The organism is Neobacillus camarae (genome assembly GCF_054950115.1).
Window position 1 is genome coordinate 402976 of sequence record NZ_JBUCKX010000003.1, and the last position, 115343, is coordinate 518318.

The 115343-nt window shown below is 42.7% G+C and carries 98 protein-coding genes, 10 tRNA genes, 5 rRNA genes, 3 pseudogenes and 2 riboswitches (2 of these 118 only partly in view); of the genes and pseudogenes, 27 read left to right on the forward strand and 89 right to left on the reverse strand.

Translation table 11 applies throughout. The annotated features are described in order from the left end of the window. Nucleotides 1-57, forward strand: the final stretch of a protein-coding gene (locus ACY8D0_RS17180) for an ArsR/SmtB family transcription factor (RefSeq protein ID WP_462411743.1). The gene continues 1044 nt to the left of window position 1, outside the view; the window shows 57 of its 1101 coding nt (coding positions 1045-1101); its start codon lies off the left edge, out of view; its stop codon occupies nucleotides 55-57. A gap of 42 nt (nucleotides 58-99) precedes the next feature. On the opposite strand, the gene ACY8D0_RS17185 is transcribed toward ACY8D0_RS17180, so the two are convergent. The 4 genes from ACY8D0_RS17185 to ACY8D0_RS17200 form a co-directional block, all read right to left on the reverse strand. Next, the gene (locus tag ACY8D0_RS17185) at nucleotides 100-1113 is read right to left on the reverse strand and encodes an NADP-dependent oxidoreductase (protein WP_462411744.1); all 1014 of its coding nucleotides are present in this window, start codon (nucleotides 1111-1113) and stop codon (nucleotides 100-102) included. A gap of 146 nt (nucleotides 1114-1259) precedes the next feature. Further along, on the reverse strand, nucleotides 1260-1850 hold the full coding sequence (locus ACY8D0_RS17190) for a class I SAM-dependent methyltransferase (protein WP_462411745.1): 591 nt from the start codon (nucleotides 1848-1850) through the stop codon (nucleotides 1260-1262). Nucleotides 1851-1918: 68 nt separating this feature from the next. Then, complete coding sequence (locus ACY8D0_RS17195; protein ID WP_462411746.1) at nucleotides 1919-2920, reverse strand: LLM class flavin-dependent oxidoreductase; 1002 nt, start codon at nucleotides 2918-2920, stop codon at nucleotides 1919-1921. Nucleotides 2921-3197: 277 nt separating this feature from the next. Then, the gene (locus ACY8D0_RS17200) at nucleotides 3198-3638 is read right to left on the reverse strand and encodes a hypothetical protein (protein WP_462411747.1); all 441 of its coding nucleotides are present in this window, start codon (nucleotides 3636-3638) and stop codon (nucleotides 3198-3200) included. A gap of 280 nt (nucleotides 3639-3918) precedes the next feature. Here ACY8D0_RS17200 and ACY8D0_RS17205 point away from each other — a divergent pair, with 280 nt between their 5' ends. Both ACY8D0_RS17205 and dapA read left to right on the forward strand, forming a co-directional pair. Further along, the gene (locus ACY8D0_RS17205) at nucleotides 3919-4749 is read left to right on the forward strand and encodes an HAD family hydrolase (RefSeq protein WP_462411748.1); all 831 of its coding nucleotides are present in this window, start codon (nucleotides 3919-3921) and stop codon (nucleotides 4747-4749) included. Between the two features lie 96 nt (nucleotides 4750-4845). Continuing rightward, nucleotides 4846-5026, forward strand: a riboswitch (Lysine riboswitch). 125 nt (nucleotides 5027-5151) lie between these two features. Further along, nucleotides 5152-6054, forward strand: a complete 903-nt coding sequence (dapA, locus tag ACY8D0_RS17210) for a 4-hydroxy-tetrahydrodipicolinate synthase (RefSeq protein ID WP_462411749.1) — start codon at nucleotides 5152-5154, stop codon at nucleotides 6052-6054. Between the two features lie 27 nt (nucleotides 6055-6081). Here the strand turns inward: dapA and ACY8D0_RS17215 are convergent, their stop codons facing one another. The 3 genes from ACY8D0_RS17215 to ACY8D0_RS17225 all read right to left on the reverse strand — a co-directional run bounded on the left by ACY8D0_RS17215 (nucleotide 6082) and on the right by ACY8D0_RS17225 (nucleotide 10029). Next, nucleotides 6082-7674 (reverse strand): long-chain-fatty-acid--CoA ligase, encoded by a 1593-nt coding sequence (locus ACY8D0_RS17215; protein WP_462411750.1) that lies wholly within the window; start codon nucleotides 7672-7674, stop codon nucleotides 6082-6084. A gap of 181 nt (nucleotides 7675-7855) precedes the next feature. Then, complete coding sequence (locus ACY8D0_RS17220; RefSeq protein ID WP_462411751.1) at nucleotides 7856-8842, reverse strand: aldo/keto reductase; 987 nt, start codon at nucleotides 8840-8842, stop codon at nucleotides 7856-7858. A 542-nt stretch (nucleotides 8843-9384) separates the two neighbouring features. Beyond that, nucleotides 9385-10029 carry an SDR family oxidoreductase gene (locus tag ACY8D0_RS17225; RefSeq protein WP_462411752.1) on the reverse strand — a complete coding sequence of 215 codons (645 nt, stop codon included), beginning with the start codon at nucleotides 10027-10029 and terminating at the stop codon, nucleotides 9385-9387. Between the two features lie 162 nt (nucleotides 10030-10191). Between ACY8D0_RS17225 and ACY8D0_RS17230 the strand changes: the two genes are divergently transcribed. Continuing rightward, nucleotides 10192-10395 (forward strand): hypothetical protein, encoded by a 204-nt coding sequence (locus ACY8D0_RS17230; RefSeq protein ID WP_462411753.1) that lies wholly within the window; start codon nucleotides 10192-10194, stop codon nucleotides 10393-10395. Nucleotides 10396-10453: 58 nt separating this feature from the next. On the opposite strand, the gene rrf is transcribed toward ACY8D0_RS17230, so the two are convergent. The 3 genes from rrf to ACY8D0_RS17245 all read right to left on the reverse strand — a co-directional run bounded on the left by rrf (nucleotide 10454) and on the right by ACY8D0_RS17245 (nucleotide 15414). Next, a 5S ribosomal RNA gene (gene rrf, locus ACY8D0_RS17235) occupies nucleotides 10454-10570 on the reverse strand. A gap of 135 nt (nucleotides 10571-10705) precedes the next feature. Next, a 23S ribosomal RNA gene (locus ACY8D0_RS17240) occupies nucleotides 10706-13647 on the reverse strand. A gap of 215 nt (nucleotides 13648-13862) precedes the next feature. Then, a 16S ribosomal RNA gene (locus tag ACY8D0_RS17245) occupies nucleotides 13863-15414 on the reverse strand. Together the 16S, 23S and 5S rRNA genes form the textbook arrangement of a ribosomal RNA operon. 393 nt (nucleotides 15415-15807) lie before the next feature. Between ACY8D0_RS17245 and ACY8D0_RS17250 the strand changes: the two are divergent. Next, nucleotides 15808-17146: pseudogene (locus tag ACY8D0_RS17250) on the forward strand (APC family permease). A gap of 75 nt (nucleotides 17147-17221) precedes the next feature. Here the strand turns inward: ACY8D0_RS17250 and ACY8D0_RS17255 are convergent. The 12 genes from ACY8D0_RS17255 to cls form a co-directional block, all read right to left on the reverse strand. After that, complete coding sequence (locus ACY8D0_RS17255; protein ID WP_462411754.1) at nucleotides 17222-18292, reverse strand: permease; 1071 nt, start codon at nucleotides 18290-18292, stop codon at nucleotides 17222-17224. A gap of 301 nt (nucleotides 18293-18593) precedes the next feature. Beyond that, nucleotides 18594-19481, reverse strand: coding sequence for an NAD(P)-dependent oxidoreductase (locus tag ACY8D0_RS17260; RefSeq protein WP_462411755.1), 888 nt, complete (start codon nucleotides 19479-19481; stop codon nucleotides 18594-18596). A gap of 160 nt (nucleotides 19482-19641) precedes the next feature. Then, nucleotides 19642-20334, reverse strand: a complete 693-nt coding sequence (locus ACY8D0_RS17265) for an LrgB family protein (RefSeq protein WP_462412489.1) — start codon at nucleotides 20332-20334, stop codon at nucleotides 19642-19644. Further along, the gene (locus ACY8D0_RS17270) at nucleotides 20334-20705 is read right to left on the reverse strand and encodes a CidA/LrgA family protein (RefSeq protein ID WP_462411756.1); all 372 of its coding nucleotides are present in this window, start codon (nucleotides 20703-20705) and stop codon (nucleotides 20334-20336) included. The genes ACY8D0_RS17265 and ACY8D0_RS17270 overlap by 1 nt, the downstream gene beginning before the upstream one ends. A 126-nt stretch (nucleotides 20706-20831) precedes the next feature. Beyond that, entirely contained in the window at nucleotides 20832-21710 is an 879-nt protein-coding gene (locus tag ACY8D0_RS17275) for a LysR family transcriptional regulator (RefSeq protein WP_462411757.1), read from the reverse strand. Between the two features lie 159 nt (nucleotides 21711-21869). After that, nucleotides 21870-22556, reverse strand: coding sequence for a BsuPI-related putative proteinase inhibitor (locus ACY8D0_RS17280; protein ID WP_462411758.1), 687 nt, complete (start codon nucleotides 22554-22556; stop codon nucleotides 21870-21872). Between the two features lie 95 nt (nucleotides 22557-22651). Next, entirely contained in the window at nucleotides 22652-23443 is a 792-nt protein-coding gene (locus ACY8D0_RS17285) for an HAD family hydrolase (RefSeq protein WP_462411759.1), read from the reverse strand. A 183-nt stretch (nucleotides 23444-23626) separates the two neighbouring features. Beyond that, nucleotides 23627-24367, reverse strand: coding sequence for a type I methionyl aminopeptidase (gene map / locus ACY8D0_RS17290; protein WP_462411760.1), 741 nt, complete (start codon nucleotides 24365-24367; stop codon nucleotides 23627-23629). A 150-nt stretch (nucleotides 24368-24517) separates the two neighbouring features. Further along, nucleotides 24518-25555 (reverse strand): PTS sugar transporter subunit IIC, encoded by a 1038-nt coding sequence (locus ACY8D0_RS17295; protein ID WP_462411761.1) that lies wholly within the window; start codon nucleotides 25553-25555, stop codon nucleotides 24518-24520. 68 nt (nucleotides 25556-25623) lie between these two features. Continuing rightward, on the reverse strand, nucleotides 25624-27168 hold the full coding sequence (locus ACY8D0_RS17300) for a DHA2 family efflux MFS transporter permease subunit (protein ID WP_462411762.1): 1545 nt from the start codon (nucleotides 27166-27168) through the stop codon (nucleotides 25624-25626). Between the two features lie 211 nt (nucleotides 27169-27379). Then, nucleotides 27380-28312 (reverse strand): alpha/beta hydrolase, encoded by a 933-nt coding sequence (locus ACY8D0_RS17305; RefSeq protein WP_462411763.1) that lies wholly within the window; start codon nucleotides 28310-28312, stop codon nucleotides 27380-27382. 163 nt (nucleotides 28313-28475) lie between these two features. Beyond that, entirely contained in the window at nucleotides 28476-29924 is a 1449-nt protein-coding gene (gene cls, locus ACY8D0_RS17310; RefSeq protein ID WP_462411764.1) for a cardiolipin synthase, read from the reverse strand. A gap of 271 nt (nucleotides 29925-30195) precedes the next feature. Between cls and ACY8D0_RS17315 the strand changes: the two genes are divergently transcribed. Then, entirely contained in the window at nucleotides 30196-30513 is a 318-nt protein-coding gene (locus ACY8D0_RS17315) for a hypothetical protein (RefSeq protein WP_462411765.1), read from the forward strand. Nucleotides 30514-30609: 96 nt separating this feature from the next. Here ACY8D0_RS17315 and ACY8D0_RS17320 read toward each other — a convergent pair whose 3' ends face one another. From ACY8D0_RS17320 to ACY8D0_RS17330, 3 genes are read right to left on the reverse strand one after another with little or no spacing between them, the layout of a single operon-like run. Then, nucleotides 30610-32070, reverse strand: a complete 1461-nt coding sequence (locus ACY8D0_RS17320; protein ID WP_462411766.1) for an FAD-linked oxidase C-terminal domain-containing protein — start codon at nucleotides 32068-32070, stop codon at nucleotides 30610-30612. Beyond that, complete coding sequence (locus ACY8D0_RS17325) at nucleotides 32057-33421, reverse strand: (Fe-S)-binding protein (protein ID WP_462411767.1); 1365 nt, start codon at nucleotides 33419-33421, stop codon at nucleotides 32057-32059. The genes ACY8D0_RS17320 and ACY8D0_RS17325 overlap by 14 nt, the downstream gene beginning before the upstream one ends. A 1-nt stretch (nucleotide 33422) precedes the next feature. Next, nucleotides 33423-34745, reverse strand: a complete 1323-nt coding sequence (locus ACY8D0_RS17330; protein WP_462411768.1) for an FAD-binding oxidoreductase — start codon at nucleotides 34743-34745, stop codon at nucleotides 33423-33425. Between the two features lie 249 nt (nucleotides 34746-34994). Between ACY8D0_RS17330 and ACY8D0_RS17335 the strand changes: the two genes are divergently transcribed. Then, nucleotides 34995-35741: a hypothetical protein gene (locus ACY8D0_RS17335; RefSeq protein WP_462411769.1), complete on the forward strand. Its 747-nt coding sequence runs from the start codon at nucleotides 34995-34997 to the stop codon at nucleotides 35739-35741. Nucleotides 35742-35786: 45 nt separating this feature from the next. On the opposite strand, the gene ACY8D0_RS17340 is transcribed toward ACY8D0_RS17335, so the two are convergent. Both ACY8D0_RS17340 and ACY8D0_RS17345 read right to left on the reverse strand, forming a co-directional pair. Further along, nucleotides 35787-36515, reverse strand: a complete 729-nt coding sequence (locus tag ACY8D0_RS17340) for a CBS domain-containing protein (protein WP_462411770.1) — start codon at nucleotides 36513-36515, stop codon at nucleotides 35787-35789. 55 nt (nucleotides 36516-36570) lie between these two features. Next, nucleotides 36571-37428: a deoxyribonuclease IV gene (locus ACY8D0_RS17345; protein WP_462411771.1), complete on the reverse strand. Its 858-nt coding sequence runs from the start codon at nucleotides 37426-37428 to the stop codon at nucleotides 36571-36573. A 119-nt stretch (nucleotides 37429-37547) separates the two neighbouring features. Between ACY8D0_RS17345 and ACY8D0_RS17350 the strand changes: the two genes are divergently transcribed. Next, entirely contained in the window at nucleotides 37548-38033 is a 486-nt protein-coding gene (locus tag ACY8D0_RS17350) for an HIT family protein (RefSeq protein WP_462411772.1), read from the forward strand. Nucleotides 38034-38197: 164 nt separating this feature from the next. On the opposite strand, the gene dacB (ACY8D0_RS17355) is transcribed toward ACY8D0_RS17350, so the two are convergent. From dacB (ACY8D0_RS17355) to ACY8D0_RS17455, 21 genes are all read right to left on the reverse strand, one after another. Beyond that, nucleotides 38198-39655: a D-alanyl-D-alanine carboxypeptidase/D-alanyl-D-alanine endopeptidase gene (gene dacB, locus ACY8D0_RS17355; RefSeq protein WP_462411773.1), complete on the reverse strand. Its 1458-nt coding sequence runs from the start codon at nucleotides 39653-39655 to the stop codon at nucleotides 38198-38200. 119 nt (nucleotides 39656-39774) lie between these two features. Further along, nucleotides 39775-41184 (reverse strand): D-alanyl-D-alanine carboxypeptidase/D-alanyl-D-alanine endopeptidase, encoded by a 1410-nt coding sequence (gene dacB, locus ACY8D0_RS17360; RefSeq protein ID WP_462411774.1) that lies wholly within the window; start codon nucleotides 41182-41184, stop codon nucleotides 39775-39777. Between the two features lie 98 nt (nucleotides 41185-41282). Next, entirely contained in the window at nucleotides 41283-42545 is a 1263-nt protein-coding gene (locus tag ACY8D0_RS17365; RefSeq protein WP_462411775.1) for a glycosyl hydrolase family 18 protein, read from the reverse strand. A gap of 107 nt (nucleotides 42546-42652) precedes the next feature. Further along, nucleotides 42653-45229, reverse strand: a complete 2577-nt coding sequence (locus ACY8D0_RS17370; protein ID WP_462411776.1) for a DEAD/DEAH box helicase — start codon at nucleotides 45227-45229, stop codon at nucleotides 42653-42655. A 390-nt stretch (nucleotides 45230-45619) separates the two neighbouring features. Beyond that, nucleotides 45620-45811: a YbxH family protein gene (locus tag ACY8D0_RS17375; protein ID WP_462411777.1), complete on the reverse strand. Its 192-nt coding sequence runs from the start codon at nucleotides 45809-45811 to the stop codon at nucleotides 45620-45622. Nucleotides 45812-45927: 116 nt separating this feature from the next. Then, on the reverse strand, nucleotides 45928-48597 hold the full coding sequence (ppdK, locus tag ACY8D0_RS17380; RefSeq protein WP_462412490.1) for a pyruvate, phosphate dikinase: 2670 nt from the start codon (nucleotides 48595-48597) through the stop codon (nucleotides 45928-45930). 5 nt (nucleotides 48598-48602) lie between these two features. Then, entirely contained in the window at nucleotides 48603-49415 is an 813-nt protein-coding gene (locus ACY8D0_RS17385; RefSeq protein WP_462411778.1) for a pyruvate, water dikinase regulatory protein, read from the reverse strand. 14 nt (nucleotides 49416-49429) lie between these two features. Beyond that, entirely contained in the window at nucleotides 49430-50077 is a 648-nt protein-coding gene (locus ACY8D0_RS17390; RefSeq protein ID WP_462411779.1) for a transcriptional regulator CcpN, read from the reverse strand. Between the two features lie 171 nt (nucleotides 50078-50248). Beyond that, nucleotides 50249-51058, reverse strand: a complete 810-nt coding sequence (gene mutM, locus ACY8D0_RS17395) for a DNA-formamidopyrimidine glycosylase (RefSeq protein WP_462411780.1) — start codon at nucleotides 51056-51058, stop codon at nucleotides 50249-50251. A gap of 149 nt (nucleotides 51059-51207) precedes the next feature. Continuing rightward, nucleotides 51208-51281: transfer RNA gene (locus ACY8D0_RS17400), tRNA-Ile, on the reverse strand. A gap of 31 nt (nucleotides 51282-51312) precedes the next feature. Then, nucleotides 51313-51386 (reverse strand) — tRNA-Trp (locus ACY8D0_RS17405). A gap of 6 nt (nucleotides 51387-51392) precedes the next feature. Further along, nucleotides 51393-51477, reverse strand: a tRNA-Tyr gene (locus ACY8D0_RS17410). A 117-nt stretch (nucleotides 51478-51594) separates the two neighbouring features. Beyond that, a tRNA-Met gene (locus tag ACY8D0_RS17415) sits at nucleotides 51595-51671 on the reverse strand. Nucleotides 51672-51685: 14 nt separating this feature from the next. Beyond that, nucleotides 51686-51758 (reverse strand) — tRNA-Ala (locus ACY8D0_RS17420). Between the two features lie 6 nt (nucleotides 51759-51764). Beyond that, nucleotides 51765-51838 (reverse strand) — tRNA-Pro (locus ACY8D0_RS17425). A 10-nt stretch (nucleotides 51839-51848) separates the two neighbouring features. Further along, nucleotides 51849-51934, reverse strand: a tRNA-Leu gene (locus tag ACY8D0_RS17430). A 3-nt stretch (nucleotides 51935-51937) separates the two neighbouring features. Next, nucleotides 51938-52012: transfer RNA gene (locus ACY8D0_RS17435), tRNA-Gly, on the reverse strand. An 18-nt stretch (nucleotides 52013-52030) separates the two neighbouring features. Further along, nucleotides 52031-52114 (reverse strand) — tRNA-Leu (locus tag ACY8D0_RS17440). Between the two features lie 189 nt (nucleotides 52115-52303). Then, nucleotides 52304-55232, reverse strand: a 23S ribosomal RNA gene (locus ACY8D0_RS17445). An 84-nt stretch (nucleotides 55233-55316) separates the two neighbouring features. Then, a tRNA-Ala gene (locus ACY8D0_RS17450) sits at nucleotides 55317-55392 on the reverse strand. An 88-nt stretch (nucleotides 55393-55480) separates the two neighbouring features. After that, a 16S ribosomal RNA gene (locus ACY8D0_RS17455) occupies nucleotides 55481-57015 on the reverse strand. A gap of 363 nt (nucleotides 57016-57378) precedes the next feature. Between ACY8D0_RS17455 and ACY8D0_RS17460 the strand changes: the two genes are divergently transcribed. Continuing rightward, on the forward strand, nucleotides 57379-57516 hold the full coding sequence (locus tag ACY8D0_RS17460; protein WP_462411781.1) for a hypothetical protein: 138 nt from the start codon (nucleotides 57379-57381) through the stop codon (nucleotides 57514-57516). A gap of 63 nt (nucleotides 57517-57579) precedes the next feature. Here ACY8D0_RS17460 and ACY8D0_RS17465 read toward each other — a convergent pair whose 3' ends face one another. From ACY8D0_RS17465 to ACY8D0_RS17485, 5 genes are all read right to left on the reverse strand, one after another. Beyond that, complete coding sequence (locus ACY8D0_RS17465) at nucleotides 57580-58341, reverse strand: exodeoxyribonuclease III (RefSeq protein WP_462411782.1); 762 nt, start codon at nucleotides 58339-58341, stop codon at nucleotides 57580-57582. Between the two features lie 140 nt (nucleotides 58342-58481). Then, nucleotides 58482-59264 carry a divergent polysaccharide deacetylase family protein gene (locus ACY8D0_RS17470; protein ID WP_462411783.1) on the reverse strand — a complete coding sequence of 261 codons (783 nt, stop codon included), beginning with the start codon at nucleotides 59262-59264 and terminating at the stop codon, nucleotides 58482-58484. 107 nt (nucleotides 59265-59371) lie between these two features. After that, complete coding sequence (locus ACY8D0_RS17475; RefSeq protein WP_462411784.1) at nucleotides 59372-59818, reverse strand: peptidylprolyl isomerase; 447 nt, start codon at nucleotides 59816-59818, stop codon at nucleotides 59372-59374. 222 nt (nucleotides 59819-60040) lie between these two features. Continuing rightward, nucleotides 60041-60493 (reverse strand): CBO0543 family protein, encoded by a 453-nt coding sequence (locus tag ACY8D0_RS17480; RefSeq protein ID WP_462411785.1) that lies wholly within the window; start codon nucleotides 60491-60493, stop codon nucleotides 60041-60043. Further along, nucleotides 60420-61412, reverse strand: a complete 993-nt coding sequence (locus ACY8D0_RS17485; protein ID WP_462411786.1) for a DUF2515 family protein — start codon at nucleotides 61410-61412, stop codon at nucleotides 60420-60422. Before ACY8D0_RS17485 ends, ACY8D0_RS17480 begins: the two co-directional genes overlap by 74 nt. Nucleotides 61413-61625: 213 nt before the next feature. Here ACY8D0_RS17485 and shc point away from each other — a divergent pair, with 213 nt between their 5' ends. Further along, nucleotides 61626-63497: a squalene--hopene cyclase gene (gene shc, locus ACY8D0_RS17490; RefSeq protein ID WP_462411787.1), complete on the forward strand. Its 1872-nt coding sequence runs from the start codon at nucleotides 61626-61628 to the stop codon at nucleotides 63495-63497. 35 nt (nucleotides 63498-63532) lie between these two features. Here the strand turns inward: shc and mug are convergent, their stop codons facing one another. Next, nucleotides 63533-64033 (reverse strand): G/U mismatch-specific DNA glycosylase, encoded by a 501-nt coding sequence (mug, locus tag ACY8D0_RS17495; protein ID WP_462411788.1) that lies wholly within the window; start codon nucleotides 64031-64033, stop codon nucleotides 63533-63535. A 124-nt stretch (nucleotides 64034-64157) separates the two neighbouring features. Here mug and ACY8D0_RS17500 point away from each other — a divergent pair, with 124 nt between their 5' ends. The 4 genes from ACY8D0_RS17500 to ACY8D0_RS17515 are packed head-to-tail and all read left to right on the forward strand — an operon-like array spanning nucleotide 64158 to nucleotide 66600. Beyond that, nucleotides 64158-64796, forward strand: coding sequence for a copper amine oxidase N-terminal domain-containing protein (locus ACY8D0_RS17500; RefSeq protein ID WP_462411789.1), 639 nt, complete (start codon nucleotides 64158-64160; stop codon nucleotides 64794-64796). Nucleotides 64797-64811: 15 nt separating this feature from the next. After that, the gene (locus ACY8D0_RS17505) at nucleotides 64812-65081 is read left to right on the forward strand and encodes a hypothetical protein (protein ID WP_462411790.1); all 270 of its coding nucleotides are present in this window, start codon (nucleotides 64812-64814) and stop codon (nucleotides 65079-65081) included. Beyond that, nucleotides 65056-65976, forward strand: a complete 921-nt coding sequence (locus ACY8D0_RS17510) for an FAD:protein FMN transferase (RefSeq protein WP_462411791.1) — start codon at nucleotides 65056-65058, stop codon at nucleotides 65974-65976. The genes ACY8D0_RS17505 and ACY8D0_RS17510 overlap by 26 nt, the downstream gene beginning before the upstream one ends. Before the next feature lie 12 nt (nucleotides 65977-65988). Next, on the forward strand, nucleotides 65989-66600 hold the full coding sequence (locus ACY8D0_RS17515; protein WP_462411792.1) for a ferric reductase-like transmembrane domain-containing protein: 612 nt from the start codon (nucleotides 65989-65991) through the stop codon (nucleotides 66598-66600). 37 nt (nucleotides 66601-66637) lie between these two features. Here ACY8D0_RS17515 and ACY8D0_RS17520 read toward each other — a convergent pair whose 3' ends face one another. The 18 genes and pseudogenes from ACY8D0_RS17520 to ACY8D0_RS17605 all read right to left on the reverse strand — a co-directional run bounded on the left by ACY8D0_RS17520 (nucleotide 66638) and on the right by ACY8D0_RS17605 (nucleotide 84187). Further along, the gene (locus tag ACY8D0_RS17520; protein ID WP_462411793.1) at nucleotides 66638-67864 is read right to left on the reverse strand and encodes a sensor histidine kinase; all 1227 of its coding nucleotides are present in this window, start codon (nucleotides 67862-67864) and stop codon (nucleotides 66638-66640) included. Then, nucleotides 67857-68534: a response regulator transcription factor gene (locus ACY8D0_RS17525; RefSeq protein WP_462411794.1), complete on the reverse strand. Its 678-nt coding sequence runs from the start codon at nucleotides 68532-68534 to the stop codon at nucleotides 67857-67859. The genes ACY8D0_RS17520 and ACY8D0_RS17525 overlap by 8 nt, the downstream gene beginning before the upstream one ends. Nucleotides 68535-68642: 108 nt before the next feature. Further along, nucleotides 68643-69233: a YitT family protein gene (locus ACY8D0_RS17530; RefSeq protein WP_462411795.1), complete on the reverse strand. Its 591-nt coding sequence runs from the start codon at nucleotides 69231-69233 to the stop codon at nucleotides 68643-68645. A 106-nt stretch (nucleotides 69234-69339) separates the two neighbouring features. Beyond that, nucleotides 69340-70665 carry a Na+/H+ antiporter NhaC family protein gene (locus ACY8D0_RS17535; RefSeq protein WP_462411796.1) on the reverse strand — a complete coding sequence of 442 codons (1326 nt, stop codon included), beginning with the start codon at nucleotides 70663-70665 and terminating at the stop codon, nucleotides 69340-69342. A 267-nt stretch (nucleotides 70666-70932) separates the two neighbouring features. Then, complete coding sequence (locus ACY8D0_RS17540; protein ID WP_462411797.1) at nucleotides 70933-71817, reverse strand: peptidylprolyl isomerase; 885 nt, start codon at nucleotides 71815-71817, stop codon at nucleotides 70933-70935. Between the two features lie 23 nt (nucleotides 71818-71840). After that, a complete protein-coding gene (locus ACY8D0_RS17545) occupies nucleotides 71841-73265 on the reverse strand; it encodes a S1C family serine protease (protein ID WP_462411798.1) in 1425 nt (474 codons plus the stop codon). Nucleotides 73266-73399: 134 nt separating this feature from the next. Then, complete coding sequence (locus ACY8D0_RS17550; RefSeq protein ID WP_462411799.1) at nucleotides 73400-74827, reverse strand: sensor histidine kinase; 1428 nt, start codon at nucleotides 74825-74827, stop codon at nucleotides 73400-73402. Next, complete coding sequence (locus tag ACY8D0_RS17555; protein WP_462411800.1) at nucleotides 74799-75500, reverse strand: winged helix-turn-helix domain-containing protein; 702 nt, start codon at nucleotides 75498-75500, stop codon at nucleotides 74799-74801. Before ACY8D0_RS17555 ends, ACY8D0_RS17550 begins: the two co-directional genes overlap by 29 nt. Before the next feature lie 156 nt (nucleotides 75501-75656). Continuing rightward, nucleotides 75657-76652, reverse strand: coding sequence for a phosphotriesterase family protein (locus ACY8D0_RS17560; protein ID WP_462411801.1), 996 nt, complete (start codon nucleotides 76650-76652; stop codon nucleotides 75657-75659). Nucleotides 76653-76722: 70 nt separating this feature from the next. Then, a complete protein-coding gene (locus ACY8D0_RS17565; RefSeq protein ID WP_462411802.1) occupies nucleotides 76723-77502 on the reverse strand; it encodes an enoyl-CoA hydratase/isomerase family protein in 780 nt (259 codons plus the stop codon). Between the two features lie 31 nt (nucleotides 77503-77533). After that, nucleotides 77534-78304 carry an SDR family NAD(P)-dependent oxidoreductase gene (locus tag ACY8D0_RS17570; RefSeq protein ID WP_462411803.1) on the reverse strand — a complete coding sequence of 257 codons (771 nt, stop codon included), beginning with the start codon at nucleotides 78302-78304 and terminating at the stop codon, nucleotides 77534-77536. A 30-nt stretch (nucleotides 78305-78334) separates the two neighbouring features. Beyond that, complete coding sequence (locus ACY8D0_RS17575; protein WP_462411804.1) at nucleotides 78335-79411, reverse strand: phosphotransferase family protein; 1077 nt, start codon at nucleotides 79409-79411, stop codon at nucleotides 78335-78337. Nucleotides 79412-79465: 54 nt separating this feature from the next. Then, entirely contained in the window at nucleotides 79466-79870 is a 405-nt protein-coding gene (locus tag ACY8D0_RS17580; RefSeq protein WP_462411805.1) for an acyl-CoA thioesterase, read from the reverse strand. Between the two features lie 105 nt (nucleotides 79871-79975). Next, nucleotides 79976-80542, reverse strand: coding sequence for a TetR/AcrR family transcriptional regulator (locus tag ACY8D0_RS17585; protein WP_462411806.1), 567 nt, complete (start codon nucleotides 80540-80542; stop codon nucleotides 79976-79978). Nucleotides 80543-80651: 109 nt separating this feature from the next. After that, complete coding sequence (locus ACY8D0_RS17590; RefSeq protein WP_462411807.1) at nucleotides 80652-82265, reverse strand: long-chain-fatty-acid--CoA ligase; 1614 nt, start codon at nucleotides 82263-82265, stop codon at nucleotides 80652-80654. 43 nt (nucleotides 82266-82308) lie between these two features. Next, nucleotides 82309-83060, reverse strand: a pseudogene (locus tag ACY8D0_RS17595) (SDR family NAD(P)-dependent oxidoreductase). 230 nt (nucleotides 83061-83290) lie between these two features. Then, nucleotides 83291-83485, reverse strand: coding sequence for a hypothetical protein (locus tag ACY8D0_RS17600; RefSeq protein ID WP_462411808.1), 195 nt, complete (start codon nucleotides 83483-83485; stop codon nucleotides 83291-83293). A gap of 159 nt (nucleotides 83486-83644) precedes the next feature. Further along, on the reverse strand, nucleotides 83645-84187 hold the full coding sequence (locus ACY8D0_RS17605; protein WP_462411809.1) for a helix-turn-helix domain-containing protein: 543 nt from the start codon (nucleotides 84185-84187) through the stop codon (nucleotides 83645-83647). Between the two features lie 173 nt (nucleotides 84188-84360). Here ACY8D0_RS17605 and ACY8D0_RS17610 point away from each other — a divergent pair, with 173 nt between their 5' ends. Further along, nucleotides 84361-85242, forward strand: a complete 882-nt coding sequence (locus tag ACY8D0_RS17610) for a VanW family protein (RefSeq protein WP_462411810.1) — start codon at nucleotides 84361-84363, stop codon at nucleotides 85240-85242. An 83-nt stretch (nucleotides 85243-85325) separates the two neighbouring features. Here the strand turns inward: ACY8D0_RS17610 and ACY8D0_RS17615 are convergent, their stop codons facing one another. Further along, nucleotides 85326-85673: a hypothetical protein gene (locus tag ACY8D0_RS17615; protein ID WP_462411811.1), complete on the reverse strand. Its 348-nt coding sequence runs from the start codon at nucleotides 85671-85673 to the stop codon at nucleotides 85326-85328. A 217-nt stretch (nucleotides 85674-85890) separates the two neighbouring features. Here ACY8D0_RS17615 and ACY8D0_RS17620 point away from each other — a divergent pair, with 217 nt between their 5' ends. Continuing rightward, nucleotides 85891-86604, forward strand: coding sequence for a class I SAM-dependent methyltransferase (locus tag ACY8D0_RS17620; RefSeq protein WP_462411812.1), 714 nt, complete (start codon nucleotides 85891-85893; stop codon nucleotides 86602-86604). A 130-nt stretch (nucleotides 86605-86734) separates the two neighbouring features. Next, nucleotides 86735-86989 (forward strand): sigma-G-dependent sporulation-specific acid-soluble spore protein CsgA, encoded by a 255-nt coding sequence (locus tag ACY8D0_RS17625; protein ID WP_462411813.1) that lies wholly within the window; start codon nucleotides 86735-86737, stop codon nucleotides 86987-86989. A 212-nt stretch (nucleotides 86990-87201) separates the two neighbouring features. Here the strand turns inward: ACY8D0_RS17625 and ACY8D0_RS17630 are convergent, their stop codons facing one another. The 5 genes from ACY8D0_RS17630 to ACY8D0_RS17650 all read right to left on the reverse strand — a co-directional run bounded on the left by ACY8D0_RS17630 (nucleotide 87202) and on the right by ACY8D0_RS17650 (nucleotide 91762). After that, entirely contained in the window at nucleotides 87202-87384 is a 183-nt protein-coding gene (locus tag ACY8D0_RS17630; protein ID WP_462411814.1) for a type II toxin-antitoxin system antitoxin, read from the reverse strand. Between the two features lie 12 nt (nucleotides 87385-87396). Further along, nucleotides 87397-88263 carry an SPFH domain-containing protein gene (locus ACY8D0_RS17635; RefSeq protein WP_462411815.1) on the reverse strand — a complete coding sequence of 289 codons (867 nt, stop codon included), beginning with the start codon at nucleotides 88261-88263 and terminating at the stop codon, nucleotides 87397-87399. Between the two features lie 1184 nt (nucleotides 88264-89447). Next, nucleotides 89448-90416 carry a DMT family transporter gene (locus ACY8D0_RS17640; protein ID WP_462411816.1) on the reverse strand — a complete coding sequence of 323 codons (969 nt, stop codon included), beginning with the start codon at nucleotides 90414-90416 and terminating at the stop codon, nucleotides 89448-89450. A gap of 111 nt (nucleotides 90417-90527) precedes the next feature. After that, nucleotides 90528-91502, reverse strand: coding sequence for an MFS transporter (locus ACY8D0_RS17645; RefSeq protein WP_462411817.1), 975 nt, complete (start codon nucleotides 91500-91502; stop codon nucleotides 90528-90530). Then, nucleotides 91448-91762: a hypothetical protein gene (locus ACY8D0_RS17650; RefSeq protein ID WP_462411818.1), complete on the reverse strand. Its 315-nt coding sequence runs from the start codon at nucleotides 91760-91762 to the stop codon at nucleotides 91448-91450. Before ACY8D0_RS17650 ends, ACY8D0_RS17645 begins: the two co-directional genes overlap by 55 nt. Nucleotides 91763-92013: 251 nt before the next feature. Between ACY8D0_RS17650 and ACY8D0_RS17655 the strand changes: the two genes are divergently transcribed. Continuing rightward, nucleotides 92014-92628: a PH domain-containing protein gene (locus tag ACY8D0_RS17655; RefSeq protein WP_462411819.1), complete on the forward strand. Its 615-nt coding sequence runs from the start codon at nucleotides 92014-92016 to the stop codon at nucleotides 92626-92628. Between the two features lie 294 nt (nucleotides 92629-92922). Here the strand turns inward: ACY8D0_RS17655 and ACY8D0_RS17660 are convergent. Both ACY8D0_RS17660 and ACY8D0_RS17665 read right to left on the reverse strand, forming a co-directional pair. Beyond that, nucleotides 92923-93813 (reverse strand): annotated as a pseudogene (locus tag ACY8D0_RS17660) (transposase). 172 nt (nucleotides 93814-93985) lie between these two features. Then, nucleotides 93986-94798 (reverse strand): YitT family protein, encoded by an 813-nt coding sequence (locus ACY8D0_RS17665; RefSeq protein WP_462411820.1) that lies wholly within the window; start codon nucleotides 94796-94798, stop codon nucleotides 93986-93988. Between the two features lie 181 nt (nucleotides 94799-94979). Further along, nucleotides 94980-95169: riboswitch (Lysine riboswitch) on the forward strand. Nucleotides 95170-95405: 236 nt separating this feature from the next. Between ACY8D0_RS17665 and ACY8D0_RS17670 the strand changes: the two genes are divergently transcribed. Beyond that, nucleotides 95406-96917: an amino acid permease gene (locus ACY8D0_RS17670; RefSeq protein ID WP_462411821.1), complete on the forward strand. Its 1512-nt coding sequence runs from the start codon at nucleotides 95406-95408 to the stop codon at nucleotides 96915-96917. Nucleotides 96918-97165: 248 nt separating this feature from the next. Here the strand turns inward: ACY8D0_RS17670 and asnS are convergent, their stop codons facing one another. Further along, nucleotides 97166-98557 (reverse strand): asparagine--tRNA ligase, encoded by a 1392-nt coding sequence (gene asnS / locus ACY8D0_RS17675; RefSeq protein ID WP_462411822.1) that lies wholly within the window; start codon nucleotides 98555-98557, stop codon nucleotides 97166-97168. Between the two features lie 337 nt (nucleotides 98558-98894). Between asnS and ACY8D0_RS17680 the strand changes: the two genes are divergently transcribed. Next, the gene (locus ACY8D0_RS17680) at nucleotides 98895-99125 is read left to right on the forward strand and encodes a hypothetical protein (protein WP_462411823.1); all 231 of its coding nucleotides are present in this window, start codon (nucleotides 98895-98897) and stop codon (nucleotides 99123-99125) included. Nucleotides 99126-99159: 34 nt separating this feature from the next. Here the strand turns inward: ACY8D0_RS17680 and ACY8D0_RS17685 are convergent, their stop codons facing one another. Beyond that, nucleotides 99160-99645, reverse strand: coding sequence for a GNAT family N-acetyltransferase (locus ACY8D0_RS17685; RefSeq protein ID WP_462411824.1), 486 nt, complete (start codon nucleotides 99643-99645; stop codon nucleotides 99160-99162). A gap of 124 nt (nucleotides 99646-99769) precedes the next feature. Between ACY8D0_RS17685 and ACY8D0_RS17690 the strand changes: the two genes are divergently transcribed. Next, on the forward strand, nucleotides 99770-99910 hold the full coding sequence (locus ACY8D0_RS17690; protein WP_462411825.1) for a BA3454 family stress response protein: 141 nt from the start codon (nucleotides 99770-99772) through the stop codon (nucleotides 99908-99910). A 45-nt stretch (nucleotides 99911-99955) separates the two neighbouring features. Here ACY8D0_RS17690 and helD read toward each other — a convergent pair whose 3' ends face one another. Further along, a complete protein-coding gene (gene helD / locus ACY8D0_RS17695; protein ID WP_462411826.1) occupies nucleotides 99956-102289 on the reverse strand; it encodes an RNA polymerase recycling motor HelD in 2334 nt (777 codons plus the stop codon). 374 nt (nucleotides 102290-102663) lie between these two features. Between helD and ACY8D0_RS17700 the strand changes: the two genes are divergently transcribed. Then, on the forward strand, nucleotides 102664-103197 hold the full coding sequence (locus tag ACY8D0_RS17700; protein WP_462411827.1) for a YceI family protein: 534 nt from the start codon (nucleotides 102664-102666) through the stop codon (nucleotides 103195-103197). A gap of 280 nt (nucleotides 103198-103477) precedes the next feature. On the opposite strand, the gene ACY8D0_RS17705 is transcribed toward ACY8D0_RS17700, so the two are convergent. The 3 genes from ACY8D0_RS17705 to ACY8D0_RS17715 form a co-directional block, all read right to left on the reverse strand. Further along, the gene (locus ACY8D0_RS17705; protein WP_462411828.1) at nucleotides 103478-104980 is read right to left on the reverse strand and encodes an aminotransferase class V-fold PLP-dependent enzyme; all 1503 of its coding nucleotides are present in this window, start codon (nucleotides 104978-104980) and stop codon (nucleotides 103478-103480) included. Between the two features lie 160 nt (nucleotides 104981-105140). Continuing rightward, the gene (locus ACY8D0_RS17710; protein WP_462411829.1) at nucleotides 105141-105488 is read right to left on the reverse strand and encodes a hypothetical protein; all 348 of its coding nucleotides are present in this window, start codon (nucleotides 105486-105488) and stop codon (nucleotides 105141-105143) included. Nucleotides 105489-105600: 112 nt separating this feature from the next. Continuing rightward, nucleotides 105601-106335 (reverse strand): polysaccharide deacetylase family protein, encoded by a 735-nt coding sequence (locus ACY8D0_RS17715; protein WP_462411830.1) that lies wholly within the window; start codon nucleotides 106333-106335, stop codon nucleotides 105601-105603. Nucleotides 106336-106471: 136 nt separating this feature from the next. Here ACY8D0_RS17715 and ACY8D0_RS17720 point away from each other — a divergent pair, with 136 nt between their 5' ends. From ACY8D0_RS17720 to ACY8D0_RS17730, 3 genes are all read left to right on the forward strand, one after another. Further along, nucleotides 106472-107260 carry an HAD family hydrolase gene (locus ACY8D0_RS17720; RefSeq protein ID WP_462411831.1) on the forward strand — a complete coding sequence of 263 codons (789 nt, stop codon included), beginning with the start codon at nucleotides 106472-106474 and terminating at the stop codon, nucleotides 107258-107260. Between the two features lie 232 nt (nucleotides 107261-107492). After that, complete coding sequence (locus ACY8D0_RS17725) at nucleotides 107493-108428, forward strand: MerR family transcriptional regulator (protein ID WP_462411832.1); 936 nt, start codon at nucleotides 107493-107495, stop codon at nucleotides 108426-108428. 62 nt (nucleotides 108429-108490) lie between these two features. Beyond that, entirely contained in the window at nucleotides 108491-109012 is a 522-nt protein-coding gene (locus ACY8D0_RS17730) for a MerR family transcriptional regulator (RefSeq protein ID WP_462411833.1), read from the forward strand. A gap of 480 nt (nucleotides 109013-109492) precedes the next feature. Here the strand turns inward: ACY8D0_RS17730 and ACY8D0_RS17735 are convergent, their stop codons facing one another. From ACY8D0_RS17735 to ACY8D0_RS17745, 3 genes are all read right to left on the reverse strand, one after another. Then, nucleotides 109493-110500, reverse strand: a complete 1008-nt coding sequence (locus ACY8D0_RS17735) for an acyltransferase family protein (RefSeq protein ID WP_462411834.1) — start codon at nucleotides 110498-110500, stop codon at nucleotides 109493-109495. 355 nt (nucleotides 110501-110855) lie between these two features. Continuing rightward, nucleotides 110856-112115: a DHH family phosphoesterase gene (locus tag ACY8D0_RS17740; RefSeq protein ID WP_462411835.1), complete on the reverse strand. Its 1260-nt coding sequence runs from the start codon at nucleotides 112113-112115 to the stop codon at nucleotides 110856-110858. Between the two features lie 202 nt (nucleotides 112116-112317). Continuing rightward, nucleotides 112318-113001, reverse strand: coding sequence for a M50 family metallopeptidase (locus ACY8D0_RS17745; RefSeq protein ID WP_462411836.1), 684 nt, complete (start codon nucleotides 112999-113001; stop codon nucleotides 112318-112320). 201 nt (nucleotides 113002-113202) lie between these two features. Here ACY8D0_RS17745 and ACY8D0_RS17750 point away from each other — a divergent pair, with 201 nt between their 5' ends. Both ACY8D0_RS17750 and ACY8D0_RS17755 read left to right on the forward strand, forming a co-directional pair. Continuing rightward, nucleotides 113203-114327, forward strand: a complete 1125-nt coding sequence (locus ACY8D0_RS17750; RefSeq protein ID WP_462411837.1) for an ABC transporter ATP-binding protein — start codon at nucleotides 113203-113205, stop codon at nucleotides 114325-114327. Next, a protein-coding gene (locus tag ACY8D0_RS17755; RefSeq protein WP_462411838.1) for an ABC transporter permease/substrate-binding protein crosses the window boundary here: on the forward strand, nucleotides 114327-115343 show its 5' portion. The gene runs 540 nt beyond the window's last position; only the first 1017 of its 1557 coding nucleotides appear in the window; its start codon is at nucleotides 114327-114329; its stop codon lies off the right edge, out of view. The genes ACY8D0_RS17750 and ACY8D0_RS17755 overlap by 1 nt, the downstream gene beginning before the upstream one ends.

Below are 115343 nucleotides of genomic sequence, written 5' to 3' on the forward strand. Positions count from 1 at the left end.
CTCGAGAAATTTCTAGGGAATTTTAGGGGCCTGTCCCCTGGTACTTTCCCGCGTTAATTAGGCGGGGGACAGGCCCCCGCCGCTTTAAAGCGCTAAACTTTATTCTGCTAATTTTACTAATTGCTTGCCGATATTGTCTCCGCGGAATAGGCCAAGAAAGGCATCGACTGTGTTTTCAAAACCTTCGACGATATTTTCGCGGTATTTGATTTTTCCTTCCTTGAGCCATTGTGACAGTTGGAGGAGACCCTCTTTATTGTGTTCGGCATAGTCGGAAACGATGAACCCTTTCATTAACGAACTGGTTGTCAAAAGCTGTCCCGCCACTCGAGGACCAAGCTCAGGCATTTCCAGGTTATATTGGGAGATTTGTCCGCAAATAATCGTCCTGGATTGGAAGTTTATCAGAGACATAACCGCGTCACTCACCTTGCCTCCAACGTTGTCAAAATAAACATCCACCCCATCAGGGCAAGCCTCTTTTAATGCTTTCCGGAGTTTTTCCGCCGTTTTGTAATTAATGGCGGCATCAAACCCCAATTCATCTGTTAAATAACGGCATTTGTCATCCGCTCCGGCAATCCCGACAACACGGCAGCCTTTAAGTTTGGCAATTTGTCCAACAATCATGCCAACGGCGCCGGAAGCACCGGAAACAACAACCGTTTCCCCTTCTTTCGGCTGTCCAATAAGCGTCAGGCCTAAATAGGCCGTTAACCCCGGCATGCCAAGGACATGAAGGGCAGTGGTAATTGGACCCCATTCAGGGTTTACTTTACGGATTTCTCTTCCATCCGAAACATTGAATTCGGCCCATTCGAGGCGGCCCTCCACGTGTTGGCCCACCTGAAACCTTGAATTTTTGGATTCAATGACCTTCCCGACAATTCCCCCGATAAACGGTTTGCCAACCTCGTATGGCTTGGCGTACGATTTGGCATCCGACATCCGTCCGCGCATATAAGGATCAACGGACAAATAAAGCGATTGGATCAATACTTCGCCTTCTTTGATTTCCGGAATTTGCTCCTCAATCATCTCAAAATGACGTTCATCCGGCATCCCCTTCGGCCTGCCAGCCAGCAAAATTTTCCGATTCCGATTGTTTGCCATTCACAATCACTCCTATGTAGTCTTTTCCTTCTAAGAAGTGTCCTTCCAAAGTTGTCCACTTATTAATTCTAGTTGTTCAACCTCTTTTCCTTCTTGGGGCCTGTCCCCCAGCAGGGTAACGTATTAAAGTGATAAGTTTTGCCGTTTTAGTGGTTGCGTGATTCTATGTATAGAAACAATCCATTGTAATGGTTTTCTACCTTTTCGATGGTTAGACCATGGGACTGCAATAGTCCAAGTGTATCCCGGTTTAGGCAGCAGCCATCGCAGATTTTTTTCCAAGCTGGGGTTAGCCATTCTTGAAGGGTACCTAATAACCGGTTGTCCATTTTTACATGTTCAAAAAAGAGAATTCTTCCATCTGGTTTGCAGACTCTCATCATTTCGTGCAATGCCTTATCAGGATTTGGGATCGTGCAAAATACGAGAGTGGCTACAATTGTATCAAATGAGTGGTCGGGAAAAGGCAGCTCCTCCGCGCTCGATTGAATCTGTTCAATTGGCACGCGGGCTTGTTTTAGTTTCATCTTCGAGCGCTCGATCATATCCAAACTTGGCTCAATTGCTACCACATTTACATCAGCCTCGTACAACGGAAAGTTAATCCCTGTTCCGGAACCAATTTCAAGCACACGCCCTGTTGCATTTGACAGGAGATCCGTGCGGATTGTCTTAAATTTATTTTTTTCTAAAGGGCTCATAAAAAAGTCATACCATTTTGCAAACGAACGACCCATTTTGTTCAACTCCAACCTGACTCTAAAATAAAATGGAGTGGATTCCCACCCCACTCCATTATACCAAGTTATTTTCCATCCATGATTTCTTTTAAGATTTCGAAAGACCTTTTTTGTTTTTCAGGATCATAAATATAGGTCACGGCCATCAGTTCTTCCACATCATAAAACTCTTGGAAGGTTGTCAATTGGCCGTGGACCGTTTCTTTGCTTCCCAACAGCGTCACACTTGACATCGATTCCGCCATGTCCTTCTCAGCGGCATTCCATAATCCATCCATGGTTGCAACAGGCGGCTGGAGCTTCATCTGCGAACCGCGAACAACATTCAAAAAGAATTGGTGCTTCGTAGTTGCTAAAAATTCCGCTTCATCATCGGTTTCCGCTGCGATTACATTCAAACAAACCATCATATACGGTTTATCCAAGTACTCAGACGGCTGGAACCGACTGCGGTAAATCGAGATTGCTTCCTCCATATACCTTGGGGCAAAGTGCGAGGCAAACACATAAGGAAGCCCCAAACTTGCTGCCAAATAAGCGGAATCCGTTGAAGAACCAAGAATATAGATAGGAATATTGGTGCCGACACCGGGATAGGCTTTGACATAGCCTTGCTTTTCGTCCGATCCAAAATAGGTGAGCAAATCTTTCACGTCATTTGGAAAGGTGTAGACAGAATCATTTTTGGAACGCCTTAAGGCATTCGCCGTCATCATATCGGTCCCAGGAGCACGGCCAAGCCCTAAATCCAATCTCCCTGGATAAATCGTGGCCATCGTCCCAAACTGTTCCGCAACGACCAAAGGGGAATGATTGGGAAGCATTACCCCGCCAGAGCCCACACGAATCGTTTGCGTATGTTCTAAAGTATGATTAATCAAAATCGACGTAGCCGAGCTCACTAGCGTCGGGGAATTGTGATGTTCGGCAATCCAATAGCGGGAATATCCCATTGACTCGACCGCTTGCGCCAAGTCGACCATCGAATCGATTGCTTGTTTAGAATCCTGCCCTTCACGGATTGGGGCCAAGTTTAACACAGATACAGGTATATGAATATTTGCCATAAATAATGATCCTTTCATTTAAAAATCTATTTCTATAGTAACAATTGCTTCGTGATTAACAAACTTAAATGCTTATGATGAAGACAGGCTTCGATATTGGTATTCCCTTTTCAGCAAAACAAAATGTTTGCATTAATACCTTTAATATTTCGGATTGCCCGTTGTAAACCCAAATAAAAAGAACCTGGCCAAGCACCAAGTTCTTCCTGAGTGTTCTTTTTCATCTGCATAAATCTTTATTTAAATTTCTCCGGGAACTGCTTAACAATGCCTTCTGTCAAAAATCTCCCATATTGATTAAATGCCTTTCATTCGTGTCAGCCGTTTTAATATCCGCCGGCCAATCCCCCTTGAGGCGGTCCACTACTTCGTTGGTTGTTAATTTTAAGTGGGTATAAAACATGTCACGAAGTTCCGCTTTTGGCCAATTGGGGTTTGCGCTTGATAGGAATGCCACAATTTCGTCCGCCTTCCGGAACCAATCCTTATTGAAGCGGTCCACGCTTGCTTGATCACCTTTTTTAGCGGCATCGATAATTCTTCCAGCTATGACGATATGTTCCTTCAACAAGCTTGTAAACTTGCTGCCAGCTTTTTCTCCGTAGTAAGGTTTAATCAGATTTCCCAGGTCTTCCTGATTTCTCAATAGCCTTGCCAATACATCGTTTTGATGTTTAAGTTTCCCATCCTGCTGACGATTAAACTCCTCGTCCACCATGCATGTTCAATCCATAGCTTTTGCATGTCATATTTTAATTGAATAACTTTTTCATTAATAACGTTCTGCCTTAATGGGGTGGTACCGGCGGCATTAACCGCTGCCGGGATACTTGGTATCGCCAGCAAAAAAGCTAAACCAAGTACAAACTAGCCATTTCTTCAAGGTACTTTTCTCTTTTTCAAAATAATTCCAATTTTAATATTGTTCATTACCCTCTTGTTATGCCCAGTCGGTAAAGTTTTTCATCGCTAGGGAATTTTGATATAGTATAGGATGTATGAGAAATAGAAAGGATACTGACACCATGAAATGCTTATCAATTGACTTAGACGGCACATTATTAAACTCCGACCACGAATTGACGGAAGAAAGCATAAAGGTCCTGCACGAATTGCAACAGAAAGGACATTGCGTTATTTTAAACACCGGGCGGGCTTTGGCCGATGTCATAAAACTGAAGGCTATACAAGACCTGGAGATACCCATTTTTTGTATAAATGGTTCAAACCTTTATTCCGAATCAAAGGAACTGCTTTTTGAAGCAACGATTCCGATGTCCACCTATAAAGAAATTTTTGCGATCTTAAAGAATTTAGGTGTCGGCGTGCTGGTTTACACCAATGAAGGCGGGCTTCCATCGACACTCCCACCACTACACAATAAAACAAAACAAGAACTTGATGACTTATTTGATAATTTTAACTACGACGTGATTACAGAGAAAGAAAATCTGAAAATCTACAAACTGATTGCCCTGGTTTATCAGGACCAAATTGAAAAAATTGAGCTAGTAAAATCAGCCTTGGGAGGGAAATTTGATATCTCCATGGCTTCCTCCTTCCCTAATAATGTGGAAATCACCTCGAGTGAAGCCCACAAAGGTAAGGCGTTATTACGGTATCAGCAGATAATGAACTTCTCTTTTGACGAAATTATTGCCTTTGGCGATGGCGGAAATGATCTGGCCCAATTCGAAGTCGCTACCACCTCGGTGGCGATGGGAAATGCTCCCCAACATGTCCGGCAAAAAGCCGATATTGTAACGAAAACCAATGATGAAGAGGGTTTCGCATATGCAGTCCGCGATTTATTGCAGTTGATAAATTAACGAAAGATTCGAAAAATTTTTCTAAATCCTTGAATTCTCATGGATAATCTGCTATAGTACAGGTAATTACATATTTCTTTACTTCAAACCTTTTGAAGTGAGGATAGAGGCGCAAAAACCATTAGTACATCGTTGGAGGATATTGAGGTCCTGTGATAATGATGGAAAGGGGAATTTGCCGAAGCTGATAGAAGCTCATTTGTTCTTGAAGCTGGTTCTGTCGTTGAATAAGCACAGAACTGTCATATAGGCAACTATATGGAGGGCTATCTCACGCGTGGGAACTTATTTTTGGTTCTATCGCAGCATCGATGCTCTCGTTGCTGCTTTTTTGCGTTGACGTTTGATTTGCCTTTACCACCTCTATTTTTTATAAAAAAATTGAGTTAAAGGGTGAGATAAATGAATTTCGGCCAAGTATTAACCGCAATGGTGACACCATTTGATCAAGAAGGTGAAATTGACTTTCCTGCATTAAAAATTTTAGTGAATCATTTAATTGATAATGGGACTGATGGTTTAGTCGTCTGTGGTACGACTGGCGAATCGCCAACCTTGACAACTGAAGAAAAAGTAAAGTTATTTCAATTTGTTGTCACTGAAGCAGCGGGAAGAGTTCCTGTCATTGCAGGAACAGGCTCCAATAACACGCGGGCTTCTATCAATCTAACAAAAAAAGCGGAGGAAGCTGGAGTCGACGGAATCATGCTGGTGGTTCCCTATTATAATAAACCTTCCCAGGAAGGGTTATATCAACATTTCAAGACTATAGCAGAATCCACACGATTACCGGTCATGCTTTATAATATTCCTGGACGGAGTGTGGTCAATTTGGAAGTGGACACCATTGTCCGGCTTTCCCAAATCCACAATATCGTCGCCGTTAAGGAAGCAAGCGGCAACTTGGATAACATGTCCGCTATCATCAGCGAAACGCCTAGTGACTTTACCCTATACAGTGGTGACGATGCTTTGACTTTGCCAGTTCTGGCGATTGGTGGTGCAGGAGTCATCTCTGTTGCTTCCCATATTATCGGCAATGAACTTCAAGAGATGATAACAAACTTTAAAAATGGGGATGTTCAGGCAGCAGCAGTTGCCCATCGCCGTCTTCTCCCAACCATTAAAGCTTTGTTTGCGTTACCAAGCCCATCTCCGGTCAAAGCGGCTTTGAATATGTGCGGTATCCAAGTCGGGGATGTCCGCTTGCCGATGGTCCCGTTAAACGACGAACAAAAACGGACTTTGCAAAACTTTTTGCCTACACTAAAGGTAAAAGCATTAATCAAAGAGCAGCCAATCTAAATGGGCTGCTCTTTTTTTCCATTCGTATTAGTTCACTTTCTTTGGACCGGTCCAGTGCAATTCTCTTAATCGGTACTTTTGTAATTTACCTGTGGCTGTTTTAGGAAGTGCGTCTACAAACTCAACTACCTTTGGCGCTTTGAAGTGGGCCATTTCCGAACGGCAAAACTCAATAATTTCGGCTTCGGTTGGCGTTGCACCCGGCTGCAATACTATAATGGCCATCGGTACCTCACCCCACTTTTCATCAGGGATGGCGATTACCGCACATTCCAAAACTGCCGGATGCCGGTACAGGACACCCTCCACTTCCGTAGATGATATATTTTCACCTCCGGAAATGATTAAATCTTTAGCCCGGTCACGGATTTCAATATAACCGTCAGGATGTGTAACCGCCAAATCACCGGTATGGAACCATCCGTCCCTGATGGCAGCTGCCGTGGTGACAGGGTCCTTATAATAGCCTGCCATAACGACATTCCCACGGGTAATGATTTCACCCAATTCCTCTCCATTCCAGGCCACTTCTTCCCCATCTTGATGAACCACCCTAGTTTCCCCGTTAAACGCAAGCTCGATCCCTTGCCTTGCCTTAATGACAGCTTGTTCTTCAGAAGATTTGGAATCGAACTCATTTTTCCACTCACAGTAAAGGATGAACGGGGAGGTTTCAGTAAGGCCATAAACGTGCATCATTTTTAAACCAAGTATCTCTTGTGCTTTTTTAATCAGAGCGGCTGCAGGAGGTGCCCCTGCTGTAGCCATTCGCGGATTGGTCTTGATGTGGACCTCTTTCGCTTTTGGATCATTGACAAGCATATTGACGACAGTTGGTGCCCCACATAGAAGGGTAATTTTTTTTGTTTCGAATAAATTTAAAATAAGCGGAGGGTCGACCTTTCTTAAGCAAACATGAGTGCCCCCTGCAGCAGTAAGGGCCCATACGCCGCCCCAGCCGTTGGCATGGAACATCGGCAATGTATGCAGGTAGACATCGTCATGGTTAACGCCCAGGTGATACATAAAATTAGCCGCATTCATGTAGTTGCTTCGATGTGTCAGCATAACCCCCTTCGGTTTAGAAGTAGTTCCGCTTGTGTAATTAAGAGTCAAAAGTTGGTTTTCATCGATTTCCACTTCCGGCAGTCCGTCCGCCTCCGGGGCATGCTGGAGGAGATCTTCATAATCGACTCCTATTAAAGCGGTTTCAAAACCTGGAACGGACACAATAACAATTTGCTCTAGAGCAAGGTTATCGACAATTTTTTCAATCGGAGCACAAAATTCAGCGTCCACAATCAACATTTTGGAATCACTGTGGCGAATGATATACTCCAAATCACTAGCGGATAGCCGGTAGTTGAGTGGAACCATGACAGCGCCGAGCTGGCAGATACCGTAAAAACATTCAAGCATGTAATGGGTGTTTGGAAGCATCACCGCGACATGGTCTCCTTGCCCGATTCCTGCCTGGTTTAGGGCAGCAGACAGCTGGTCCGTCCTCTTTCCAAACTCACGGTATGTAAACTCCTTGTCTCCATCAATGACGGCAGTTTTGTCGGGATAATACTTCAGCGCACGACGTTTCCAATCTAACGGGGTTAACGGGGAAAGCATAAAACCAACTCCTCTATTTTTTATAAGAGTGATGGATATGTAGATAAATTTCTTCCCTTCGATGACTCATCACAAGTCTAATCTATTGTAAAAAATAGGTACTTGTCAATTACTAATTAGAATTTTCTAACAGGCAATACAATAAAGAAAACCTCTATAATGAGGCTTCCCAAAATTGTATTTATAGATTGACGCCTTTCATACCTGCTTCAGGATACCGTTCCCCTGCGGCTGCCCCTGGAGGAGCAACCTGATTTATCCTTTCTATATCCGATTGAGAAAGTGATATCGACATTGCCCCTATATTTTCTTCAAGGTAAGCAATTCTTTTCGTTCCAGGTATGGGGACAATATCCTCACCCTGAACCAATAACCAAGCTAAAGCCAATTGCGATGGCTGGCAAGCTTTTTCTGCAGCAATTTCATTAATTTTACGAACCAAATCCAAATTCTTTTGAAAGTTTTGCCCTTGAAAACGCGGAGAGAAGCGGCGATAATCATCTTCAGCCAAATCCTCAAACCTTTGAATCTGACCAGTTAAAAATCCCCTGCCAAGCGGACTGTAACAAACAAAACCGATCCCTAATTCTCTGCAAACCGGAAGAATTCCATCCTCTACATCCCTGCTCCATAACGAGTATTCAGTTTGTACGGCCGTAATTGGATGCACGCTATTGGCACGGCGAATGGTCTCTGAACCTGCTTCAGACAAGCCAATGTAACGCACTTTTCCTTCCTTCACTAGATCGGACATAGCACCAACCGTTTCTTCAATAGGTGTTTTGGGGTCTACGCGGTGTTGATAATAAAGGTCGATGTAATCGACTCCCAATCGGCGAAGACTTGCATCACAAGCCTGCTTTACATATTCAGGGCGTCCATTTATCCCTAGAAACTCCCCTGTTTCACTTCGGACATTACCAAACTTCGTGGCAAGAACTACCTTGTCACGGCGGTCTTTGATTGCCTTTCCAACCAAAACTTCATTCTTACCTACTCCGTACATATCTGCCGTATCTAAGAAGTTAATTCCTAGTTCTATAGCCCGGTGTATGGTCTTTTCCGATTCTTTATCATCCCTGCCGCTATAAAAATCGGACATTCCCATACAACCTAAACCCAAAGCTGAAACCTCTAAACCATTTTTACCAAGTATTTTTTTTTGCAACTGTATCACCTCTATTTATGTAGTTGATATGCGCTGCCCAGTTGTCACATATATTTTACCAGGTCTCCATTCATAGTTACACAAATGAATAAGGATTATGTATAATTTAATAGTTATTTTTGGCCACTGTACGAATGAATAAAAAAACCTCTAGAATTCTAGAGGTTAATAGAGGTCATCATTATCCGAAGCATTGGTAGTATGGATTCAATGGCTTGGTCTAATGCATTATCTGCTTGACCAAAAGACGCTGCAGAAGAAATATCTCCAGTATTCTCTAATGTCCCTATCGAATTCCTTGCATGTGTTACAGCCCGTATACAATTCTCAATCTTGGTACCTTAACTATAATGTTCCAATGCCTCCTGTAACATCGTTGCATGATCCATATTAGCTGCTTTTAAATTTTCACATGCCTTTTCTAAATCTTCTTTTACCTGCTGCAAAATTTCTTTCATTTATCGGACCCTCATTTCATGCAAGATAATTCACAAAAGGTATATTCAGCTTTAGAAGATTAGATTACTCACGTTTACATAGGCTTAAAACATCTTTAATGCCTCCGCAATTGGAATTTCCCCTGAAACTAGATCAAATGCTCGATAAAAGGTGTTTCCTTCATCCAGAGCAGATAAAATGGTACTTGCCACATCCGCACGGGAAATTGACCCACTTTTAATATTCTTTGCTATCGTAATCCTACCTGACCCTGCCTCATTTAAGAGTCCCCCTGGCCGAATGATTGTATAGGTTAAATTACTCTGTTCCAGCATTTTATCCGCATAATACTTTGCCACGTAATATGGCTTTATAGCCTGATGCCAATTTTCCCGTCGGTGAGCTTGAAGTGCACTTACCATAATAAATCTTTTAATATGGGCTTTTTCAGCAGCTTCAATTGTTTTTACCGCCCCATCAAGATCCACTAGAAGTGTCTTATCTGCCCCTGTATGGCCACCGGAACCTGCAGTAAATACTACTGCATCACATCCTTTAGCCCCATTCGCAATCTGCTCCACGCTGCTTTCTAAATTAATGATTGCTGTCTCAACCCCTAAATTTTGAAAGTAGTCAGCTTGCTCTTGCTTTCTCACCATCGCTCTTGCGGTATGTTTATTTCCTTTTATTAACAAATCAATAAGATAATGCCCAATTTGCCCGTTCGCACCCACAACAAACACTTTCATCGAACCATCTCCCAACTAGGTGATATTCTGTTTGTTATTATTTGTCTAATTTATTGACTATAATCCATTACCCCGGATTTTAACATAAATGATATCTGAATGATATCTGAATAATAACTCAAATGTTACATAACCTATTGCTGTTTAGGAGGTGAATTTACAATGTCTAATGAGCGAAAGAAAAATAGTGGCCAAAATAACAGTATTTCTGAAGGTATTAAAGAAACGGCAGGGTCTGCCTTTCATGCAGTTCATAGTGCATTAGAAACAACGGAGAATGTTGCCATGAGTGCTGTAGATACTACCACAAACGCTATTAATAATTTAACAGAAAACAAAAATGAAAATAGAACTAATAAAGAATAAATTTAGCTTACTTTTATTCATAAAAAAAAAGACAACCTTTATTGGTTGTCTTTTTACTGCCTGACAGCGTCCTACTCTCACAGGGGCTTTCGCCCCAACTACCATCGGCGCTGAGAAGCTTAACTTCCGTGTTCGGTATGGGAACGGGTGTGACCTTCTCGCCATTGCTGCCAGACCATCTATTCGACACTATTTTATTATAATGTCTTTTTTATATTTTGCAAGAGGAAATTTTAATATTTCATCATTCCCTCAAAACTGGATAATCAAAGAAACCTTCGTAAAACGAGTTCGCATTTTTAAATATGACTTGGTTAAGTCCTCGATCGATTAGTATCAGTCAGCTCCACACGTCACCGTGCTTCCACCCCTGACCTATCAACCTGATCATCTTTCAGGGATCTTACTAGCTTGACGCTATGGGAAATCTCATCTTGAGGGGGGCTTCATGCTTAGATGCTTTCAGCACTTATCCCGTCCGCACATAGCTACCCAGCGATGCCTTTGGCAAGACAACTGGTACACCAGCGGTGCGTCCATCCCGGTCCTCTCGTACTAAGGACAGCTCCTCTCAAATTTCCTGCGCCCACGACGGATAGGGACCGAACTGTCTCACGACGTTCTGAACCCAGCTCGCGTACCGCTTTAATGGGCGAACAGCCCAACCCTTGGGACCGACTACAGCCCCAGGATGCGATGAGCCGACATCGAGGTGCCAAACCTCCCCGTCGATGTGGACTCTTGGGGGAGATAAGCCTGTTATCCCCAGGGTAGCTTTTATCCGTTGAGCGATGGCCCTTCCATGCGGAACCACCGGATCACTAAGCCCGACTTTCGTCCCTGCTCGACTTGTAGGTCTCGCAGTCAAGCTCCCTTGTGCCTTTACACTCTGCGAATGATTTCCAACCATTCTGAGGGAACCTTTGGGCGCCTCCGTTACTCTTTAGGAGGCGACCGCCCCAGTCAAACTGCCCACCTGACACTGTCTCCCATCCCGATAAGGGATGCGGGTTAGAATTTCAATACAGCCAGGGTAGTATCCCACCGACGCCTCCACACAAGCTGGCGCTCATGTCTCTCAGGCTCCTACCTATCCTGTACAAGCTGTACCAAAATTCAATATCAGGCTACAGTAAAGCTCCATGGGGTCTTTCCGTCCTGTCGCGGGTAACCTGCATCTTCACAGGTACTATAATTTCACCGAGTCTCTCGTTGAGACAGTGCCCAGATCGTTACGCCTTTCGTGCGGGTCGGAACTTACCCGACAAGGAATTTCGCTACCTTAGGACCGTTATAGTTACGGCCGCCGTTTACTGGGGCTTCGATTCAGAGCTTCGCTTTGCAGCTAACCCCTCCTCTTAACCTTCCAGCACCGGGCAGGCGTCAGCCCCTATACTTCGCCTTGCGGCTTCGCAGAGACCTGTGTTTTTGCTAAACAGTCGCCTGGGCCTATTCACTGCGGCTTACCGAGGCTATTCACCCCAGTAAGCACCCCTTCTCCCGAAGTTACGGGGTCATTTTGCCGAGTTCCTTAACGAGAGTTCTCTCGCTCACCTTAGGATTCTCTCCTCGCCGCTACCTGTGTCGGTTTGCGGTACGGGCACCTTTTATCTCGCTAGAGGCTTTTCTTGGCAGTGTGGAATCAGGAACTTCGGTACTCTATTTCCCTCGCTGTCACAGCTTGAGCCTTACGGTGAACGGATTTTCCTATTCACCAGCCTAACTGCTTAGACGCACATAACCAGCAGTGCGCTTACCCTATCCTCCTGCGTCCCCCCATCACTCAAACGATAAAGAGGTGGTACAGGAATATCAACCTGTTGTCCATCGCCTACGCCTTTCGGCCTCGGCTTAGGTCCCGACTAACCCTGAGCGGACGAGCCTTCCTCAGGAAACCTTAGGCATACGGTGGATGAGATTCTCACTCATCTTTCGCTACTCATACCGGCATTCTCACTTCTAAGCGCTCCACCAGTCCTTACGGTCTAGCTTCAACGCCCTTAGAACGCTCTCCTACCACTGACATCGAAGATGTCAATCCACAGCTTCGGTGATACGTTTAGCCCCGGTACATTTTCGGCGCAGAGTCACTCGACCAGTGAGCTATTACGCACTCTTTAAATGGTGGCTGCTTCTAAGCCAACATCCTGGTTGTCTAAGCAACTCCACATCCTTTTCCACTTAACGTATACTTTGGGACCTTAGCTGGTGGTCTGGGCTGTTTCCCTTTTGACTACGGATCTTATCACTCGCAGTCTGACTCCCACGGATAAGTCTTTGGCATTCGGAGTTTGTCTGAATTCGGTAACCCGATGGGGGCCCCTAGTCCAAACAGTGCTCTACCTCCAAGACTCTTGACTATCGTGAGGCTAGCCCTAAAGCTATTTCGGAGAGAACCAGCTATCTCCAAGTTCGATTGGAATTTCTCCGCTACCCACACCTCATCCGCGCACTTTTCAACGTGCGTCGGTTCGGGCCTCCATCCAGTGTTACCTGGACTTCACCCTGGACATGGGTAGATCACCTGGTTTCGGGTCTACGACTGCATACTATTTCGCCCTACTTAAGACTCGCTTTCGCTGCGGCTCCGTCTCATCAACTTAACCTCGCATGCAATCGTAACTCGCCGGTTCATTCTACAAAAGGCACGCCATCACCCATAAACGGGCTCTGACTACTTGTAGGCACACGGTTTCAGGATCTCTTTCACTCCCCTTCCGGGGTGCTTTTCACCTTTCCCTCACGGTACTGGTTCACTATCGGTCACTAGGGAGTATTTAGCCTTGGGAGATGGTCCTCCCTGCTTCCGACCGGATTTCACGTGTCCGGCCGTACTCAGGATCCACTCAGGAGGGAACGAAGTTTCAACTACAGGGCTGTTACCTTCTATGGCTGGCCTTTCCAGACCGCTTCATCTACCCCGTTCCTTTGTAACTCCATGTTGAGTGTCCTACAACCCCGAAAGGCAAGCCTTTCGGTTTGGGCTGTTCCCGTTTCGCTCGCCGCTACTCAGGGAATCGCGTTTGCTTTCTCTTCCTCCGGGTACTTAGATGTTTCAGTTCCCCGGGTATGCCTTCAATACCCTATGTATTCAGGTAAAGATGCTGCCCCATTACGGGCAACGGGTTTCCCCATTCGGAAATCTCCGGATCAAAGCTTACTTACAGCTCCCCGAAGCATATCGGTGTTAGTACCGTCCTTCATCGGCTCCTAGTGCCAAGGCATTCACCGTGCGCCCTTTCTAACTTAACCTAAATGGTTTAAAACCTAAAATGGCGATTACTCGGTTTTACTTGGTTTCTTCTATATTACGATTATCCAGTTTTCAAAGAACGAATTCTTGAGAGAATTGTTTCGAATTATACCTTACGGTATAATCCTCACAAAAAAAGATTGCTCCCTCAAAACTAAACAAACAAAACAGAGGTCAACGTCTTATCAGTCCGTAAGGACTGCATATTCCTTAGAAAGGAGGTGATCCAGCCGCACCTTCCGATACGGCTACCTTGTTACGACTTCACCCCAATCATCTGTCCCACCTTAGGCGGCTGGCTCCGAAAAGGTTACCCCACCGACTTCGGGTGTTACAAACTCTCGTGGTGTGACGGGCGGTGTGTACAAGGCCCGGGAACGTATTCACCGCGGCATGCTGATCCGCGATTACTAGCGATTCCGGCTTCATGCAGGCGAGTTGCAGCCTGCAATCCGAACTGAGAATGGTTTTATGGGATTGGCTTCACCTCGCGGCTTCGCTGCCCTTTGTACCATCCATTGTAGCACGTGTGTAGCCCAGGTTATAAGGGGCATGATGATTTGACGTCATCCCCACCTTCCTCCGGTTTGTCACCGGCAGTCAGATTAGAGTGCCCAACTGAATGCTGGCAACTAATCTCAAGGGTTGCGCTCGTTGCGGGACTTAACCCAACATCTCACGACACGAGCTGACGACAACCATGCACCACCTGTCACTCTGTCCCCCGAAGGGGAAAATCCTATCTCTAGGAGTATCAGAGGATGTCAAGACCTGGTAAGGTTCTTCGCGTTGCTTCGAATTAAACCACATGCTCCACCGCTTGTGCGGGCCCCCGTCAATTCCTTTGAGTTTCAGCCTTGCGGCCGTACTCCCCAGGCGGAGTGCTTAATGCGTTAGCTGCAGCACTAAAGGGCGGAAACCCTCTAACACTTAGCACTCATCGTTTACGGCGTGGACTACCAGGGTATCTAATCCTGTTTGCTCCCCACGCTTTCGCGCCTCAGCGTCAGTTACAGACCAGAAAGCCGCCTTCGCCACTGGTGTTCCTCCACATCTCTACGCATTTCACCGCTACACGTGGAATTCCGCTTTCCTCTTCTGCACTCAAGTCCCCCAGTTTCCAATGACCCTCCACGGTTGAGCCGTGGGCTTTCACATCAGACTTAAAGGACCGCCTGCGCGCGCTTTACGCCCAATAATTCCGGACAACGCTTGCCACCTACGTATTACCGCGGCTGCTGGCACGTAGTTAGCCGTGGCTTTCTGGTTAGGTACCGTCAAGGTACCGGCAGTTACTCCGATACTTGTTCTTCCCTAACAACAGAGCTTTACGACCCGAAGGCCTTCATCGCTCACGCGGCGTTGCTCCATCAGACTTTCGTCCATTGTGGAAGATTCCCTACTGCTGCCTCCCGTAGGAGTCTGGGCCGTGTCTCAGTCCCAGTGTGGCCGATCACCCTCTCAGGTCGGCTACGCATCGTCGCCTTGGTGAGCCGTTACCTCACCAACTAGCTAATGCGCCGCGGGCCCATCTGTAAGTGTCAGCTAAAAACCGACTTTCAGCCTTTCCTCATGTGAGGAAAGAAATTATCCGGTATTAGCATCGGTTTCCCGATGTTATCCCAGTCTTACAGGCAGGTTGCCCACGTGTTACTCACCCGTCCGCCGCTAATCAAAAGGTGCAAGCACCTTAAGATTCGCTCGACTTGCATGTATTAGGCACGCCGCCAGCGTTCGTCCTGAGCCAGGATCAAACTCTCCAAGAAAGTTGATATAGCTCATAAAAGTTGAAACGTTGGCATCGTTTCGTTAGAAACGAATGTTTATTGTTGACGTATTGTTTGTTTAGTTTTCAAAGAGCAATTTTAGAGAAGCGACAATGAATATTGTACTGCGATGCTTATTTCCCATCCACCATCAATCTTTACCAATTTCTTGTTTTTGATCTTTTTTAAAAGCAACTTTTAAATAGTACCATCCGATATAACCAGATACAATGTATAAATTTTTCCAATTAAAAATTAGAGGAGTATCTTTAGATAAAATCACCTTGGAATAAATATTAATTTGTTAAAATAATATTTTTTGACAAAAAATTATTTTCATTGAATAAAAATTCATATAAAATGATTTTTATGCTGGTTAAGGGGGAATTATAGTTGAATGCATCACAAGGTAGATTAAAAAGATCGTTAGGGGTATCCTCAATCGTTTTTTTAGGTTTAGCCTATATGTCACCGTTTGCGGTTTTTGATACCTTCGGTGTAGTATCCGATGTAACTAACGGGCATGTTCCCGCATCTTACATACTGATTACAATAGCGATACTCTTCACGGCGTTAAGCTACGGGAAGATGGCAAATATTTATCCGGATGCAGGCTCAGCCTATACCTATACAAAAAGAACCATGGGTGGAGAACTGGGCTTTTTGGTTGGATGGTCGGCATTACTCGATTATATTTTCTTGCCAATGATAAATGCTCTATTAGCGGGCATTTATTTATCCGCAAGCTTTCCAAGTGTTCCCACATGGATTTGGATTATTGGCTTGGTTGTTCTTATTACCATTTTAAATATTGCCGGAATTAAAGTCGCAGTCTCCGCTAATACATTATTTGTCCTTTTTCAATTGTTAGTTGCGATAATTTTTGTTATTTTAACCATTCACTCGATTAATACCGGTGACACCGGAACGGGTTTATCCTGGTTACCGTTTTATTCGAAAGACATGAACATGAATCTATTATTTTCAGGCGCTTCCATCCTGGCCCTTGCCTTTTTAGGGTTCGATGCGGTTACCACTTTATCTGAGGAAACGGTAGAACCTGAGAAAAATATTCCAAAAGGTATTTTCCTTATTGCTATGATTGGTGGGGTATTTTTTATTTTAGTCACCTATTTTATGCAAGTATTGTATCCAAATGTCTCGGTTTTAACGAATATAGAGGGTGCTTCACCTGAAATTGCCCACCATATTGGTGGAATATTGTTTCAATCTGTATTTACCAGCGGAGCCCTAATATCCGTTTTAGCATCCGGCCTTGCTGCCCAAACGAGCGCATCTCGATTACTATTTGCCATGGGTAGAGATGGCGTGCTCCCGAAGAAAGCTTTCGGCTTCCTTCATTCAAAATGGCAAACTCCCATTTTTAATATTATTTTTATCGGTGTGCTTGCTTTAAGTGCGCTATTTTTAGATCTTGTTACAGCAACATCCTTAATTAACTTCGGAGCATTCACCGCATTTTCATTTGTGAACTTATCGGTTATTATTTATTTTTTTAAAAATAAACAAAAAAAATCGGTCAGTTTTTTTAGTTATGTTGTTTTCCCAGTTATTGGGCTAGCTTTTTTAATCTACCTTTGGGTTAAGTTTGGATCGCTTAGCCATTATTTTTGGCCTATTTTGGTTTGGGGTTGGCTTCATTTATTTGCTATTTTTGACTAAAGGTTTTCATGTAAAGCCGCCAGAATATGAATTTGCTGAAAATCATTAAAAAAAGAATGCCTTCGTCTGAGTAGTTCAGACAAGGCATTCTTTTTTTATGTTATAAAATAATGATATTTTTCATTTAAAGCAGAAACATACCTGCCACTCCGCTCAAAATGCCTAAAATGACTACAGAAGCAGCTACAAAAAGCAATACCTTTTTAGGAAAAGATTTTGCAACGAGTAAAAGCGACGGCAGGCTTATGGATGGCAATGTCAGCAATAATGCTCCAGCAGGTCCTCCACCCATTCCAAAAGACATAAACGTTTGAATAATCGGTATTTCTGCTGCAGTTGGAATTACGAATAACATTCCAGCGATAGCAAAACCGATTACTGCTATTAAACTATTAGCAGAAGCTTCACTTATATTCGGGAATAACCAAACACGCACGGCCCCCATCAAAAGTACTGAAAGAATGTATGTTGGGACAATATATAAAGTCATATTGCCAATACTTTTCGCCCATCTTTGGGCAAACGATCCGCTAGCTTCCTTCTCTGTTTTTTCGATCATTTTATCGATATCTGCTGAATCCACACTTGGTGCAAAGCGGTTGGCCAAATAGCTTACCCCAAATGTTAAAATAATTCCAAACACAAGTCGAAGTATTGTAAACTTCCATGATAAAACAAACGCCATAAAAATAAGGGTTGCAGGATTAAGTGTAGGATTTCCAATCCAAAATGCTAGGCTTGCACCGACAGAAACATTTTTCTTCCGTAAACCAGCCGCAATTGGCGCCGCACAACAAGTGCACATCATACCGGGAAGTGATGCAAGTCCGGCAACAGCAGTGCTACCAAAGGAAGTCTTTCCTAATACTTTCAATAGCCAGTTGGCAGGCAGTAAAACCTGCACTAAAGATCCAAGTATAATGCCTAAAACTGCGGCTTTCCATACGGCATTAAAATAGGTAAGGGCGTAGGACCAGGCACTATTCCATGATGCTGCAGGCAAGCCGGCCTTATCCCCCAAAATGGACGTCCCGATTGAATGGGTAGTTGCTGCTAAGATTGTTTTATTGAAATAAGGATACCATTTTACATAAGACAAACCCGCAATAGTAATTAAAATAAAAATAAGGACTTTAACTGAAAGCTTTTTCGAGCTAGACTGCGGTGTCAATATTGTATTGTTTACATTTGACATATCATGAGCCTCCAAAGTAAATTTCGAACGTAAAAAATTCTATCACAATAATAAATATATATAAATCCAAAAAACCGATAGATGCTTAGGTTAATTATTGATGAAGAAGATATCCGATTCCTATCTAACAGCTTTTATCTGATCAAAACCCTCAAAAAGAGCTTCTATTGGTTCTAGAGTTGGAGGAGGAGAGGCAATCTCCCAACTTATATAAAATTGAATAGCACGAGACACTAGTGCCACTAGTGTCTCGTGTTTTCTTATACAATGACGGTCCAGCTAAGAAATATAAAATAAGTAACTATTCGAGCCCGGCCTCTTCCATTGAAATTCGAGCTAATGCTGCCCAATCTTGGTTTTCCCGGCCCTTCGCCGCGGATGCGAGCAGACGGTCATGCACTAAATTTGCTAACGGCATTGGGTTTTTGGCGGCGTTCGCCTCATTTAAGACAAGATTACAATCTTTAAGGCCAAGTGCCAGTTGAAAGCCAGCAGGTTCAAACCGCTTTTTAGCGATCAGTTGTCCATAACCTTGATATACCGTACAGTTAAACAAAGTCGAAGCGTATACCTCAGCCGCTAGTTCTCGGTCAATTCCATTCTTCTCAGCTAAATTAAAAGATTCAGCCATTGCTTCCATGGCCGCCATAATCATAAAATTCCCGCCAAGCTTTATGATATTAGCATTTCCAGGCTCTTCCCCGATATCAAACACCCGCTGCCCCATCGCCTCCTGCAATGGTTTCACTCTCTCCTTTGATTCGATGGAACCGGATGAAAGGATATTTAGCTTCTGGGCTGCAGCCGCATCAGGACGGCCAAAAACAGGGGAAGCGACATACTCACTGCCATGTTGCTGATGATAGGATGCAAGCTTCCTGGAGGTCTTCGGGGAAACAGTACTCATAGAAAGATGAATTCCGCCTTTGCCCAGTTTCTCTCCAAAACCTTCTGGTCCCATTACGACTTCCTCAAGCGCCTGGTCATTAGCGACCATGGTAATAACAATCCCGCCTTCTGACACAGTATCAGCAGGACGATTTACCCTCTTTGCACCTGCATCTACAACCGCCTGTGCTTTATTTTCTGTTCGATTATACACCGTTACCTTGTAACCTGCTTTAAGTAAATTCATCACCATCGGCTGGCCCATATTACCCAAACCGATAAATCCAACGTCGAAACCCATAGAAATCCCTCCCACTATGAAACCCACACCCTAACTAGGCTGGGCACAAATTCATTATTTATTTTAATCATATCATCTCCAAATAAAAATTTTAATCCTTATCAATAGAATCAGAAAATAAAAAAAGAACCAGCATAATCGCTAATTCTTCACAATCGTTTTATAAAAGGTGCTGGAAGCTCATTAACGAAGGAATTAACAACGCACCCCAGATTAATGTAATCCAAGCAGCGAAAATCATACCCAACGAAGAAAAGGTCGCTTCCTGTTTTCCATACTCCATAGCCTTTGTTGTGCCGACACCATGTGCTGCCATGCCAAGCGCAAGTCCTCTGGCAATTGGTGATTTAATGGATAGAGACTTAATCACCATTGGGCCGACAATACCGCCAAAGACGCCGGTGATAATAACAAAAACGGTTGTTAAAGTCGGCAGCCCGCCAATTTCTTTCGAAACTTCAATTGCAATAGGTGTCGTAATCGACCTTGGAAGAATGGAAGAAATCATATCATACTTCAAATGAATTAATTTCGATAACCCAAATGTCGAGAAGATCGCTACAAGCGTTCCCGTAGTGATACTGATGGCAATAGTGCCAAGATATTTTTTTACAGTTGGAAGGTTTTTATAAATAGGCACCGCGAAAGCTACCGTCGCCGGCCCCAACAAATGTGTCAGCCATTTTGTGGCCTGTAAATATCCGTCAGCAGTTACGTGGACCATCGATATACAAATAATTAATAGAATCGGCGTAAGCAACAAGGGATGAAAAAGTGGGAAAGACATTTTTTTATATGCGATTTTGGATAATCGATATAATAGATAGGTAATTACAGTAAATAGGACCATCATCAATGCTGCTCACTCCTTTTCTTAACGGCTGTTTTTTCTGCAATGATTCCGGTTAGCCCCATGACGATAATCGTACTAATGCCAATCAGTATGACAATTTCCGCTCCAACAAAACTGAAAATTTCTTTATAATTCACAATTCCGACTGCAGAGGGAACGAAGAATAGCAATAATTCTGCCAATAGCCAATTGGCCCCTTGCTCCACCCATTCTAGTTTGACAATTTTTAGACAAAGTGCAAGGAACAGGAGAATCAATCCGAACATGGAAGCAGGGATTGGAATTGGAATAATTTGCTTTACTGCCATTCCTAAAAACAAAAAAACATGCAGGAATAAAACCTGAAGGATAATGACCCCTGCTTTTTTCATCGTAAAACCCCCTTCAATTAAAGGAGAAGCTTACTCGTCAAACCTCTCAAATTAACTAAGAGTAATCTTACGACGTTTCTTGTCATTCGTAAAATACATATTTAGAATATTTGTCATAACTATTAATTATAATGGATCTTTGAGAATAAAATCGATAAAGGTCCGGGCGGCATTGGAGATGTATCGGTCTTTTTTGGTCAGAACCGCGAGTCTCCAAAGGACCTGTGGTGTAATATTAATGATTCTGATATCTGGATTAAATGCCCGGTTACAAATCGAATGCGGCAAAATCGTAATACCAAGATTGGCGGCTACCATCTCCGTCATTAAATCCCATTGAGAGCTTTCAAAAAGGATTTTTGGCTCAAATCCCGCTGCAATGAAATGGTTCCTCATAATTTTGTGCAAGGCGAATTCTTCATGGTAAAAAATAAATTCTTCATCCTCGAGCACCTTAATGTCCACCATTTTCTGTTTAGCCAATGGATGATCTTTATAGACCAATAACTTCATTTCTTCCTCTACGATGGGATAGACATTAAACTCTTTTTCATCAATTGGCAGGACTGCAACTCCCAATTCAAATTCCCCTTCTTCGACGCTCTTCACCACTCTGGCACCGCCGTATTCGGTAATGTTCAACTTAATATTTGGAAACGTATGATGAAACTTGGCCATCACTCTAGGGAAAAATAAACTTCCGATAAATGGCGGCAACCCAATATTAATCTGGCCTCTCTCGAGATTGGTCATGTCATTTAAAGTCGATCTCATTTCATCCATTAATCCCGACATTTTCAGGGCATACTCCAATACCACTTTCCCTGCATCTGTCACTTCGCTTGTCCGATTGGTCCGGATAATCAGCGTCATTCCAAGCTCCTCCTCTAATGCCATTACCGACTTACTCAGAGCCGGCTGAGAAATGTGCATAGTTTCCGCTGCTTTAGTGATACTTTTATGCTTTGCCACTTCAGCAAAAAGTTGTAATTGCCGTAATTCCAATGTTTACACCTCCGCATTTCTTTTCTACCATGCATTGTAGCAATAAATATGGAAAAAAACTAAAAAATTGAAAAAGCTGAGGCACGGCCCCAGCTTTTTTAAGACTTTTATTTCCTATAATCAGTCTGCGCTAAATCCTGTGATCCGCTTCATAACCTGCTAGTCTGCCAGAAACTTTATGATGGTTTTTTGTCCGGATTCATTTTCCTTATAACAAAAAGAAACCTGGTCTCCATCATGGTAGTTAGGAAGTTGCTGAATAGCCTCCTCTGTCAATTGAAAGGCTGCAGGCGTCCCATTTATATCCACCTCAATAGTGTGTGGATCCATCTGTCCATTAAGGGTGCCAATCTGTTGTACAAAAGAATTTTTGACGATTAGATCGGTCACGGCTTTTGCTTCCTCCTCTTTGGAGTTTAAAAAGACCTCCACCTTATAGCGGCCATTTGCAAGATCAGATATAGTAAACTCTTTTGTCAGTTCCTCATTATTATTTAACGATACATCCTCCATCGCTTGTGTCGATAATTGGCCATCAGAGAATTGCTTTACCTTTTTACCCGATTCATCATACACAATATAATCTGCTTTTAATCCGTTGGTAAAAGTTAAGGTCTTGGCTTCCCCTGAAATATTCTTCACAGTGTATTTTAAGTTGACCCCGTTATCTTGCTCGATCGTCTCAATCGTGGGATGAAATTTAGCCGCGATATCATTGTTTTTTGGGCTTTCAGCTTTCAATTCATTTGCTCCCGTACTTCCATTTGAAACATTACCGGTTCCACAGCCTGCTAAAAGTCCAATTACCAACGCAGCAAATAAAATCGTTAATCTCTTATTTCTCAAATCTCCCAATCCCCTTTCAATTACGCCTTTACCTGTTAGTCGCATAAAAGGGAAACAAGGTTACACGCCATTAGATGGTAATATCAGGAATTCACTTATTCTCTGTTTAGTTCTTCCAAAATCGTATGTATTTCGGCTAAACATTCAATTTCATATGCTGGAATAACATCATTTCCCTGTTTGTGATGGCGGTTAATCCACACGGATTTTATCCCGGCACGATTAGCCCCAAGAATGTCTGTCATCAGGTTATCGCCCACCATGATGGCTTCATCTTTGGACAGGGACAATTTTGACAGGGCATATTCAAAAATCCCCTGGTCAGGTTTTCCTTTTCCATAATCGCCCGAAATGACAATTTGGTCAAAATAAGGTACCAGCTCTGGTGTAATCTTCAGTTTGGTATTTTGCAAATCAGGTGAACCATTGGTTAACAATAATAGTTGATACTTTCCTTTTAAGGACTCCAGTGTTTCAAAAGTATCTTCATATACAAACGGCAACTTCCTTCGTTCCGCTGGGAATCGCTCCGCCAATTCGTAACCAAAGTCGGCATCATCGATACCCATTTTTTTAAGCCCTGTTGTCCATGCATCTTTTCGATAACCAGGAACAACCTCTTTTAATTTCCTAAAATGATCCTGTTCGTCTAAAAAATTCCCCCATAGCCCTTCAAAGGGATTGATGCCAATCATTTGCGTAAAAGGATATGTTTCGTAGGACGAATACAGCTCCCTGGCCGCCTCTCGAACAGCTTCTTCGAACTCATCCGGATTAATCCCATATCTTTCCTCAGCCAGACGGCATGTTGCCATGAATGCTTCCTTTATACTTTTTTGGTCCCATAATAACGTATCATCCAAGTCAAAAAAAATAGCTTTTATCATTGTATTCCCCACTTTTTCACAAAAATAGATATTTACTAGTTTACCATTATTATAATCAAAAAAGTATGATTACTTGAATCGCCAGAAAAGTCAGCATAGGTAATCCTGCATTGTGATATTGATTAAGGATATGAACGAAAGCAAAAAAACATCTCCGCTTAATATCAGAGATGTTTTTTGACTTTATAAGGTAGTGATTATCGGTCCATTTTTGGTCAGTATCATCGTATGCTCATATTGGGCGACAAAGCTTTTTTCCGTAATATAGGTCCACTCATCGCCTTTTTCGAAAACTTCCTCCTCAAAGGTCGATATAAATGGTTCAAAGGCAATGACCATACCGTCTTTCAGCAATCCATCATCACTTGTCTCATAATAGTTATAGACATATTCCGGTTCTTCGTGAATAGTCCGGCCGATGCCATGTCCTGTCAAATTCATGATGACGGTAAATCCGTGCTGTTTCGCTACTCGGTATACCACTTTGCCCAAACCGCTTATTCTGGAACCCGGCTTGGCTTTTTTTATTCCTTCCTCAAAGGCCAGCTTGGCGACCTCACAAAGTTTTTTCAGGACTTCTTCTCCTTCTCCTACAACGATAGAGATTCCTGTGTCGGCAAAATAGCCATTTTTCGAGCCGGAAACATCGATATTCACGATATCTCCTTCTTGAATCACTCGGTTGCCGGGTATCCCGTGGGCCACTTCCTCGTTAATACTGATGCAAGTGTAGCCGGGAAAATCATATTCCCCTTTTGGAGCGGATGTTGCCCCTTCTTTCTCAAACATTTCACCGGCAATTTCATCCAATTCTTTTGTGGTTATACCCGGTTGGGCCCTGCGGACCAATTCATCCCGTATGGAGGCACAAATTCGGCCGATTTCTTTTAATCCATTAAAATCCTCTTCTGTTTTTGCTATCATGTTTTTCCCTACTTCTTTCTTTTTGTCTTTGCACTCATGTATTATATTGTATCGGTTTTTTTTGACAAAATTCAAGCTAAAGGGATTAAGTCTGATTTTTAAGATAAAAAATGCCGGTATTATTGTTACAATCACCGGCAATGAGTATGATCAATCGAATTGCAGTTTATAATCCTCTGCTTTAATCATTTTTAACTTTTTAGAGAAAACGTAAATCAATCCCAGGTTCAGGGCAATTGGGAGAATAAAGAATACACCGAGCATGATGGATATATTTTCGAATGTCCAGCCTCCTTGAGCCAAATGCATGTAATTTAAAGGCCCTACTAGCCCGGATAGACCAAAACCTGCACTGTATGGGGTTCCCTGGATATTTAATACACCGGCCAATGCCCCAAGAATGGCGGCTGTGATTAACATTGGAAAGGCGATTTTCGGTTTCATAAAAAAGTTTCTCATCTGAATCTTTGGCGAACCCAACACGTGGGCCAATGCTGTTCCCAAAGAATTGGCCTTATAGCTGGCAAAGGCCAATCCCACTCCGGCTGCAACAATTCCTAAATTGGCCGCACCTGACCCGGTACCCGAAAGCATAATCACGGTTGCTACCCCAACCGTCGAAATCGGAGATAAAATAATCACACAAAAAACGACTGCAATAATTGCCCCCATCAAGACTGGTTGCAATGTAGTAACATGCGCAATGGCGACACCCAATAAACCTGTCGATTTTTTGACAAACGGAAGAATCAAATAGCCAATCATTCCGGGCACTAATATACTCAATGTTGGCATCAGAAGAATAGAATAAGCCTTTAAACGCCCCCCGAGCAACTGTACAAATAAAACTGCTAAAGCAGCTGTAACGCCGGTATTAATCACGACTCCAATCCCATTTAAGGCAAATAAACCGTCTGCCGTTTTTTGTACCGCCCCGCTTCCGACCATTGCAGCAATCCCGACACTGGCCGTTTGAATGGGTGATAATTTAAAGCTAATTCCTACCATGACACCAATCAACACAGGAAGCAGACTCATCACAAACACGGTAATATCAAAAACATGCTGTAATGGTGGAAAAATAGGTATGATAAGTTTTAAAATTTCCCCCAACAGTGCATTAGGAATTAAAGCTACAACGATGCCAATACTCATTCCATTCAATAATTTGCTGATGAAGTCTTTCATTCTGATAATCTCCCATCTTATTCCAATATAATATATAAATATATTATAATGAATTTTCTGACAGGAAATCAAGAAAAATTGTACCACTTTACCGCATATAAGCAAAAAAGCATTAAAGGGAGTTGGTAAGGAAGAAGAATCAAAACGATTTTAACAGGACAATATTTTTGTTTTTTTTTTAGATGTGTAATAAGAGACAGGCTTTGATTTTTACCTGAACCTTCACCGGCCGGTTTGTGATCTTTAATAAATAAAGATAGGAGCAAAGCGATTAAAGTTAATAAAGATATTACCATAAAAGCAACGTTTGCCCCATGGATATCCGGGTTAGTAATATCGATTTGATTCTTAGCTGTTTCTGCAGTGGTTGTCATAACCGTAACAAGGATCGCTGTACCGACTGAGGCCGCAATCATTTTCATCGTATTATCCATAGCCGCACCATGTGCAATAAGCCGCTTCGGCAGCTGGTTTAAGGCTGCGGTTGCCGCCGGCATCATCACCATGGACAAACCAAACATCCTAATTCCATATAATACCGTAATAAAAGTCATGGTTGTTGTGGTACTTAAATTTGTAAAGGCAAATGATGATACTGTCGTGATGGCCAAACCCACGATCACCATCCATCTGGCACCGATTTTATCAAATAATCTTCCAACAATTGGGGCCATTAAACCGCTAATCAGCGCGCCAGGCAAAAGGGCAAGACCTGCCTCGAAGGCCGAAAACTCCCTCATGTTCTGCATAAACAAAGGAATAATTGTTTCGGCACCAATCAATCCCATAAAGCCAATCATTCCAATTACAATGGCATACGGAAAAATGGAATAGGTAAACACCCGGAATTCGAGCATCGGATGTGACAACCTGATTTGCCTGATAATAAACATGATCAGTGCTACAGTTCCGATTCCTAAGGACGCTAACGTAATAGGGCTCAGCCAGCCATAATTACCAGCAGCTGTAAAACCATAAAGCAACCCGCCAAAACCAAAGGATGACATTACAATGGAAAGGACGTCTACTTTTGGCTTTGAAATCTCTGTCACATTTTTTAATGCCAAAAATGCTATTAGGATATCAATGACAGCAATTGGTAGTATAATAAAAAACAAGACTCTCCATGAAAAGTGCGCGGTCACCCACCCTGATAGAGCAGGACCAATCGCCGGTGCAAAAGAGATTACAAGTCCAACTAACCCCATCGCGGAGCCTCGTTTATTGACTGGGAAAATCATTAAGAAGACAGTTTGCATAAGCGGGAGCATGACGCCCGCACCCAGTGATTGGATTACCCTTCCTAACAAAAGGAACTGAAAATTGGGGGCGATTCCGCCGACTAAGGTTCCCAAAGAGAAAATGGCCATAGCTGATATAAACAGCTGCCTAGTAGTAAACCTTTCTAATAAAAACGCACTAACAGGAACCATAATCCCATTTACCAACATAAATACGGTGGTAAGCCATTGGGCACTGTTAGCTGTCACATGCATTTCTTCCATAACCGGGGGTATTGCGGTAATCATCAAAGTTTGATTTAGAATAGCAATAAATGTTCCGGCAAGGAGCAATGCCACGATTGTAGACTTTCTCGAGTCTGAGACCGCCATCCATTCATTCCTCCATCTTCTTTTTGTTAAATTTGACAAAAAAAACTTACTTTTACAGATTACATTATCTACTGTCACTATTCCAATAGATTTTTTTGGATGTTAATAAAATTAGACCATTGGTATCAATTTATTTTAAAAACTCTTTATCAGAAATTCACAAAATTTGTAATAAAAAAGAAGGAATCCAATCACTGGATTCCTTCATAATTCATTTTTCAAAAAACTCTTTTCTCAATGCGGTTCCCGCTTTTTCTAAAGCTGCTTTTCCGACGTCAAGGACTGCTGCCATACTGACGAAACCATGGATGGTTCCATCATAACGGACCGTTTCCACTTCAACTCCCGAGTCTGCCAGTTTTTCTGCATATGCTTCCCCTTCATCTCTTAACGGGTCATATTCAGCCGTTATCACTAATGCCGATGGAAGTCCTTTGAAATCATCAAATAACATGGGCGAAGCAAGCGGGTTTTGTTTATCTGCTTCACTATTTAGATAACAGTCGCGGAACCATTCCATTGTTCCTTTTTCCAGGAAGTATCCTTCGGAATTTTCTTGCATGGAAACGGTAGGTTCTCCACCTAAATTTGTACTGGGATAAATCAAAAGCTGGTAACAGATGGATGGTTCCGATTTTTCCTTGGCCAGATTGGCTACAACTGCCGCAAGGTTTCCGCCGGCGCTATCGCCGCCGATTGCAATTCTGGCCCGGTCAATTTGGAACTCTTCTGCGTGGTCGTATACATATTTAACGGCCGCGTACGCGTCTTCTACTGCTGCTGGGAATTTATGTTCAGGTGCCAAGCGGTAATCTACGGAAATGGTTATACAATCAGCGAGGTTTGTTAAGGTTCTGCATACACTATCATGTGTCTCAATATTCCCTACCACCCAGCCTCCGCCGTGGTAAAAAACCAGCGCCGGATAGCTGGTTTGCTGCGCCTTTGGATAATAAACACGAACGGGAATATCCGTTGCTGGTCCCGGAATAGTGCGGTCGCTCACTTTGCCTACTTCTTCTAACTCACCTTGGGGCATAACAAACATTTGGCGCGCCACTTCTGGCGGAAGCGTTTCCAAAGGAGGTGCCTCTGCAGCCGCTAATTGGTCCAATACTAATTTTGTCTGTGGATCAAGTGCCATTTCATCGCCTTCCTTCAACAAAAGTTTCTAACCATAAATAATGTTCAATAAAAGTTAGTCTTTTCCTTCCAAAGCACAATAGAATTTTTTAATAAAAAAGAACTCCCATTAAACGGGAGCTCCTCTGGATTTTACTGATGCACACGGATGATTCTTTAAGACTTTATAAAATTGGCGAAAGCAACCGGGAAACCGATTCCTTAAATCGTATCCATAGTGATCGATTCTGATATTCTTTTAATGTAAGCAAGTTACAATCACGACAGTCATCCATGAAAATTTCGGCCAGTTTTTCGGCTAACGCATGATCGTAGAGAAAGGCATTCACTTCAAAATTGAGTCTAAAGCTTCTAAAATCAATATTGGCAGTTCCTACCGAAGCAATTTCTTTGTCCACCACGATTGTTTTCGCATGGATAAACCCTTTTTTGTAGATGTAAACCCTCGCACCTGTTTCCAGCATTCTTCCAATATGGAACATAGTTGCCCAGTAAACGAATGGATGGTCTGGCTTATCCGGAATCATAATGTTGACTTCCACTCCCGATAAACACGCGATTCTGAGTGCATCCAATATACTGGCATCGGGAATAAAATAAGGGGTTTGTATGTATACACTTTTTTTAGCACTCAATATCATTTTGATGTAACCGTTTTTGATTTGTTCCAGTTCTGAATCGGGCCCGCTCGTAACTATTTGAATCCCCACTCTGCCATGGGGGACGTCCTTTGGAAATAAATTCGGCACATAGCTGATATCGTATTTACGGGATGCTTGATTCCAATCGAGAATAAATCGTGTTTGCAGGGCATCAACAGCTGTCCCCTGGATTCTTAAATGAGTATCCCGCCAATAGCCGAACCTCTTGTTAAGCCCAAGGTATTCATCACCCACATTAAAACCGCCGACATAGCCGATTTTCCCATCAATAATCACCAATTTGCGATGGTTCCGATAATTCATCCGCAAATTAATAAACCGTAATCTCGAAGGGAAGAAAACCTCCACTTGACCGCCAGCCGCACGGAACTTTTTAAATAATCGTTTCGGCAAGCGTCTTGAACCAAGCTCATCATATAAAACCCGAACCTTCACACCCGCTTTTGCTTTTTTCGTTAACAAGGAAATCAACTTTTTACCAAGCCAGTCGTTTTTAATGATGTAGTACTGTAAATGGATATAATCATTTGCCAATTCGATATCTTTAAATAACTTTTCAAACTTTACCTTACCGTCAATAAATAAATCGACTGAATTGTCTTCTGATAAGTAGGCATGGTTATTCATTAATTGCATAAAAATTAAATCACGGTTATTTGCCGAGGCGGGATTACGGAACTGGAATCGCTTTGAATGGATTTCTATGAGCTGTGTGCTCACCATTTCCTCAAACCCTGTCCTTTTGAGGTCCTCCCAATGGAACAGGTTCCTTCTGCTGAGGTTTTGACCGAACAAAAGGTATAAAATAAAGCCGAAAATCGGAATAAAGAACAGGACTAGCAGCCAAGCCCAGGTGGTGCCAGCATCTCTCCTCTCCAAAAAAAGCACGACCGCGGCACAAAATAGATTTAAGATTAAAATAATGACTAGTAATATCGATGTTAAATGCATATGATTACCTTTCAAAAATAGTTAATAACAATAGTATATGTTGAATCATTTCTTCAGGAAAGTTTATTGGTTTATTTATAAACTTAGGAACGTTTAAAAGACCGGTGGGATAAGCCGTCCCTGCTATTTAGGCAATTTTTCCAAACTTAGGCGTTTGTCCAGTACAAAAATGGTGTTGAAACGTACATTGGTAAAAGAGGAGTTGGTTAAACAACATACGGTAACTCAGGTAGAACGTGCTCCCTTTTTTATTTGTAAGGAGGTGCAATCCATGTCGGAGGAAAGAAATCTTTCACCAGAGACTTTTGAAAGTTCATCGGATGAAAAAAGACAAGGCGACTTTTGGGATAGGGTGGTTTTAGGAACAGGCTTTAATGCTGATGGCATGCACGAAGAATCGAGTAGTTCTTCTTCAAGCAGCAGTTCTTCTTCAAGCAGATCCGAGTCATCCAGCCATGTTCAAGAAGAAAGCTCGGATGAACTTGTTTGTAGTAACTGGCATTCGAGTGATGATGGCAGATATAAAATTCAAACCTGCTGGAAAGACGGTAACATGTGGCTATATAAGCGAAAAAAAAGGCGTAGATAGTGGTGTACAGGGAAAGGATCACATGTCCTTTCCCCTCTTCATGACTTTTTATTCAAGGGCTTTATTCATGCCTTCTACTTAAAATTCAAGAATACACTACCATACCGTTTCCGTTTTTTTGAGTTCCTGCTTCATCTCCGCGCAGCGGCTTGGGGTCGGGAACAGCTTTCCCGCGTTAAGCAGCCGGTCGGGATTGAAGATATCCCGAATATCAGTTTGGGCTTTGATTTCATCATCATTAAAGACAAACCGCATTTCCTCTTTCTTTTCAATGCCGACCCCATGTTCACCCGTTATCGATCCGCCCGCATCCGCACAAGCCTTTAAACATTCACTTCCTGCTTGAATTGCTTTTTCGGTTTGTCCAGGCACTCTCGAGTCAAATAAAATGAGCGGATGCAGATTTCCATCTCCAGCGTGAAAAATGTTGGCAATCCGCAAGCCGGATTCTTCACTAATTTGATTAATCCGTTCCAGAACTTCAGGAAGCTTGCTTCTTGGAATTACCCCATCCTGGACCAGGTAATTGGGGGATATCGCTCCCATAGCTCCAAATCCGGTTTTGCGGTTTGCCCACCAGCGTGCCCGTTCCGCTTCATCCTTCGCTACTTTCACCTCACGGACATGACTTTTTTTACACACGTCCAATATCATTTGTATCTGCTCATCGATACCTGCCGCAATCCCATCCACCTCGATTAACAATACAGCAGCAATATCTTTCGGATGGCCAACTGGAAAAGCAGCTGCCTCCACTCCCTCGATGGCCACTTTATCCATCATTTCGAGTGCAGCCGGTACAATGCCGCTGGAGATAATGTCCGAGACGGCTTGGCTTCCATCCTGAACCTGGTCGAAGTATGCGAGTACAGTTTGCTTTGCTTCCGGATTTTTTAAGATTCGTACCGTTATTTTGGTGACAATGCCCAAGGTTCCTTCTGAACCGGTCAGCAATCCGAGGAGGTCATAGCCAGGGAAATCAGGAATCCCATTAGGTGCAATTTCAGTAATGTCGCCATTTGGCAGCACAACCTCCAATCCCAATATATGATTTGTGGTAACCCCATATTTCAAACAATGGGCTCCCCCGGCATTTTCCGCCACGTTCCCCCCAATGGTGCAGGCATATTGGCTTGACGGATCAGGTGCATAATAATACCCCTTGTCGGAAATCGAATGGGTTAACTTCAGATTGACAAAACCAGGCTCGACGACTGCCCTGCGATTTTCCAAATCCACTTCTAATAACCGCTTCATCCGAACCAGACTGATAATCACTTCATTATTTAACGGAACGGCGCCGCCACTGAGTCCGGTTCCTGCACCGCGCGCCAAAAACGGGAGCTTATTTTCTGAACAATATTTAACAATCCTCGATACTTCTTCCGTGTTTTTTGGAAAAACCACCGCCCTCGGCATATGCCTTTCAATCGTGAATCCGTCACAATCATAAGCCATCAGATCTTCCTGTTTATACAAAATGGCGTTCGGTCCCGACATCAGTTTGGCCAGGTTAAGAATGTGAGTGTCTTTGGTATCCACCTTATTTCGTGCCATAAGGTTCGCCCCCTTGCCTGTCTTCCTTTTGGTAGGCCCAGTCAAGCAGCTGTACGGTATGGACCACCCTTTGGTTCCTGCCGTGCTTTAAGATACCAACCGCCATTTGCAGCATGCAGCCCGGGTTGCCCATCGAAATCATTTCCACATCATCGGGTACATGGTCCATTTTGCTTTCCAATATGGCCGATGCCATTTCCGGATGGGTCAGATTATAGATACCCGCACTGCCACAGCAACGGTCCGCATTTGGCATTTGCGCCATTTCCACTCCAGGGATATGCAGCAGCAACTCGCGCGGCTCTTTACGGATTCCCTGGCCATGAGCCAGATGGCAGGCATCGTGATACGTAATTCGTGTTTTTAATTCGGATTTGGGAATTTCATAGCCAGTTTCATAAAGATATTTTGAAACATCTTCCACCTTTGCGGAAAAATCACGTGCCCGCTCGTACCATTCAGGGTCTTCGTGAAAGAGTTCCGGATATTCTTTCAGCATACAGCCACAGCCGGCTGCATTGACAATCACCTTTTCCGAACTCTCAAACGCCTCCATATTTTGTATGGCCAATTTACGCCCCATTTCCCTTTCCCCGGCATGGACATGCAGCGCCCCGCAGCAGGTTTGTTTTTTAGGGATGAATACATCATTCCCGTTTCGTGTTAATACATTAATCGTTGCCTCATTGACATCACTGAACATGACATCCATAATGCATCCAGTGAGCATGGCCACTTGACGCTTGGTTTCCCCTTTTGCCTTAATCACGTTGCTATTCTTGTATTTTTTTCGAACGGAGGTTTTGACCAGGGGCATGATGGCTTCCATTTCAACCAAATGGTCCGGCATGAGGTGAATCAGTCCGGTTTTGCGTGACAATTTTTGCAGGCCGCTTTTTTGATAAAATTTCAACAGGCTTCCGGCCGCCTCCAACCGCTCGTGATAGGGAAACAAGTTTTCCAGAAAAAACTTGCTGGCCATGGCCTTCCAGCCTGAAAGCGGCATGGCCTGCCTGACTTGGCCTCTTGCCTCTTCAATTAATCCGCCGACATCCACATTGGCCGGGCACGCGGTGGTACAGGCACGGCAATCCAAACACTGAAACACAGGATCGGCAAACGCTTCGTTGACCTTCAGCTTGCCTTCCGCCACCGATTTAATCAGGTGGACGCGGCCGCGGGGCGAATGTTGCTCCTGCCCCAGTTGTTCATACGTCGGACAGGCTTCCAAGCATAAGCCGCAATGGACGCAGTCGGCCCATTTATATTCTTTTGGCGGGTCACTCCATAAGTAATTCCCAGCCCCCAGCGTAATGCAGGGCGGGTTCTGATCCAATTCACGCAGCCCCATGTTATATCCCTCCAACAAAACGTTTTGAATTCATAATCCGCTTAGGGTCTATTTTTGACTTTATGCCATCAAACAGGAAAAAATAAGCAGGTTTAGTTCCCCACACATCGATTTGCTGGCGAAGGACAAAAGGCAAATGGGTCACAACGGCATACCCGCCTAAAACTTCAACCATTTCTCTCAACCCCGATATGGCGGACAGCACATCCACGCTTGCTCCTTCCAAATAGATCCGGGCAATGCCATGCCCCAGGCCGCCATGAGATTCTACAAGGAGATTATGCCTGTCTGCCAAAGAATAGCTTTCTTTTATCACCTTTATAACATCCAGGTTCTTTACGCCAATTTTGATAGAAGCCCTGGTTTCCATTCCAATCGGATCATGACCATTTGGCGGAATTTTCGCTAAGCGTTTCCAGAATATCTGTGACTCCTTCTGTTCTATTACAGTTAATTTGGACTTGGCCGGTTTGAGTTTCCCAACAAAATCTGTTTGGTAACGGACAGCACTTTCCACATCTTCGAGGCTGATAGCTAAAGTAAAACAAAAATCCCCTGATAATTTTTCTGATAAAGCAGGACATAGGAGTTCAAGTGCAATTGGTTCTATTGCTGTATCAAGGAGGTTAACGGCAAATCTATGAATTTCTTCGGGGTTTCCATCCGGAAAGGTTACTAGTACAAGACTTTCAAATTTCTGTAGAGGTCTTAGTTTGAGGGTAATTTCTGAGATGACACCAAGTGTTCCCATCGATCCGATAAACAATTTATTAAAATCATATCCGGCGACGTTTTTAACCGTTTTGCCACCGGTGCGGATTACACTTCCATCAGGATAGACGACCTTCAAGCCGATAACCACATCACGGGCTGAGCCGTATCCGAGGCGTTTCGGGCCGCTGTCATTTGCGGCAACCACGCCGCCAATGGTAGCATGTTCCGGGGCAAAAGGGTCAAGGGGTATCTTTTGATTAAATACGGCTAAAAAATCCTGCAAATCTTTAAAAATAGTACCGGCCTTGACAGTTAAAGTCATGTCTCCAACCGTATGTTTGACCAATCCTTTATATTTTGCCAGCGACAGCAGGATTTCAGCCGATTCTCCTGTTCCCCCGCAGCCTCTTTTTGTACCCCCGCCGATAACGGCCACATTTTTACTATTATCATTGGCAAATTTCAGGACACTGGCAATTTCATCTTCGGTCTGTGGGTATACGACAACGATTCCATCATTTCCTAACGGATGTTGATTCGAGGGTCCGGTTTCAATCTGCGTTTCCGGAATAATGGAGCCTAGCGTAGCAATCAGCTTTTCTGTCTGCATTTTCCTCACCCTTGTGTTTATTTTTAAAAATTTTCTGAACATAGAACAGTTAAGTAAAACGGCATCCTTTATAATCTGCCGTTCTTGTGGGAAGCTGTTATAATACACTTTTATATTATTGTATAAAAGTAAGGATATCCTTGCAAGATAAACTGATACTTTCCGAACTATCATTTACTTTCCAATAAAAACATAATAATTGAAAACCAGGAGATAATAACCTCGATTACTAATGAAAGGGTGAGGTGGATGTCATTAGAGTGGTTTGACCGTGTATGCGGAGAGTTACAAGATCACTTGGAGTCCATATGCGATGAATACGACCAAATCGGCCAAATGACCATCGAGCGGGCTGCCAAGCATCCAAGGATTGAGTTTTTTGTGGAAACGGCTGATGAGGATTCCGAAGAACTGGGACGTGATTATTTTTGCACCATTTTCTTTGACCCGGACAATGAAGAATTTTACATTGATTCCTTTGATGTTGACCGGGGGAATTCGGTCAAAATCATCCTTTCAGATATTGAGGAAATCATTGATGAAGTCCATGAAAGCCTACACGACTATATAAACGGTGATGACCAATTTACCTCTGACGGAGTATTTCTTGAGTCCGACGATTGTGCCGATGAACAAGATATGGGATTATCGGAATTAGATGACGATATGGAGCTGGCGGATGCGGACGAAGAAGAATATTATGAGGCAGAACAAGACAACCGTGATGAGATTTTTGAAGAGATTGAGATTGAATGGTCGACTCCTGAAGTAACAGCCTTCAAGCACAAGGATGAGGTCGAAATCACCTATCAATTTGGCGTTGTGGAGGAGACTGGGGATGGTGTCCTGAAGCGAGTGAACCGTGTCTGGACCACCGACGATGAATTAATTAAGGATGAATCCCATTTTATCTTCAGTAAAGAAGAAGCAAGCACGATTATTGCCTTGATTGCCAGCCACATGGATCAATTAAGCGAATTTGACTTTGAAAACTAGCCTTTATCTAACGCAAGGGGCATACGAGTTCGTATGCCCTTACGTTTAATCGACCGTATAATCTATCTCTATTAAATCCCACGGGGTAATGATCCCTAACGGTTTTTCATCCGTATTTCCATTTTCGGTAATAATGACCGCTTCCAACTTCTGTTTAAGTTTATGAGCCTCCTCGAATACGTTCTCGACCTCAAAAATATTAACCTCTTTGGAAACGAATTGAAGTAGGCGCTCTTTTTCAAACATCATAATGTCCGAAACATGAATATGGTTTAAATTAACCGAACCAGTCGCCATATTGGAGGCTATCCATTTGACCACTGAACCTGCAGTTAACAGCCCTACACAATGGTTATTTTTATAAACCGGAAATTTGGATAGCCCGCGCTCCTTAATGGCCGCCGTAACCTTTAATATGGGGTCCTGAAAATGAAAAGAAATCACATTCTTGGAGGCAATCGACAGGGCATAATTGGGCTTGCTGATGATATCAGCGATTTTTTCAATATGATGAACCACTTTTGCATTTGGTTCAGCAATATAATAACCAATTTCCATTTTTTCATGGACAATGGCATTGCGCAATTTGGCATATTGCTCAAGATCTTTCTTAAATGACTCAATAATTTGGTACTTTTTCGCGCCAGTCTTCAATAATACTATAAATCTATCATCGTTGATTTTGACGATGTCCTTTAATGCATCGTGAACCTGATTAAAGGCAACTTCAAATCGTTCCGACAATAACGGTCCCATAGTTTGAACTGCTTTCATATTCCTCTCCACATGCCTTCCTGTACTATGTTTCTTTTTTTCAGTTATAATGCATTTATATAGGAAAATCAATACTATTGTCCCATTTTTTCTGAAGCATGGCAATTTCTTCTTTATGCGTGACTCCTTCATCATCCGGTGTTTCCAAAATAAACGGGATTTCTTTTAAAGCTGGAGACGTGACTAATTCCTTTAGTTGTTCCTCTTTAATGAAGCCATTGCTTTGAAAAATATTGGCATGACGATCCATTTTCGATCCAGATGGATACTTTGAATTGTTAAGATGGATCGCTTTTAAATGGTCAAAGTATTGCAGTTCTTGCCCTTTGGCGAAAAAATCTTCCGTATTTTGGCCGTTCCATAGCCCGCTGGCAAACGCATGACAGGTATCGAGACAGAAACCAATTTTTTCAGGAAACTCACAGAGTGTGCGAATTTGGACCAATTCTTCAAAAGTGGTACCGAGTGCCCCTTTTGTTCCAGCGTTGTTTTCCAACAAGATGAGCGCCTCCCCCTCCCACTGGCTAAGCACTGTACTAAGCATGTGCAGCATCAATTGGTAGCTGGCCAGAGGATCGGATTTGCTAATTTGGCTGCCATAATGGACGACGACACCGATGGAACCACAAGCGTTGGCGATTTCGAGATCATTGAGCAGCGAGGCAATGGTCAGTTCTTCCTTATCTTTTGAAGGCGTCAAGCTGGTTGGATAGGGAGTGTGGGCAATGGATTGCAGGTCGTTTTCTTTGCAAAAGGTTTTACAAGCACCCGCATCATGCCGATCAAATTCTTTGATTGTGAGACTTCTCGGATTTTTAGGAAAATATTGAAATGCGGATGCTTGATAAGACTCAGCCCGCTTTGCCGCCCCTAAATAGCCGTTTCTGATGCTGACATGGCTCCCAAATATCATCTACCTCACGCCCCATATTATAGTAACCTTAGATTTGCCCGAGAGTAAAATTGCTATTCTTTATGAAAAAACATGTTGTATGATTAGTTAGACACAACGAGTCTTTGGGGGAAAATAATATGAGGGAAATAACATTAGCTAACGGACAAACAGTAGAGGTCGAATGCTTAAGCTGCGCTTTAACTGGAGGTTTGATTGAGCTGGAAGGTGGAGTCATTATCGAAACAGAACATTTCCACGCCCATCAGGATGTCGCTTATCCGATTGAAGGCTTGGTCATCTTAGCCTCGAAACGCCATTTTAAAAGTGTTGATGAGATGACAGAGGAAGAAAAGCTTGATTACATCCACCTGTTAGCGAAAATAAGAAAAGCGCAGCGAACCGCGCTAGGCATTGAGCATGTTTATTATTTTTATAATGAAGACACCACGCATCATTTTCATACATGGATGGTCCCGCGTTATGAGTGGATGCATGAATGGGGACGATCGGTCGAATCTGTCCGGCCGGTGCTGCTTCACGCTAGGAATCATTTAAATACCGAAGCAAATAAGGTTCAGGTTTTGAAAGCCATTGAAGCCATAAAAGAGGAATTGAGTTATTGAAACAATTGCTTCCGTAGCCATTCGGCTGGGTGCAATATTTTAGGTAACATAGATAGGCTTCTATGTTACCCTAATCGGCTTTTTTACCAATGCTTGGTCACATAGAGCCCTTCTACGTGACCATGCTTGGCTTTTTTTCAGTTTTTCAGTCCTATATAAAAATTCTACTCTGCAATCAACCTGACAATCTGATCCTCTATATAGTTCTTACTCTCATCGTCCAGGAGATTATTTACCAATATAGAAAAAATAACGGTTTGACCGCTCTTCGTCGTGACATAACCTGATAAGGAACGCACGGTGGAAAGCGACCCTGTCTTTGCTTTAACTTTTCCCTGTACGTCTGCCGTTTTCAACCGGTTACGCAAGGTGCCGCCGACCATTTTATCGCTAGCCCCGGCAATCGGCAATGAATGGAGGTAGGCTGGAAACCACTTGGAGCTTTGCACGGAAAACAACAGCTGTGAAAGCTGATTGGCCGGTATCAGGTCCACATGAGAAACACCCGAGCCATCCCTTATGACCATTGTATTGGGATTTAACCCGAACCTCGTTAGCTCTTCATCCAGCACCTCAATCCCTTTTTCCCAGCTCCCCTCGCCCTTGACCACTTTTCCCATTTCCTTGATTAACATTTCCGCATGGGTGTTATTGCTTAATTTCATAAACGGGACCAGCAGCTCGGACAAAGGCATGGAATGATGTGACAACAGCATCACCGCCGCCTCTGGCACCCTCCCTGTTTTGGTTTTCCCGGTTACATGAATCCCGTGTTCGGCCAACGATTGTTTAAAAAGAGCCAGGGCGTAGCGGGATGGATTCCAAACCGCCACCCATTCTTTTATAGGTTTTGAACCAATAGGCAGGGTGCCGTCAATCACGATGGTGTTTTTAGCATGCTGCCGCTCAATGGTGATTTTCTTTTTCCCATTCCCATCAACCGTTTCCGTACGGTTCATAACTTTTACATAATTCGTTTTTGGGGTTATGTCCACGGAGACCTTATCTCCAGGTTTTGATCCAGGCCGGATTACCACCTCGACAGCACCCGCATCATAATCCCTAGTAGGCGAAGCTGTCAGTGCGGAAATTTGCGCGCCATAATAAGCGGTTTCATCACTCCAAGGAAGGTCGAGGGAATAACGGACATCATCATACCAGGTATCATCACCGACCAGATTGCCTTTAACCTGTTTAATCCCCTGCTTCTGCAGTTCCTCCGCCATCTTATCAAAATCAGACTGCATCAATGTTGGGTCGCCTTTTCCTTTAAGATAGAGGTCCCCCCGGAGGACTTTTGATTTAATTGGACCATCCCGGTACACTTCGGTTGGAAAAGTATAATCCTGCCCTAAAACATTGAGGGCAGCGGCCGCTGTTAACAATTTCATATTAGAGGCCGGCCGCAGGCGGACATCTCCGTGATGTTGGTAAATCAGACTGCCATTGCCTGCGTTTCGGATACTGATTCCTACAATTGCCCCTTGCCAGTCCGGACCAGCCACCATTTGATTGATTTTCGTTTCGAGGGTTCCCTCCGTTTCAGCATGTGCAAACGAGGGTCTTAAGGAAATGTTTAAAATCGTGTAAATGGTAAGAAATATAATAAACCATTTTTTCATCGAGGATTCTTCAGCCTTTCTTGGTATATAATGAATTTACGACCGAGCCCGGTCAGGTCTATTACTTTTATATTCCCATTAGGCTAATAAAAATCCCTTATTTCGCATTTAATCTATCATTAATAAGAGTTCACAATAAGACGGACAATTTGGTCCTCCACTTCCTTAGCCTTTTCATCATCAAGCAAATTATTTAGCATAATGGAAAAGATGAGTGTTTGTCCGCTTTTTGACGTAAGATAACCTGATAATGTGCTGACGGTCGTAATCGTTCCTGTTTTTGCTTTTACTGTTCCTGTCAAATCCTCCATCCGGTTACGCAGTGTTCCCCCCACTATTTTTTCACTTTCTCCAGCAACTGGTAATGAATGCAGATAAGCAGGAAACCATTTTGCCGTTTGTACCGCGAAAAGTAGTTGAGAAATGTGATTCGACGAAACTAGGTTAACATGGGAAATGCCGGACCCGTCTCGGATGACCATTGTCTCTGAGTTAACGCCAAATTTTTGGATTTCTTCCGTTAACACTTCCAACCCTTTCTCCCAGCTGCCTTCCCCTTTTACGACTTTTCCCATTTCCTTGATAAAAATTTCCGCATGGGTGTTGTTGCTTAATTTCATAAACGGTATCAGCAATTGCGACAATGCTATCGAATGGCGGGATAATACCAGCTCGGCACTATCAGGAACAACACCGGTCTCGAAGTTCCCTGACAATTGAATGCCGTGTTCTTCCAATGATTGTTGAAAAAGCGTCAGGGCAAATCTTGTTGGGTCCCAGACCGCAATCCATTCTTTCTGTTCCTCAGAACCTGAGGGCAATGTCCCTTTTATTAAAATGGTGTTTTTGGCATGTACCCGCTCAAAAGTAATTTCCGCTTCCCCATTTTCAACCGTTACGGCCTGATTAACGATCCTGACATAATCGGTATTGGGCGCTATTTTTACGTCGACATGGTCTCCAATTTTCAGACCGGGAGTTAGCGTGATTTCCACCGCACCGGCATCATAATCTGCAGTCGGTGACGCCGTTAAAGCGGAGATTTGTGCTCCATAATAAAACGTTTCATCGGTCCATGTCAGATCTTGTGAATAACGGACATCGTCATACCGGGAATCATCACCGATTAAGTTCCCGGCAATCTGTTGAATGCCTAGATATTGCAATTGTTCCGCCATTCTATCAAAATCAGCCTTGAGCAATGTCGGGTCACCTTTTCCTTTCACGAAAAGATCCCCCTTAAGGATATGATTATGTATTGGACCCGTGCGATAGATCTCTGTTGGGAAGGTATAGTTTTCCCCTAACACATTGAGAGCGGCAGCGGCAGTAAACAGTTTCATGTTCGAAGCTGGCCGCAGCCGTATATTCCCATGGTGCTGATAGATGATTTCCCCGCCTGCCGTGGACCGGATAGTAATCCCCGCAATAGCCCCCTGTAAATCGCCACAAGTATGCAGAAAAGAATTCAGCTGTCTTTCAAGTATTTCCTTGTTCATATCCTCATCTATAAAACTAGAAGTTTCCATCTAATCCTATTCCAGCCTTTCGCTTTTTCTCCAGTTTACCATGCCCAATGCGGCACTGAAAGGATATTATCTGTATTGTTTGAATACTTTCTCCCTCGTCATTTACTTACAAATATATGGTCCCGGCCAAAGGCCCAATTTTGCGGTGCCGGCAGGCTGATTTGCCAAAAAGTTGTTCCGGATAAGTTGTATAAATCCATCAATCGGTATTTTTCTATTAAACTACGGATATCCTCAAACCAAACAATATGTTCTTCCGTCCCCCGCCAATAACGAAACCATGGGGACTTGTTGGCAGCGTCAAATTGAATTCTAGAACCAGTGGAAATAGCCAAATTCTGGGCTGCCAAAACGGATAAGGCAGTGGTTGTATTCGAATTGGCCACCTTATCATAGCCATATAACGCTATTGCAACCATCAGCTTGGATGGAGGTATTTGCGTCAGCGAATATTGTATGACCTGTTCCATCCAGGGAATCGGGGCAATTGGGTCAGGGGGGCCACCAGGATATCCGTAATCGATGGTCATGACAGCTACCAGGTCTGCTGCCCTGCCAATTGCGGCATAATCATAGGCACCTATTATTCGGTTTGTAGGGATATCCTTTGTTTTAGCATGAACATTAACATGCAACACCAAGCCTTTAAGCGCTGATTTTAAATCAGCTAAAAAGGTACTATAATCATTACGCCTAGCAGGTGGAATAAATTCAAAATCAATGCTCACACCGCCGAAGCCTCTTTGCTCTGTCAAATTGACAATACTGGCGATGAGGTTTGCCCGATAGGCAGGGTTCCCCAGCACATCCCCTGCCAATTGAGGTTTAAAATTTCCGCCTGTATAATTACGGATCATTAATAGTGGGGTAATATTCAATTGTTTGCATCTTGAAATAATCAAGGAATCTTCTATTTGATTATAGGCATACCCTTGCGATGTAAAGGAATAGGCCACAATGGCAAGGTACCTCAACTGACCGGATATAGCGTCTAATGCAGAAGGGACTGTGTTGGCTGCTGAGGGGACAAAGAACCCGAGAGTGCTTAAGGATAGTTTGAGGGGTGATGGTATGTTAATTACTTGTCCAATGGAAAGTAGTTTCGGATCAATACCGGGATTCGCCGTTAAAATAGCTTCAGTCGTTGTCTGGAATGTTTGGGCCAGTTTCGCAACTTGGTCACCCGTCTTAATTTGATAAGTGCGCATAAACAACGTGTTATCCGGTAAATAAAGTGACAGCCCTGGAACCAGGTTTGTCGATGGCAACCCATTTGTACTTATAATGGTTTGCTGTGATACTCCATACGTATTGGAAATGGTATATAAACTTTCCCCGGCACCCACCACGTGAACCGCCATATTATCAGCCCCCTTATATTCATCATATGGGAAAATGGAATTATTATACTTTTGCCCCATTTTTATAAGCAAAAAACCACGCTGACGTTTCAGCGTGGTTTTTGCCATTAATATTCATCATTGTACCAATACTTTTTATATTTGGCCCTATAGCAGGCATCACAAATAGGAAACGGATGATCCCATGGCAGCTTTTTTCCGCAGTTTCTGCATTTTTTCACGAACTTCCGTATATCCGTTCTTAACCGTTCCTGTACTTTGTCACTAATTTCAAGACGCAGCCGTTCCCAATACATGGCTTCCGTCCGCTCGCCTAAGCGATATAAAAATAACAAATGAAGCCCGATCGCCTTATAACTTAGCTCCAGTTCTTCCAAACTGCCTTCTTTGACCACCGGTTCTGGCAGATCCCTTCCTTGGACAATCGCATACATGGCCGATTCCCATTGATTCATCAATGCCTGTTCATTTTGGGAAAACGGCAGATGCAAAAATCCATACAAATCCATTAAAGATAAGCGTGCCTCTATTTCTGTACCGGCAATTCTCTCGTATAGCTGTTTTTCTTCATTCAAGGATGCTTTTTTGGTTCCTTTAGGACTTTTGAATTTTTCCCAGAGCTCAAAAAATGTAGCCAAATCGTGATAATACCGTTGAAACCGCTCAAACACCCCATTCGTCGGGGCAATAGCAAATGTAAGGACCGGTTTGTCCTCCTGGAGAAGTAAATTCCGCATTTTTTTTATATCACTTGTAAAAGCCACCTTACCGATATCATAAATTCCTTTCCTTCCGGCGCGGCCAGCGATTTGTTTCACTTCCTGAGAGGTCAACAGCCTTCGTCTCGTGCCATCAAATTTTTCATTTTCCAGAAAGACAATTCTGCGAATCGGAAGGTTTAAGCCCATACCAATAGCATCTGTTGCCACAATGACTTTGGTTTTTCCAGCATTAAACAGCTCAATTTGTTTTTTCCGCGTTTCCGGAGGCATGCTGCCATAAATCATGCTGACGGAGTGGCCGTCATTTTGCAGCCGTGACGATATTTCAAGCACACGCCTTCTTGAAAAACAGATAAGGGCATCCCCTTTTTTTACATGCCTAATATGAAATTCCTTATTTTCCACTTCAAGCGGGGTATCTCGGCTATATTCATTAATGACAATATCAGAATCCCCCAGCAACTCGAGCAGCATCGGTTTGGAGTTCCAGCTGCCAATAATATGGACTTCCTCGGCATTTGCTTTGGTAATCGCTTTATACCAAGAGAAGCCCCGGTCTTTGTCGGTGATCATTTGAGCTTCATCAATTACAACTACTTGATAGTATTCCTTTTCATGGAACATTTCCACCGTACAGGAAATATGGCTGGCCTCCGGAATAATTTTTTCCTCTTCACCTGTTTTTAACGAACAAGGAGTCCCTTCGGCATTCAGCTTGTCATAAACCTCTAAGGCAAGAAGCCTTAATGGGGCGAGATACAACCCGCTTGCGGCCTGCTTCATTCTCTCCAAAGCATGATGGGTTTTTCCGGTATTGGTTTCACCAATGTGCAAAACATAATGAATCTTCCCCCTGAGTGATGGGTCATATTCTTTCCCGAAAATGTCACGCATCATCCGTTCTTCTTCTACTTTTCTTCTCTGCAACTCGGCCAATTCTTCGGCCCGTCTTTTCTCCTGCTCCCGGATATCCTGTTCCAATATTTCATGATGGACTTCAAGGTCAAATGTCACCTCAGCCAGTCTCAGCAGATCATTAAGGTATTCATCTTGAAGGTCTTCAAAATAATATCCCGAAACATCATATAATAAATCATATATGGTGCCTCTCACGAAGGATGCGGTTAGCGGTTCCTGATTCATTTCCGCAAATTCCTGCCGTAACTCTTCCGGAAGATTCTCCAGCACCTTTTCAGGAATCAACTCCGATATGTAATCAGAGATTAAGCTCTCATAAACATAAAAGTAGGTCTCATATTCATAGTAGCTTCTGCCCCAATCCAGCGTCGATTGGATTTCTCCTGTCAGTTCCTTTAAAAACTGCCCCAGCGTTCTGTATGCCCCAGGATTTAATGGACCTTCTCCGGTTAAGTTCTCCTCTAATGCGGCCGGATCAATCGTTTGAAACTTAATATTATTTTTAAAATCGGCAGCCAATTGTTTGGCAGCAAAATAACGAATATATAAATAAAATATCTGATAGTTGTCCTCCATAATGCGAATTGCCATCTTAACCAACTTATCCTGAAGGAGCGATTTTTTCTCCATCAACACTTTCTGCGTTTCCCGCACTACAAGGGCATCTTTCGCCTTCTGGAATCGTTCGCGCCATTCTTCGTCCTTGCCAGTAAGAAAATCGGTAACCCAGGACAGTGGATCAAAGGGCTGATACGTCCTCATTTCATCGCGAAAAAGCTTATTGATCAGCTTTCGGTCTACCCCTTGCACGTCAAAGCCCTTCTCGGTTAAGTATTGTTTTTTTTCGCTTTTTGGGACATCATTGGTTGATTTGTTCAGCCACACATTAATCCATATTTGCTCCAGATATTGGCCCCTGTCCGCCAAGTATTGTTCAAAAGCCGGTACTATTTCCTGTTTTTCTAGATAGCGGTCGATATCTTCTAGCACTTTCATTTTCGTATGCTCTACCGCCTGAGGGTAGATCACCGTTAATTTGCCCATCCCTTACCCCTCCAGTTCTTTTGACATTTTCATTCCCTTTTGCCTTAATCTTATGTATAATGTTCGTATAGAAGCGCATATAGTAAAAAAGACCGAGCAGAAGACAAGGGAAAACCGCTCGGCTTTGCAATAGCTGACTTCCCATGATTGGGGATCGGCGAAACAGTAATCCACCTCTCATGCTTGCCGGCTCAAGGGTGGATTATTTTTTTCGGTGAAACGACAGTACGGTAACAATGAGACTGGCGAACGAAACCGCAAACATCAATCCCTGATAGACTGTCAAAAGCATCACCTCCTTCCTGACAGGAGATGTGCCCCACCCTTGAAAAGTCCTATTCTATTGCATGTTACATTATAGCATTGAATTAAAAATCGAACAAGTGTTCCTTACAGATTATTCCTCTCACAATACCGTCTGACCAGTTCCTCGATTTGGTCCGGTTCAGGGAATTTTCCCGAAAACTCGAAATTGATCTCCTCAATAAACTTTTCTTTATTATAGACATGAATTGCCCCATTTTGTTGAATGACACTATATTCCGGCACAAAGCGGTACCCATTCCTTTCAATGGCCCCCATATCGTTATTCCTCATTTCGAAATTTTTTTATAGTATAAGCAAAATGGAGGGCGCTAATCCGATTTTGAACATACCAAAAAAATGGAACGGCACCAGATGCACCGTTCCATCCATTATTATGCTGTTGTAAAAATTTCTTGCTGATTTTGCTGATGTCGAATGGTTGCTTGTGCCGCGGCCAGACGTGCAAGCGGCACCCGATAAGGCGAGCAGCTGACATAATTCAAGCCCGTTTTATAACAAAATTCAATCGAGCTCTTTTCCCCCCCATGCTCACCGCAGATACCCGTTTTTAAGGAAGGTTTGGCCAGCCGGCCAAGCCGCACGCCTGTTTCCACCAGCTTGCCGACCCCCTCTTGGTCTAGCACCGCAAACGGATTTTCCGGGAGTACTTTTTGTTCTATATATGCTTGAAGGAATTTACTTTCTGCATCATCTCGGCTAAACCCGAAGGTGGTTTGTGTTAAATCATTCGTTCCAAATGAGAAAAAGTCCGCTTCTTCGGCAATTCTGTCAGCTGTCAGTGCGGCACGCGGAATTTCAATCATGGTGCCAATCGTGTAGTTAAATGTCCTTCCCTTTTCTTCTTGCACCTGCAATGCAGCATCCACCACCAACTGGCGCATTTGTTTAAGCTCATTCACATGACCCACAAGCGGAATCATTATTTCCGGCTGTACTTCCATCCCTTTTTCGGCCAATTCGGCCGCGGCATAGAAAATCGCCCTGGCCTGCATTTCATAAATTTCTGGATAGGTCATGCCCAAACGGCAGCCGCGATGGCCAAGCATGGGATTGAACTCATCCAATTGCCGCACCTTTTTCAACAGCTGCTCTTTTTGCTTCAATTCCGGCGATTGCGGGGCTAAAATTTGGAGCCTGGTAACCTCTATCAGCAGCTCCTCTTTATCCGGCAGGAATTCATGAAGAGGCGGGTCTAATAACCGAATAGTGACAGGGTAGCCTTGCATCGTTTCAAAAATCCCCTCGAAATCCCCCTGCTGCATGGGCAAGAGTTGGGCGAGTGCCTCCATTCTCTCTCCATGATTATCTGCCAAGATCATTTTTTGAACGATGGGGATCCGCTTCTGGTCCATAAACATGTGTTCCGTTCGGCAAAGACCAATCCCTTCAGCCCCAAATTCGAATGCCTTCCTGGCATCCTCTGGATTATCGGCATTGGCACGGACCCCGATTTTCCGTTCTTGGTCCGCCCACTCCAATAACAGCTGAAATTCCGCGGATAGCTCTGGGTCAATCATGGATATTTCCCCCAGCATGATTTCACCGGTAGTTCCATCAATTGTAATGGTCTCCTGGTAATTAACCACTGTATCTCCTACCTTAAATTGTTTAGCTTTCAAATCAATTTTTATGGCTTCACAGCCGCAAATACAAGCTTTCCCCATACCACGGGCCACAACGGCGGCGTGGCTGGTCATCCCGCCGCGGCTAGTCAACACAGCTTGAGAAGCAACAATCCCATGAATATCATCTGGAGTCGTTTCTGGACGGACAAGAATGACCTTTTTCCCCTCATTGCCTAATTGTTCCGCTTCGTCTGCATCAAACACAACCTGGCCGGTTGCCGCTCCTGGTGATGCCGGGAGGCCCTTAGCCAAGACTTTCCGGGTAACCGTGTCATCAATCCTTCGGTGCAGCAATTGGTTTAACTGGTCGGGGTCGACGTGAAGAAGGGCAGTTTTTCTGTTAATAATTCCTTCTTTCACCATGTCAACGGCAATCCGAATCGCCGCTTGGGCTGTCCGTTTGCCGTTCCGTGTTTGCAGAATATATAGCTTTCCCTTTTCAACCGTGAATTCAATATCCTGCATTTCCTTGTAATGCTGTTCCAAGCGATGGCTGGTTTCTGCAAATTGCCGGTAGACCTCAGGCATATCTTCCTTTAAAGCGGCAATGGGCTGTGGTGTGCGGATACCTGCCACAACGTCCTCTCCTTGGGCATTGATTAAATACTCCCCGTAAAGGACCGGTTCCCCGGTGGAAGGGTTTCTGGTGAATGCCACACCCGTCCCGGAATCACTTCCCATGTTTCCGAACACCATACTCTGAATGTTGACGGCTGTTCCCAGATGGTCCGGTATTTTGTTCAGCCGGCGGTATACGATCGCCCTCTGGTTATTCCAGGAGTCAAACACTGCATTAATCGAAAGAAACAGCTGTTCTTTGGGTTGTTGCGGGAAGTCTTTTCTCGTATGCTTTTTGACAATGTTTTTATAGCCGTCTATCACTTCCTGCCAATCTTCGGCGGTCATTTCTGGGTCAGAGGAATAGCCTTTTTGTTCCCGTTTTTCTTCCAATAACTGTTCAAAATAATACGTATCGATATGGAGCACAACATTGCTGAACATTTGGATAAACCGGCGATATGAATCGTAAGCGAACCGCGCATTATCTGTTAATGCCGCTAACCCCTTTACGGTTTCGTCATTTAATCCCAGATTTAAAATGGTATCCATCATCCCAGGCATCGAGAACACGGAGCCGGAGCGAACAGAGACGAGCAAAGGGTTCTTGGGATCGCCCAATTTTTTCCCCATTTTTTCTTCCAGGCGGGCTAATGCCTCCAGAGTCTGTTGTTCTACTAATCCAGGGACTGTTTTGTTAGATTCATAGTAAGCATTACATGCCTGTGTGGTAATGGTAAAGCCATAAGGAACAGGTAATCCAATCCGCGTCATTTCCGCCAGGTTTGCCCCTTTTCCCCCCAAGAGATCCCGCATTTTTCCATTACCCTCATGAAATAAATAAACAAATTTCCCCACCATAACTAACTCCTTTCCTTTTTTAAAATATCCAGAATCAAACCGGCCGTTTCTTCAATTGCTTTATTTGATACATCAATAATAGGACAGCCTACGCGTTTCATAATTTTTTCTGCATAATCAAGTTCATCAAGAATTCTCTGGTAACTGGCATAATTGGCTTGTGAAGCCAGCCCTAAGGCTTTTAATCTCTCTTTGCGGATTTCGTTTAACTTATCCGGTGCAATAATCAAACCAATACAGTTTTTCCGCGGTATTTGATACAATTCTTCCGGCGGAGGGACCTCAGGAACTAATGGGACATTGGCCACTTTAAACCGCTTGTGTGCCAAATACATCGACAGTGGCGTTTTAGAAGTCCGAGACACACCGATGAGCACGATATCCGCCTTTAAAAAACCGCGTGGGTCCCTGCCATCGTCGTATTTAACCGCAAATTCTATCGCTTCAATCTTTCGAAAATACTCTTCATCCAATTTCCTCATCAGTCCTGGGCGGTGATGCGGCGGTTTATGAAACCTTGTCTCAAATGCATTCATTAGCGGGCTGAGCAGGTCAACGGCTGTAATCCCTTCTTCGGCTGCCCTTTTGTCCAAATAATCCTTTAAATCCGTAATAACAATCGTGTAGGCTATTATCGAGTAATCTCTTTTTGCTAAAATAAGCACATCTTCGATATCTTCAATATCCTCCACATAAGAGCTTCGGCGGATTTCTACCTGACCACCGTTAAATTGCGTTGCTACTGCTTTTACCACAAACTCAGCTGTTTCCCCGACGGAGTCCGATACCACATAAACCACTTCTCTTTGAACCAACTGCAGCAACTCCCTTAGACTGATTTACCTTCCATAATTTCCAAATAAGCTTTGGTAATCGTAGTTTTGGTAATTCTCCCCAACAACGAATATGTATTTTTCCGCTGATTCACTTCCTTTACAACCGGCAAAGAATCGACATGATAATGGATCATTTTTTTTGCCGCTTCGAGTAACGACTCTTCGGGAAAAATGGTAATGATATTCGGCATTCGTGTCATGATGACACTAACCGGCAGTTCTTGCAGGTTTCTATTGCCCAGGGCTGCCCGGAGTAAATCTTTACGCGAAATCACACCAGCCAAATATCCCTCGGTATCGACTGTATACAAGGTGCCAACGTCTTCTAAAAAAAGCTGAACAATTGCGTTGTAAACCGAAGTAGATTTTTCAACCACAATCGGATGTGCTTTAAAATCCGATACTTTCTGATGGATCAATTGCCTAGCTTGCTGTTTTAGGTCATTTTTATCACTATAATAATAGCCAACACGGGGTCTTGCCTCCAGACTACCAGACATCGTCAAAATGGCCAGGTCCGGCCTTAAGGCAGCTCTTGTAACGGAAAGCATGTCAGCAATTTCTTTCCCCGTAATTGGGCCCTTTTGTTTTACGATTTGTAAAATTTCATCCTGGCGTTTGCTGAGTTTAATAAATACCACCCCCCTTTAGTTCATTAATGATAATATATTCATTTACTTTAGAGTAATTATGCTATACTTAATTACATTTAGTATATACTATTTAACTGGAAACGGAAACATAAAATTTTAAAATTGATGAAAGATCACAGGTATAAAAAAATATCCCGCCTTCTTAGGCAGGATACTTGACTACTTTTGGCAATTCGGGCAATAAAACGTCTTTCTTGAGGAAACCATTTGTTTAACAATGACTGCCCCGCACCTTGGGCATGGCTGACCCTCACGATCATATACTTGACAGTGACCGTTCACTCCACCGGTTTTGGTATCCCCTTTAAAAAGAGGATTCTCCATATAACCTCCTAGCTTGATGCCCTCAAAAAGCACGGCCTTCATGGACTGATATAACTTGTTTTTTGCCTCCGCTTCGAGATCATCGATATCTTTTACCGGCAGAATCCCCGCTTCAAAGCAAATTTCAGCCGAATAGCAATTTCCGATACCGGAAACAAACTCTTGATCAATTAAAGTTGTTTTTAATCTGCCATGTTTCGTGTTTAAGCGGTTAGTGAACTCCATAATAGTAAAACTTGGATCCAATGGTTCCGGGCCTAAATGAGCCAATTTTCCCTGGACCTCCGGCGGGGTATAAAGGTGCAGGTACCCCAACCTGAGACCGATAAAATAAAGGTGTTCATTCCCAAAGGAGAGACGAACCTGGATTGTTCGTTTTGGCTTATCCGCCTCTTGGCCGAAAAACATCCAACCTCCCAGCATAAGATGCAATAAAAGGACATGGCCATTTTGCAAATGGAACAGCAGATGTTTGCCCCTTCTGCTGACACTTAGCACCTTTTGTGAGGAAACTGTATTTTTAAACAGTTCAGGATTAAGGTTAACCGATTTATCGCGATTGATTTCAACTCCAGTGATGGTTTGGCCCATGATTCTATTATTTAAGTGGATTTTGTAGTTTTCCATTTCCGGGAGCTCAGGCATTTAGGAACCTCCAATATTTTTTCTTTAGAATTTCCCAAAAGCCTTCCAATTAGCGAGAGAATTAGTGGAAATAACATGAAGATGGATGTATGGCTGCCTTATAACACGAAAAAACCGAACCCTAGATGGGTTCGGTTTTTATGAATTAGTGGGCCTAAATGGACTTGAACCATCGACCTCACGCTTATCAGGCGTGCGCTCTAACCAGCTGAGCTATAGGCCCTTATTTATATTGGTATATGGCAAAAGTAAAATGGCAGGGGCAGCAGGAATTGAACCCACACCAAAGGTTTTGGAGACCTTTGTTCTACCTTTAAACTATGCCCCTATATTATGGTGGAGGGGGACGGATTTGAACCGCCGAACCCTGAGGGAGCGGATTTACAGTCCGCCGCGTTTAGCCACTTCGCTACCCCTCCAAATCATTGGAAGACAAGAGGAATTCGAAACCCAAGACATAAGCCAGTGGCTTTTTAGGACTCAATCCTATATCCGGACTTACGTAATCTTTCAAAAAAAAATAGCCTAAGCTAATTTGGTAGCGGCGGAGGGGATCGAACCCCCGACCTTACGGGTATGAACCGTACGCTCTAGCCAGCTGAGCTACACCGCCAAAACTTTAGTTTATAGAGTCTAGCGGGATGGAACCGCTGAACTCTTGCATGCAAAGCAAACACTCTCCCGGTTGAGCTAAGACCCCAGAATATCGGGAAAACAGGATTTGAACCTGCGACCCCTACGTCCCGAACGTAGTGCTCTACCAAGCTGAGCTATTTCCCGTAAAACAGGATGCCGAGGACCGGAATCGAACCGGTACGGTAGTCACCTACCGCAGGATTTTAAGTCCTGTGCGTCTGCCAGTTCCGCCACCCCGGCAATTGGAGCGGAAGACGGGATTCGAACCCGCGACCCCCACCTTGGCAAGGTGGTGTTCTACCACTGAACTACTTCCGCGTTTTACATAAATTATGATGCGGGTGAAGGGACTTGAACCCATACGGTATTACTACCACTAGAACCTGAATCTAGCGCGTCTGCCGATTCCGCCACACCCGCGTGTTTAAAATTTTGTATTTAATTGAAGGATCATTCCCTCAAAACCGGGTAATCAGAAGAAACTTGAGTAAAACGAGTCTGCTTTATTAGACAAGTAACGCTTCGGCAGCATAAGCATTGCACTAACAAAAAGCGATAGCTTTTTGTAGGAGGCCATACGCCGCTGACCGTGCGCTTCCGCTTTTCTTATTGGTTAAGTCCTCGATCGATTAGTATCAGTCAGCTCCACACGTCACCGTGCTTCCACCCCTGACCTATCAACCTGATCATCTTTCAGGGATCTTACTAGCTTGACGCTATGGGAAATCTCATCTTGAGGGGGGCTTCATGCTTAGATGCTTTCAGCACTTATCCCGTCCGCACATAGCTACCCAGCGATGCCTTTGGCAAGACAACTGGTACACCAGCGGTGCGTCCATCCCGGTCCTCTCGTACTAAGGACAGCTCCTCTCAAATTTCCTGCGCCCACGACGGATAGGGACCGAACTGTCTCACGACGTTCTGAACCCAGCTCGCGTACCGCTTTAATGGGCGAACAGCCCAACCCTTGGGACCGACTACAGCCCCAGGATGCGATGAGCCGACATCGAGGTGCCAAACCTCCCCGTCGATGTGGACTCTTGGGGGAGATAAGCCTGTTATCCCCAGGGTAGCTTTTATCCGTTGAGCGATGGCCCTTCCATGCGGAACCACCGGATCACTAAGCCCGACTTTCGTCCCTGCTCGACTTGTAGGTCTCGCAGTCAAGCTCCCTTGCCTTTACACTCTGCGAATGATTTCCAACCATTCTGAGGGAACCTTTGGGCGCCTCCGTTGCTTCCCTAGGAGGCGACCGCCCCAGTCAAACTGCCCACCTGACACTGTCTCCCATCCCGATAAGGGATGCGGGTTAGAATTTCAATACAGCCAGGGTAGTATCCCACCGACGCCTCCACCGAAGCTGGCGCTCCGGCTTCTCAGGCTCCTACCTATCCTGTACAAGCTGTACCAAAATTCAATATCAGGCTACAGTAAAGCTCCATGGGGTCTTTCCGTCCTGTCGCGGGTAACCTGCATCTTCACAGGTACTATAATTTCACCGAGTCTCTCGTTGAGACAGTGCCCAGATCGTTACGCCTTTCGTGCGGGTCGGAACTTACCCGACAAGGAATTTCGCTACCTTAGGACCGTTATAGTTACGGCCGCCGTTTACTGGGGCTTCGATTCAGAGCTTCGCTTTGCAGCTAACCCCTCCTCTTAACCTTCCAGCACCGGGCAGGCGTCAGCCCCTATACTTCGCCTTGCGGCTTCGCAGAGACCTGTGTTTTTGCTAAACAGTCGCCTGGGCCTATTCACTGCGGCTTACCGAGGCTATTCACCCCAGTAAGCACCCCTTCTCCCGAAGTTACGGGGTCATTTTGCCGAGTTCCTTAACGAGAGTTCTCTCGCTCACCTTAGGATTCTCTCCTCGCCTACCTGTGTCGGTTTGCGGTACAGGCACCTTTTATCTCGCTAGAGGCTTTTCTTGGCAGTGTGGAACGAACTTCGGTACTCTATTTCCCTCGCTGTCACAGCTGCCTTACGGTGAACGGATTTTCCTATTCACCAGCCTAACTGCTTCGACGCACATAACCAGCAGTGCGCTTACCCTATCCTCCTGCGTCCCCCCATTACTCAAACGATAAAGAGGTGGTACAGGAATATCAACCTGTTGTCCATCGCCTACGCCTTTCGGCCTCGGCTTAGGTCCCGACTAACCCTGAGCGGACGAGCCTTCCTCAGGAAACCTTAGGCATACGGTGGATGAGATTCTCACTCATCTTTCGCCACTATACCGGCATTCTCACTTCTAAGCGCTCCACCAGTCCTTACGGTCTAGCTTCAACGCCCTTAGAACGTTTCCGTCACCACTGACATCGAAGATGTCAATCCACAGCTTCGGTGATACGTTTAGCCCCGGTACATTTTCGGCGCAGAGTCACTCGACCAGTGAGCTATTACGCACTCTTTAAATGGTGGCTGCTTCTAAGCCAACATCCTGGTTGTCTAAGCAACTCCACATCCTTTTCCACTTAACGTATACTTTGGGACCTTAGCTGGTGGTCTGGGCTGTTTCCCTTTTGACTACGGATCTTATCACTCGCAGTCTGACTCCCACGGATAAGTCTTTGGCATTCGGAGTTTGTCTGAATTCGGTAACCCGATGGGGGCCCCTAGTCCAAACAGTGCTCTACCTCCAAGACTCTGACTATCGTGAGGCTAGCCCTTAAAGCTATTTCGGAGAGAACCAGCTATCTCCAAGTTCGATTGGAATTTCTCCGCTACCCACACTTGTCCCGCACTTTTCAACGTGTCGGTTCGGGGCCTTCCATCCAGTGTTACCTGGACTTCACCCTGGACATGGGTAGATCACCTGGTCGGGTCTACGACTGCATACTATTTCGCCCTACTTAAGACTCGCTTTCGCTGCGGCTCCGTCTCATCAACTTAACCTCGCATGCAATCGTAACTCGCCGGTTCATTCTACAAAGGCACGCCATCACCCATAAACGGGCTCTGACTACTTAGGCACACGGTTTCAGGATCTCTTTCACTCCCCTTCCGGGGTGCTTTTCACCTTTCCCTCACGGTACTGGTTCACTATCGGTCACTAGGGAGTATTTAGCCTTGGGAGATGTCCTTCCTTAAGCCTGACCGGATTTCACGTGTCCGGCCACGTACCTGTGATCCACTCAGAGGGAACGAAGTTTCAACTACAGGGCTGTTACTTCCTATGGCTGGCCTTTCCAGACCGCTTCATCTACCCCGTTCCTTTGTAACCTACATGTTGAGTGTCTTACAACCCCGAAAGGCAAGCCTTTCGGTTTGGGCCGTTCCTTGCTCTGCCTGCCGCTACTCAGGGAATCGCGTTTGCTTTCTCTTCCTCCGGGTACTTAGATGTTTCGTGCCTCGGGTATGCCTTCAATACCCTATGCATTCAGGTAAAGATGCTGCCCTCACGGGCAACGGGTTTCCCCATTCGGAAATCTCCGGATCAAAGCTTACTTCTACAGCTCCCTCGAAGCATATCGGTGTTAGTACTGTCCTTCATCGGCTCCTAGTGCCAAGGCATTCACCGTGCGCCCTTTCTAACTTAACCTAAATGGTTTAAAACCTAAAATGGCGATTACTCGGTTTTACTTGGTTTCTTCTATACGATTATCCAGTTTTCAAAGAACGATTTTGGTGGAGCTTAGCGGGATCGAACCGCTGACCTCCTGCGTGCAAAGCAGGCGCTCTCCCAGCTGAGCTAAAGCCCCGTTTTGTCATGAGAGATTGCTCTCTCAAAACTAAACAAACAATAGAGGTCAACTAATTTTCAGTCCATTAGGACTGCGTATTCCTTAGAAAGGAGGTGATCCAGCCGCACCTTCCGATACGGCTACCTTGTTACGACTTCACCCCAATCATCTGTCCCACCTTAGGCGGCTGGCTCCGAAAAGGTTACCCCACCGACTTCGGGTGTTACAAACTCTCGTGGTGTGACGGGCGGTGTGTACAAGGCCCGGGAACGTATTCACCGCGGCATGCTGATCCGCGATTACTAGCGATTCCGGCTTCATGCAGGCGAGTTGCAGCCTGCAATCCGAACTGAGAATGGTTTTATGGGATTGGCTTCACCTCGCGGCTTCGCTGCCCTTGTACCATCCATTGTAGCACGTGTGTAGCCCAGGTCATAAGGGGCATGATGATTTGACGTCAGTCCTCACCTTCCTCCGGTTTGTCACCGGCAGTCAGATTAGAGTGCCCAACTGAATGCTGGCAACTAATCTCAAGGGTTGCGCTCGTTGCGGGACTTAACCCAACATCTCACGACACGAGCTGACGACAACCATGCACCACCTGTCACTCTGTCCCCCGAAGGGGAAATTCCTATCTCTAGAGTATCAGAGGATGTCAAGACTCAGGTAAGGTTCTTCGCGTTGCTTCGAATTAAACCACATGCTCCACCGCTTGTGCGGGTCTGCCAATTCCTCTTTGAAGCCAGCTTTGCGGCTGCATCTCCCCAGGCGGAGTGCTTAATGCGTTAGCTGCAGCACTAAAGGGCGGAAACCCTCTAACACTTAGCACTCATCGTTTACGGCGTGGACTACCAGGGTATCTAATCCTGTTTGCTCCCCACGCTTTCGCGCCTCAGCGTCAGTTACAGACCAGAAAGCCGCCTTCGCCACTGGTGTTCCTCCACATCTCTACGCATTTCACCGCTACACGTGGAATTCCGCTTTCCTTCTGCACTCAAGTCCCCAGTTTCATCACGACCTCTACGGTTGGCTGGCTTACATCAGTGACTTAAAGGACCGCCTGCGCGCGCTTTACGCCCAATAATTCCGGACAACGCTTGCCACCTACGTATTACCGCGGCTGCTGGCACGTAGTTAGCCGTGGCTTTCTGGTTAGGTACCGTCAAGGTACCGGCAGTTACTCCGATACTTGTTCTTCCCTAACAACAGAGCTTTACGACCCGAAGGCCTTCATCGCTCACGCGGCGTTGCTCCATCAGACTTTCGTCCATTGTGGAAGATTCCCTACTGCTGCCTCCCGTAGGAGTCTGGGCCGTTCCCGTCCCAGTGTGGCCGATCACCCTCTCAGGTCGGCTACGCATCGCTGTTCTGGTGAGCCGTTACCTCACCAACTAGCCAATGCGCCGCGCTCCATCGCAGGCGTCAGTTTGCACCGACTTTCAGCTTTCCCTCATGTGAGGGAAAGAATTATCCGGTATTAGCATCGGTTTCCCGATGTTATCCCAGTCTTACAGGCAGGTTGCCCACGTGTTACTCACCCGTCCGCCGCTAATCAAAAGGTGCAAGCTCCTATCGATTCGCTCGACTTGCATGTATTAGGCACGCCGCCATAATGTTCCGTTTTAAGATCACCTCCAAGAAAGTTGATATAGCTCATAAAAGTTAAAACGTTAATGTTTCGTTAGAAACAAATGTTTATTGTTGACGTATTTGTTTGTTTAGTTTTCAAAGAACAATATTCTATTAATCTAGCGGCTAACAACGATAATTATATTAACATAATTATCGTTTGTCGTCAACGTATTTTTTCAATTGAATCAATTAAAATTATTTGAGTCAATTTGTCGTTAGCCAAATAATAAATATATTACTACCCATAAAGTCATGTCAACAATTTTACACTCTAATAAAGGATTTTTATGGTAAGCTGTTTATCCCATATCCGAAGGTAAATAATAAACATGTGTGAAGCTTTTATGATTAGTAGGAGGAGTTGATGAAGGTATGCCGTTAAACGGGAAGAACCAAGAAAAAGATCTTTTACGCAACTGGACAGTGGATACAGAGAAGGCACCGATTACTACTGAAGACGAACTATTACCTGAATTTGATGAAATTGGAACTGCCCTTAACGAAATATAAATGAAGAAACCTTTGTACAATCAACCTTTGGTACAAAGGTTTCAGTATTGTTTCTAGTTTTACTTAGTTTTCCAAATTGATTTCAAGTACTACAGGGCAGTGATCACTCCCCATTACATTCGAATGAATATCCGCATCTTTCACAACTTCACACAAGGTGCGGGAAATGATGAAATAATCAATTCGCCAACCGATATTCCGTTCTCGTACTTTATTCATATAAGACCACCAAGTATAGGCCCCTTCTTTGTCTGGATACATAAATCGATAGCTATCACAAAAGCCGGACTTAAGCAAAGCTGTCATTTTTCCGCGTTCCTCGTCTGTAAATCCTGAGTTGCCTACGTTTGACTTAGGGTTTTTCAAGTCTATTTCTTGATGAGCCACGTTTAAATCCCCACACAAGATAACAGGGTTCACCTTGTCCAGTTCTTGAAGGTATTGGAGGATCTGTTCTTCCCAGTCAAGACGATAGATCAATCTTGCCAAGTCCCTTTGCGAATTAGGTGTATATACATTCACCAGAAAAAAATTCTCGTATTCTAAAGTAATGATTCTCCCCTCATCTTCGGTTTCATCCGCACCAACACCATAACGGACAGAAAGAGGTCTTTCTTTAGTAAATACAGCGGTTCCCGAATACCCCTTTTTTTCTGCATAGTTCCAGAACTGATGGTATCCCGGTATTTCCAAGCTTATCTGCCCCTCCTGTAATTTGGTTTCTTGAACGCAGAAAATATCCGCATCTACTTCATTGAAGTAATCTAAAAACCCTTTTTTCACACATGCCCGAAGGCCATTTACATTCCAAGATACCAGTTTCATTTCTATCCCCTCTCCCATAAAGATTCTTATCTATTTTAAATGGACAATATTTTTGGTTAACAGATGCCATTTTACCAGCTTGAGATTATTGTGAAAAGAATTTTGTGTTTCCAAAAAATAAAGGCAGCATACCGCTGCCTTTATTTGGGTAGTAGATTCTGTTTTAATTGTTTCGTGAAAAGTTCTGAAACCGGTACGATTTTTATATGCCGCTTTTCAAACTCTTTCAACGATTGGAATACTCCTACCGAACAAACTTTTCCTGTCACGCCCACATGTCCAATTGCAATCCCTGTTCCCTTAATTTCTGTAGTTTTCGCTAACCGAGTCATCTGTTTGCTAACATAGGCGGAAGAAGAAATATCATCCAGAAACACATCCCGTTTTAACAGCGGTACGCCAAGTTCCTCTGCAATCTCGGGAAACTTCGAGTTCGGACTAGTGCCGCTGTCGATAATATAGAAATTTTTCTCCTTGGCTATCTCGACTATCGAACGGACAATCCTCTCGTTCTCCACCGCCCGTGAGCCCATATGATTATTAAGCCCGACTGCATAGGGAACACTTTTAATCGCTTCGTATACCCGCTGTTTGACTTCATCAGTAGGAAGATTCACTGTGATGGGTTTGGGTCCAAGCCATGATTTTTTTCCGTGCTTTGGCTCCATTGGTAAATGCACCATTACTTCAATGCCGTTTTTATGGGCCCATTCTGCATGTTTTTTTGAATTCTCAGTAAAAGGCATTACCGCAGCGGTAATGGGTATGCTGCCTTCCAAAAAGTCACGGACTCCCCCGACTCCGCCGCCAAAATCATCAATGATAATGGCTGCCATCAGTTCTGTCGATTCTGCTTCTTTCACAGGTGTCGCGACAAGAAAGGAGAATAATACCACCAATGAAATTAATATTATTTTTCTCAAATTAATACCTCCAGAGTTTCATCTGCAGGTATTTTTCCCAAAGCTCAACTTTTTTACCATCTTCTATATATGAAAAAAGAGAGCTGCCAGCAGCCCTCTTCAACTATTTATTCTTCCGTATCAAACACTTTCACTTCTACCATTTTATCGCCATTTCTCATGGATTTGGCCGCTTCAAGTCCAGATGTAACTTGTCCAAATACAGTGTGAACACCGTTTAAATGCGGTTGAGATTCATGAACAATAAAGAACTGGCTGCCTCCTGTATCTTTTCCCGCATGGGCCATAGAGAGGGAGCCTGGTACATGTTTGTGGGGATTCCCCTCTGTTTCACATCTAATTGTGTACCCTGGTCCACCCATTCCTGTTCCGGTAGGATCTCCCCCTTGACTAACGAAACCTGGAATGACGCGGTGGAAAATAACCCCATCGTAAAAGCCTTCATTCGCTAATTTTTCAAAATTTGCAACCGTGCCCGGTGCTTCGTTCGGAAACAAATCGAACTCGATTTTATCTCCATTTTCCATTAATATGTATCCTTTTTTGGCCAACATAAACACTCCTTATGTAGAAAATCATACTTATCATACACTGTTCTGAGGAGAAAAGAAAGTATTGCACATTTTTCCAGTACTATTTCCCAAAGGTTTATCGTAAAATAATTGTACCCCTTCCGAACATTCGCTTGTTGCGGGACACTTAACCACTGTACGGACGGAAGGGGCTGGTGTCAATTGTGACACTGGGAAAGCCGGGTGTAAACCCGGCTTTTTTTATTAACCTGAACGCTCGCCAATCCAGCTATGAAATGTGGTACTAAGGGTCAAGAATATTACATACCCAAAAAACGTGTAGAGGTGGCGCCAATCCACCGAATGGACAAACCATCCCAGCTGCTCCGCTAACCTTTCCATTGTTGGCATCAATAAACTTACAAAAATAATCATTCCAGCTTTTCCCCAGCCGTTTATTTGGGAGGTCAAGAATAAAAAAATAATGATAAAAACCGGCAGTATAAGTAAATTGAACAAAATATTAATAGGAAAGATTTCCGGAAAGGGCCGGTACGGAAAATAGTACAGACCTTTCCCGACATAATACAGGTCTAAATAAGTACCAAGCAAAATGGCCATCAACGCCGTTGACAGGACATGTTTATTCAAAAAAGTTAATGGTCTTTTTGGCAAGTGCCGCAATTTCGAGCCGTTCAAGTGTTTTACAGTATTCATTTTCAATCTCCCCGTCTATGATATCTTGGTTCTTCACCAGATATTCAACAACTCGCCAGTCCTCAAACCAATCCCCAGGTTCCGCTTCCCGTTGGACAGTATTCTTCCAGGCATGCTCTAGGTTGGGACTGTAAAATTTACTCGCCCCTTTACGCAGCGTACAGGATTTCAGGCGAAGCGGTATGTTGATACCCGGGCTTCCCTCATTCACATTGTTAAAAATATGAGGCCAGTAGTCTTTCCTGGATCCCGTATGAGGATGTTCTTTTGCCCAACCAATGGTCCTCTCAAGTGATTCTTTATCATGGAATAGCAATTCATACAGTCTTTTCCCAAGCAATACCCGCTCCTGGAGAGACTTAAATTGCCGAACCGTCTGTCCCCTTAATTTATCCGAACCGCAAGGAAACAGGATATGGTTAAACGAGAGCAGATCCTGGATGATAAATTCGAATTTGTTCAATACTTCCTTTTGATAAAACGGGTTATTCACCACTCTTTTTTCCAAGTAGCTTTGCTCATTAATGACCAAGGCGACGCACAGTGTATAACTGTCTTCCCCACGCCATAACTGCTCCCAAATCGTTTCCATAAAATAAGAAACTTTTAACCTAGGCAATAAATAAAATAACGGTTTGTTTCTCTTTACACTCTCTTCATACAACAGAAATTGCGGATAGACGTCCTGGAATATCAACCAATTTCCTCGTTCCAGAAAAGCAAAAAACGCGTTTCTGTCCTTTTTGGACAAAAGCTTTGTCAAAAATTCACCTTTTAAGTCTGTCATGTTATACCCGCCATTACGGGAAACCATATGGCCTAAAAAAGCCCAATGAATTTCGGGGTGTCGCAAATAAAAATCGAGGTAGGCCTTTGTCCTGGTCACATTGTTCACATTATGCCATGCTGCTTCTTTCATCACTCTCTCCAGAAGCTTCCTGTCACCCGGAGTTAACGTTTCTTGGATTCCTGGTTTTTTCCGTTTTTTCTTTAATTCATCCCTGATTCTATCAACCGGCGCCCTTTCCCTGCTTCTGATAAAAAAAATGGCAGCTTCCCTCCCCTGTGAATGGTCCTTGCTTAAAGGGAATATGTATAGCCTAAGAATAAATTTTGGCGGGTGAATGTTGTCATGACCAATATTAAATTAAGTATTGATTGGATGATTGGGATGCTTCGAAAGGATCAATCGCCCGATGGGTCTTGGAGTTATCCATTTGATACAGGAATATCCACAGACGCCTATATGATCATTTTATTACGGAGTTTGGAGATAAATGATGACGAATTCATTCAAAGGCTATGCAAAAGGATTTTAAGCAAGCAGGAAAAAAACGGGGCCTGGAAGCTGTTTTACGATGAAGGGGACGGCAACGTGACTGCCACTTTGGAGGCCTATTATGCCTTGCTATTTTCGGGATTTTATCAAAAAGACAGCCCTCGGCTCTTGGCTGCCCGGAAGTATATTTTATCAAAAGGTGGAGTAAAAGAAGTCAGCACCTTTACCAAAATTATGCTGGCAGTAACCGGTCAATATCATTGGCCAAGGCATTCGCCGCTGCCCATCGAAGTCATTTTATTGCCACTAAACTTCCCCATCAATTTCTATTCCTTTTCTGTTTTTGGAAGAGCAAACCTTACACCAATTATGATCCTTGCCGCCAAAAAATTTTCTATCGACACCAAAGTATCCCCGGATATAACTGAACTCCTTATCCATCGTGAAGAAGAAGACCACTGGGTGCGTTCTGGGGAATGGCGGTCATTGTTGTCATTTTTAGAGGATGGGGTCAAACGTCTCGCTGGTCTCCCCGGTGAACTGCGGCGGGTGGCAATTGACCGGGCTAAAAAATATATGCTTGACAGGATTGAACCTGACGGTACTTTTTACAGTTATTACAGCTGTACATTTTTAATGATATTTGCCCTGCTTTCATTAGGTTATAAGAAGACAGATCCGCTTATTCAAAACGCAGTGGCAGGGATTAAATCGATGACTTGCGAAATAGATGGACATCCGCACGTTCAATATACCACGGCGAATGTCTGGAACACCTCGTTAATTGGTTATGCCCTGCAGTCGGCAGGTGTATCGCCTGAAGATTCAATGGTGGACAAAGCGAATCAATATCTATTAAGCCGTCAGCATACAAAGTTCGGTGATTGGGTTATCCATAATCCCCATACGATGCCGGGCGGATGGGGATTTTCAGATGTAAACACCATTAATCCAGACGTGGATGATACAACGGCTTCACTGAGGTCCCTCTCAAGAACGCCCACAACTCGGCTTGGCGCCTGGGAAAAAGGGATGAACTGGACCCTGTCCATGCAGAACGACGATGGTGGCTGGCCGGCATTTGAAAAAAATACCGATACAAAATTACTTGAGTTTTTGCCGCTGGAAAAAGGCCAGTTTTTGCTGATTGACCCGTCGTGTGCCGACCTTACCGGCAGAACGTTGGAGTTTTTTGGAAATTTCACCACTCTTCCCAGTGACCATTCCGTGATAAAACGGGGCATCCATTGGTTATTGAAAGAACAAAAATGGGATGGTTCTTGGTATGGCCGCTGGGGGATTTGTTATATTTACGGAACATGGGCAGCCATCACTGGATTGCTAGCTGCAGGAGTTCGTAACAGTGATCCAGCTATCCAAAAAGCGGTCAACTGGTTGAAAGATATTCAGAATCGGGATGGCGGCTGGGGAGAATCGTGTCATAGTGACGTGGCCAACACTTATGTCCCGCTTCGAACCAGTACATTGACCGACACGGCCTGGGTTCTCGATGCGTTGATTGCCGCTTCTGACAAACCCACGGATACGATTCGTAAAGGGGTGACTTTTTTAGTTAATTCTATTGACATAGAAGATTGGACGATACATTACCCAAAAGGGCAAGGAATGGGGGGAGCTTTTTATATTCATTACCATAGCTATCGTTATATTTTTCCGCTTTTGGCCCTGGCACGTTACCGGCGTAAGTTTGGAGAAGAATTCTAAAACATCGACGGGCACCTCCCGTCGATGTTTTTTCGTCATATTAATTCTGCAAGCTGATGATAGATTGCTGTAATTTCCTCGACCCTCATTCGGACTAACCCGCTCGAGGACGGCGCCACAAAATCAACCGTCCCCGGCACAACGGCATCCTCCTGGATCCCCCATGGCACCGTTTTTCTGCCGCTGAATTCCTGATAAACTCCCTTACCTACATAACAAATGATACCGGGCTTAAATTTACCAATCTTCTGTTTTAAAATTTCTCTTCCCTCTTTGTATTCTTGTTTGGTAATTTCATCAGCCGCTTTTGTTGGCCTTGAAACAATATTTGTAATCCCATAGCCTAAATTCAGCAGCAGGTCATCCTCAGAAGCTTGGAGCTTCCTAGGTGTCAACCCTGCTTCATGAAGAATCTTCCAAAAACGGTTGTTTGGATTAGCAAAATGGTGCCCTGTTTCACTGGAACGGATGCTGGGGTTAAAACCGACAAACAACACTCTTAAATTCTCTTTTATTCGATCTTGTACTAGTTGCAAAAAAGTTCACCTTCTATCCAATCATCTACAATGTAATCATTTTCTTATTTTATCACACTGTTTTCAGTTTCCTTTCAGAATGGCGGACTAAACTTATGATACAAAAGCGGAAGGGGTGCATTTCATGAAACCTTGGAAAAAATTAATGATTCTGCTCGTTGGCATTCTGGTCTTATTTTCTCTGTCGGTAAACGTTTTGGCGGACGACGACGATCATGAACACGGTAACCGTGAGTATTTCCAAAATGACCATGGAGATAACGACCACGAAGAAGAAGGTGATGACGATGATTCAAACGAATGGAGTCGGGAGCAACAGCAAAGACAAACCTTTACTCCACAGCAAACAGAATATTGGAATATTTGGTCTCGGGAGGCGCAAAACAACCCTGACAACAGCCTGCCAATTCAAGATCCAACCGAATTGAAGGTAATAGCCGCTAATAACGAAGCGGCCCTTTACGCCATACCCCAAAACGGCCAGTTACTTGTATCAGGAGAAGCGGCAGCCCACGTTTTAGGGGGAGAGGCAGTGTTTTATCCAGAGAGTAAAATTTGTGTTATAACGGCAAACGGCAGGGAACTAATCGTTAGAGCCGGTTCAAACGCCGTCTACGAAAACAAAGTGAAAACACCGATGCCCATGCAAGCAATGGCCTACGAAGACTCTGTCTATATCCCTATTTCCATTGTTGCTAACGGGCTCGGCTTCCGTGTGGTTTGGGATTCCACAAAACAAGCATTGATATTTCAATCTATCTAAAGAAAGGTGATATTAATGGGTAAATCGAAATCGGCAAAATCAAAATGGTTAATCGGGGTGACGGGAACGGCCCTATCCGCCTTTGTGATTGGACAGGTTGGGGGCGGCCAACCAAATGACGCCAAAACAAACCTCTCAGAAGCCCCAGTTACCAAATCAATGAGTAAACAGGAACAGGAATACGTCAAATTGGATTGGTCCAATTACAACATTAACGGTTCCGCTGTGTCCGATACTGTTTCTGGGGGTGTCCGGGCAAGTGACCGTCAAACACGAAGATCTTAATGGTTTTGAAACTATCAGTTTTGATGCGATGAACACCGAATTTTTTATTTCAGTCCAAGAATCTGGCCTGCCAAATTGGCAGGAAGTGATTTATCGTTGGGTTAAGCATGCAGAGAATGAGTGGTCCCGATTCCGTGAAGATTCTGAACTTCAGCAAGTAAACCGCTTGCGGGTGCGGCATAAATTGTCGATCTCCCCTCCGCTGTTTGATTGCCTGCAACGGGCTGAAGAATACCGAGTCCTAACCGAAGGGCGTTTCTCTCCTTATTTACAAATACAAATGGCAGTTCATGGCTATGACCGTCCATTTCCATTTGATGTGAGCCCGGTTTCAGCGGTTCCTGTACCGCCAGTCAACTGGAAGAAAACAGCACCTTTCACCTTCAACCCGCAATCTTCAGCTGTCGAGCGATGTGATGAAGGAAACATTGATTTAGGCGGAATCGGCAAAGGTTATGCTGTCCAAGCAGCTGCAAATTGGTTAAAAATGACCGGTGCGAAATCCGGAATAATTGATGGCGGCGGGGATATGGCCGTTTGGTCGTATGGAGATAAAGAGTGGCGGATTGGTGTCGCCCACCCCTTCGACGAGCGCAAGGAAATTGCCCAATTTCGTATCAAGAACGGCGGAATCGCCACGAGCAATATCATCTATCGTAGTTGGCGGCAAGGGGCGTCCAAAAAGCATCATTTGCTTAATGGCCAAACAGGGTGTCCTGTGGATTCAGATCTAATCCAAGCTACCGTAATTACCAAAAACTGTGTGGATGCTGAGGTGATGGCTAAAATGTGCTTTATGGAAAAAGATTCAACGCTAAATAAACTATTAAAATCGATTCAACCGGCCTATTCGCTGATACTTGTCCGGAATTCCGGAAAAATAACAATCGTTTAGGAGGAAATTTTAATGAGCAATTATTTTTCCACATGGACGTTAATCCGTACTTCCGGTATCTTGGCCTATTATTTGCTCACCCTGTCGCTTTGTTTAGGATTGCTTGCCAATCTTACGCTGATGAAAAAAAAGAAAGGAACCCTTGTTGCGCTCCACCAGTCGAGCGGCTGGTATGGTTTATTGGTGATTGTTTTTCATATGATATTACTTTCGCAGGACCGATATGTACCTTACTCTATTGCAGAACTGATTATCCCATTTTCCGCACAAAATGAGACCGTTTTTTCAGCACTGGGGACCTTCTCCTTTTATTTATTTATACTGGTAATCGGGTCTTCGGATTTTTTCATCAAAAAACTCGGTATAAAGAAATGGAAAAAACTTCACCTTGCCGTTTTGCCAGCATGGTCAATGGCCGTTATACATGGCATGGCAATCGGGACTGACACAAGTGAACCGTGGGCCCTGTTATTATATTCGACCGGCATCTTAATACTGATTGCCCTCGGATGCATAAGGTCTATTGATGCCCAACTTCAGAAGCGGACAACAACACTTCAAAAGACAGAAAAGAGTCGTGCATATGTCGCTGAATTTACCAAACCTAAAGTGGATGATCGGTAACTGAAATAAACAGCAGCCCCACATTTGGGCTGCTGTTTCATCTTGTTTCTTTAAAAGCAACAGTAAAAATGCTTCCCTTGCCTAATGCGCTTTTGGCTTCAATCCTCCCGCCATGGGCTTTGACGATGGATTGGGCAATGGAAAGCCCCAACCCCGCGCCCCCCTTTTCCCGTACTTTATCAGCCCGGTAAAACCGATCAAAGATGAACGGGAGATCATCAGCTGCAATTCCGACACCCGTATCTTCCACCATTAAAACCTTTTCATTATTGGCCGGTACCAAGCTAATGACGACATTTCCTTTTTGGGTAAACCGGATGGCATTATCCAATAAAATATAAACCAACTCCTGAATTCTTGTCTCATCGCAGGTAAGATAGATTCCCGGATGAATCCTTTGCTCAAAGGAGATATTTTCAGGAACCTTCCTAGAAAACCTTTGATAAATGGATGTTAGCAGGTCCGAAAGATAGACTTGTTTCATGTCCATCTTTAGTTGTCCCTTGTCGCTTCTGGCCAAGGTTAATAAATCATTCACCAGCTTATTCATCAGCTGTGCTTCCGTTTTGACATCTTCGAGAACTTCCTGCCCAAACAGACTTAAATGCTGCTTTTCCTCTCGCATTAACAGGTCCACCGAGCTATAAAAAATACTTAACGGAGTCCTTAATTCATGTGATGCATCGGAAACAAACTTTTCCTGCTGTTCGAAAGCAGACTTGATGGGTTTCATTGCCTGTCCGGCAAAATTATAGCCCAATAAAGCAAAAATCAGGCTGAAGGCAATGGTTAATGCAAACAAGGTCCAAGTGATATTTTCAACCAAGTGTTTTTCATCGGTAATATCTGTGCCCAAAAGAACAAAGCCTTCCTTTGCCAAAGGTTGTTTTGTAAACAAAAAATGATTTTGTTTCCATTCTATAGTAAATGGTTCATCATTAGATATTTTTTGAGGTTTTTCCCTTATTGCCCCCAGAAAACCTTTTTTTGTTTCTTCCCCTGACACGAGCTCGTTTTTTGCGTTGTAGACATAATAAAAAATCGACCGGTTCGGCTCGAATTCTACTTCATGCTGTTGTTTTTCGTATAGGTCTTCATAAAATTCATGCTGTTCGTGTTTAAAGTAGGCGGATAATTGTTCGACTTCTTTCTCGTCAATTTGATGGGAAATAATCAAATAAAGGATGCCAATAAACAGGAATAAAAATAAAACCAAGGAAACCGTGTAAATAAGAGTTAATTTCGTTTTGACTTTGTTAAACATACGGATGTCTCACTTTGTAGCCAATTCCCCGGACATTTTGAATAAATGATTCTTTACCTTGGATATCCACCTTTTTCCGGACCAATTTCACCAGGGCATCCAATGCATTATCGGATACCTCGTTATCATAGCCCCAAAGCTTTTCTACCAATTGCTCTCTGGTAACGATTTGATTATGGTTTCTCATTAAAATCTCCAGCAGTTGGTATTCTTTTTTTGTCAGCTCAACCACCTCGTTCCCGCGGCATACCTCATGGGTATTTAAATTGAGCGAAAGCCCGTCAATCGTAATATTCTGTTCATACTGCTTGACTTTTCTCCTGCTTATGGCCCTGATTCTTGCTAGTAGCTCATTAAATTCAAATGGCTTGACAATATAATCATCCGCCCCTGCATCTAAGCCGGTGATGATATCTTGATTGGCATCTTTCGCGGTTATAAATAAGATCCCGTTCGAGTTCCCTCTTTCCCGGAGACGTTTACAAACAGTAAGCCCGCTTTCCCCTGGCAGCATCCAATCCAGGAGAATCACATCAAAATCCGTGAGAATAGCATAATCGTATGCATCTTTTCCGTTAGTGACCCACTCCACGTGATGAAACTCTTTCTTAAGCAAATGGGTCATTAATTTGCCGAGCCGCGTATCATCTTCCACAAGCAGAATGTTCACCGCCATCACTCCGTTTCAAAAATTCCCCTTTTACTTTCATGATAACAGGCATTTCTGAAAAAAGAGTGAAAGAAAGATGAACTTTACCGTTGGATTGGAACTTTGGAATCAACTTTTGATTAACGGGGATTTTGGATTGCCGAATGAAGTGATGATGCTTATCAGCAACCCGATAATGGAGACAATTAATAAGGAGAATAATAGTTTTGGGTCTCCAATGAGAAAGAGTCCTGTCAAAATGATGACTGTATCAATGGAAAAGGCAACAATCCCAACATTGAGGTGGGACCATTTAGAAATGAGCAGCGATAGCAAGTCAATTCCCCCAGGGCTAATATGATTTCTTAGCATAATCCCTGCGCCGATGCCAATGGCAGTGGCTCCGATCATTATACTGCTCGAAATTGGCAAATGAACTGTGCCGCTAATCGGCAGCAACAATTCAATCATGAAACCAGAACATACTGCACCAATCACTCCATTATAAAAATATTCCCTGTCCGACTTATAAGCAAATAGGTAAACGGGGATATTCAGCAGAATAAAAGTGATTCCAGCTTTATACCCGAATAGATAATTTAATAGTAAACTGACTCCAAAAAATCCGCCGCTAATCAAATGATAAGGAAGAATAAATCCATTGATGCCGATACCAATCATTGCGCTGCCAAACCCGATTACCGCCAATTTTTTCAGCATGATACCATCCCTTGTCCAAAATCTTTATAACTACTTATATGTGCAACAAGGAATTTTCATGCAGTTGTTTTCCCAGCATAAAACGGGTACCTTTTTGGTACCCGTTTTATGCTGCCATCGTCCTTTTTTTAATGGAATTGAACAAAGGCTTCAATATAGAAAATAACATGCTAATCAAAGGCAGAATCCACAAAAACAGAGCATAGGGCAAATAGCTCGAGACTGGAATGCCGACGATTGTGCTGCACATGATGGTAAGCACACTCCAAGGAACCATTCCTGGGAAGAGCATAACCGAATCTCCCAGGACTCTGGCCAATTCCTCTTTGCTATAACGAAGTGACCAGTGCGGCAGGAACGACCTTCCGGTTAGAATAATCGGCAAAGTTTGGTTTGCGGCAATTAAGCTGATCATTCCCCCTGCTATTAGGACTTTGAAGGTATCCCCCTTTAAGCTTTTTGATGATTTCAGCCATTTTTCCAAATACGGCTGGATGATATTTAATTTTTCCAATAGGCCATTATAAGCACCTGCCGCCATAAGAAATAACAACAGTTCATACATATGGACGAAGCCGCCTCCCACCCCTTCAATCCCCCGCCAGAAAGCATCGATGATTTCAAAGGTAGGGGTCCCTCCAATGAAAGCTAGTACGGCTGCTGATAGAATACTAGAAAGAAACGCGTAAGCTATCCGAATCCGGAACACAACAAACAAAATGAGAACCATTGGCGGGATAAATTTTGCCAGGGACAGCCTGTTCCACTCCATGTGCCGTTCCACCCCAGACACTTTCCCAGCGATCAGGACATCAAGCCCTGCGTAAAAAACAAAGCAAAGGAACAGGGCCATTAAGGTGGACGGAAGCATCGCTTTTTCCTGTTTATTCACACGAATTTCAACAGTATGTGCCAATAATTGATGCGAGCTTGAAAAAGGTGAAGTGCGGTCGCCTACAAATGCGCCGGCAACCAATGCACCAGCTGTCATTTGAGCCGGCAGGCCAAGAACGGCGGCTGTACCCAAGATTGGAACAGCGATTGAGCTCAAGGTACCGATTGTGGTACCAAGAAGCATCGAAAAGGCCATAGAGGACAAAAATGCCAAAACAAAAAAATGCCTCGGAGCAATTAATCCCAGTGCCACTTGTACCATTTGATCAATCGTCCCGGACAAATACCAAGAAGGCAACAAGAAGCTGACAAGAAATAAAATCAAAAGAACAATTTTAGCTTGATTTACACCCAATAAACTAATAATAAGGATTTCCTTCAGAGCATAACCTTTCCTGAAAGCAAGCCATCCCAGCACCAATAACCCCGGCAAAAAGCCAACCACCAACGGAAATTGAAAAACCACAGAACAAACCACCCCAAATAGAGTAGTCAACAACAGCACCATAACCTGCCCAATCGAGAAATTAACCTGCATTTTTCAAAAAACCTCATTTTCAGGGGACAGTCCCCAGTATATTAACGCTTTACTTTGCCGGGGGCCTGTCCCCCAGCGCATTAACGCTTTACCTTGCCGGGGGCCTGTCCCCCGGCACATTAACGCTTTATCTCAGTGGGGCCCTGTCCCCCATACTATTAAACAATCTAATTATAGGGAATAATCGGGGCTGCGGATAGTCTGTTTTATGATTTCATGATAAAAAGGGCGAACTTGTTTTGTTCGCCCCTTTTTTTTGTGTAGTGATTAAGCATCTAACGTATTTTCAATTTTATAGCTCTTTTTCTTTTTCTCCAACCATGAGGTATATTCAGTATCTAATTTTTGATCGATTAATGTGTCTTTTATGGTTGCCTTGCTGTCATCGTAATTTGCTTCTGTAGCTGCCTTCTTATCTTCTACTTTAATGATGTGATACCCATAGTCGGTTTTGACCGGGTCACTAATTTGATTTACATCTAGAGAGAATGCCACATCTTCGAATTCTGCTACCATATCGCCTTTTCCGAAGTAACCTAGCTCTCCACCGTCATCCTTCGTGCCGCTATCTGTTGAATATTGTTTCGCCAGTTCCGCAAAATCAGCGCCGTCATTCAACTTCTGTTTTACTTCGTTGGCTGTCGCCTCGTCCGCCACTAGGATATGGCTGGCCTTTACCTGTTCAGGTTGAGCAAATGAATCTTTATTTTCCTCGAAATAGGTTTTCATTTCATCTTCGGTAATTTTGATTTGTGGTTCGAGCAACTTTTTGATTGTTAAGTAATTTTTTAAGTCGGATTTGACTTGGGAAAGGGTTGTATTATTGCTGGCAATCATTTGGTTAAACATGTCTTCCCCGCCATACGATTTCTTTAAGGCGTCAATTTGTTTATTGACTTCACTGTTTGACACAGTAACTTTTTTCTTGGTCGCCTCAGAGGCTACAATTTTATCCGCAATCATTTGATCAACCGTAGCTGAGCCATATTGTTTTACCATTTCACTATATAAATCATCTTTTGTAATCGATTGGCCATTGATGGAAGCAACAGCGCTATCTTTTTTCAGGGTAATACCAAGTACAACGGCTAATGCTACTACTAGTACAAGAATAGCCGTAACGATTTTTTTATGGTTTTTAATCAAAGTCATTTTAGTAAATCTACTCCTTAATTTTATTCAGATAATGTTGCGGTTAGGGTGATTTCCTTTCCATTTCGGTAAACTCCGAATTTAATTTGGTCCCCTTTGCTCACTTTCGTATAAAGAAATTTTCTTAACTCCGAGGAACTGCCAATATCTGTTCCATTCATTGAAACGATCACGTCCCTCGCTTGCAAACCGGCCTTGTCTGCCACTGAGTTTTGCTGCACTTCCGCTACATAAACCCCTTTGGTTACGGAATTAGGAAGACCCTCCACATACCCTTGGGGAACTTGTTCTAAATCAGCAAGGCTAACTCCAAGATATGGCCGCTCAATTTTTCCATCTTTAATGAGCTGATTGACAATCGGGATAAAATCACTGCTAGGAATGGCAAACCCCAATCCCTCTACACCATCTTCGGAAATCTTCAAACTATTAATCCCAATAACTTGTCCTGCCGTATTAATCAAAGCGCCACCACTGTTTCCTGGATTGATAGCAGCATCCGTTTGGATAACATTGGTTTCCCAGTTACCGGCAGAGGTGTTTACTTCAATACTGCGGTTAACAGCACTGACGATCCCCTGTGTCACCGTTCTGGATAATTCGCTTCCCAGCGGGTTGCCAATCGCCATTACTTGGTCACCAGGACGCAATGCCGAGGAATCTCCAAAAACAGCTACATCCGTCACATATTTGCTGTCAATTTTTAACACAGCAAGGTCGGTTAAGGCATCCGAACCTACAACCTCGGCTTTTGTTTTTTCTCCATTATACAAGGATACTTCCAATTGACTGGCACCTTCGATTACATGGTTATTTGTTATGATATACGCATTGTCGCTATTTTTTTGAAAAATCACCCCTGAACCGGAGCCGGATTCCACATTTTGTGACGAACTTTGTGACGAACTAGGCATTCCATAAAAACCATTGGACTGGCTGCTCTGCTGATAATTGACAATCCCTACAATTGTCTTTGAAACTTTCTCGACTGTATCCGCTATTGAGCCAGAAGATACAGCTGAAGGCTGAGCAGAAACAGTTTTCACTTGAGCGGCAGTTCCCGAAGCGTTACTGGTGGATTGGCTAACGCCATCCGGATAAAAGTTTTTCAGATAATCCGTATGGGGCAACACTGCCAAGGTAAGAGCCGAGCCAATGACACCGGCCGCCACTGTTGAAGCAATTCCTTTGAAATTCACTTTTTTCGAAGTTTTTTTATCTGCCACGCTAGCGGTTCTGGTTTGTTCGAGCGATGAAGGTTCCGGTTTTTCCGAAAATTCTTCTAGCGGTTTCGTTTCTTCTTGAAAAACAGTCTCTTCTGATTCTGAACGTTTTTCATCCTCTACCTCGCTTTTCACCTCTGAATGCTCCTCATTTATTGGATATTCTGTGTGTTCTGTCACATTGGGTTGAGTTGTTTGAAACTCATCTTCATGTCTGAAATCCATCAGAATCGATCTCCTTTTTTATACTTAATCTTTTATATGTCTTTACTTTACCAGACAAATCTTAAGAAATTATTAACAAACTTTAACTTATTTTAGAAAAATAAAAAACTGCCGGCGTCCGGCAGCAGAAAAATTTAGATGATCGGGAAGCGAATGACAAATTTCGTTCCTTTATTTTTATCACTATAAACATGGATTTCACCGTTATGGAGCATGACCAACTGCTTCACAATCGAAAGCCCCAGCCCAAACTCACCGTACGGATTGGAGGTTCGGGAAATATCCGCCTTATAAAACCTGCGCCAGATATTTTCCACTTCATCCGGGTCAATGCCAATACCCGTATCTTCAATCTCAATGATCACTCCATTCGGCTCTGATTTTCCCCGCAGCCATATAGTGCCATCTTGTGTGAATTGGATACTGTTTTTCGTTATATTGATAAGGATTTGCACTAACCGGTCATAATCGGCATTCACATATATATCCGGAGACGCTTCGACCACAATCCGATCATTTTTTTCCTCAGCTTGAAAACTTAGTTGCTCTTGGATAATTTCAAGGGCTTCCAACACCTGAATATCCTCCCGGTATAATTGGATCTGGTTGGAGCGGATTTTATCATAGTCGAGGTTTTCATTCACAAGACGAATCAACCGTTTCGCTTCGTGACTGACCAGATTGATTCCCCGCTCCCTGTCCTCTTCGGAAATCATATTATTCCTTAACCCTTCAATAACGCCGCTGATGGTCGTTAGCGGGGTTCTTAGTTCATGGGACACATCCGACATAAATTGCCGGCGGCGGTTTTCCAGACTTTCAATCTCTTCCATGGAAGCGTTAATCTTTTTCACCATATTATTAAAGTCAATCGCCAGTTCTCCAATCTCATCAAAACTCGATTCCGTAACATGGACATTATAATCTCCCGCAGATACTAGCGATGTTGCTTCACGCAGCCGTTTAATCCGTTTCACATGTATGCGTGATAAGTACCAGCTTTGCATAAACGCAACGGCCAAAGCAATTAAGATGGTATATAAGAGGATTTTATTAATCTCTTGAATCATCTTACTAGAGCCGCTGATGGGGGAGATGAGCAGTACTCCTCCGAAAAATTGGCCATTATCGACATATGGCAAAACAACAAAGGTGACTCCTTCTTGGCCAAACCGTTTATAGTCAATTGGAAAAATTAAGGTTTGCCCGTTTGTGATTTTATTCCAATCACTTTCGGTCAGATTTTTTATAACAGGTCCGTTTTTTCCGACAATATAAATTTTCCCATTCTGGTCAAATATACTGAAACTCATTTTCCTTGCCGCTAGAACAGAACTATACTGGCTGAGAATCTGTTCTGCATTAATGGGAGATTCCTTCATATCGGAGAGGATGGCCCTTCCATAAGAAATCAATTCATCGGCTTTATTTTGATAAACCAAATTTTCCAGGTAATGGGCGAATAATAAACTCAGCAATAAAAACGGCAATATAATAATACTAATATGGCTAAAGAACTGCTGATAAAAATACTTAAACTTTGTCGGCTTTGATCGAGTCATCGAATTTATACCCTACTCCCCAAACAGTGTGGAAAAATGGCTGTGAGGTTGTCTCAACTTTCTTCCGGAGCCGCTTGATATGAACATCAACGGTCCGCTCATCTCCATAAAACTGATAGCCCCAGACTCCCTCAAGCAATTGCTCTCGTGAAAAAACCTGACGGGGATGCTCTGCCATAAAATACAACAAATCAAACTCTTTGGGTGTTAAGTTCGTGATGGGTTCCCCGTCAACCGACACTTCCCTTGTGATTTTATTAATCTTAAAATGCTCCGTCACCAGCATCCCATCTTGTTCGAGTGACAATTGGTTCTGGAACCTGCGGGTGACCGCTTTGATTCTTGCCATCAGCGTCAGCGGGCTGAATGGTTTTGTCACATAATCATCGGCCCCCATTTCGAGCCCAAGCACTTGGTCGGATTCGCTGTCTTTGGCCGTCAGCATAATAATCGGGACCGAAAACTTTTCTTCCCTGACTTTCCGGCAAATCGTAACGCCGTCCATGCCAGGAAGCATCCAGTCGACAATCAAAGCATCCCAGCTCTCGCTTTTAAACCGCTGGTAACCCTCTAAGCCATCGTTGACGAATGCCCCTTCTATACCTTCTTTTGCAAAAAACATTTCAATCATGGAGCAAACACTTTTATTATCTTCAATCACTAATATTTTCAAAATGGATTCAACTCCCGGAGAAAAACTATTCAATACTAGTGTAATCGAAATTTCCGTCATATCAAACTATCTGCCCTATTCTTCTTTATACTTTAATAGTTTGTTCATAGTTTTTTCATAACAAAAAGGCCTTGAACGTATTCAAGGCCTGTTCCATTACTTTACTTTCGCTGGTTCCCCCGCAAATAATCCGACGGCATTCCCGCCGAGCATTTTATCAATTTGGGTTTCGGTTACCCCCTGTTCACGTAATGACGGCAGGATGTTATCAAAAATATGCCCTGGATGCCAATTCTCCATGATTTGAGTCACCTGCTCATTCATGACAGGCTGCCGGCCCAGCCAGATGTTGACCGTATCATGGGCCAGCAAGATTTGATCCTCATATCCATCCTTAATCAAGGCCACCAATGTAGCAACCCGTTCATGGTCGAACGGCGCGCCGACCATCATTTGGATACCGAAACGGTCAAATCCAATCCTCACACCTTGATCAAGCACTTGCTTGTGATAGTCCGGATTGGTGTTCCCGCACATATGGCCAATAATAATCTTGCTGGGGTCAGCCCCCAGTTCAATCAGCATTTTGGCTTGCTCCGGGCCCATGGTCCCCTCTTGTGTATGGGTTAAAATGACAATTCCTGTTTCCTGTTGCACTTTGGCCGCAGCCCGGAAAAACATTTGTTCATACTCGGTAATCCGGTCCCTGCTAGAGGCAAGCTTGATGATTCCAGGCTTGATCCCAGTGCCGGCAATCCCTTCAGTAATCTCCACCTTAAACATTTCATAAATCTCTTGTTCCGCGGTACCAAGACCCTGCCTAAACTTAAAGTATGGAGGGGCCCCCTCTCCTTCGTAGTAATAGCCGGTTGCGCAAATAATATTAAGGCCGGTTGCCTCGGAAACTTTTTTCAAAAATAACGGGTTTCTTCCACATTCATTTGGAGTTGGATCGACTACGGTTTCGACACCGTAACTCTGCATTTGCCTGGCAATGCCAATCGCCTGTTCCAGCACCTCTTCTTCGTTAAATGGTCCGAGCGTGACATCTCCTTGATATCCAGGGTAGCCGAAAATAATGTGTTCATGGATAAGCGTTTTCCCCAACTTGTCAACCGCAAGCGTCCCTGTAACGGTTTCAACTGTTTTCATTGCCAATCACCCTTTTGGAAAAATTTTTTGCATGCATCAGGTTATGAATAAACCGCTTTCAAAAGTTGCTTTACCTGCCTTTAAATGAAGGTTTTCTCTTCTCTTTGAAAGCTGCAATGCCCTCTTGATGGTCTTCGGTTTCCACCATTAATGGCTGGATAAGCCGCTCCTGTTCCAAAATATCAGCCAATGATGATGTCAGCGCCTGCTCAACCAGTTTTTTTTGCTTACCAAAGGCCTTTGTAGGGCCATTTGCCAGGCGCAAAGCCAATTTGGTGGTCTCATCCTGAAGCTTTTCTAATGGAACCAAGTAATTAATGACCCCTAATTGATAAAGACGCTCTGCTGGAATCGGCTCGGCAGTGAAAAAGAATTGCTTGGCTAAATGTGGTCCTATTAATCTTGGCAGGTGATAAGAACCGCCACCGTCAGAAATTAAACCCACTTGGGAGAAACTAAGAGCGTACTTGCTGTCTTCAGCCGCTACAATTAAATCACAAGCTAAAGCCAAATTAAAACCTGCTCCCGCTGCAAACCCGTGAACCGCAGCAATGATTGGTTTTTCAACGTCTTTCATTAATAAAATCAATTCGTTTAACTTGCCAATATGCTCATAAACCTGGTTGCCTCTTGCTTGGCCCATTGTTTTGACATCGCCGCCTGCACTAAACGATCGACCGGCTCCTGACAAGACCATCACCTGAACATCAGCATCTTCTTTGGCTTTAAGGACCGCCTCCGTTAATCCAAGAATCATATCGGGGCTAAATGCATTCAAACTATCCGGACGGTTTAAGGTTAAAGATAAAATCGGTCCCATTTTTTCCACTAATAAATGTTCTTGCGTCATGTTCATCTTCCTTTCCAAGTTTAATAGATTCCTATTTTATGAGCCATCCGCCATCTACCAATAAATCCGTACCTGTCATATAGGAAGCTTCATGCGATGCGGCAAATGCAATCACATTGGCAATTTCTTCAGGATTGCCCACTCTACCTAATGCAGTATTACGCTGAATCGCTTTGACAAAGCGCTCATTTTGCAAACCCGATTCTGTTAGTGGTGTGGCAACAAAGCCCGGAGATACCGAATTGACGCGAATTTTGTATTTTGATAATTCCAGGGCAAACGACCTGGTTAAATTAATGACAGCTGCTTTTGCTGCACTATAATGGGGAATTTCAGCCCCAGCCTGATGTCCAGACAGAGAGGCCACGTTGACAATCGCCCGATTGTGCTCTTCCCGCTCGGCAGCTTCAGCCATAATTCTTCCGAGTGCTTTGGATACGAGAAAGACACTTTTTAAGTTAACATCTTGAACGTAGTTCCATTCTTCCACTGGCATATCTAAAAGCCTCGAATTCCTTGAACCTCCCGCATTGTTTACGAGCACATGCAGGTCCCCATACTGCTGCCTGACATATTCCGCTAATTCCTCAACATCTTCCTCATCGGTACAGTCAGCTGCAAAAACCTCAGCCAGCGGAATTTTACTCTTTTGGTTAATGAGCTGAGCTGTTTCTTCCAATTTTCTTCTTGTTCTGCCTGTTAAAATTACCTTTGCCCCTTCATTGGCAAGCCTCACAGCAGCAGCCCGGCCAATCCCGCTGCCGGCACCGGTTACCAGTGCGACTGTTTGTGTAAACCTCATTAACTCCATTCCCCCCTTTTATCCATTATTCTAAATTTTTTCACCCGAAATAATCGTTGCATGCTGTATTAGACCATTAACGAACTGATTTAACCCAGCAAATCGTGGATCACTCGTCTGTCCGCGTTTATAACGGTAATAGATTTGCTGGCAAATCACAGCTAGCTTGAAATAGGCAAACGTTAAATAGTAATGTAAATTGGAGACATCCCTTCCCGTCTTTTTGGCATAGAGCTCGACAAACTCATGTTTAGTAAAGAAGCCCGGATGAACCGCCGTAACCGGATCCTTACCCAAACCTTTTGTTAATAGCTCGGAGTCGTCCGGAAGATTCCAATAACTTAGCGCTGCCCCAAGGTCTGCCAGCGGGTCACCAACAGTGGTCATTTCCCAATCAAACAGGCCAACCAGCTTGGAAAAATCCTCGTTTAACATGGCATTGTTCAACTTAAAGTCGTAATGGATCACCGCAGCATCGGAATGAGTTGGCATATGTTTTACCAGCCAGCTTTTTAACGAATCTACCACCGGGATCTCATCAGTTTTCGCGCGATCAAAACGGGCAATCCATCCATGGACCTGTCTCTCCATAAATCCATCCGGTTTGCTGATTTCAGTCAAACCTGTTGTCCTGTAATCAATGGAATGCAATTGCGCCAAATTTTCCACCATAATCCCGGAAATTTGTCTGCATAAGTCCGGTGTCACCTCCACCCCATCTGGAAATGAAGTGTCCAGAACAATGCCGTGTTTTCTTTCCATCATAAAAAACGGGCTTCCGACAATATCCAGGTCTTCGGAAAAGAGAATCGGCTTGGGAGCAGCAGGAAAGATGGGATTTAGTTCGGCAAGGATCCGGTATTCCCTCTCCATATCGTGGGCCTTTGGTGCTACAGGACCAAGTGGCGGCCGCCGAAGCACAGCTTCCCAATCCCCAATTCTTAATTGGTAGGTCAGATTGGAATGCCCCACGGAAAATTGTAATATTTCCAAGGGCGCCGCCGGCAGGGACGGGATAGATTCCCGTAGAAATTTTTCTAAAACCGACAGATTCACTTCTTCCCCTTTTCTTACAGGAATTGTATCTTCACTCATTTGATGAGGCATGTAAACTCCCTCCCTCAATTCTAAAAATTCAGTCTCCTCCACTCACCCTGCTGCCTATGATGAAAGGACAAGGTTACTTTTTAATGCATTCCTTAATGATTCTGGAATCGTTTCGCTCCGTTGCTTATCAAAGTCGAAGCAAACCATTACGGCTTTTCCTTTAGCAATCTTTTGGTTCGTCTTTGCGCAGATAATATCATGGTTTAAATCAAAGCTCTTCGTGCCAATCTTAGAGACATACGTGCGTATGAGCAAATTCTGATTAAAATACCCCTGACTGATAAAATCACACTTAGTGGAGGCTAAAATAAAGTTCCATTGATTGGTATTCAGAGAAAAGCCTAATGTTTCTATAAAACGAATCCGTGCTTCCTCCAAATAAATAAAATAACTGGTATTATTGATATGGCCAAGTGCATCCGTTTCACCAAACCTAACAGTTACTTGGATTTCATGCAAAGAACTCCACCTCACTTACGCTAAAGGAATTATACTAACCGGTTGGTATGTTATCGTGTGGAGAGGTAGGGTTTTGTGTCCCCCTCTCTGCACCATTGTTTTTCTCTATTGGAACTGGATTCCCTTAAGAATCATTTCTACAAATATTTCAGCCACTTCACGTTCAGAAACCGCTCCATTCGGATTGAACCACTGGTAACTCCAATTGGTGATGCCGAGAATGCCAAACGTAATGATCGACGGATTCAAATCTGGGCGGAACTCGCCATTCTTCATCCCTATTTTTATTAAATCCTCTATGTTATAGCGAAATTGGTCGCGCTTAGGGACAATTAAATCCAGTCGCTCTTGGCTTAAATTCTTCATTTCACGGAAAAATATTTTGGCTGCCAATCCGAGTGATTTAATATCGTTAATCAACATATAGATGATTTCAAATAATTTTTCCTTGCATGTTTTTGTCCCATCGTTCAAAATTCTTTCCTGCTGGGCAAGCAGTTCATTGATATAACCCAAATGGATGTCCATTAACAACTCTTCTTTGCTTGAAAAGTAATAATAGAATGTTCCCTTTGTTACACCAAGAGAATCCACGATATCTTGAATCGATGTTTCGCTAAACCCCTTTTTTTCGAATAGGCGGATGCTTTGCCCAATTATTTTTTCTTTCACCGTTATGTCCTCACAATCTGTTCTTTATGCTAGAAAAAATTATACCATAATTTTCTTCTCTCCTTTATTCAATCAGTGACACTTCATATGAATTGGGTTAAGCAAATCATTATTTTTTGAGGGTTTCATCTCTTAATGACCTGCGCAGGATTTTTCCAACCCCGGTTTTCGGGAGGTGCTCGCGGAATTCGACACTGCGCGGCACTTTATAGGCCGCCAGGTTCTCCCGGCAATACTGGATGATTTCCTGCTCCGTTGCCGATTGTCCTGCCTTCAGGACGATAAACGCCTTTACGTCCTCACCCCGGTAGGGATCAGGAACGCCCACGACCACCGCTTCTTGTATGGCAGGGTGTTCATACAGTACCTCTTCTATATCGCGGGGGTAAATGTTAAAACCGCTGGCGATAATCATATCCTTTTTCCGGTCGACGATATATAAATAACCATCCTCATCCACTCTGGCAATATCACCTGTGTAAAGCCAGCCATCCCTTATGGTATTGGCGGTTTCTTCAGGCATGTTCCAGTACCCCTTCATTACTTGCGGGCCCTTAATAATGACTTCGCCAAGCTCTCCAACAGGAACTTCCTCGGTTCCTGACGCCAAATCCACAATCTTATACTCCGTTGACGGCATGCCAATCCCGACACTGCCTGGTTTTCTTTCAGCAAAAGGAGGGTTGCAGTGGGTTGTCGGGGATGCTTCTGATAAACCATATCCCTCGAGGATTTTCGAACCGGTTTTTCTTTCAAAACTGCGCAGCAATTCTACCGGCATCGGCGCACTGCCACTGTTGCAGGTTTTGATAGAATGAATTCCATACTCTTCTGCTTTTGGATGATTCGTAATTGCCACATACATCGTCGGCACGCCTGGGAACATTGTCGGCTGCTCATTTTTAATGGCCGTTAACACCTCTTCCAAATCAAACCGTGGCAGAATGATCATCTCAGCTGCTGAAAAAATGGATAGGTTCATGCAGGACGTCATACCAAACACGTGAAAAAGCGGGATAATCGTTAAACATTTTTCTTGTCCAATCTTGATTTCATGTTTAAAAAACTCATAGGATTGCAGAACGTTTGCCAAGATATTGCGATGGGTGAGCATCGCCCCCTTAGACCTACCGGTTGTGCCTCCAGTATACTGCAGAACTGCTACATCATTTGCCGGATCGAAGGAAACAGGGGTAACGGAGCCATCCCCTTCCTTAAGGAACGCTTCAAAGCTTCTGTCTGGGCCAAAGTCTTGTCCTGAAGGCTGCAGACTGACGACAATAATATTTTTCAGATTGGTCCTGGGCTGCACGGCTTTTACGCGCGGATAAAGGGAGTCCAAACAGACTATGGTCTCCACACCGGCGTCATTCAGAATATATTCTAGTTCCCGTTCCACAGACATCGGGTTTATTTGTGTGACAATTGCCCCTGAAGTGAGAATTCCATAATAAGAGATCACATATTGCGGACAGTTCGGCAGCATAATCGCCGCACGATCTCCCTTTTGAACTTGATTTTTCTGTAATGCCGAGGTAAACGCATGCGATAATGAATACAGTTCTTGATAACTGATTTTTCTTCCATAAAAAGAAATAGCGTTATGGGTTGGATAGGTTTCTGTCGTTTCTTTTAAGATTTGCCATACGGGTTTATTTGGAACTTCTAATGTTTTGGAAATGGAATCGGGGTAATGGGCTAGCCATGCATTGTTTTCACTCATTGGTAAACCTCCTAAATCAAGTTTGATAATTTCCTAGTTTTCATTAGTAAGTTAAACCGCCGCCATCGACGGAAAGGGTCGCACCAGTGATAAACGATGCTTCATCAGATGCAAAAAGGCAATCGCATTGGCCACTTCTTCTGGGGTTCCAATCCTTCCAAGTGCATTGGCCTTGGAAATAATGGGCCATTTCCAGTCATTTTGTTTCCAGCCTTCAATTATTTTTGTATCAATTACACCGGGAGCAATGGCATTGACCCGGATGTTGGATTTTCCATATTCTAAAGCCGCATTTTGAGTAAGAACCACAACCCCTGCTTTGGATGCATTGTAGGCGGACATGTACTTCTGCCCCTTCAGCCCTAGCAGGCTAGACGTGTTAATGATGGCCCCACCACCCGCTTTCGTCAATTCAGGTACGGCATATTTAATTCCGAGGAATACTCCTTTTAAATTGATATCAATGACTTTATCCCATTCCTCTACTTGTAGATCGACACTTCTGACTTCTGTATTCCCAATACCGGCATTATTGCACATAATATGAAGTGCCCCGAAAGTGTTAACCGCCTTCGCGATTAATTCTTGAATTTGTTCGGAATTAGCAACATCGGTATATACGAAAATAGACTTCCCCCCCGTTGACTGAATGAGGTTAACGGTCTCCTCGCCAGCAATGGAATCGACATCGGCAATCACCACATTGGCCCCTTCCTTCGCAAACCGAATGGCTGCCGCGCGGCCAATGCCGCCGCCGCCACCTGTGACTATGGCTGTTTTACTTGTGAATTTCATTCCTATACCTCCCTTTTAGCGTCTATTCTGTTCTTGAACACGCTTACAAGTTGTTGGGTCAACCGATCATGTGACAGAAAATTAAATTAGTCAATACTAACCGGTTGGTATGTATAATTACAATTATACAATTCAGATTTTAATAATTCAAACCCTTTTCTAAATATTCTAAAAACATAATATGGACTTACTAAAAAAATAGACCGGATTAATGGGAATCCGGTCGAAAATTATATAAAACGTCTATTCATTTTTTTCTGTTTCAGCATGACTTCATAAGATTTTTCAATAATGTCTGTTAAGACGTCTCCTTTATAAATTCTGCCAAGTTTAAGTCCCTGTTGATAATACTGTACAATCTCATCCAGTTTCGCTGATGTTTCTTTGGTAATCCTTACATTTAACTGAATTCTTTCCGATTCCATTAAAGGCTCTCCCCTCATGATAGCAATCAGCTAGCAGCATTCTACGTGTATGTTATCTACCGCTACTATAACATAATTCTGCAAAATATTCCTTTATAAGAGAAGATTGGGTTACCCTTTTGGTGTTGATTCGACACTTGGCTCCAGCTTGCTTTTCACTTACTCCCCTGCATCCTTCTCTCCAGGAATAATAATGGTTGCCATTGTTCTTCTTCTTCTGCCGGATATTGGTTTGTTCGAGGTGTATTTCAAATACACCTTCCTTAAATCTTCAAAAAAATCGAGAAACTCACTATCGCTTAAATAAAGGGAAGTCTGCCTGAAAGAAACTCCATCTGCCTTGAAATCAATTTTATCCTGATTTATATACCGTTCAAATTCCCCCATTAGATTTGCCATAAATTTAATAAACACGCCCATTTGATCGTCCTTCGACATCTTGTTGAGATCGTCTGCGCCGTTTAAAGATGTATTGGGATTATATATGGAATACACTTTTTCAACTGTCCCCCGGACTGGAATTTCGTCAACGATATGAATGATTCCCGCATCAGCCAATTTTTTTATGTTGCGATACAGAGAAGCTTGTGGAATATCAGGAAGCCGTTCTAGTAATTGCTGGGATGTTAATTGCTGATTTATTAAGTGTTGGATAATTCTCATTCTGACAGGGTGCAATAAAACATCAATTGAAGATTCCATAAATTTATCTCCTATTTCCTTTTTATTATCATTATTGATAATATTATAATTTTTGATTTTTGTAAAGAAGGAATTGGAAAATTTTTATCAGTGTTTCAAAAACAGGAGGAACCCAACGGGATTACATGAAATGACTGTTTTCTAGCAATATTAAAATGAGGAGGTTTTAGGCTATGCTTTTTTCCTGGATGTTTGGACTATATCTGGCGGCACAGACCCTTCACGCTTCTGACAGTGTGACAATTACCAAGGATGGTCAAACTGTTGCCGATTTCCATGTAAAGGAATATTTTTACACACTACCGGACCTGCCAATCATGAATGCAAATAAATATGAGAAATTTTTGGAACAGCTGGAGAAAAAGGTTTCCGTTCCACCTAAGAATGCCTCGTTGGATGCCAATGGCAAAATTATTCCAGAGCAACTGGGAACACAAATCCACCGGCAGGCATTAACAGAGCAGTTATATTCTTTTTATTTTAATCATCATCTGTCACAGATGGAAGTTCCAATGATACCAGCTTACCCGAAAATCGATAGTGAATTGCTTAGCGATATCAGCAGCCAACGGATAGGTCGTTATGTGACATCTTTTAATCTTGGTAATAAAAATCGTGCCATCAATATTAAAATCGCGTCCAATGCCATAAATAATTATGTCGTATTTCCAAGTGAAACTTTCTCTTTCAATCAAGTGGTTGGGAAGCGGACAGAAGACAAAGGCTATTTGAAAGCACCTGTTATCATCCGAGGGGAGTTAGATGAAGATATTGGGGGGGGGATCTGTCAGGTCTCTTCAACACTTTATAATGCCGTTGATAATGCAGGTCTGAAAATTGTCCAGCGATATTCCCACAGCAGAAAAGTTCCCTATATACCGCCAGGACGCGATGCTACCGTCAGCTGGTATGGACCTGATTTTGTTTTTAAAAATTCCTATAATCAGCCAATATTAATCAGGGCCAGAACACTAGGCGGGTTGCTGATTATTTCAGTCTTTTCGTCTGAAGGAATCGAGTATGTCCCCCGCAAAGTTCCGGGTCCACCATATTAATGGAAAGGGTCAGACCCTGCAGTGCTATATCCTGATTTGGATATTGCATGCCTGCAAGGCCTGACCCCTATTTTTTGAAATGGTTATTGTTTTTTATTTAATGCACTTTCCATTAGCTCCTCAGAAAATTCCGCTAAGGCAGCATTATCCATTTGATTAAGATTAAAGTTGGGTGCCAGGTTTTTAACAAGATTCCCCATTTTCCCGGAGTCTTGTTGTTTTTGACCTATTCGATTTTCATTTGGGCTGGAAGAAGTCATGTTATTCATTACCTTTGTTATTGGAAGCGCCATATCTTGACGTTTTCCTCTCGTTAACCCAAATACGGCAGCGCTTATGCCGAGTCCCAGCAGCGATGCCCACATAGTCCCCCGGCTCTTCTGTTTAGGCATAAACAAGTTGAAAAACGGCATCTTTCTCATGCTTCTCATTTTAGCACCCCTTGTAAGTTAATCTTAGAGAGAAACTCCCCCTCCATTTGCTAATGTACGCAGTATCCACAAAGATATAAGTAGTAATCAGTCCTTGGTTTGGCATTCTTTGAGACCCTGTCCATTTACAGCCAATCATCCCAAAACAAACTCACAGTGATGAACCACTTACCTTTTTTTTTCATACAATGCAAAAAAAAAACATTGGGTGATATGTATGGGAGGCTTAACCTATATAGATTTTCTGGCAAAGTTTGGTGTTGGAGGAGCACATCCTGGAGGAATCGGGTTAACGAAGGAAATGTTGTCAAACGAGAAAGTTAGCAAGGATTCACGCATACTGGATGCAGGTTGCGGGACAGGACAAACAACCGCTTTCCTTTATAACGAATATAAAGCAGAAGTTTACGGCCTAGAATTAAATCCAATCATGGTCGAAAAAGCAAAAAGTCGTTTCCAAGGCCAACAACTGCCTATCCAACTGACACAAGGTTCCGTGGAAAACATCCCTTTTGAGGAAAACACCTTTGATTTTGTCCTTTCTGAATCAGTATTGGCGTTTGTCAATAAACCATCTGCCATACAGGAGTTTTACAGGGTTTTAAAACCTGGAGGACGTGTCATTGTTAATGAAATGACAATCAATCAACCCCTAAATGAACAGGAGGCTGCGGAAATCAAACAGTTCTATGCGATTGATTCCTTGTTACTTGAGGAGGATTGGGAAAAGATTTTTAAGAATGCCGGGTTCCAGGATATTGAAATTAAAAGGCAAACCCATGATTTAAAAAATAGTACTCCGGCACAAGAATTTAACTTTTCTACCAATTTTGAACCTGAACTGTTTGGCATTCTCAATCAGCATGGGAATATGTTAGTAAAGTATCATGATGTTTTGAGTCACCGAATCATAACCTGCACTAAAAAGTAACGATTAGCGAGCCTTGAATTTCATTTGAAATGATAGGCTTTTTTTGTGTCTTCAGGATTCGTCCCAATGATAGTATGGTGAATATTATTCTTTGTTCGTTGAAAAATAATCATGAAAGGATGGATGATAAATGGATCAGACATTAGGGTTTTTACGAGAAATCCTATCCAATTATACGGATGAACACCATAGAGATGCCAAGCATTTATATCACAAGTTGATAAAGGGTCACTATCAATCGGAGGAAGCATTTGTCCGTGACTTAACCGGCAGTGAGATCGATTTTTTAAATAAAATTCTCCCGGAAGAAATCAACTATGCCCAACAGGAACAAGACGACAAAAGGCTGCGTGAATTAAATGAAGTGTATGAGCTGTTAATATAACCTCTCACAGAAGGAAAAAGATGGCGAAAGCCGCCATCTTTTTTTAGGAAATATGCAATATTTTTGCGCAAAGATATTTCCTAGGCAAGCGCACAGTGCGACAAAAGATGATAATCAAACTTTAGTTGTTTCCCTAATACGCGACATGTTTTGAGCGGAATCAACAGTATATTTAATCTTTTCACTTTCGTACATCCGCCAAAACGACATCATCATTCATCCTGTTTATCCTTTGGCAACTGGGTTTTGCCCAGTCGCCCTGAGTCTTGAAGCGCTTTTTTGATTATTAACTCGATTTGTGCATTAACGCTGCGAAATTCGTCATTCGCCCATTTTTCCAGAGCATCATAGTATTTTGAATCAATGCGAAGGAGAAAACGCTTCTTCTCAGCCACATTATCACGACCTTAATAAATGGTTCCTGTATTAATTACAGGCTGGCTTCCTTTTTCCGAAACCAACGTCACCATAAGATTATTAACCATTTGCGCTTTCTTTTCTTCATCCAGTTCAACAATGCCTTCCGAACTTAATTGATCAATGGCTGATTTCACCATTGAAACCGCACCCTCGACAATGACTTTACGGGCTGCCAGTACGGCTTTTGCTTGTTGTCTTTGCAGCATGGCATGGGCAATTTCACTGGAGTAAGCTAAATGCATGATTCTTGCTTCTATAATTTCCACTCCTGCAATTTCCAAACGTTTTTGCAAATCTTTTGTTAAATTATCTCCCACCTCGTCAGAGTGCTGCCTCAGGGATATTTCATAGTCATTATTAAAATTATCATAAGGGTATTGGCTGGCAATATGACGTAAGCCTGTTTCACTCTGAGTATGAACAAACTCTTTATAATCCTCAACGCCAAATACGGCCTTTGCCGAATCGGACACTTTATAAACGACCACTGCCGCGATTTCGATTGGGTTCCCTTCCAGATCATTCACTTTCAGCCTGTCACTGTTAAAATTAAGCACCCTTAGGGATACAGTATTTCTTATGGTTAACGGAACTGTAAGCCAAAATCCTTCCTGACGAATCACTCCCATATAGCTGCCAAACAGAGTAAACACCTTGGCCTGATTTGGCTGAATCACTGTGAAACCACTGAGTAACATTAACATGACAAGCGCTGCCACTACCGCAACTATGAGCATGGGAATATTTTCGGTAATGGCAAAACTTCTAAAACAAATAACAGCAATCACAGAAAAGAACAAAAATATCAATATACCTAGAAATCCATTCATTTTACCTATTGGTTTCTCCGTCAAACGAACCACTCCCTTTTTCCATTTCTCACCAATAATGATATCACTTTAATATCAATTTGATAACCCTTTAGTAGTATTTTAGGCTCAGTTTTTGCCACAAAAAAACTGCCAGGACTTGTGGCAGCTTTTTCTAGCTCTGTTCTACTTCATCGTATGAAAAGGTTGTAACCTTCGTAGATTCTCCTGAATCAATTTCCTGCTTGGAAGCACTTTTTTCAAGTTTTTCCTGGTTATCCATCCCCGGTGCGATGGTAGGACCCTGTTGTTTTGTTTTTTTTGTCCATTTTCAATAAAGGTCAACTCCTTTACAAAGATAGTGTCCTATGAACCTGAATGACTATACGTTTAATCTAATTCATTAGAAAAAGGAACTGCTTCTTTGGAAACAGTTCCTTTTTGGTATAACCTCTTAGGAGACCCAACCATGACACCAGCCATCGGTTTGCAATTGTCATTCCCCTTTAGTTGAGCTCTCTAAAAGGAGACTATGATCCATCAGCCGATGTGTGTTAGTTCCGTTGAAGGAATTAATTCACATTTTTATATGGAATTCAAATTCCTTAAAGAAACCATTTTCGGTTTAGACCGACCAAACTCTTTATTCCTCCTATTTGGAATTTCAGTTTCTTCACAATGTCATCTTCTGATTAAAGCAGGTAAGAGATCAAGAATGGTCGATATCTCACTCGTGACCTTTCCCTCTTTTGCCTATTGGGTGGATTCACCAGCCACAGGCATCCTTTTTCATTGGTTGCTATCAAATGGACTAGGAACCAACTAAGAAGGAAAAAGGTTTAAGATTACCGTTTTTCTGCTTTTTCTTTAGACTTCATTGCTCAGCTGACCAAATGTCCTACAAGGAATACCCTTACATTTTCGTCCATAAACGGAACGAACACGTATGGTTGAGCCTCCTAAGAAGTTATTTTTTTTCTTTACACTTGGATTATAGCACGAAATTTCTAGATTTTGGCTTTTTATTGTTACAAAATTGTGAACCTTTGAACAAAAATTTGTTATTCAAATTTTAATACAGGTTGAAATTAGGTCGTTGATAGGTGAAACCATGGCAAGAAATGGATCACTTCAACCGGCTGGCTAGAGTGGAGAACTTATAAAACCAAACTTGAACCTATTGGTCTTTTTTCACTCCACCTCAGTGCCGGCTGCAGCCATCCACGGACTTAAGCACTTGCATTTCTTTCCCTTGGCCTCTCCTTCTTATGGGAAACATAGCTATGAAGCACCATCCCACCCATAACCAGAACAATCCCTCCCCAGGATAAAATAGATGGAAAATCCGAATGTAAAACACTTACTTCGCCAATTAAAGCAAACAGAACTTCCAACGATTGAGTGGCTTCAACCGCCGCTAATCTTTGCATATTTCCCCTAACAAGATCGGTTGCCTGAAAAAATAGCACTGTAGCAATTACCCCTGATGAAATTGCCACGATACTGGTTTGAATGGTCTGGCTAAAAGTTGGTAATCCTTCTGTAAAAATGCCATATAAGGATAAAAAAATCCAAAAAGGCAAACTTGCTAATGTCATGCCCAAAACCCGCTGAAATACATCCAAACGCCCGCCGCATACATCCATCATCTTACGATTTCCCAGCGGGTAGGCAAATGATGCGATAATTACAGGGAATACACCTAAAAAAACCTCCGTTAGCGACAGATGGCCCGCCTGGTCAGCCTGCATCACCATAATCCCCAGCAAAATAACCAATGACATGGCTAAACCTTTAACAGGGATAGTTCCTCTCATTTTTATCGGACCATTAGCGGTACCAATGGACTCATAAAACAGAGGCGCCAACAGGGAACCTGAGATAATCGTAATCTGCCATGTAGCGGCAATCAACCAGCCTGGGGCATAGGCCGCGGAGAAACAAATGGGAGCATAAAATAAACCAAAACCTACAAAGCTCCACAGTAACCACGCTTTTGGCTGTTTTTTCATTTCAGTCCATAGCGGTTTCAAATTTTTTCTGACCATGACAATGATCACCAAAAAAGGAATCATAAAAAAATAACGTAAGGACGCACTCCAGATCCAGCTGCCTCCGTCTTGTTCCATTGATCTATTAAGAACGAAGGTAACAGCAAAAAAGAAGGCCGCGCAAGTGCCCAATAATATCGGTTTCATTAGTTTTTCCCCTTTGTTGTTCAAGTGGTTCTTTGGATAAGGGACGAGACCTATATACTTATAGGTAAATTTGGGCAGATTCCGCCCCCTTAATAGTTCTGCCTCAGTTAACTACAATAAATCGATACTTTGTTGCTCACTGCCATATAGATGTTTTCGATTTTTAACAGCAATCAAAAAGGAACATACAAACAGGATGGCCGCAAACTGGAACGAAACCCGCACGCCAAATTCTTCTGCAATCCATCCCATCAGAAGTGAAGAGAACCCAAAACAAGCGTGAATCAATGTGCCCCGAGCCGAATAGACCTTAGCCAGCAGTTGTTCCCTCGCGTTTTTTTGAATAATCGTGGTTTCAGCCACATCTCTAGCCATCTGCGGAATGCCAAACAGGAATGACAGGAATAAAGCAAACGTCGAAATAGAGGTGTTTCCGAACAGGAAAGTAATCAAGATTAAAGAAAAAGTGGACAAAAGCATAGTCTTTCCGAGATTTCTTTCCAATGTTGCAGAATAGCGATATATCAATAAACCGCCAATCAGCATTCCTGCAAAAAAGGATCCATTAATGAACCCCCACCAGTTCTCCCCTTTATTTAACGCCTCCGAAACAAATACAAATAAAATGGCCGCAATCCAAACCGCGTTTGCCAGAGTTTCCAGTACATTCATCATGTTAATCGTTCTAAGCTGTTTCGAATGCCATATAATACCCCAGCCCTGTTTCAATGTCTCCAGCCTGGAACCCCCTTCTTGTTGGGGATGTTTCCCAGTTTGTCGGATTGAACCCATGAATACTGTTGAAACAGTGTGCAATAACAGGGTTAACCACAGAATCTTGTCAGGCCCGGCAAGTACCAACAATATACTTCCTGCCGGCCATGCCACTAACTGTACGATTTGATCCGACACCGACAAGAGACTATTAGCTTTTATTAAACGGCTTTCCTCCACTAAACTTGGGACAAGCGCGTTTCTAGCAGGGGCAGCCCAACCATCAAAAAAGGCGATTAAAAAGACCAACGAAAAAATCAACACAAGCCATTGATTTGTGACGTTGCCTGCAATACTGGATAACACAAGCATGAAAAGTGTTTTTCCACATTGGGATAAAACAAAATCGACTTCAGCCTGTATTTGTTTATAACCAACGGGGCCAAGATTCCACTCACCAAACCAGCAAAGGTATTTAAAAATGGAACCAGTGACATGTAGGCCACAGAACCTGTGATATCACTGATTAGTTTAATCAAGCAGACCACATACAAAATATCCCCCAAGTTAGCCAACATTTGCCCTATCCAAAGAAACCTCATGGAAGACTGTTTTCCATATGCACCAGACATTGGTACCCCGCCTTTTATTTAATTTTTTTAGGAAGGGTGATTTTTACATTGGAATGCCTCCTGCTCCCATTTTCTTTCGGCATCCTTCAGTATAGCAGAAATCTGAATCTTTTGTTATTATTCTTATAGGATGAATAATCCAATGTTAACAGTCATATAGTGTTCTGTCGTTCAAAAGTCTTACTTTTATGAAACCTTAAACAGCTTCTGGACGTAATATCACCATTAAACAATAAAGAGAGGTTGGTTGTATGTTTGGGAAAGTCGCAGCAGACATGCTAGGATTAAGCGATGTCGGTTCTGTCATCAAACCGGCAGATTATGATAAGGTTGATGCTGATGATTATGTGATGCATGAAGACCAAGAAAAAATTTATTTTTTAATCAAATCCAAATCGGATGAGTATTGCTTTACCAATAATGCGTTGATTCATCTGGACGGGACAAGTGCGACCAGTAAAAAGCGGATGCTTTACCGCTATAGTTATGCCACCCATAAAATTACCGATGTTTTTCTCGAAACCGCCGGGACGGTTGATTTAGATGTAGAGATTAAATTTAAAATCGGATCCGTGCCTTTTTCCATTGATGTTCATAAGAAGCATCTAGAGGAAGTAAAGGATTTATATAAAGCCTTGATCAAAATTTCTGAAATCACCCATGAAAACGACATTTCCTTGCAATATGCCAAGCAGAGCTTGGAGATTGCTTCCACCACACTGGGCAGGGTATCCAGTCAAGACACCAACCTGGTGGTACAGTTCAAAATGTTGAACCAAGCCGCTTTCCAATGGTTAGAGGAAGCGAAAAAGCAATACTGGATTAAAGATTTTGGCCATATCTTTGAAAAATATATTAATAATTAACCAATATATTAATAATTAACCAAAATAAATAACCCCAATAAATTGGGGTTACAGATTGTCGAGAAAGGGTATCTTTCTCGGCAATTTTTTATATTGTCGAAGTCTAACCACCAGATTTTTCATTAAATATTGTGCCTGCTCAAAGTCCTGTTGATTTCCGCTCCAGGTGCTTCGCGGACCTTAGGGCGTGCCGGGGAGCCTCCTCGGCGCTTAGGCGCCTGCGGGGTCTCCCCTGCCCCGTACTCCCGCAGGAGTCTTCGCACCTTCCGCTCCAATCAACAGGGGAAAATAACTTTAAGTATTGCCACACACATTTTCCAGCTTGGTTAAGTGGGTGGCAATCTTTTTCATGTTCTGGCAGGCGGCAGTAAGAAGAGCCTGTTCGCTCGCCTTCTTTAATCCCCGTAACCGACAGTAGCGAAGCCCATGCAGCTCTTTTGAGTCTGCGAAGCTTCGCTCAATTTTTTCCTTCCTAAATTTATAAAGCATTTTTCCCGATTTAGATAAGCGATTTAATCTTACCTTTTCTTTGTGCTCCTCCCAAACATGTCGTGTTACGACTTTTACCTTATTTTTTGAACGCGTACATTGGGATAGAAGCGGGCAGTTCACACATTTCTTTGAATCAGACTTGTATTCTCTATAACCCTCACGGGTTGTTGTTTTGTACATTAACATATTCGCGAGTCTCTACTTCGACCTCTTTCTTTGAAAACTTGTTCTTATTTGCGTTTACCTATAAATGAGTAGAATCCGTAAATAAAACACGACCACCAACCATTTTGTGGTTCATTGCCTGTAGAACAATTTCATCAAAAATCTCCTGAAAATTATCTGTATCTTTAAAACGATGTTGGCGATTCCAACTGATTGTTGAATGATGGGGCACTGGGTCATGGAATTTCAAACCTAAGAACCAGCGGTAAGCGATATTCATTTTTATTTCTCTTTCTAATTATCGCTCGGAACGAATGCCGTAAATATATCCTATAAACATCATTTTAAAAAGAATAAGTGGATCAAGGGGCGCCCATTATCATCACTATAATAAGGACGTACTTTTTCTAGAAGAAACGAGAAATTAATATATTTATCAATTAAACGAAGAAGGTGATTGTCAGGAACCATTTCATCTATAGATACAAATTCATATTCGTTTTGAGAGGACTCTTTAGGTTTGAACATTGGGTTTCACCACTTTATTAATAATTTTGTTAATCATATTATAACAAATTAACGCGGTGAACAGTTAAAGTTAATGAACAAAATAAAGGACTGTCGAAGGTTTTTCGACAGCCTGTAACCCCAATAAATTGGGGTTATTTATTTGAGAACTTATTTTTTAATTAACCGAAAATCACGGGCTTGGCCTATGAAAAAGTCCCATCACTTCTATGGTTTCCGTAATATTGACAAATGCCTGGGGATCTACCTCTGCTATGAGATGTTTAACTTCATTCAATTCGTAACGGGAAATGACCGTAAATAAAACGTTGCGTTTATCATTTGAATAGCCGCCAATACCATCCATGATGGTTAACCCTCTATACAGATTACCCAATAAATGCTGTCTCATTTCCTGTCCTTTACCAGTGATAATCATTAAGGTCAGTTTCACATGGTCTGTGTAAATGGCATCTACCACTTTTCCAGTAACAAATATCGATACTAACGTATTCAGCGCTGAATCCCAATTAAACAAAAAGCCACTGATTAAAATGACGATCGCATTCATTGCAGAGAGTAATAAACCAATAGGAAAATCCCTCTTTCTTGAAATAATCATTCCAATAATGTCAAATCCCCCGGTGGAACCTGAACAGCGAAACACAATTCCAACACCCAGACCTGTTAAGGCTCCACCAAATATAGAAGACAGAATCTTGTCGTTCGCAATGGCATGAACGGGAACGAAGTATAAACCGAGCGAGATAATGATAACGGAAAGAATGGAATTCGTAATAAACCTTTTCCCCAGCATTTTATAGCCTATTACCAATAATGGCAAATTCAACAAAAAATTGGCCAGCCCCGTATTGAAAGGGGTAATCATCCCCAATATCATAGACACGCCGCTAAGTCCGCTACTTAAAATCTGGTGAGGAATTAAAAAAAGGTTGAAGCCCACTACAACAATAAGGGAGCCAATGATTAAACCAAGAAGCTGCAATGACTTTTTCCTCCTCCCGACAACTATAAAAAAATAATACAGATTCTCTCTTCATATGTAAATGAAATTATTTTTTAAATATAATAACCTAATTTGGTAAGATTCCACTGTTGACTTTTAAAAGGTATATTTTATACTATATAGGTATATTATTTCAATAAAAAAAATCCTCATCACAAACCGATGAGGTAGAGGTCGCGGTTTTTATTAGTAGATCGGGTGAGATGCAGAGACATCACGGACTCCGGTTGAAAGGAATAACCGCCGAAGTGTGCATTGGTCTCTGAAAGTGCATGCTGGGGCTGTATTCGAACAGGAACAGAACTGTCACGCTTTGTCCTACCGGCAAAGTGTGTTGAGCTATCTTTCGGAAGGTATGATGCGGGTATGAAACCATGCCATCGATATGTTTCGTTGGCATTTTTTATTCCCAACTCCTTCCTAGAAAAGCGCGCAAGCACCCTGGACAGCCCTCCCACTGAGATAAAGGAAACACGAAGAGCGTAGTGCATTCGTGCTTGACTTATCGTAAGGCGGAGAGCGAAGGACACTAGATGCTAGGGCGCTGGAGCTAGACAATACTAAAAGTCAAAAAGGAGTTTCAATCATGAATACAACTAAAAATAATTCATCACCTGGTGTATTAACAGGAAATAGAGAGCAGGATGAATTAAGAAGGAGCTTGAAATCCCGTCACCTGACTATGATTTCACTCGGAGGAACCATCGGTACCGGTCTGTTTCTGGCCAGCGGCGGTGCCATTCATACGGCCGGGCCTGGAGGAGCCATTTTATCTTATCTTGTAATCGGAATCATGGTTTACTTTTTAATGCAGAGTTTAGCAGAAATGGCGGCCTACATGCCGGTTGCCGGAAGTTTCAGCACCTACGCGACCAAGTTTGTCGACCCTGCATTAGGTTTTGCTCTTGGATGGAATTATTGGTATAACTGGGCAATCACCATTGCCGCGGAACTGTCCGCTGTCACCATGATCATGAAATTCTGGTTCCCGGATTCCCCTTCATTGCTATGGAGCAGTATTTTTCTTGTAATAATGTTCCTGCTAAACTATCTATCTGTTAAAGGGTTTGGCGAAGCAGAATATTGGTTCTCGCTTATTAAAGTAGTAACTGTCATTCTGTTTGTCATTGTTGGCCTGCTTATGATTTTTGGAATTTTTGGGGGCCAGACCGTCGGCTTTAAAAATTTCACCATGGGTGATGCCCCATTCCACGGCGGTTTTATGGCTATGTTAGGTATCTTTATGGCTGCAGGCTTTTCTTTCCAAGGAACAGAGCTGTTGGGGGTAGCAGCGGGTGAAACAGATGACCCCAAAAAATCTATTCCCAAAGCAGTAAAATCTGTATTTTGGCGGATTCTATTATTCTATATTTTGGCCATTTTCGTTATTGGACTTTTGATTCCATTTACAAACGGGGACCTATCGAACAACGATGTGTCTGTCAGTCCGTTTACGCTTGTTTTTAAAAAGGCCGGGATTGCATTCGCAGCCTCTGTGATGAATTCTGTCATTTTGACAGCCGTGCTTTCGGCTGGAAACTCAGGGATGTACGCATCCACCCGGATGCTTTGGGATTTAGCACGCCAAGGAAAGGCGCCGAAATTCCTTGGAAAATTAAATAAACGGGGCGTACCTGTCAATGCCTTAATCGCCACCTCCTTGGTGGGCACACTAGCGTTTTTGGCTTCTTTGTTTGGAGACGGCACGGTCTATGTGTGGCTGTTGAATGCCTCGGGTATGTCAGGGTTTATTGCATGGCTCGGAATTGCAATATGCCATTATCGTTTCCGCCGTGCCTACACCGCACAAGGAATGGATATAAATTCGCTGCCTTTTAAGTCAAAATTATTCCCGTTCGGTCCGGTTTTTGCCTTTGTCGTTTGTGGTATTGTCGTGCTGGGGCAAAATTATTCTGCTTTTATGGGAGACCAAATAGATTGGAACGGAGTATTCGTGTCCTACATTGGAATACCACTTTTCCTTATTTTGTGGTTAGGCTATAAATTCATCAATAAAACAAAACTCATTCCGTTAGATCAATGTGATTTACATGTTGATTCCAAGGAAATAGAAGAGGAAAAAGAATACAGTGCATAATCAACAGGCTCCTGAGATACAGGAGCCTGTTTTAAATAGAAGGCTCTGTTAAAGGATATTGTAGATTTTTTTAACTCCGTTGATATCGGAGCAGACAAGCCCGACTCTTGTGAGAGTACGGGCTGGAGAGCCTCCCCGGCAACGCCCGCGCGGGTTCGCTGAGCGTCTTTCTCTGCAAACAACAGCCAAATTTAAAAGGGCAAAATAGAAAAAACAGACTCTAAACTAGAGTCTGTCTCCTTTAACAATTAGAATTCCGCATTTCCAGGTGTCCGCGGGAATGGAATGACGTCCCTGATATTGCTCATCCCTGTCAGATACATAATCAGGCGTTCAAATCCAAGTCCATAACCTGAATGCTTCGTGCCTCCATATTTTCTTAACTCCAGATACCACCAATAATCCTGTTCATTCATACCAAGCTCTTTAATTTTTGAGGCAAGAACATCCTCTCGTTCTTCACGCTGGCTGCCCCCTACAAGCTCTCCAATTCCCGGTACCAACAGGTCTGTAGCGGCTACAGTTTTGTTATCTTCATTCAAGCGCATATAAAATGCCTTAATCTCTTTTGGATAGTCGGTGACAAACACAGGCTTCTTGAAGATTTTTTCACACAAATAACGTTCGTGCTCGGTTTGCAAGTCTGCGCCCCACTCTATCGGGTAATCAAATTTTTCACCGGATTGTTTCAACAACTCAATCGCTTCCGTGTAAGTAACACGTCCAAACTCCGCTGTGTGGGCATTGTTTAACCGGTCCAGCAAACCCTTCTCCACAAAGCTGTTAAAGAAATTCATCTCTTCCGGCGCCTGCTCGAGTACATATCCGATTACATATTTTACCATATTTTCGCCTAGATCCATGATATCCGGCAACTCGGCGAATGCAACTTCCGGCTCAATCATCCAAAACTCAGCCGCATGTCGGGCTGTGTTGGAATTTTCCGCTCTGAATGTAGGGCCAAATGTATAGACATTTCTAAACGCCAAGGCAAAAGCTTCAGCAGAAAGCTGCCCGCTTACGGTTAAATTGCTCTCTTTGCCAAAAAAGTCTTTAGATGCATCTGTTTTGCCTTCTTCGTTTTTAGGCAGGTTATCCATGTCCAAAGTGGTTACTCTAAACATTTCTCCAGCACCCTCCGTATCACTTCCGGTGATAATCGGTGAGTGGACATAAACAAAGCCTTGCTCTTGGAAAAACTTATGTATCGCATAGGCCGCTAACGATCTGATACGAAAAACAGCAGCAAACGTATTAGTTCTTGGCCGCAGGTGGGCAATGGTTCTCAAGTATTCAAAGGTATGCCGTTTCTTTTGCAGCGGATAGTCGGCATTGGAAGAGCCTTCGATCGAAATTGACGTTGCTTTGATCTCAAAAGGCTGTTTGGCTTGAGGTGTGTGGATAAAATCCCCTACAACCTTGATGGATGAACTGATTGGCAGTTTCGCGATTTCTTTAAAATTGTCTAATTGTTCGTCAAAAACGATTTGGACGCTTTTAAAGAAGCTCCCATCATTTAACTCAATGAAACCAAAAGTTTTCGAATCACGAATAGTGCGGATCCACCCGGATACCTGGATTGGTTGGCCGATAAAACTTTCAGTATTTCTGTACAATTCTTTCACTAAGGATTGTTTCATGATTTCCCTCCTAAAACATACGGATAAAAGTTCCCAGCATTAAAGAGTGTAAAACTTTTTGCAAACCGCTAAGCCCAATAACAAAAAACCTCCCATCCCCATGGGAAGAAAGGTAAATTTCCCTTGTTTTACCGCATGATTTATCCCTTCCATATTATATATAAATCGCCGCCAATAAGCAATATTCAACAAACCAACCTCGGCTTCACCACATATCCAGAAAAAAAGCAGTTCTCCCGTTATCTTTTTTAAAAATTTTCAGAATTTTGGCAGGTAATTATAAGAATTGGTCGAAATAATAGTTATTGATTCGATTCTTGCTTAAGGGGTGCCGGCCGTGGACAAAGTCACTTGTATTGCCTATCTTCTTTACAACTCTTCCAAGGATCAATGCATCAAAGAAAAGGCCATTCAATTACTGAATGGCGATGTATCTATTCGGGATTTAAAAAGGGATGTGTCCTTGCAAGCCAACGTGGCGTTTGCTGAATCTTTATTGAAAAAAAACAAAATTGATAAAAACCAAGTGCAACGGTTTGCAGATCAATTTATGATTGTCGAGGTTTAAGCTTCCATTTGGAAGTTTTTTTATAACCTTTACATTATGATGCGGGCTTTTCATCCGTGCAATATTTTTGATAACACAAAATTTCAGTACCATTTTCCATCATAGATGTGTTATAATAGATGAACCCTAATCTCTCCCAAAACTGTTTTGCTTTTAGGTTTTCTTTTATCACACCAATTCGAACCGTATCGAAACCCCGTTTCATCATTTCATTTTCAAATAGCGCATAAGCCTGCTCCCCAAATTCAAACCCTTGATAATCAGCATGAATCATAAGCAGGCCGAGCCAAGGAAAATGATCTTTTGGATTTTCTTCCAAGTAATCCAAAACTCCAATATAGGTATCATCCAGTTTAATAAAGTTACTCTTTGTTTTAGAGTTTATGAACTCTTCTTCCATGTCAACAAGATTCCTAACCGGGTTACCATTTTCCAATACATTATAGGCTTGATTGGAATTGACAATTTCAAGCGCTATATATAATGTCTCTTTTCCTATTTCTTCAAAGTACATGGCCATGTCGCTTAACTCCTCTTTTTTAATTCATTATAGCAACTTGAACAACAATATGATTTGTTTCACCGACAAAATTTTGTATTTTTTTATCATTCGATATATCTAAAAAAGAAAGGTGATAGATAATATGGTTCAAATAGAAGTCATGATTCAATTTGAAGGAAAAGTATATTTAACGAACGTAATTACTGACGGGAACACATCGGACGAAGAAATTCAACGCTTGGCTTATGAACAAGTCCAAAAGCAATGGAGAATTCAAAAATGACATAGAAAAAACTGTATGGGGCCCTACCCATACAGTTTTTTATTTTCAAAGGTATTTCTTCAACACGTAGGTATCCTTAAACACCTGCTCCATTAATGGGGTTATCCCGGCTGTTGCCAGCAAGTGAAGTTCATGCATTGCCCTTGTGCAGACGGTATAGAAAAGTTTCCTTTCCCGTTCGCTTTGGTATTGTGAGATGTCATAAAGAATGACAGCATCAAATTCAATCCCCTTGGCGAGATAAGACGGAATCACCAGAATACCTTTTTCATATGAAAGAGTTCCCTTTTCAATTAGGTGGGCTGCTATTTCCTGCTTGGTGGCTTCATATGCCCTGTAACTCTCCCCAGCGGTTCTGCAAATGATTGCGATTGTCCGATGGCCTTCCTGTTGGAGCTCCCTTACTTTGTTGATAACTAAACGATTTAAGGCACCTTCATTCACCATTGTCAAAGTCGGTTTACTCCCGTATCGATTAAATGGCTCGATGGCCTCTCCCCCTGCTATTAGCCCTTTTGTGAAATTGACGATTTCTTTCGTGGAACGATAGGTCTTGGTTAATACAAAAGTTTCAATCTCTTCTTCCGAAGTGGCAAGGTCTGTTAATACTGTTCCAGACCCTGTTGCACCCGAAAAAATTGCTTGATTAAAGTCGCCTAATAAAGTCATTTTGCTATAGGGAAATAACCTTTGTATAAAGGCAAACTGAAACGGAGTATAGTCCTGTGCCTCATCCACAAAAATATGGCGAATGCCTGTATTCGACTTTCGTCCCTCCAACAAATCCTCCAAATAAACAAATGGCGTAGCATCCTCATAAGGAACAACAAACCGATTAAACTGATCGGTCGTTTGCCGGCAAATATCCTCCCAATCTGGCGGCAAATCCTCAACACCTTCCTGTTTGCGTTCAAATAATTGCAGGTATATTTTCCGCAGGTCGAGGAACTTCAATTGTTTTACGGCTCTAAATAATGGTTTAAATTTTTGTTTGACCACCATTTCAGTGAGAAACCTTTGCTCAAGTTCAAAATCATCAAATGAATTCTCAGTATATTGGTTTTTGGATTGAAGCTGTTTATAAGCCTCCATATAGTCTTCTTTTTCAAGAAATTGAATTTCTTCTTCCACCCATTCCCTCGACCGCTCCCGTTTCATTGATCGTCTTAATTCTTTTTTCAGCCACTCCTGGACCAATTGCAGCCGATTAGGGATGGTTATGCTTTTATCCAATGAATAAAAGTATTCACCTATTTCTTTATTGGAGATAATCACATCCCCTCTAAAGCTAAAATCCTTAAAGAGGAGCCCATTTTCTGATAATTCACCCACATATCGGTCAATAATATCCTTAAAGCCAAGACTCGCCTTATAGCGAATCCCATTTATTCTTGTTTGATAACCCGCCTGTTCCTCACCGCTCAATAAATACTCCATTTGCATGAACGGGTCTTCAATGTGGAAATCCCTTCCAATTCGTAAATTTAAATACTCTTGGAAGGTGGATTGCTGCATATTTTCCTCACCAAGTTCAGGAAGCACCGTGGCCACATAGCTGTTAAATAAAGGGTTCGGTGAAAACAACATGATATTTTCCGAATTTATTGTTCCTCGATAACGATACAACAGATAGGCAACCCGCTGCAGGGCAGCGGATGTCTTTCCACTGCCGGCGACGCCTTGAACAATTAATATTTTACTTCGTTCATTTCGGATAATGGCATTTTGCTCACGTTGGATCGTGGCCACAATACTTTTCATTTGGGTACTGGCATTGTTTCCGAGTACCTCTTGCAGCATCTCATCCCCAATGGTTACACCCGTATCAAACATTCCTTTAATTTCAGCGGCTCTAATGATAAATTGTCTCTTTAATTCCATTTCTCCATTAATGAGACCTTCAGGTGTTTGATAACTGGCAGGACCCGGAGAATAATCGTAATATAGGCTGGAAATAGGCGCGCGCCAATCGTAGATTAAAAAATTCTCTTCCTGTTCATCCATGAAGGATGCAATTCCAAGGTAGACTTGGTCCGGAGAAGTCTCCCCTTCCTCCAAAAAATCAATTCTTCCAAAGTATGGAGAGTACTTTAACCTTGCAAGAGTGTCGAGTTGTTTGTCCAGCTGACGGTGCGTGCGTTCCCGCTCAGATAACAATTCGGCCTGCTGTTTAATGCTTGCCGCGGTTTCTATTACATCATCCGGTTCATCTAAATTGACGGTTACATCCTGCCAAAAGCTTTTTCTAATCTCGAGGACATCAGAGTTTACCTTACTTGTATTTCGTTTGAGCTTTTGGATTTTTTTATTCACTTCTTCAACTACATTTTCTACCCGGTCTTGCTCCAGCCGCCAGTCTTTGTTTTGTAAGTCACTCATATAACCACTCCTCGAAAAATTTTAGCAAACTGTTTGACAAATAGAATGAAAATGTGATAACATTATAATAGGGATTTTATACATTTCAAACAGAAAATGACATACAATGCCAAATGTCATTTTATCACTTCCCGTGTTATTTTACAACATTATATTTTTACTTATCACTCAAAAACGCCAAAATAGGCGTTTTTTTTGTTATTGCGTATCTGTATTCCAGGGCTGGCTGATATAGTTGTAGTATTTGAAAACTTATCAAAAAAATTAATAAAAAAACAATTGACATTCTGCCGGTACCCCCACTATAATTTATCTTGAATTAAGTTATTTTAAAATCAAGATAAATACTTTCGAAACAAAGGGAGAGATTTCTTATGACAACAACTAAATGGGTATTAGACCCTGCGCACAGCAGTGTAGATTTTTCAGTCCGCCACATGATGATTGCAAACGTAAAAGGATCATTTAACAGCTTTAACGCTGTAATCGAAGCTGATCCAACCGATTTGACTACAGCCTCCATCGAGTTTACCATTGAAACCTCCAGTGTTGACACACGTAACGCTGACCGTGATGCACACTTGGTTTCAGCCGACTTCTTTGATGTTGAAAACTATCCAACCATGACTTTCAAAGCTGCTAATATCGAAAAAACAGACGAAGGTGAATACAAAGTAACCGGCGATTTAACTCTTCGTGGTGTCACGAAACAAGAAACATTCGCTGTTACTTTTGAAGGACAAGGAAAAGACCCATGGGGAAATGAAAAAGCAGGGTTCAGCGCAAACGGTTCTTTAAACCGTTCTGACTATGGCTTAGTATGGAATGCTGCCCTTGAAACTGGCGGAGTATTAGTCGGAGACAAAATAAAAGTCAATCTTCAAATTCAAGCAGCTAAGGCAGAATAAATTCCTTTACCAAAAGAGCGGGTGTCCCAAAAGTATTACTTTAGGGGCACCCGCTTTTGATTATCCGTTATTTTGAAACTGGTCTGTTGATTTCGGTTTCAGGCGCTTCGCGGACCTTAGGGCGTGCAAGGGGCCAACTCGTCGCTTGTGCTCCTTCGGGGCCTCCCCTGCCCCGCACCTGCATGAGTTTGCACGCCTTCCACTTCAATCAACAGAGTGTTATAACGAAGTGCACTGAGAGCTATGGTTGAATATTACCACTTTTTTTATTTTAAACAATTTATTCAACACGAAAAAAGGATTCCATGTTTTCTCTTTTAAATTTGATAAAGAAATAATCGTTACTAACAGGGTCATATCGATAATCGTGTTTCCAATGGTCAATGTTTTCAGTGATTTCTTTTAGTGCATGAACAAACCATTTAATCTCTTCATTAGTCATAATCGGATGTACCGAAAATCGGACCCATCCAGGTTTTGCTGATAAATCCCCCTGGTTAATTTGATCTGTAATTTGTTTCGAGGCTTCCTTGTTAATATTCAACAGATAATGCCCATATGTTCCGGCACATGAACACCCCCCTCTTACTTGAATTCCATACCTGTCATTAAGGAGGCGGACAATCAGATTGTAATGAATATCCTCAATATAAAAAGAGACGATTCCCAAACGGTCTTTGAGATGCCCCTCTAACACATGAAGTTTCGGAAACTTTTCCAGCTCCCTCAGTATAAAGGAAGTCTGTTGCTTTTCCCGTTTTAATATATTTTCAATTCCCATCGTCTCTTTTAATTTCAAGCACAACGCAGTACGAATGGCTTGAAGAATTCCAGGGGTCCCGCCATCCTCCCGAAGTTCAATGTCTTTGTAATATTGGTGTTCGCCCCAAGGATTGGTCCAAGCTACCGTTCCCCCTCCCGGGTGGTCCGGCACTTGGTTCTTATACATTCTTGAATCAAAAACCACTACACCGCTTGTACCTGGTCCCCCCAAAAACTTGTGAGGTGAAAAGAACACCGCATCCAGTCTCTCCAAAGGATCCTTAGGGTGCATATTGATTTTGACATAGGGCGCCGAAGCGGCAAAATCCACCAAACAGATGCCTCCGTTCTGATGCATGATTCTGGCCAGTTGATGATAAGGGGTTTGAATCCCAGTCACATTTGAACAAGCGGTAAATGCCCCGATTTTTAACGGGCGGTCTCTATAGGAGCTCAAACATTGTTCCAAATGGCCGATATCAACAAAACCGGATGAATCGGGGTTTATTTTTACCACATCCGCTATGGTTTCCAGCCAAGAGGTTTGATTCGAATGATGCTCCATATGGGTGATAAAAACTACCGGGCGCTCTTTTTCTGTTAACCGAAGCTGGTCCTTCCAACGCTCATGAACCCGCAGACCCAGGATGCGCTGAAATTTGCTCATTACAGATGTCATCCCAAACCCATCCAGTACCACAACATCATGGGGGTCCGCATTCACATGTTCTTTAATAATCTGTTTGGCTCCATGGTACAGTCCTGTCATCATTAAACTGGTTATATTGGATTCCGTATGGGTATTGGCCATATATGGTCCAAAAACCTCGGTGATTTTTTGTTCAATAGGACGGTACAACCGGCCGCTGGCTGTCCAGTCCGCATAGATAATCTCCTTATGACCATAGGGGGACTCAAATGTTTGCCCAATCCCAATAACCTGGGAGCGAAAGGCTTTAAAGTATGCTTCAAGATCTTCCGGTACCCGGAAGGATCTCGTTCCTATCTTTGCGGTGATCATATTTACCACCCCGTCATATATGTGTCTTAATTATTACTATATGCAAGGGGTATTTTCGTGTATCTAATAAAAAGGTTGCATCTTCCTCTTGAGCGGTTACAAATCAAAATAAAAAATCCCGCTTTCCGGCGGGCTCTCAATAAACTGTTATGGATATTAATTAAAAAGTGGTGATTTTAACAGACTCCTTGCGGTTTACCTCATCAATTTTTTGGACAAACATTTGAAAGACTCTCTTTTTCTCTTCCAGGTCGCGTATGTATTCTTTTAATTGATTATAGTTTTCCTCAAACGGTTTATGGTACATTTCCCTAATCCTCTCGATAATTTCCTCATTGACAGTCGACTGAATCACTTGCTTGGTAATGCCGTATTTATAGGAATACACCTTCAATTCTTGTGCTACCTGTTCGTATTCTTTTTCAATTTCATCAAGGACTTTGTGTATATCCTCTTTCCATTCCTCTAACGATTTTTGAACATATGATTTCACTACAGTATCTTCCATGTATCCCCCACCCGTGTAATCAACTTTTGCTTTAATGATTATTTTAGCAAAATTAGATTACACGGAAGTTTCGGAATGATTACATTGGATTTTCATATCCGCTATATTTTTCTTACTGAATCTGGACTATTTTGCTAAAATCACTCAAGGTTGTGGAGTATTTAATATAGGTTCTGGGCAATTGGTAGTACTCATCTTTTATTCCTTTTTTTATATACGGTCCGGGTGTGGTGGTCAGGCCGAACAGATAATATTTTTTCACCTGTTCGATTACCCGGTTATTATAATTGCCATATGGATAAGACAGTGCCGTGATGGGTTTGCCTGTCACTTTTTCAATCTTTTGCTTGGATTGCTTCAGTTCTTCCTCTAAATTGACAACTGCAGTCAAATCCGGATGCGTTGCGGTATGGGACTGGATTGAGAACATACCCGAATTGGCAAGCATTTGTATATCTCCTGCTGTCAATCGATTGGGTCGTCCAATAAAATCAGAAATGACAAAGATCGTCGCAGCCGGCAGGAATCTGTCTGTTTTAAGCTTCTTGAAAATCTTATAGGCTTCTAGGTTATTTTTATATCCATCATCAAAAGTGACCAAAATAGGTTTTTCAACTTGTTCCGTCTCCTGCCAGCTCTCGAAGGTCAGCATCGTATACCCATTGTCCCGCAAAAAGCGCATTTGCAATTCAAAATTTTCCGGTGTTACGTATAACTCCTTCTGACCGTGACCGGTAAATTCCGCAATTGAATGATAGACAAGAATCGGGACTTTTTCCGCAGCATGTGCCGAATCTGAAAATCCTAATATCCCCCAAGCTAAAACACCCATTAACAATAGCTTCATTGAAACCCTACCTTCCTGATTGTTAATGGTATTATTCCTCCTTTGAATAATTCCTAACCTTGGTCACTAACCAATAAATTATTGCAAATAGAATTTCATGATAAACTAGACATAGCAAACTATAAGGAGAACTCTCATGACAGAATACAAAATTTTATTTTTAGACGTGGATGGGACGATTTTACCCCCAGACCATATCATTCAGGATTCAACCAAGGATGCGATCCGCCAAGTCCAATCCAAGGGGATTGAAGTGTTTATTGCGACCGGTAGACCTCTCCATGAAATGGATGACCTGGCCCGGCAATTAAACGTAAATAGCTTCATAGGCTACAACGGAGCTTATGCCACCTATCGGGGACAGGACCTGTACCAGGAGCCATTGGACGAGTCAGCCGTTAAACAATTTTTAAAAATTGCAAAGGAAAACCGACATGAAGCGGTTTTATATACGAACAGCAAAAATGTTTTTACGGATTTGCATTCCCCCATTTTGGAGGAATTCATCGAAGTGTTTGCTCTTCGCAAGAATGGAGCCTACACCCCTACTATTGATGCTCATGTGTTGGGGATGACCTTAGTCAACTTAAAGCCGGAAGATACGGTTCTTTACCAAAACGATGCCGGAATTCGCTTGTCCCAAGTAAACATAGGAAGTATGCTGCACTGTTACGATGTGATCCACGACAAGGTCAATAAAGGGTACGGAGTTGAACTTGTGTTACAGCACCTTGGAATTGATAAGGAAAGTTCAATTGCCTTTGGGGATGGGATGAATGATAAGGAGATGCTACTAAGCGTCGGGGAAAGTTTTGCAATGGGAAACAGCCATCCAGACCTTTTTCCATTTGCCAAACATACAACCACAGATGTATCTGAGTCAGGTATTTATAATGGTTTAAAAAAAATTGGCTTAGTAGAATAGTGATTCACACAAAAGAGGATGATTCCACAAGAGTTATCCTCTTTTTTTTTCGCAAAATTAAACATATCCATTGTTTTTTCGGCAAACAATCCTAATTTGAAGGAAAATGTTGTTATTTCATGATTACAGTCTTGTTTTGATAGCTTTTGTCAAGTGGCAGGAAAACACACTATACAATGGTGAATAATTCTAAGAACAGATATTCCGAGATAAATAGAAAGGAATGATGGATATGAAATCCTATACACTTAAAGAAGCAGCAAAAAAAATAAATGTAACACCTGGGACGATCCGGCAGTGGGAAAAGGATTTATCAGGTTTACTTGAAATTCCGCGTTCCAAACAGGGTGCAAGGATTTACACTGTCACGGAGCTTAAACTATTGAAAGAAATTAAAGACCTATATTCCCAAAAATTATCAAAGGAGCGGATCCGGCAAACTCTAAATGGCAATGAGTCACCAGTTGAAACAATTGATACACAAGAATCAGAAATCCCCTTGGAGGAATATGCCCCTCCAACGGAAATTACATTAGAGGAATATAATATTCCGACGGAAATCGCTTTGGAAGTTATTTCCGAACCAACACAGCCTTCCGAATTGGAATTATCTCCAACCAACACCAGCATGTTTTTTGAAGCCATGGATACGTATTCCAAGAATTTCTTGAATGAGGTAAAGGAGGAAATACGGAACACGGTTCGCAAAGAAGTCATTGACGAGGTAAAAAAGGAAATCTCAAAAGGCAGCTTGGTTACCGTAAAAACGATATCGGATTCTGTTTACAAATCAACAGCCAATACCAAAGAAGAAATTCAGGAGCTCTCAAAATCAATCCATAAGGCATCTGAGATAACAGCTGATAGAATCCAATACCTCTCCAAGAGTATCCAAAATGTTTCCATCGAGACATATGAAGAAATTTTCAACCTTTCTAGACAACTTGAAGGTACGACCGAAGAAATTTCAAAGCATCTGGACCATACCAGCAACGAGATATATCAACTAACAGAAACTCTTTCGCAAGACAGGGATTACTTTATGGAAGAACGTGAGCAATACCGTCGGGATATTAAGCAAAGGGAAGCAGCCTTTCAGGAAATGCTAACAAACTTTCGGGATGTTGCAGCCACTAGGGAAAAGAAGTGGTGGAAATTTTGGGCATAAACTAAGCCTACCGTTACTCGTCACTCGTGTTTTGGGCCATTTTAACAAGTGGAGGTTTGCTCATGAATACAGGTGAGGTGGCAAAATTATTAGGCGTTTCCGTCAGCACAATCCAGCGTTGGATTAAGCAGTTGGATTTACCAATGGAGCGCAACGATCGAGGGCATTATCACTTTCAAGAAGAGGATATTAAGCTGTTTAAAAAAATCCATGACCAACTGCAAAATGGGGTATTATTACACGAAATTGCTCCCCCAAAGGAAAAGAAAATCGCCAGACGGGGAACTATTAAAACAGCTGAAACAAATGAAGCATTTGAACTTTTAGTAACAAAAATGAAGCAATTAGAAACCGAATTAACGGGAAAGGCTGACTCGGTTGTATCGTATCAATTACTGCAGCATCGGCGTGAATTGGAAGAATTGCAAAATCAAGTGACAGAATTACAGCAGCAAATGGAACTCCTCAAATTAGAGCTAGCTGAAATGAAAGAAACCTCACAACCGGAAAAATCAATGGTGTTAAACAACGGAAAGGTAAAGCGGAAGAAGAAAAACTTTGTAAGTTCCCTGTTTGGATTTTAATATTAAACAAAGCCGGCTGGACACTATATGTCCAGCTATATTTATTTTATGATAGGTTCCCCTGAAAATAAGCGAGTTTAAAATAATGAATAAACATTTATGACAAGTTGGCTTATTTTCATCCCCCATGGTGCAAAAAAATTTTTTGTATGGGTGTCTCTGTTAAACGATAGGTTGTTTATTGTAACTCTGTTGATTGGAGCGGATAAGCTCGACTCCTCGAAAATCCTCAATTATGCTATCGCATAATTACGTGCGATGAAAATTCATGGATGCTTTCCTTGTGCTATCACAGTTTCTTCGTGCTTGGGCGGATTCGAGGAAGAATTTCAATGTCCTGCGGGAGTACGGGACCGAGGAGGCTCCCCGGCACTCCCGCGTGTTCGCTAAGCTTCTTTCGCTACAATCAACAGTTAAATTAACAAAGCCTTACAATAAGAAAAAGGCAATTCCCATGGAATTACCTTTGTGCTTGGATATTCATCTGCCGCCGCTGCCAAGCGGCAGCTTTGGTTCTACCAATGGTTTCGTATATTTCTTAACTAAAAAGCTTCCCAAAATGGTGCAGATAATAAGCGAAAACAATATTAATATCAGGTAATTTTCTGAAACCATGTTTAAACTTTCTTCCGGCATGATGGTCTGAACCGGTTTGATAATAAAGCCATGGAATAAATAAACATAAAGGGTTCTCTCACCAATCTTGGTTAGTTTTAACTTTGATGACGGAATTAAAGTTAAAAAACCAAACGTTACAATAAGAGTAGCGGCATATTGGATAGTCCGCAACACCCCATCATACAGTTGCTCTCCTCCCATACCTGCATAGGACGTATCCCCTAACAGCCAAGGGACCGCACTTTTAGGGAACCCGACAGCAAAACAGATCACGGTTGCCGCAATAATCACAAGACCAATTGGGAGCGAGTATCTGTTCCTCACTAACCGTTTTAACTGATTTCCTTTCAGTAAATAGCCGATAAAGAAATACGGAAAGAATACAAACGTTCTTGACAGGCTCATAAAACTGCCAATTTCATCCACATATCCAACTGCAATGCCGATAGCAATGGATACAAAAAAGCCGGCCCATCCCATCTTTGAAAACAAATAAAGAAAAACGTTCCAAAAGAACATGCTCAACAAAAACCACAGTGACCAATGCGGATCCAAAATATCAAAGTGAAGGGTCGATTCCTTGCCAATTAAATAATAAAAAATGGAATAAATAAATTGGAAGATAAAGTAAGGGACAAGAATTTTCTTAAATGTCTTAACCAAGTATCCCTTTTTATTAAAATTTTTGGCAAAATATCCAGAGATCATGATAAATGCCGGCATATGAAATAAATAGATGAACGTATACAAGGTATACAAAACCCTATTGTATTCCTTCAGCGGGCTAATAACATGTCCAAATACGACAAGGAATATTAAAATAAATTTAGCATTATCAAAGTATTCGCTTCTTTTAGACGCGGAAGCCATTCTATCCCCCCTGATTTGGATTTCAATCAAAAGGTATAGTAATATTGTAATCTTATTATGGGGCATCGTGTTGTTAACCAATATTGAAATAACATCTAGAGTATAACTAGCCTGATTATAATACCTTTTCCTATATTTTACACCATTTATATTACAGGAATGTGAAAGTGAAATGACTTTTAGTTTCAGGTCATTTACATTTTCAAAATAATAATAAAATATTCCTGTGATTATTTACCTATTTTTTCCACGTTTGTCCTTTTGATCATGAAATCCATACACGAATCATATTTTATGAAATTGCATTTAAAAATTCAATGGCAATCATTAACCAGCAAAAGCATAGAGCCATGCCCTATGCTTTTGTCGGAACCATAATATCCAATATTTGCGAGCTCAAGATTTCTGTGTAATTTTCCTTCAATTCAGCTGCCGGAATACCAAGCAGCCCAGCCGCCTGGGGTAAAAATTCGTTATCGTACCGAAGCCAAGAGGCGTAGGTTCTTTTAACAAAGTGCTCTGCCTCGTCAAATGATGGGAAAGTATTCTCAACTTTTACTCCATTATGGAAAATTTCATAACTCCCATCCCCGATTGGAAGGATAAAAGAAAACTCCCCGGCATGATTAACATAACTTGTCCCAACATTCGATTCTTTCAGATTGTACTCGTTCCTGTCAGCATCCGGTTTTAACGGAAGCACATCAAATGCATTGACAACAAAAGTTTGAAACGCATTCTTGTTCAAATCCGCTCCGGAAGCCTTAGGATGTCCACCTCCACCATATTCTTGAGCAAAACGGGCCACATTCACTTCATCATGAATCGTGCGGAATCCCATTTTTTTTGTGCCCATGTTAATCATGGCAATCATATCCAGATGAGGTTGTAAATTATTTAACGCGTTTCCCAGTTCAGAGAGATGCTGCTCCGCGTGGACAATGCCGACACAATAATCCCCGACAAAGGTTTGGACCATTTGTCTGCTTTTTGATTGGATATAACGGTTAATTTTTTGCTCTTCAATATCAAGTATCGTATTTTCCGTGTCGGTAAAGAAAAAAGTATCCTCTTTCCCGGACAGCCTGAAAATCATTTCTTCCTCAAACTGTTCCCTGTTCATTATGTAAAATAAATCATTTAGACGTTTAGCAGCGGTATTATTGTTCTCATCCCATTCCCACGTATCGTATTGGCGTACTAAATCAATAAATTCTTCGAGTGCCTTGTTTCGTTCCATCTTCTGATGTTCAATTAAATAATCATAAAATAACGATGTGGCACACGTTTTTTTCCCTGATTCATATTCAGGTACGACACTTCCCCAAGGATACTTGTTAAAATGCATGGCCGTTATATGATGATCAATGACCTGGACATGTTTACCTTCCGTGAATCGTCGACCCAATTTCTTTTCGACTGTCTCATTCACAGCTAAATCGGTTATAAAAAGTTCCTCTTTATCATTGTCCGTATTGGCTAAATAAGCCTCCACTCTTTGATTTAAATTGCGGTACGAACAATAATACACCTTGGCTTGGTCACCGAAGGCCAGTTTGGCTATTACACCGCAGCCAAGCCCATCTAAATCAATATCAGTAAATAGTTTTACCATAGCTTACCACCATTCCATATTCTCCATAAAAATTAGTGTATTGTCGATTTAGGTATCTTATACACATGTATCCACAATTTCTAAATTATATTACTTTACGTTATGCCAGTAAAGAATCTATTCAAAAGAAAAGGATAGGGCTTTCCATCAAGGGGGTCAAACCCCTTAATGGAAAGCCCCTTCTCCTAGTGCGTCAACACTATTAATGTACTAAACGATAATAGCCTCTTTTTAATCCGAAAAAGCCAAACCACAACGCTTGAACAAAAAAGAACCCTCCCCAAACGGGTGCTGGAAGTATAATCGATAAACGGGCAAGATTAGCTGCATCGCCGGCGGACTGGGGCTGCACGATGCTAAGATAAAGAATCTCGTAGGCACTTTGGATTGAATCAACCAGCAGGATGGAGGCAATCAACAATAATAGATAATCCCGTAGACCATGGCTGCTTTTTATCAGTAAATATAAGAAACACACGGCAAATGAAAGCAGCCAGAAAATCCCGTAAAGATTACGGACCCAAAAAATCAAATTGAGACCAATAAACCCTAGCAAGATATCAATTAATAGGTTTTGTTTTTTCTTCCCGATCAGCAAAAACGATAAAAATGCCATAAAAGATGCAAAGATATAACCGGCCAAGCTGGTAAAAAAACGGCCAAGCCATGTGGACTGGCTGCTATAGGTCGCTCCTTCGGAATTCATAAAGAGTGAAATTCTTTCAACATCCCCTCCCAGCAGAGCCACCAATGCATGACCGGATTCATGAAACAATGTATTTATTAACCTAACATAATTCCCAATCAGTGGTGCATGAATCAGTAAAAATGCCGCTGCGAGGAAGACGAAAAACTTCACGCTAATTTTTTCCCGTACCCAGCTCATTTTCAATCCCCCATTTTATGGTGAAGATTATCTTAATTATTTTTATTTTAACACTTCCCCCATATAAAAGAACACTTTTACTGTCATGAAAGCCAACGTATAGATATTCTATCTTTCTTGGGGAAATTGTTATTTGTCGACAAACTAACAACTTATATGCTACCATTAAGTTGTTAGTTACCAATCAAAGGAGGAGTCAGTTTGATTCAATTTAAAAACGTAGTGAAAAAATATAAAAACAAAACGGTAATTCGTCCGTTTTCACTGGACATTGATTCAGGGCAATTGGTTGTGTTCATTGGACCAAGTGGTTGCGGAAAAACCACATTGCTTAAAATGATCAATAAACTAATCGAGCCATCCTCAGGGCAAATTCTTGTAAACGATACAGATATTTCAACGATGGACCCTATTGAGCTTCGAAGGAATATTGGTTATGTCATTCAAAATACCGGACTTTTTCCACATATGACCATAAAGGAGAACCTTGAATTGATTCCGGAGCTAAAGGGGGAGAATCTCGAGGATATTGAGAAAAAAACGATTGAATTATTAGAGACAGTTGGTCTGGACCCAAAGGAATATTTGCATCGGTATCCAAAGGAATTAAGTGGCGGCCAGCAGCAAAGAGTTGGGGTAGCACGTGCATTTTCCACCAATTCTGAAATTATTTTAATGGATGAGCCATTCAGCGCATTGGACCCTGTCACACGCACTTCCCTACAAGATGAACTCTACCAAATGCAAAGAGAATTGAACAAAACCATCGTATTTGTCACCCACGATATGGATGAAGCTATTAAAATAGCAGATAAAATTTGTATGTTAAAAGATGGCGAAATTGTGCAATTCGACACACCGGAAAATATCTTAAAAAACCCCGCCAATGATTTCGTTGCCGGTTTTATTGGAAAACGCAGAGTATGGAACAATCCTGAATTATTACTGGCTGAAGATATCATGATTTCTAATCCAGTTAAAATCAACGCCAAACGAAATGTCTTACAGGCAATTGAAATCATGAAGGAAAACAAGGTTGACAGCCTTTTGGTTACTGATAAAAATAAGGGACTTATTGGGCTGGTAACACTAAAAAGTATTCAATTAACAAATCGCAATGCCACGATTGAGGATGTCATGGAGCGAAATGTTCTTTCAGTCTCCGATGAGGCCAATTTACTTGCCGTACTCTCCACAATGAATGAACATAAAATCGGCTATGTGCCGGTGGTTAACAGTAAGAATCAATTGACTGGGTTGATTACACGAAGCAGTATCCTATCCGCTTTAAGCAGCCAGTTAATTGAAATGGAGGTGGCGTTTTAATGAGTACCTTATGGAATTATGTAAGTTCAGATTTTAATCAAATTTTTAATTTAATAGGCCAGCACGTTTATATGAGTATTCTTTCCGTATTCATAGCCGTTGTGATTGGGGTTCCCCTGGGGATATTAATTTCCAGAGAACCGAAGCTTTCAAAGCCGATTATCGGTACCGCCAATGTGGTACAAGCAATTCCCAGCTTGGCTTTGCTCGGATTTTTAATTCCGTTCATTGGAATTGGAAGTGCACCAGCAATCGTCATGGTTGTCCTATATTCCCTACTACCGATTGTTAAAAATACGTATACCGGTTTAACTAATATCGACCGGGATATTCTGGAAGCCGCCAAAGGCATCGGTTTAACTAAAAGTCAAACCATGAGAAAGGTACAGCTTCCCCTTGCCTTCCCGATGATTATGGCGGGTATCAGAATTTCAGCTGTTACAGCTGTTGGTCTAATGACGATTGCCGCCTTTGTTGGTGCAGGCGGACTTGGCTACCTTGTGTTCTCCGGAGTTCAGACCGTTGATAACTCCATGATATTGGCAGGTGCAATCCCGGCTTGTATTCTTGCGTTATTGATTGACTTTGTGGTCGGAAAATTGGAAACCTCCCTATCTTATGAACACAAACAAAAATCTTCTAAAAAAATGGGCAAAACAGCGAAAAGGGTCGCTATTTCTGTTACCTGTATCATCCTGATTTTTGCAGGCGGATTTACCATCTATACGAAGGCGCAAGCAAAAGATACCATTGTCGTGGGTTCAAAAAACTTTACCGAGCAGATAATACTCGGAAATATGCTTGCTGATTTAATAGAAAACAAGACTGATATAAAAGTGGACAGACAGCTAAATCTTGGCGGCTCACAAGTAACCTTTGGAGCCTTAAACAGCGGGGATATAGATTTATATGTTGAATATACAGGAACCAGCTTGGTCAATATATTAAATCATCCTCCTCAGAATGACCCTGAAAAGGTGTATAGTCAAGTTCAGAAAGAATTTAATAGTAAGTAT

What these genes read in the sequence shown, in the direction of transcription:
- shc (WP_462411787.1), top strand. Translation starts at nt 61,626, where the DNA reads ATGACCAATATTAAATTAAGTATTGATTGGATGATTGGGATGCTTCGA.
- ACY8D0_RS17320 (WP_462411766.1), bottom strand. Translation starts at nt 32,070, where the DNA reads ATGGCACGAAATAAGGTGGATACCAAAGACACTCACATTCTTAACCTG.
- ACY8D0_RS17500 (WP_462411789.1), top strand. Translation starts at nt 64,158, where the DNA reads ATGAAACCTTGGAAAAAATTAATGATTCTGCTCGTTGGCATTCTGGTC.
- ACY8D0_RS17600 (WP_462411808.1), bottom strand. Translation starts at nt 83,485, where the DNA reads ATGGAATCGGAAAGAATTCAGTTAAATGTAAGGATTACCAAAGAAACA.
- ACY8D0_RS17460 (WP_462411781.1), top strand. Translation starts at nt 57,379, where the DNA reads ATGCCGTTAAACGGGAAGAACCAAGAAAAAGATCTTTTACGCAACTGG.
- ACY8D0_RS17300 (WP_462411762.1), bottom strand. Translation starts at nt 27,168, where the DNA reads ATGGCGGTCTCAGACTCGAGAAAGTCTACAATCGTGGCATTGCTCCTT.
- ACY8D0_RS17335 (WP_462411769.1), top strand. Translation starts at nt 34,995, where the DNA reads ATGTCATTAGAGTGGTTTGACCGTGTATGCGGAGAGTTACAAGATCAC.
- ACY8D0_RS17655 (WP_462411819.1), top strand. Translation starts at nt 92,014, where the DNA reads ATGTTTGGGAAAGTCGCAGCAGACATGCTAGGATTAAGCGATGTCGGT.
- ACY8D0_RS17620 (WP_462411812.1), top strand. Translation starts at nt 85,891, where the DNA reads ATGGGAGGCTTAACCTATATAGATTTTCTGGCAAAGTTTGGTGTTGGA.
- ACY8D0_RS17345 (WP_462411771.1), bottom strand. Translation starts at nt 37,428, where the DNA reads ATGATATTTGGGAGCCATGTCAGCATCAGAAACGGCTATTTAGGGGCG.
- ACY8D0_RS17205 (WP_462411748.1), top strand. Translation starts at nt 3,919, where the DNA reads ATGAGAAATAGAAAGGATACTGACACCATGAAATGCTTATCAATTGAC.
- ACY8D0_RS17340 (WP_462411770.1), bottom strand. Translation starts at nt 36,515, where the DNA reads ATGAAAGCAGTTCAAACTATGGGACCGTTATTGTCGGAACGATTTGAA.
- ACY8D0_RS17515 (WP_462411792.1), top strand. Translation starts at nt 65,989, where the DNA reads ATGAGCAATTATTTTTCCACATGGACGTTAATCCGTACTTCCGGTATC.
- ACY8D0_RS17325 (WP_462411767.1), bottom strand. Translation starts at nt 33,421, where the DNA reads ATGGGGCTGCGTGAATTGGATCAGAACCCGCCCTGCATTACGCTGGGG.
- ACY8D0_RS17260 (WP_462411755.1), bottom strand. Translation starts at nt 19,481, where the DNA reads ATGGGTTTCGACGTTGGATTTATCGGTTTGGGTAATATGGGCCAGCCG.
- ACY8D0_RS17505 (WP_462411790.1), top strand. Translation starts at nt 64,812, where the DNA reads ATGGGTAAATCGAAATCGGCAAAATCAAAATGGTTAATCGGGGTGACG.
- ACY8D0_RS17645 (WP_462411817.1), bottom strand. Translation starts at nt 91,502, where the DNA reads ATGCTTGTGTTATCCAGTATTGCAGGCAACGTCACAAATCAATGGCTT.
- ACY8D0_RS17465 (WP_462411782.1), bottom strand. Translation starts at nt 58,341, where the DNA reads ATGAAACTGGTATCTTGGAATGTAAATGGCCTTCGGGCATGTGTGAAA.
- ACY8D0_RS17230 (WP_462411753.1), top strand. Translation starts at nt 10,192, where the DNA reads ATGTCTAATGAGCGAAAGAAAAATAGTGGCCAAAATAACAGTATTTCT.
- ACY8D0_RS17295 (WP_462411761.1), bottom strand. Translation starts at nt 25,555, where the DNA reads ATGAAAGACTTCATCAGCAAATTATTGAATGGAATGAGTATTGGCATC.
- ACY8D0_RS17685 (WP_462411824.1), bottom strand. Translation starts at nt 99,645, where the DNA reads ATGGCCATGTACTTTGAAGAAATAGGAAAAGAGACATTATATATAGCG.
- ACY8D0_RS17480 (WP_462411785.1), bottom strand. Translation starts at nt 60,493, where the DNA reads ATGAATACTGTAAAACACTTGAACGGCTCGAAATTGCGGCACTTGCCA.
- ACY8D0_RS17215 (WP_462411750.1), bottom strand. Translation starts at nt 7,674, where the DNA reads ATGCTTTCCCCGTTAACCCCGTTAGATTGGAAACGTCGTGCGCTGAAG.
- ACY8D0_RS17730 (WP_462411833.1), top strand. Translation starts at nt 108,491, where the DNA reads ATGAATACAGGTGAGGTGGCAAAATTATTAGGCGTTTCCGTCAGCACA.
- asnS (WP_462411822.1), bottom strand. Translation starts at nt 98,557, where the DNA reads ATGAAACAATCCTTAGTGAAAGAATTGTACAGAAATACTGAAAGTTTT.
- ACY8D0_RS17670 (WP_462411821.1), top strand. Translation starts at nt 95,406, where the DNA reads ATGAATACAACTAAAAATAATTCATCACCTGGTGTATTAACAGGAAAT.
- mutM (WP_462411780.1), bottom strand. Translation starts at nt 51,058, where the DNA reads ATGCCTGAGCTCCCGGAAATGGAAAACTACAAAATCCACTTAAATAAT.
- ACY8D0_RS17375 (WP_462411777.1), bottom strand. Translation starts at nt 45,811, where the DNA reads ATGGGGGCCATTGAAAGGAATGGGTACCGCTTTGTGCCGGAATATAGT.
- ACY8D0_RS17715 (WP_462411830.1), bottom strand. Translation starts at nt 106,335, where the DNA reads ATGAAGCTATTGTTAATGGGTGTTTTAGCTTGGGGGATATTAGGATTT.
- ACY8D0_RS17650 (WP_462411818.1), bottom strand. Translation starts at nt 91,762, where the DNA reads ATGTCTGGTGCATATGGAAAACAGTCTTCCATGAGGTTTCTTTGGATA.
- ACY8D0_RS17615 (WP_462411811.1), bottom strand. Translation starts at nt 85,673, where the DNA reads ATGAGAAGCATGAGAAAGATGCCGTTTTTCAACTTGTTTATGCCTAAA.
- ACY8D0_RS17475 (WP_462411784.1), bottom strand. Translation starts at nt 59,818, where the DNA reads ATGTTGGCCAAAAAAGGATACATATTAATGGAAAATGGAGATAAAATC.
- ACY8D0_RS17285 (WP_462411759.1), bottom strand. Translation starts at nt 23,443, where the DNA reads ATGATAAAAGCTATTTTTTTTGACTTGGATGATACGTTATTATGGGAC.
- ACY8D0_RS17740 (WP_462411835.1), bottom strand. Translation starts at nt 112,115, where the DNA reads ATGGTAAAACTATTTACTGATATTGATTTAGATGGGCTTGGCTGCGGT.
- ACY8D0_RS17700 (WP_462411827.1), top strand. Translation starts at nt 102,664, where the DNA reads ATGACAACAACTAAATGGGTATTAGACCCTGCGCACAGCAGTGTAGAT.
- ACY8D0_RS17190 (WP_462411745.1), bottom strand. Translation starts at nt 1,850, where the DNA reads ATGGGTCGTTCGTTTGCAAAATGGTATGACTTTTTTATGAGCCCTTTA.
- ACY8D0_RS17725 (WP_462411832.1), top strand. Translation starts at nt 107,493, where the DNA reads ATGAAATCCTATACACTTAAAGAAGCAGCAAAAAAAATAAATGTAACA.
- ACY8D0_RS17305 (WP_462411763.1), bottom strand. Translation starts at nt 28,312, where the DNA reads ATGGCACTTGATCCACAGACAAAATTAGTATTGGACCAATTAGCGGCT.
- ACY8D0_RS17565 (WP_462411802.1), bottom strand. Translation starts at nt 77,502, where the DNA reads ATGACGCAAGAACATTTATTAGTGGAAAAAATGGGACCGATTTTATCT.
- ACY8D0_RS17270 (WP_462411756.1), bottom strand. Translation starts at nt 20,705, where the DNA reads ATGAAAAAAGCAGGGGTCATTATCCTTCAGGTTTTATTCCTGCATGTT.
- ACY8D0_RS17315 (WP_462411765.1), top strand. Translation starts at nt 30,196, where the DNA reads ATGTCGGAGGAAAGAAATCTTTCACCAGAGACTTTTGAAAGTTCATCG.
- ACY8D0_RS17605 (WP_462411809.1), bottom strand. Translation starts at nt 84,187, where the DNA reads ATGGAATCTTCAATTGATGTTTTATTGCACCCTGTCAGAATGAGAATT.
- map (WP_462411760.1), bottom strand. Translation starts at nt 24,367, where the DNA reads ATGATAGCAAAAACAGAAGAGGATTTTAATGGATTAAAAGAAATCGGC.
- dacB (WP_462411773.1), bottom strand. Translation starts at nt 39,655, where the DNA reads ATGAAAAAATGGTTTATTATATTTCTTACCATTTACACGATTTTAAAC.
- ACY8D0_RS17370 (WP_462411776.1), bottom strand. Translation starts at nt 45,229, where the DNA reads ATGGGCAAATTAACGGTGATCTACCCTCAGGCGGTAGAGCATACGAAA.
- dapA (WP_462411749.1), top strand. Translation starts at nt 5,152, where the DNA reads ATGAATTTCGGCCAAGTATTAACCGCAATGGTGACACCATTTGATCAA.
- ACY8D0_RS17225 (WP_462411752.1), bottom strand. Translation starts at nt 10,029, where the DNA reads ATGAAAGTGTTTGTTGTGGGTGCGAACGGGCAAATTGGGCATTATCTT.
- ACY8D0_RS17735 (WP_462411834.1), bottom strand. Translation starts at nt 110,500, where the DNA reads ATGGCTTCCGCGTCTAAAAGAAGCGAATACTTTGATAATGCTAAATTT.
- ACY8D0_RS17520 (WP_462411793.1), bottom strand. Translation starts at nt 67,864, where the DNA reads ATGTTTAACAAAGTCAAAACGAAATTAACTCTTATTTACACGGTTTCC.
- ACY8D0_RS17265 (WP_462412489.1), bottom strand. Translation starts at nt 20,334, where the DNA reads ATGATGGTCCTATTTACTGTAATTACCTATCTATTATATCGATTATCC.
- ACY8D0_RS17720 (WP_462411831.1), top strand. Translation starts at nt 106,472, where the DNA reads ATGACAGAATACAAAATTTTATTTTTAGACGTGGATGGGACGATTTTA.
- ACY8D0_RS17690 (WP_462411825.1), top strand. Translation starts at nt 99,770, where the DNA reads ATGGTTCAAATAGAAGTCATGATTCAATTTGAAGGAAAAGTATATTTA.
- ACY8D0_RS17575 (WP_462411804.1), bottom strand. Translation starts at nt 79,411, where the DNA reads ATGCCTCATCAAATGAGTGAAGATACAATTCCTGTAAGAAAAGGGGAA.
- ACY8D0_RS17185 (WP_462411744.1), bottom strand. Translation starts at nt 1,113, where the DNA reads ATGGCAAACAATCGGAATCGGAAAATTTTGCTGGCTGGCAGGCCGAAG.
- ACY8D0_RS17350 (WP_462411772.1), top strand. Translation starts at nt 37,548, where the DNA reads ATGAGGGAAATAACATTAGCTAACGGACAAACAGTAGAGGTCGAATGC.
- ACY8D0_RS17745 (WP_462411836.1), bottom strand. Translation starts at nt 113,001, where the DNA reads ATGAGCTGGGTACGGGAAAAAATTAGCGTGAAGTTTTTCGTCTTCCTC.
- ACY8D0_RS17550 (WP_462411799.1), bottom strand. Translation starts at nt 74,827, where the DNA reads ATGACTCGATCAAAGCCGACAAAGTTTAAGTATTTTTATCAGCAGTTC.
- cls (WP_462411764.1), bottom strand. Translation starts at nt 29,924, where the DNA reads ATGCATTTAACATCGATATTACTAGTCATTATTTTAATCTTAAATCTA.
- ACY8D0_RS17485 (WP_462411786.1), bottom strand. Translation starts at nt 61,412, where the DNA reads ATGAAAGAAGCAGCATGGCATAATGTGAACAATGTGACCAGGACAAAG.
- ACY8D0_RS17570 (WP_462411803.1), bottom strand. Translation starts at nt 78,304, where the DNA reads ATGAGGTTTACACAAACAGTCGCACTGGTAACCGGTGCCGGCAGCGGG.
- ACY8D0_RS17590 (WP_462411807.1), bottom strand. Translation starts at nt 82,265, where the DNA reads ATGAGTGAAAACAATGCATGGCTAGCCCATTACCCCGATTCCATTTCC.
- ACY8D0_RS17710 (WP_462411829.1), bottom strand. Translation starts at nt 105,488, where the DNA reads ATGGAAGATACTGTAGTGAAATCATATGTTCAAAAATCGTTAGAGGAA.
- ACY8D0_RS17200 (WP_462411747.1), bottom strand. Translation starts at nt 3,638, where the DNA reads ATGGTGGACGAGGAGTTTAATCGTCAGCAGGATGGGAAACTTAAACAT.
- ACY8D0_RS17330 (WP_462411768.1), bottom strand. Translation starts at nt 34,745, where the DNA reads ATGCAGACAGAAAAGCTGATTGCTACGCTAGGCTCCATTATTCCGGAA.
- ACY8D0_RS17535 (WP_462411796.1), bottom strand. Translation starts at nt 70,665, where the DNA reads ATGCAGGTTAATTTCTCGATTGGGCAGGTTATGGTGCTGTTGTTGACT.
- ACY8D0_RS17560 (WP_462411801.1), bottom strand. Translation starts at nt 76,652, where the DNA reads ATGAAAACAGTTGAAACCGTTACAGGGACGCTTGCGGTTGACAAGTTG.
- ACY8D0_RS17625 (WP_462411813.1), top strand. Translation starts at nt 86,735, where the DNA reads ATGGATCAGACATTAGGGTTTTTACGAGAAATCCTATCCAATTATACG.
- ACY8D0_RS17195 (WP_462411746.1), bottom strand. Translation starts at nt 2,920, where the DNA reads ATGGCAAATATTCATATACCTGTATCTGTGTTAAACTTGGCCCCAATC.
- ACY8D0_RS17540 (WP_462411797.1), bottom strand. Translation starts at nt 71,817, where the DNA reads ATGACTTTGATTAAAAACCATAAAAAAATCGTTACGGCTATTCTTGTA.
- ACY8D0_RS17365 (WP_462411775.1), bottom strand. Translation starts at nt 42,545, where the DNA reads ATGGCGGTTCACGTGGTGGGTGCCGGGGAAAGTTTATATACCATTTCC.
- ACY8D0_RS17530 (WP_462411795.1), bottom strand. Translation starts at nt 69,233, where the DNA reads ATGCTGAAAAAATTGGCGGTAATCGGGTTTGGCAGCGCAATGATTGGT.
- helD (WP_462411826.1), bottom strand. Translation starts at nt 102,289, where the DNA reads ATGAGTGACTTACAAAACAAAGACTGGCGGCTGGAGCAAGACCGGGTA.
- dacB (WP_462411774.1), bottom strand. Translation starts at nt 41,184, where the DNA reads ATGGAAACTTCTAGTTTTATAGATGAGGATATGAACAAGGAAATACTT.
- ACY8D0_RS17255 (WP_462411754.1), bottom strand. Translation starts at nt 18,292, where the DNA reads ATGTCAAATGTAAACAATACAATATTGACACCGCAGTCTAGCTCGAAA.
- ACY8D0_RS17610 (WP_462411810.1), top strand. Translation starts at nt 84,361, where the DNA reads ATGCTTTTTTCCTGGATGTTTGGACTATATCTGGCGGCACAGACCCTT.
- ACY8D0_RS17705 (WP_462411828.1), bottom strand. Translation starts at nt 104,980, where the DNA reads ATGATCACCGCAAAGATAGGAACGAGATCCTTCCGGGTACCGGAAGAT.
- ACY8D0_RS17640 (WP_462411816.1), bottom strand. Translation starts at nt 90,416, where the DNA reads ATGAAACCGATATTATTGGGCACTTGCGCGGCCTTCTTTTTTGCTGTT.
- ACY8D0_RS17545 (WP_462411798.1), bottom strand. Translation starts at nt 73,265, where the DNA reads ATGGATTTCAGACATGAAGATGAGTTTCAAACAACTCAACCCAATGTG.